Genomic DNA, 115,343 nt, shown 5'->3' with positions numbered 1-115,343 from the left:
CAAGGCTTTTTGTGGAAGACAAGATGAAAAAAGCAGGCATGAAACATGAAGCATAGGAGAACAAAATGTATCGATTGGTTTTATCAGATCTGGATGGAACACTGCTGAATCATGAAAAGCAGCTTTCAGAAAGGACCATACAGACAGTAGATAAATTAATCAAAAAAGGCATTCGTTTTGTACCGGCTACCGGAAGGCTGGATGTTATGGCAAAACCATATTTAAAAGCAATGAAGGGAACAGACATTGTGATTGGCTGCGACGGTGCCCTGGTACGGAATAGAAAGACGGGAGAAACTCTTTATGAAAATACCCTTCCGGCAGATGTCTGCCGGAGAGTATTTGAAATCTGCAGGACCTATGGACTTTCATATTACATTTTTACGAAAGACTGTCTGGTAGGAGATGACAGAAAAAATGACAGACTGCGTATCCATCAAAAGTTTAATCAGACCGTAGAAAAGGATGAAATGATACCAATCCTGTTTACAGATCAGCTGGAAACATTTGTGGAAGATCATCCGGTCTGTAAAATCGTAGCCAGTCATGAGAAAACCAAATATCTGGATCTGACAGCAGAAATTATCAAGCGGGAGATTGCAGTTGACGCAACCCGGTCCGGCAGACATGTACTGGGGATCAAGGCGGAAGGAGTATCCAAAGAAGCTGCAATGGAAAAACTCGCAGACAGTCTCCGAATCAGACTGGATGAGATCGTTGCATTTGGCGATGAAGTCAATGATATTGGAATGCTTCGGAAAGCCGGACTTGGGATTGCCATGGAAAATGCAGATGATATCGTGAAACAGAGTGCGGATGATACGACGTCATCCAACGATGATGACGGGGTAGCCAGAAAACTGGAACAGATATTTGATTTATGATGAAAAAAGGAAGGAGATTTCAGATGCTGGAAGAATTAAAGCAGCAGGTATACGAAGCGAATATGGAGCTGCCGGCAAAAGGGCTGGTAACTTATACATGGGGAAATGTCAGTGGAATTGACAGAGAAAAAGGACTGTTTGTCATTAAGCCAAGCGGTGTGGATTATGAAAAGCTGACGCCAGAGATGCTGGTGGTGCTGGATCTGGATGGAAATAAAGTGGAAGGAGATTTAAACCCATCTTCCGATACTCCGACTCATATTGAGCTGTACAAGGCATTTCCGGAAATCGGCGGCGTTGTACATACGCATTCACCATGGGCCACATCCTGGGCACAGGCAGGACGCCCGATTCCATGTTACGGAACGACCCACGCGGATTATTTCTTTGGAGATATCCCATGCGCCAGATCTCTGACAGCAGAAGAAATCGCCGGAGAATATGAAAAGAATACAGGGCTGGTGATTGCGGAGACATTTAAAGGAACCAATGCGATTTATGTTCCGGGAGTCCTCTGCGCTAATCATGGTCCATTTGCATGGGGCAAAGATGCAGCCGAAGCGGTCCATAACGCAGTTGTTATGGAGGAAGTGGCCAAGATGGCATACCGTACAGAACATCTGAAAGAAGGAATTACAGAAGCTCCGCAGGAACTTCAGGATAAACATTTCTTCCGAAAACATGGAGAAAACGCTTATTACGGAAATGATATATAGAATGAAATTCGTTAAATTGATATCAGAAAGGAGACAGAGATGAGCAAGATTGATGAAATAACAAGAGAGAGCTGGATTATGGGAACTTTCCCGGAATGGGGAACATGGTTAAATGAGGAAATCGAAAATGAAGAAGTAAAACCTGGAACAGTTGCCATGTGGTGGCTTGGATGTACTGGTATGTGGTTTAAGACACCAGGTGGATGCAACATCACCGTTGACTTATGGTGTGGAAATGGAAAACGGACACATGGCGATGGAAAAATGAAAGTCGGACATCAGATGGCAAATATGTGTGGTGCAAGAGCCATGCAGCCAAATCTCCGTGCCGTACCGTTTGTCATCGATCCGTTTGCGATCAAACAGGTAGACGCCGTGCTGGCAACTCACTATCATCAGGATCATATGAGCGCAGAATACGCATCTCATGTAATCAAGAGCAACATGACAACTGTAGATGAAAATGGAAAGGAAATCCCGGTACCATTTATCGGACCAAAGAAATCCGTTGAATTATGGCAGAAATGGGGTGTGCCGGAAGACCGCTGCATTACCGTAAAACCTGGAGACACGATCAAAATCAAAGATATCGAAATCGTAGCGCTGGATTCTTTTGACCGTACCTGTCTTGTAACAACAGACAGAACCGATGAAAACAGAGAAGAATTAACCGGAATCTGCCCGACTGATATGGATGACAAGGCTGTTAACTATCTGATTAAAACACCGGGCGGAAATATTTACCACAGCGGAGATTCTCATTATTCCATCTATTTTGCAAAACATGGAAAAGACTATGATGTAGATGTGGCATTCGGATCTTATGGAGAAAATCCGATTGGTATGCAGGATAAGATGACATCTGTGGATATCCTGAGAATGGCAGAAGCTCTTCAGGCAAAAGTTGTTATCCCGATCCACTATGATGTATGGACAAACTTTATGGCAGATGTCAATGAGATCAAAGTTCTCTATGATATGAAGAAAGACCGTCTGGGATACAAATTCCACCCATTCTTCTGGGAAGTTGGCGGAAAATATGTATATCCGACAGATAAAGATAAGAAAGCATATCACCACAGAAGAGGATTTGAGGACTGCTTTGAAGCGCCTCAGAACATCCCATTCCGTTCCTGCTTATAAGCGAGGTGTCAGATATGAAGGCAACAAAAAAAGTAATCGGAAATCTGGAAAAATGTTATGCGGTTGCTCCGCTGACCTATCAGGGAAAGAAGCATATGCTGGTGGCAGCAGAGAAAGTAAACCAGTGCCGTCTGTATGATCTGGACGGAAATCTGGAAGATGTAATCTGGGAAGAACCGGGAGGAACCATGTCCATAGTTCAGGTTCCGGGATCTGACGGACAGTTTATGGCAACCCACAAGTTTTATTCACCAAATGATTCCAAAGAAGCAAAGCTGGTGCTTGTTTCTCCGTATGAGGATGGATGGGAGATCAAAACGGCAGCACATCTTCCGTTTGTACATCGATTTGATATTATTACCAGAAACGGAATCAACTATGTGATTGCCTGCACCCTGAAATCAGGTCATGAGTATAAAGAAGACTGGAGATTCCCGGGAAAGATCCAGGTCTGCGTTCTTCCGGAAGATTTATCCCAGGTAGATGAAGAACATCCTCTTCAGTTCCAGGTAATCAAAGAGAACATGCTGAAAAATCATGGATACTGCAAAACCGAGATGGATGGCGTAGTGAGAGCGTTCGTTGCTTCTAATGAAGGCGTTTTCTGTGTGACGCCTCCGGAAGATAAAGACGGAAACTGGGAAATTGAACAGCTGATTGATGAACCATCCAGTGACGCTGCGTTTGCGGATTTCGACAACGATGGGGAAAAGGAGATGCTTACGATTTCTCCATTCCACGGTGAAAAGATCAGCATTTTCAAAAAGCAGAACGGGGTTTATCAGAAGGTCTATACTTATGAAAAAGATGCTGAATTTGCCCATGCAATCTGGGGCGGTGAAATCTGCGGGCGCCAGGGAGTTTTGATCGGACACAGAAAAGGAGAAAGAGATCTTCTGCTGTTTACCTGCGATGATCCGGAGAAACTGACTTTCCAGGCAGAAATCCTGGACCATGATGTAGGGCCGGCTAACGTGATGCACTACGAGAAAGATGGAAAAGACTATGTGCTTTCCGCTAATCGTGAAATCAATGAAATTGCGTTATACCAGTTAGAACAGTAAAAAAGTATGATATAATAAAAGAACGAAATGAGGTGGAGAAATGAAAGATTATGATACCTTAAATGACAATGAAAAAAGAAATATGCTTGCCAGCGTTGCAAACCTCTATTATAATGCGGAGATGACGCAGAATCAGATCGCGGAACGTTTCTTTACCTCCCGTTCTAAGATTTCCCGGATGCTGAAAGAAGCCAGACGTCTTGGGATTGTGGAAATTAAGATTAAGGAACCGTGGGAACGCGATACCGATATAGAACAGCAGTTTATGGAAGAATTTCTTCTAAGAGATGTCAGAGTGATCCCGACAAAGGAAACGACGGGCACTCTGGTGCTTCAGAAACTGGGAGAAGTCGCTGCCTATTATCTTGACAATCTGCTGGATGAGCACACGATCCTTGGAATGTCCTGGGGCAATACCATGTATCATACGGTAAAAGCGGTAAAAACCAGCAAGAATATTCCAATCACGGTGGTACCGATCATGGGGGCAGCCAATGTGCGCAAACCGGAGAGAGATTCTCTGGATCTGTCCAAAGAGCTGGCTGCTGCTTACGGCGGAAGCTATTATTATATCTATGCGCCGCTGTTTGTAAATTCAGTGGAAGTCAGAAAAAGCCTGGAGGAAGAACCGAATATCAAACAGTGCCTGGATCTGGCCAGACATGCGGACATTATCCTTACCAGTGTAGGCTCCATCGAGTACAAGAGCTGGAAGGATTATCTGAGTACGACAGACATGAAAAATCTGGAAAAGAAGGGCGCAGTCGGACATATTGGCGGACACTTTTATGATCAGGACGGAAATGAAGTCAAGACGCCGTTTGTCGGTAAAATGATTGGTCTCGGCATTCAGGATATTAAGAAAACAAAGAATGTGGTCTGTGTCGCAGGTCTTGAGATGAAAGCAGAAGCGATTTTAGGAGCAATCCGGGGAGGCTATATTAAGACGCTGATCACAGATGAGAGTGCGGCGAAAAAGATTCTTTTGCTGAACAGGGAATCTTGAAAAAAACCATGAGAAGCGGGGAATTTCTCCCTCTCTCATGGTTTTTGCCATTCTCAGTTTCAGGCTAGTTTTGCTACATTTTCTGCCTGTTTTCCCTTTGGTCCGTCCGCAATGTCAAAACTGACATGCTGTCCTTCTTCCAGTGTCTTGAATCCTTCCTCCTGAATGGCGGAAAAATGTACAAACACATCGTCTCCTTCTTCCTGTGTGATAAATCCATAGCCCTTTTCCGGACTAAACCATTTTACTGTCCCGATTTTCATTCAGGCACCTCCATAAAAAAATCTGATCGTTCATAAATATTGTTTCAGGCATTCAATGCTTTTCTGATGCTGGTCTGCAAGCTCTAAGGCAAGAGCGAGACTTTCACGGGCAGCATTGGAAAACTGATGCCGGTCCTGAAGGGCTTTGACCATTCCCATAGTGTATCCCTCGATACAAAGTTCCGCCAGATGACTGGCCGAGTTATCGGTCATAGCTTTTATTTTGGTCATCCATTCGGAATACAGTTTCAGAAATTCATTGACGCTGTCAATTTCATAACCGTTGTCATCCATGGTTTTTCGGATCCTGGAAAGAAAATCCCGGTAAAGAGATTCCTGAGATGCAAGATCTGATTTCAGCCCATGGTCAGAAGCATTTTTCTGGATTTCCGGAATTGTCTCCAGAACCATCTGAATGTTTTGCTGCATGCGGTTTAGTAACTGTTCATTATCCATACAATACACAACTCCTTTTTTCTTAAAATGTCCTTTTTTGCTTCGTTCTATACAGAAAAAAGGAAATATGTTAAAATAAACCCACCAGACTAGAAATCAAATTTGGAGGAAATCATGAGCAGAGAAACTTTTGAAGCACACATGGAAAAAAGGATGAAAGACCTGAAGCAAAGCGGTGAACACAGTATTTTCCATGAGCTGCAGGGCCGTATTATCGATTATGACTATGATAAAAAGAGTCTTTCCATGGTATTTGAAGCCACGGAATTTCATAAAAATGGCTTTGGGATCATGTTTGGAGGTTCTCTGGTCGGTATGTTTGATATTGCTTTCGGAACTCTGACAGCAGGGCTGGGGGATTATGATATTGCTCCCACAGCGCAGCTTTCCGTGAATTTTCTGAAAGGAATTCCTGTAGGAGCTCAGGTCGTCATCCGCGCGGAAGCGGTTTCCGTTGGAAAAACACTGATGAATTTTATGGGAAAAGCATATGTGGAAGATGAACTGGCGGGAAGCGCCACGGGCACATTTATGACCCCAAGACCATTTAAAAAATATGTAGAGGATTAGGATGATGAAAGATAATGTAATTTATTTCCCTGATGTGTGGCAGGAAAGCATGGAAGAACTCTATGAGAAAATGACACTGGAAGAATTAAAAAAAATCGCCCAGATCCATGAGATCGCGGGATTGTATAAATTCAGAAAATCAAAGCAGATTGCAGTGATCATAGACTGTATTTTGAGTCATCAGTATATGTGGGATTTTTTTCTGTGTGCTTCCGATGAAGAGACCGATCTGTTTGAACAGATGATGGAAGATGACCAGGACATGGAAGAAGATGATTCGGAACTGAAACAGCTGATGCGGTATTTTTGCCGGGGCGGATATATCCTGCAGAATGATCAGGGAAAATTAATGATTCCGGAAGAAGTAAAATCAGCTTATCGAAGACTGAATACGCCGGAGTTTCAGCAGGCACACAAAGAGTATAATACAGCGTATAATTACTGCTGCGGACTGACCGCGCTTTATGGTCTGGCGTCCTTAAGAGAGATCACCAGGCTGTATAATGCCTATGAGAAGAAAGATATGGCTCCGGAAGAGATGCTGTTTGATATCTTTCTGCCGTCCCTGAAGCGGAGCAGGGCAATCACATATACGGACGATATGCTGGTAGAAGGGATTTTGCTGCATGAAGAGGGGCTGGCGGACAGTATATTAAAAGTCCGAAAATCTTATGATCCATATATTCCGACAAAGGAAGAAGTATATGATCTGTCTCACGGAATTGAAGATCCGCTGATGATTTTTGGCATGTACCTGATGGAATATATGCGGTTTTCCGTTCAGACTGCCATGGGAGTCACCGAACTGGTGGCAGGTATGTTAAAGATCGGGGCGGATCCGGAAGATGTGTTTGAGCTTTTAAAAAGAGAAGATGTGGCGTTTATCAATGAAGAACAGGCAGATGAATTCGCAGGGGAACTGGTAGAACTCTGGATGAATCTGCGGCTGTACACACTGTACGGACACACACCGCTGGAAATGGAAAAAGGAGCATTTTAGCAAAAAAGCTAAGGTGCTCCTTTCTGTTATCACATGAAATAAGATCTATTTTATGCCTTTTTCATCGTTGTAAGCTTCAATCTTTTTCACTGCGTTGAGGATCATATCCGGTGTTACCTCATATGGCCATTTTCTTACGTCAATGCCGTCTAATGCTTTCTTAATTACTGCATCCATATCATCAAGAGAGGCATGGATGTGGGACAGACGTGTCGGGAATCCCATTTTTCTGGAAAATTCAAAAATTCTTTCAAATTCTTTTTCCTGATGATCTACAAGCAGCAGGATCAGGATACAGTAAGCAACGATCTCACCGTGGAGATGTCCGTGTTCTTCTGTAGATCTGCATACGGTAAATCCATTGTAGCATGCGTGAGCAAGACCGGTGTTTAAGTCAATGCCGACTAAGTTGGAAACAAAACCGGTAGAGACGATGATGCCAAGCACGATTTCTCTTAAAGCATTGCCTGCTTTGTTGTTTCTGCATTCTTCCAGAGCTTCTACGCCGTATTTTACCAGAGGTTCGGCACAAAGATGGCTGATCTGCACACCCATGGAAGTAGCATGATCCAGAACGTCTCCTCTGGCGCTGATGGTGCATTCGTAGAATTTAGCCATGGTGTCGCCGATTCCGGCCCACAGATATTTTTCCGGAGCTTCCGCAATGACCTGGGTATTGATGAAAATCCATTCTGCCGGTTTTTCCTGGAAAGAATACTCCCTTAAAGATCCGTCCGGATGATAGATAATGCCCAGGGATGTGCAGGAAGCACAGGTAGAAGCAATGGTTGGGAATGTAAAGAACGGACGGGAACTTTCCTGAGCAAGCACTTTGCAGGTGTCGATTGCTTTTCCGCCGCCGCAGGCAAAAATCATATCTGCCTCGCGGACTTCCGGATGGGAGTTCAGCATGTCCATATTTTCACGGCTTGCCTCTCCTCCGTATTCAAAAACTCCTGTAATTTCTATCTCGCTGCCTTTTACTGCGTCCTTAATTCGGTCTGCGGCAGCTTTCAGTGCACGGGTTCCGCCGATAATAACAGCTTTGGTTCCATATTTGCGGCACACCTGGGGAACATCCGCGTAAGCGTCTGTGCCAATGGAATAGTTTGGATAAAAATACCTTGAGTGTTCCATAACTTCCTCCTTATAACTGATAATTAATATCAGAACTATTATAAGACACGAAGAATCTTTTGACAAATTTTTTGTAAGTAGTAAAATAGCTTTGTATAAGAATAATTATGAAAGAAGGAACGATGACATGGCAAAAATAGATATTATTTCAGGATTTTTAGGCGCAGGAAAGACGACGCTGATCCAGAAATTATTAAAAGAAGCATTGAGCGGGGAGCAGGTTGTTCTGATTGAAAATGAATTTGGAGAGATCGGAATTGACGGTGGATTTTTAAAAGACGCCGGAATCGAAGTGACGGAAATGAATTCCGGATGTATCTGCTGCTCTCTGGTGGGAGACTTCGGGGAGGCTCTTCGAAAGGTTTCCAAAGAGTATGCGCCTGACAGAATTATCATCGAACCGTCCGGCGTAGGAAAATTATCCGATGTCATCCGTGCCGTACAGAACGCGGCAGAAGACGCTGACCTCCAGTTAAACAGCTTCACAACGGTGGCAGATGCAAAGAAATGCAAAATGTATATGAAGAACTTCGGAGAGTTCTACAACAATCAGGTGGAACATGCCGGAACGATTATCTTAAGCAGAACCGACAGCATTTCCGAGGAGAAATTAGATCAGTGCACGGCACTGTTAAGAGAACATAACGAAAAAGCAGCCATCATTACAACCCCGTGGGATGATCTGACCGGAGAGCAGATGCTGAAAGTCATGGAGGAAGGAAATACTCTGGTAAAAGAACTGCTGGAAGAGGAGGATGTGTGCCCGGTATGCGGACATCATCACGATCACGACCATGAACATCATCATGATCATGAGCATCACCACCACGATCATGAACATCATCATGATCATGAACACGATCACCACCACGATCATGAGCATCACCATGACCATGAACACGACCACCATCATCATGATCACGGACATCATCACCATCACCACGCAGATGAAGTATTTACCAGCTGGGGAAAAGAAACACCGGCCAAATACGGCAAAGATAATCTGGAAAGCATCTTAAAAACACTGTCAGACAGTGAAGAATACGGCATCATTCTCCGTGCGAAAGGAATCCTTCCGATGACAGAAGGCGGCTGGGTTCAGTTTGACCTTGTTCCGGAAGAATATGAAATCCGTGAAGGAAGCGCTGACTATACAGGAAGAATCTGCGTGATCGGATCCAAATTAGATGAAGATAAATTAGAAGAGTTATTTAAAAAGCAGGCATAGGAGGACAGACGCATGTATGAATTACCGGCATATTTGTTCTGGGGATTCCTGGAAAGCGGAAAAACGACTCTGATCAAAGATACCCTGAGCCAGGATTATTTTAATGACGGGGAAAAAACCATGATCCTGAGCTTTGAGGAAGGGGAAGAGGAATATGATAAAGAAATGCTGGAAAAGACCAATTCCTTTGTGATCCAGCTGGACAGCATCGAAGACCTGACCAAAGACTTTATCATTTCCTGCCAGAAGAACTATTATCCGGACAGAGTCATGATTGAATACAACGGAATGTATCAGATTGAAGGACTGATGGATGTGATAGATGAATCCGATCTGGAAGTTTATCAGACCATCGTAACAGTGGACGCTTCCACCGCGGATATGTATCTGAAAAACATGAAATCCATCTTTGTGGAAATGTTTAAGATGGCGGATCTGGTAATTTTCAACCGCTGTGACGATAATACCAATGTGGGAAGCTACCGCAGAAGCATCAAAGCGGTAAATCCGAGAGCCCAGGTCGGTTTTGAAAGAGCCGATGGCAGAGAAATGGAGATGGAAGAGATTCTTCCATATAATATACAGGATGAAGTCATTAAAGTAGCAGACGAAGATTACGGAATCTGGTATATTGACGCCATGGAGCGGCCGCAGGTTTATGAAGGAAAGACGGTGGAATTCAAGGGTGAGGTCCAGAGAAGTCCGAAGATGCCGTCCGGCGTTATCATACCGGGACGAAGGGCGATGACCTGCTGTGAAGACGATATTACCTTTATCGGATATCTCTGCAGACTGCATAAAACCAAGTCAAAGACCCTGAAGCGGATCATCAACAAAGAATGGGTGACGGTAACGGCACAGATCCATTCAAAGTATAACGAAGCTTATGACAAAACCATGCCGGTTTTAACGGCAACCAGGATTGAAAAGGCAGAACCGCCGAAACAGACGTTAGTTTATTTCTAAATAATATATGATGGAAACCTCTGCGTTAAATAAAAATAGATGACGCAGAGGTTTTTGCGCAATACGCCTGGAAGGTGACTGCCATGCTTACACGAACAGGTGATTTTCAATACGTGAATTATTGTAATTATGTTGAAGCAATTATGGAAAAAAGTTATAATAAAGTACAGAGGAAATAATGCCGGTCAGGAGACCGGCTGTTTTTATAAAATGGAGTTCGAGAATAGAAAATATCTGGAAATTGATAAAGGAACAGACGGCTGAAATAAAAGGAGAAGTTTAGTTATGATTACAACAGGAAATGAAACAGAGAAAGCGATTGTAAAGATTACATACAGAAGTCAAGACTTCCCTGAAGAGGCATTCCGGGTGATAACAGAGAATGAAGAAGAGACGAAACTGTATCTGAGGGAAGCGTTGGAAAAAGCAGTACGGGAAAAAGCAAAGCTGGATAGTGATTATCAGCTACATTTTTACGCACTGTTTCTGCTGGGGCAGTTTCAGGACAAAGAAGCATTTCAAAAGATTACGGAACTTGTGTCTCTCCCTCCGGAGACTGTCGACTATCTGATCGGAGATACTGTTACATCAGGATTGTCTGATATTCTGTATAACACATATGATGGAGACATGAATCGGTTAAAACAGATGATTGCCGATAAAACAGTCGATGAGTATGTCCGGGCAGATGTGCTGGAAGTGATGGGCCAGTTATATCTGGATGGTGAGATTCCAGAGTCAGACTGGAAAAGTTTTCTTTCACAGAAAATTCATGAGGCACAAGGATATGACCATATCTATAACAGCATAGCAGATTTGATTTGCAGATGTCATTTTGTCGATATGCTTCCGGAAATCCGCTATATGTTTGACCATGATTTAATGGATGAAGGGTATCTGGGAGCTTATGATTCCTGTGTAGATCTTATGTTTGAATACAGAGAGAAAGGAGAAAGGTTTTGTGCGAAATCAATGGATGCCGCTGAATATCTCAGGTCATGGGCGATGTTTACTGACAGTGATATGAGGGATCCGGATATGAGTGATGCAGACTTTGAAAAAATGTTAATGAAAATGGAGAGGACCTTGAATCCTCCAATACGAAAAAAGAAAATCGGAAGAAATGAGCCCTGTCCATGTGGAAGCGGGAAGAAGTATAAATTATGCTGTATGAATAAGCCGAAAGAGCCTATTGATGAAATTGAAACGCCTGAAGAACGAAGCAGATGGCTGGAGCGGTATCCGGTTACAGTCGGTGAGAGGAAACCGGGAAGAGTATATCTGGATGATTATTATGACAGGGAAAGTATTGAGACAGATAAAATCCTGTATCTTGGCCTGATGCATCGCCCGGGGTTGATCTGGAACCGGGATGAGCGAAAAGAAAACCGACGCACGAAAGAATATCTGTATCTGGCATACCAGAAGGCAGTTGAAATGGCAGCCAGGGAAAACATAACATCGCTCGAAGATTTTGACAAAAAACACAGTATTCATTATCGGAATGAGGAATGGCTTGACAGACTTTTGAAATTACTGAAAGACGCAGAAGATCAGGCCGCATATAAAGAGGTTAAAAGCTGGACAAAAACAATGAAGAAGTAAGGCGGTGGAAAGAGATGTATCTTCAATGTACAAAAAAGATGCTTGATAAAATGGACAGGAAAAAAATTGAAATGCTTCCGGCGGCTGACTGTGATGACGGGGCGGATGGATTCTATTCATGGCATGTGAATTATATTACGATCAACCGAAAGAAAGCAATCGTATGTATGAATAATCTGACGAAATACCCGATTGTTTTGTATCGCCCAAAAGCAAAGGATATTGCACAGCTGGAAAAGCGGGTGAAAGAAGGAATCCGGGCAGCATTCCGGGAAGAAGGAGTGCCGGAGAGTGTTATAGAGGAATATTTTCAGAATTGCGGCAATGCGGTATACTCAAAAACGGCGGGGAGAAGTCTTGTGGCAAACCTGAATAAGACGTGCGAGACAGTGAGATACTATTATATTGACCTTGTGGATGAAGGATCCGTGATACAGAAACGAATCAGTCTGACACTCGGACGTTATCTTGTAAAATTTGGGGGAGAATATGATTATCCTTCGGAAAGACTATTCCGAGGGCTTTGCCTGATGAAAGGAATGCCGGAAGAGAACTGGGAACAGATGCTTCAGATTGAAAATTATCAGTTAAAAATTAAACTTATGCTTGACGGACATGATATCTGGCGCCGCATTCTCATTCCGTCCCGATGCACATTCAGACATCTGCATCGGGTAATACAGGAAATCTTCGGCTGGTTTGATTATCACCTTCATGAGTTTACTGTACCTGATGAGACGTATGTACCGAAGAAACATACTCTATTATATACACAGCCGATAAAAATAAGAATTGTCGACGGGGAAAATCCGGAAGCAGAGGATTATCTGGAGCCGGATAAATATGAAGTGAGATATGAAAACCGGACAAGTCTGCGGGAAATTTTCGGGGATGCCGAACGATGTCTTTATACATATGATTTTGGAGATGAATGGGAGCATGAGATCCTGTTGGAAAAAATAATAAAGGACAGCCAGAACCGCTTCCCGTTTCTGCTGGAAAGTGAAGGTGAAAGACCGCCGGAAGATGTAGGAAGACCGGCTGGATTCGAAAGATATCTGAGCATTATTTCTGACTCCGAATCTCCGGAATATGAATTCATGGCTGAATGGTCAGAAAAAACAAGAGCAAAAAAGAGGACGATGGAAGAAATCAACCGAAGTCTGAGGTATTATTACTGATATACAAGATGGAAATTGTGGAAAAGAGGTGAAAGTAAAGTATGCGGTATCTTTCGGTCAGTGAAACGGCAGAAAAATGGAATCTGTCAGAGCGAAGTGTCAGAAATTATTGTGCACAGGAACGGATTCCGGGAGCCTTTCTTTCCGGAAAGACATGGAAGATTCCTGAAGATGCGAAAAAACCAGAACGAAGCAATAAGAAAAAAGAAACAGCGAATATGCTTCTGGACAGATTAACAGAAGAGAAGGCAGACCAGTATTCGGGCGGTATTTATCATAAGACACAGATTGAACTGACGTATAATTCCAATCATATGGAAGGAAGCCGGCTGACGCACGAACAGACCCGGTATATTTTTGAAACGAATACCGTTGGAATAGAAAATGAAGCAGTGAATGTTGATGATGTACTGGAGACAGTGAATCATTTCCGATGCGTGGATCTCGTAATTGATCAGGCAAAATCTGTATTATCAGAAAAGCTGATAAAAGAACTCCATCTGATTTTAAAGACAGGAACCAGCGATTCCAGAAAAGACTGGTTTGTGGTGGGAGATTATAAAAAGATGCCGAATGAAGTGGGCGGCATGGAAACCGCACTGCCAGAAGAAGTTCCTCAAAAGATAAAGTTGCTGCTGACATTATATAATAAAAAGGAAAAGAAGACATTGGAAGATATTCTGGATTTCCATGTGAAGTTTGAGCGGATTCATCCGTTTCAGGACGGAAACGCACGCGTGGGAAGGCTGATCATGCTGAAAGAATGTCTGAAATATAATATTGTTCCATTTATTATTGAAGATGATTTAAAAATGTTCTACTATCGTGGTTTGAGAGAATGGAATCACGAGAAGGGATATCTGAGGGATACCTGCCTGACAGCACAGGATCGTTACAAGGCATATCTGGATTATTTCAGGATTCCGTACCTCTAGGATCCAGCGGGAATTAAAGATTAGAATATGGGGCTATTTTGTCCCATATAATGACTTATCCTGTAGAAAAAGCAAAATAAAAGGAAACATGACACATGAATTATGAACATTGAAAATGCAGCAAATATTTTTTATAAATATAACAAAGGTGTTGAAGAATAATTATGTATACAAAACAGCCTAAAAAACTCTTAATCCTGAATATCCTGGATGTTTTGCGCAAATATACTGACGAAGATCATCGACTGAGTCAGAAGAAGATAGCGGATATTTTGAAAAATGAATATGACATGAAAGCGGATCGGAAAGCAATCCGCCGGAATCTGCTGAATCTAATGGACTGTGGCTATGATATCGAATACAGTGAGACAATCAGAAATATACCGGTGAGAGATAAACAGACCGGCGAAATCCTCAGAGACAGTAAGACAGGAAAACCGATTATGAAGGAAAATGAATTATGGTCGGATTTTTACCTGAAAAGGGAATTTACAGATGGGGAGCTGAGACTGCTCATTGACGGGCTCCTTTTTTCCAAACATATTCCTTACAGCCAGTGTAAAGAGTTGATAGAGAAACTTGAGGGTCTTTCAAATATTTATTTTAAATCCAGAGTCAGATATATCGCTACGCTTCCGGAGGACAAAACAGACAATAAACAACTCTTTTATAATATTGATGTACTGGATGAGGCAATCAATAAGAATCGCAAAGTATCATTTGAATATGTGGAATATCTAACCGATAAAAAACTTCATTCAAAAAAGAGGGAAGATGGAAGTGTCAGAGAATATATTATCACACCTTATCAGATAGCGGCAAAGGAGGGAAAATATTATCTGATCTGTAATTATGACAAATATGATGATGTTTCCAATTACCGGATTGACCGCATACGGAATATAAAAATCCTGGATGAGAAGGGAAAGTTTTTTCGGGAATTAAAGTGGTCCGGTCATCAGAATCTGGATCTTGCAGAATACATGAAAGAACATGTATATATGTATTCCAGTGAGACTGTTCATGTAACATTCCGGATCGTAAAGCCCATGATTACGGATGTAATCGATATGTTTGGGAAGGATGTGATATTTTCGAATGAAGATGAGACACACGTGACGGTCACGACAAAGACAAACGAGCGGTCAATGCTGCAGTTTGCGAAAAATTTTGCGCCAGATGTAGAAGTGTTAAAGCCGGAGAGTATGAGGGAGAGACTGAGAGAAAAGTTGAAAAGAGCAGTGGAAGTGTATCAGTAGATGGAGGATAGTAATGATGGAGAAACAAATAGAAGTACCTAAGAAAATATTGAATTTTTTGACTGGTATTTATTACGAGTATAACGAGGATAAGGATTCAAGAAAAAAGAAAATTTTTGATCGTGCCTTTAATATGGCATATAAGGATATGGCAACACATACAGTTGCATATCATAAAGATAGAGTGGAGTATAAAGATTACATAGAAGGTGATAGTAAACGGGCTGCCAGCAATAGAGAAAATGTTAAAGTTGCAATAAAAAACTATATAAAGAGCTCGTTCATAAAAGAAGAGAATTATTCATTAACAGAACTTTTTTCTATTAATTCGAAATTTGATTTTGACGAGTGGCACAAGAAATTATGTAAAAAAATTGTAGACATCGATTGTGACGTTGAAGGTTTAGAAGCAAAAGATAAAATGAAAAGTACAGTAAAGATTTCAAAACTTTTGGGACATATAGATGAAAATATAACTTGTAAAGTATTTACTTACGGTCAAGCTCAAAAATTAGTTAACATGATGATAAAATATATTTATATTTATTATAAATGTGAGGGATGGAATGATTTAGATTATCTTGTTCCATATTTTCATGTTCCAATTGATAGTTATGTATTAATGGCCTTTTTGGGAAAAGATAAATATAAAGAAAAATCTTGGAGTAAATTTGTTGATTATGAAAAAAATTATATGTCTTGTCAGAGGGAAATAGAAAAGTTCGTGAAAGATAAAAAGGTATATCCAAATGCATTTTTATGGGAATTAACGGAATGGCCTTTTGGAATAAATTTATAATATTTGAAAGATATTATAGTATTAACGGAGAATTATTGCATATAGAACAACTTCGCTATTTTTGAAAAAAGTCCGCAATCAGCTTTCAGGCTGATAACGGACTTTTTTCTATTCTTTGTTATTTACCATTAAATCAATAAATTCTTCAAGACGCATTCCTGTTGGAACTTTTGTAAATTCTACAGAAATAAAAGGGCCATTTTGCCGAAATCTGTTTCATCATCCTCAGGCACAGCAGGAGAGGGAAGCAAAGGGTCATGTTATTCAATCAATGGAATCTGTATAATTTGACCAGTAATACCAGGCATCATATTTTATTTTTAAGAAGTTGATAAGCAGAGGTAAAATCCGATACGACTCAGGCAGAGCATCCACCGGATAATATTCGCAGTCCAACAGATTTGGGACAAGAGGCACTATAGTGTCTGGCTTATCATCACGCAGAAAAAATCCATATGTGTCATGAAGTTCTGTCTCTGCGGTGACAAAGATTCCACCACAGAACCTTCCTTCTGGCATATTTGGATTGTAAAGAAAATCTCCGGAGTGAAAGGGTAAGGGAAAATTCTTCTGGATAGAAATAGAAGTTGTCCCTGGGAAATAAAGCACGCCGGTGTACAGGACCCATTTGTCTTTTCCCATATTAACAGCACACATGGAACCTGGACGCGCATCCACAAATGCAAGCCTGTGATCCGGGAGGAATCTGGCGGCTGTCAGAAAATCCCCGTTGAGGTTCTCTTTGTAAATCGTTATATGAAATAGTTTTCCTTCATCTTTTGGGACAGCCTGCAGACATGTCTCCAGAGAAGGAAAACTTCTTTCGATGCTGCGGTATTCTCGCCAGAAGCGTTCTCCTTTCGGAAGAATCTGGTATTTTGCATAATAAACCGCGGGCTCATTCGTTTGATAAAATGTACTGACCAGTTCTTCCTGCTGTGCAATGTATGCCTGCAGGAAAGTATGTGTGCTGTCTCTGTACTTCGCTTTTAGTCCCATTGTTAGGCTGCCGGTCGGACAGTCAGGGAGAGTTTCTATGATCTCTTGCCAGGCAGTGTATTTTTCTTCTATACTGATCGTTTCACACTGCCAGGTAAGCCAGGCGGCTTCCAGAGCTGTTGGTTGATACCGAATTTGTTGTAAATGATTACGAACAGTATCAGAATTGACAAATTTTATAAAATCTATCATGGATGTTTCCCCTTTCTTTTTGCTTTAGAATTTCTTTTTACAGGGATTAGGATACCATCCACCGTGGACCTATTTTGACTCACTGCTCTTGCTATATTTACTTCAACAAGAAAAACAAAGGGGATTTTCCCAAGTTAGTGAAAAAAAGAAGGAGGTCATTACTTATGAATATTTATCGTTTTATCCAATCAAAATCAGTTCGGGAACATCTGAAAAAAATCAATTATACATTTTCTTCGCTGGAGACGGCTTATATTATCTGGCAGTGTCCGGATGCGACTCTGATTGAAAGACTTGACGCCTGGCAGGAGATTATCGATACCATGCCAGATTATCCATTGCCTGACAGTATGAAACAGAATGGAATTGAAAGTGTTCATGAATTTTTAAGACAATATATGAATCTGCAGCAAGAGCTTCTCGATGAATTCAATAAGAAAGAGGACGGAGTATATTTTTATAAATTTACAATCGTAACGGGACTTAGAACAGGTTTGTTTGACGATAGAGCAGCTCTGCCTGGATGTTATCAAACAGGAGAAAATTTTGATAATGCCTTTTCGAGTTTATCGGAATGTAAAAAGGAAATTCAGGAAGATATTTATTGGGCCGATAGAGTTGGAAATAAAGTGACTACTGAAATCATTGTTCGAAGGCAGACGCTAACATCACATTCCAGGGTCAAGGTTTCTATGAATGAAAGATTGGAAATCCTTGCCTTTGTTCCTGATTTTACAAAGAATTCTTGGGAGCATCTAGAATCTCTAGAATTTAGACGCTCACAAATAATGTCTTCTTTTGAAAGGATACATTTTAATATTCCTGTCCCATTTGAGACCGGCGATATTGTCTACGCTGAGTTGTCTTATCCGGATCTTATTTCCCGAAAAAAGCACCAGCTGGTTGTCGTTGATTCTATATTAGAAGATAAAAAGACAAAGGAAAGAAAGTGTTTTATTTATGCTGTGGATGACAACAGCCCCACTGGAAATTTTTCACATGATGAGATCAAGAATTACATTGAATTGGAATACTACAGAGGAAGACTGTTAGGACTGGAAAGATTTCTGAAAGCTGTCAGCAGCTTTATGAAAGGTAAACTGGATCTTGAAAAGCTGATCCAGACATGGATTATTATATCGTTTGATCATAAGACAGAGAAAGAATCAAAGGCTCCTGTGAAGAACAGAGTTGAGATTGAGTATCGTAGTGAAGATGATACAGCTGGACTGACGGGATTGAAAAGATAAATTTTAATCTGAGGGGTATGGCTTCAGGAACCGTTTCGGAAACCGAAAGATGAATAAGATAAAAATAAGGTGAAAGAGATGCACGAAAATCAATATTTGGTTTATATGTATTATGGAGTCACATAGGGAGAATATATCTGCAGACGTTAGTTTATTTCTAAGAGACATACTATAAAAATCCTCTGCATAGATTGTAAAAAACAAATTATGCAGAGGTCTTTTTATGAAAGATTATATTGAGGAGAGGGCGGTAGAAATAGCGTATTATATCATCGAGCACAAGGCAACGGTGCGCCAGACGGCGAAGATTTTCGGGGTGTCCAAATCCACGGTACATAAGGATGTGACGGAACGCCTCCTTAAGATCAATCCGGCTCTGGCAGGGGAGGCAAGGAAGGTGCTGAATGTGAACAAACAGGAACGTCACATCAGAGGGGGATTTGCCACGAGAGAAAAATATCTTCATCAGCATGGATGAAGACCGGACAGGAGAACAGAGCACATGATGCAAAAAACAGGCACCTCCAAAAGGAAGTACCTGCCATTGTAATTATTCAAGTAATGAGTTTTCAAAACTCAGAAGGTTTTTCATCGGTTCTGAAAGAGTCAGATATTGTCTTGTGTTGCGGCGAAGATTGTTTGAATTGATCGTCTTCAGCTTTGCGGGTTCTTCATCGAAGAAATCTTCTCCCGCGTACGGAGTCCGCACAATCGAAATATCGACAATCTCGTCCAGAAAACGATTCTGATGAAAGATTTTGCGGATGCATTCTTTCTTATAGGTCGGCCGCAGCCGGTTTACTGTAAATTGGAAGTAAAGCGAGTTGAATGCAGGCTCATCGCTGTCCAGGAGGAACTGGTAGTCCCCATGGAGGATCTTACGGCCCTGATCCATCGTGAGAGAATATTTGGTCTTATTCACGACTCCGTTTTTCCGCTGCCGCTGAATTAAGAAAAGATCTTCTCTGTTCTCTTCGAAAAAATAATATGTAAACAGAGGGTGTTCTTCAACGCCCTGAAACATCAGGACCCGGATCGGAAGACTGATCATGTACTTCTCCGGAGACCGGGACAAAAGATATTCTTCCTGTGTCCGGTTGTACTCAGCCTGGCTGATATTCTTCGTTACTTCCGTGTAAGAAATCTTTTCAACTAATATTTTACCCATAATAACTCCAGTATGGTGCTTTGTTATTTACTGTATATCATTATAGCAGAGTAATATGATAAATTCATGTCCTATTTATAAAAAAACTCTTAAGAATTCGTGGATTTTGCAGAGACGCTGTGCTAAGATAATTTTTGGAGGAAAACGATGGATTTATTTGACTATGCAAGAGAAATGAACAAAGAAAAAGAGGCGCCTCTGGCAGGGAGAATGCGTCCGACAACTTTGGATGAAGTGGTGGGACAGTCTCATATTATCGGAAAGGATAAACTCCTTTACCGGGCCATTAAGGCAGATAAATTAAGTTCGATCATTTTCTATGGGCCGCCGGGTACGGGGAAGACGACCCTGGCAAAAGTGATCGCCAATACCACAAAGGCAAATTTTGTGCAGATGAACGCGACGACATCCGGCAAAAAAGAAATGCAGGAAGCCGTGCGCAATGCAAAAGAAGCACTGGGAATGTATCAGAAAAAGACCATCTTATTTATCGATGAGATCCACCGGTTTAATAAGGCGCAGCAGGATTATCTGCTTCCGTTTGTGGAAGACGGGACGGTGATCCTGATCGGAGCCACAACGGAGAATCCGTATTTTGAGGTCAATCAGGCTCTGATCTCCCGTTCCAATGTGTTCCAGCTGTATTCGCTGGATAAGGATGATATCAAGGAATTGATCCGCAGGGCAGTTTATGATGAAGAAAAGGGCATGGGCGTTTATCATGCGAAGATTACGGAAGAAGCCATGGATTTTCTTGCGGATATGGCGGAAGGAGACGCAAGAAGCGCGTTAAATGCGGTAGAACTCGGCATTCTGACCACAGAGCCGGATAAAAATGGAGAGATTGTACTCAGTCTGGAAGTTGCCCAGGAATGCATTCAGAGGCGGGTCGTCCGCTATGATAAAGACGGGGATAATCATTATGATGTGATATCCGCGTTTATAAAGAGTATGAGAGGTTCAGATCCGGATGCGGCAGTTTATTATCTGGCCCGTATGATCGATGCCGGAGAAAGTGTAACGTTTATTGCCAGGCGTATCATGATATGCGCTTCGGAGGACGTGGGAAATGCAGATCCGCAGGCCATTCAGGTAGCCGTTGCGGCTTCTCAGGCGGTGGAGCGGATCGGACTTCCGGAAGCGAGGATCATTCTGGCTCAGGCTGCATCTTATGTGGCATGTGCGCCAAAGAGCAATTCTGCCTGCATGGCGATCGATGATGCTCTGAAAGCTGTGCGCAGCCGTAAGATCGGAGAAGTGCCGAATCATTTAAAAGACGCCCACTATAAAGGGGCGCAGAAACTGGGACATGGAATCGGATATAAATATGCCCATGATTACCCGGAACATTATGTAAAACAGCAGTATCTTCCAGAGGAACTGATGGGCACGACATTTTATGAGCCGTCAGATAACGGCTATGAAAAGAAAATCAAAGCATATCTAGAGCATATCCGGAACCGGGAAGATTAAGAGCGGTTCTGATTCTCCTCTTTTGATTTTTTTGCCCATTTATGGACCAGGGCCATGGCCCATAGAAAAACCGGGTAAAAAAACATCAGGACAAGCATGCCCCAGAAATATTCGCTGCCGGTAACGGCAAAAAATAGAGTCAGCCCGGCAACTGCCAGAAGAGACAGTACGATCAGCAGGGCTAAGATTCTTTTGATCGTTGAAAACATATCAATAATCCTTTCTAAAAAATATGCCAGGATTGGTCTGGTTCAAACTAATCCTAGCATATTTTTTTTTATCTGGCTACCTGCGTTTTAAAAAGAATCCTCCAGGGAATTTCTTCTCAGGACAGGGTGATGGTATGTAGGGACAGGGAAAAACGGCTGAAACAGGAGTTTTCCCCTGTCCTATACTTAATAGGGGAGGATAAGTATTTCGCATCCAATCATCGATTGGATAGTACTATTATGTCCCGGCAGCATAAGTTTATACATTCTTTTCAAAAATTTTTTCCCAGATCATGATAGATATTGAAAAGTTGCACGGAATTTGTTATAGTAGCAGAGGTAATAACATGTTTTATAGTAGAAGAAAAGGATGGAAAAAAATGGGATTATTACAGGAATGGCGTGATTACGCTTATAAATTTGACGACAGAACAAAAGAAGGACAGCAGTTCTGGCTTACATATTTCAATATTGAAAAAGGAATTTATGAGAAACTGCTGGCAGACAGAGATGTTGTCGTGACAGGAACCGTAAAAGAGCTGGCAGACAAATATGAGACAGATCTTCAGACTATGGTCGGATTCCTGGACGGAATCAACGACAGTTTAAAAGAGCCGAATCCGATTGAGGAGATGGACGAGAATACACAGGTATCCTTAGATATCGACTATGAAAAATTATACTACAACATGGTAGGATGCCGTGCGGAATGGCTGTATACTTTAGATGCTTGGGACGATATCTTGACAGAGGAAAGAAGAAAAGAATTGTACAAAGAGTCCAGAAATTCCGGCACTGTAGTAAAAGGAAAGAAAATCGGACGCAACGATCCTTGTCCTTGCGGAAGCGGCAAGAAATATAAGAAGTGCTGCGGAAGAAACGCATAAGATCATAAGATATAATAAGATATAAAATATAAAAGAGATATACACAGGAATCTGATGTATATCTCTTTTTCTGTGTTGCGCAGGAAAAATAGAACTTCATATTGATTTTGTGTATACAGTGTGATAATATTTTGGTTAGTCACCTAATGATTAGTCGACTAATCAATTATAAACAGGGGATTGAAAAAGAAAGGAGTCAGAATGTACAGCAGAGGAGGTATTTATCATTTAATGGCAAAGGTAAGCCATAAAAATTTCCTTTATGGATTTTCGATATTGAAGAAAGAAAATCTTCATCCGGGACAGATGCCCCTTCTGGCCCTCCTCTGGAAGGAAGAAGGACTGAGTCAGAGGGAGCTGGCGAAAAGACTGGATATTAAGCCGTCCACACTGAATGTTATGATTGGAAGGCTTGAAAAAAACGGGTATATCAGAAAAGAACATGATCCCAATGACCAGCGCAGGAGCCTGATTTATTTCACAGCAGAAGGAAGAACAGTATGCGGCAAAATGAAAAAGAAGTTTTCTGAATTTAGAGATGTTATCATGGATAACTTTTCAGAAGAGGAAAAAGAAGAACTTTGCAGGCTGCTTCAGAAATTCTGTGACTGCCTGGATGAGCAAATGAAACAATCAGAATTGAGAAAGGATAAGGAAGGAAACGATGCTTAAATTATTTCGCTATTTGAAAAAAGCTTATCTTCCGGTTATCTGCATCGTTGCGCTGCTGATCATGCAGGCACTGTGTGAACTGTCTCTGCCAACCTACACATCGAACATTGTCAATGTGGGAATTCAGCAGGGCGGCATTGAAGATGCAGTACCGGAAGTAATGCGTGAGCAGACATTTCAGGGACTTTCTGCGGTAATGAAGAAAGATGACGCAGAAGAAATGAAAGATGCATATGAACTTTACAGTAAAGACAAGGTGGCAGATTCTGAATATGACACATATAAAGACGGCCGTCTATACGTAAGAAAAGACATTTCTTCCGAAGAAAGGAAAGATCTGGATCAGTCAATGTCAAAAGCAATGATCATGCTTTCAGCTCAGATGGCAAAACAGATTGAGGCAAATCCTCAGGCTGCCGCTCAGCTGAGCAAAGATCAGCGGCAGATGATGAAGCAGATGGAAAACATGAACGTGGATAAGATGCCGGACAGTATTATCAGTCAGGCTGCCATTTCTTTTGTAGAGGCAGAATACAAAGCAGTTGGAATGGATCTGGATGCAATTCAGACAGGATATCTGCTGAAAACAGGAGGACTGATGATCGGAATCGCCTTTTTATCCATGGCAGCGGCTGTTTTGGTTACTCTGACATCTGCGAGACTGGCGGCAAGACTGAGCCGTGTTCTGAGAGATAAGATTTTCAAGAAGGTAATGGATTTTACGAATTCTGAGTTTGACCGGTTTTCTACGGCATCTCTGATCACAAGAAGCACGAATGACATTCAGCAGATTCAGCTGTTTGTGACAATGATGTTCCGTATTGTAGTATACGCGCCGCTTCTTGGAATCGGGGGTATCGTAAAGGTTCTGAGTACCAATGCAACGATGACATGGACCATCGCGCTGGGCGTTGTGGCAATCATGCTTGTGATTTTTATTTTATTTAAAGTAGCCATGCCGAAGTTTAAGATCCTGCAGAAACTGATTGACCGGCTGAACCTGGTAACCCGGGAAATTCTGACAGGGCTGTCTGTCATTCGGGCATTCAGCACGGAGAAACATGAGGAAGAGAGATTTGATGAGGCGAACAGAAATCTGATGAAGACAAATCTGTTTGTTAACCGGGCAATGACATTTATGATGCCTGTTATGATGCTGGTTATGAATGGAATGACAGTGTTGATCGTCTATGCCGGAGCAGGAAATATCGATGCAGGAAAAATGCAGGTAGGAGATCTGATGGCATTTATTCAGTATGCAATGCAGATTATCATGGCATTCCTGTTTATTTCCATGGTTTCTATTATGATGCCGCGTGCGCAGGTTGCTGCAGAGCGTGTCAATGAAGTACTGGATACAGATATTATGATCAAAGATCCGGAAGAACCAAAAGAATTCCTTCCAGAGAAAAAAGGAGAAGTAGAATTCAAAGAAGTATACTTCTGTTATCCGGATGCAGACGAGGCTGTGCTGCATAATATCAGTTTCGTAGCGCCGGCAGGCAAGACAACGGCATTTATCGGAAGCACCGGAAGCGGAAAATCGACTTTGATCAATCTGATTCCGAGATTCTTTGATGTCACAAGAGGAAGCATTCTGGTGGATGGACAGGATATCCGTGAGGTAAGACATGCGGATCTTTGTGAAAAGATTGGTTATGTACCTCAAAAAGGTGTACTGTTTTCCGGAACCATTGAATCAAACTTAAAATACGGAAAAGAAGACGCGACAGAAGAGGAAGTCAGACGGGCAGCCAGAATCGCCCAGGCGGCAGACTTTATTGAGGAAAAAGAAGAGAAGTATCAGTCACCGATTGCCCAGGGCGGCTCTAACGTATCCGGCGGTCAGAAACAGAGACTGTCAATCGCAAGAGCAATTGCCAAAGATCCGGAAATCTATATCTTTGATGATAGTTTTTCTGCTTTGGATTACAAGACGGATGTGACACTGCGAAGCGCGCTTCAGAAAGAAACAAAAGGAAGCACAACGCTGATCGTGGCACAGCGGATCAGTACGATTCTTCATGCAGATCAGATCATCGTGCTGGATGAAGGAAATATTGTAGGCAAAGGTACCCACGAGGAACTGCTTCAGACATGTCCGGTATATCAGCAGATCGCGAAATCCCAGCTGTCTGAAGATGATTTAAAGAAAGCAAGGGAGGTGTCCGCACATGAGTAACAGGAGAAGAGGACCGATGGGACACGGACCAGGCGCAGGAATGGCCGGAGAAAAGGCAAAAGATCTGAAAGGCACCATGAAAAAGCTGATCAAATATATCCGGCGTTATTATGTCCCGATTGTGTTTGTTATTTTATTTGCAGTGGCAAGTACAATTTTTAATATTGTCGGCCCGACAATTTTAGGAGATGCTACAACAGAAATCTTTAATGGACTGATGAGGAAAGTCACGGGAACCGGCGGAATTGATTTTGACAAAGTCATGAATATTTTAATGATGCTGATGGGATTGTATGTTGTAAGTGCGGCATTTTCCTTTATACAGGGATTGATCATGACGCATGTATCCAACAATATCACATATCAGATGAGGAAAGATATCTCAGAAAAAATTCACCGTATGCCGATGAAATATTTTGAAAGCAGAACTTATGGTGAAGTTCTGTCCCGTGTGACCAACGATATTGATACTCTGGGTCAGAGCCTGAATCAGAGTATGACACAGATCATCACTTCTGCAACGCAGATCATCGGAGTACTGATCATGATGATCCGGATCAATATCCCGATGACAGTGGTTGTACTGTTAACACTTCCGTTATCCATGGGTATGATCGGCGTGATCATGGGAAAATCCCAGCCTTACTTTAAAGCGCAGCAGGCAAATCTGGGAGAATTAAACGGACAGGTAGAGGAAATCTACAGCGGACACAATATTGTAAAAGCGTTTAATAAAGAAGAAAGTGTGATTAAAGATTTTGAAGAAGTAAATGGCAGATTATATCAGTCTGCCTGGAAATCCCAGTTTTTCTCCGGCGCCATGATGCCTTTGATGCAGTTTGTCGGAAACCTGGGTTATGTGCTGGTAGCCATTCTGGGAGGATTCCTTGTAATTAAAAATACGATCGAAGTAGGTCAGATCCAGTCATTTATCCAGTATGTACGAAGTTTTAACCAGCCAATCACACAGCTTGCGCAGGTAGGAAACATGATGCAGACAACAGCAGCATCTGCAGAGAGAGTATTTGAGTTCCTTGAGGAGGAAGAAGAAGAGGAAGTCAAAGAAGATGTTGTGCCGGTTGAGACATTAAGAGGAAATGTAAGTTTTGAACATGTGCGTTTTGGATATAATCCAGATCAGACGATCATTCAAGATTTTTCTGTGAATGTAAAAGAAGGACAGAAAGTTGCGATCGTAGGACCGACAGGAGCAGGAAAAACAACCCTGATCAAGCTGCTGATGCGCTTTTATGATGTAAATGCGGGATCCATTAAGATTGACGGACACGATATCAGAGAATTTATCCGAAGTGATATGCGCCAGATGTTCGGCATGGTGCTGCAGGATACATGGCTGTATAACGCATCCATCAGGGATAATATCCGGTATGGAAAATTAGACGCCACAGAAGAAGAAATCCAGGGAGCGGCAAGAGCAGCATTCGCCCATCATTTTATCGTGACACAGCCAGGCGGATATGATATGGTAATAAATGAAGAAAGCAACAACGTTTCTCAGGGACAAAAACAGCTTCTGACAATCGCAAGAGCAATCCTGGCCGATCCTAAAATTCTGATTCTGGACGAAGCAACCAGCTCCGTTGACACAAGAACAGAAGAAAGGATTCAGATGGCCATGGATAACCTGATGGAAGGCAGAACAAGCTTTGTCATCGCCCACAGATTATCAACCATCAAAGACGCAGACGTCATCCTGGTCATGAACCACGGAGACATTGTAGAACAAGGAAATCACGAAGAGCTATTGGCCAAAGGCGGCTTCTACGCCGACCTCTACAACAGCCAGTTTGAGAGCGCCTAGAAATTGCAGGGTAATTTCAACTTGAAAACGAAGTTTTCAAGACTCTGCCCACGGAGCAGAAAGCCGATTTATCAGGCTTTGTGCAGCGGGCAGAGAGGCGCATTCAACGAAGAATCCCTTTTAGGGATTCTGAGTCTGTAAAGATGCAAACAACTGCGCACAAGGCGAAGGCAGCAAATATATTTGCGGGGAAGCCGTACGCAGGAAGCGGGCTCAACGAAGAATCCTGTGGATTCTGAGTCTGAAGGAGGATATCAAAGCTGCGTCTGCAGAGCAGGGATCATAAACGATGTTTCCTTGAGAAACGTCATAGGAGGAATGATTATGGTACGGTTAGCAACCATTGGTACAAATTTTATTACGGACTGGCTTATGGAAGGCGTCCAGGAACTGGACGATATCCAGCTTGCGGCAGTCTATTCCAGAAGTATGGAAAAAGGCCGGGAATTTGCCGCAAAATATGGAGTCGAAAAAGTCTATGATAATTATGAGGAAATGGCACAGGATCCGGAAATTGATGCTGTGTATGTAGCGAGTCCTACGTATATGCACTACACTCATTCCATCACGATGATCAATTACGGGAAACATGTATTATGTGAAAAGCCTGTCTGTTCCAACAGGACAGAATTAGATCTTCTGATCCAGGCAGCAGAAGAAAAGGGCGTAGTTTTCATGGAGGCGATGAAGAATGTCCATTCACCGGGATTCCAGGCGGTTCTGGATCATCTTTACAAACTGGGAGATATCCGGAGAGCCACAATTCAGTACTGCCAGTACTCATCCCGGTATGACAAATTCAAGAATGGAATGATAGAGAATGCCTTTAATCCCAAATTATCAAATGGAGCCTTAATGGATATTGGTTCCTACTGCATTCATTTTCTTGCGGCACTTTTTGGCGCTCCAAAGAAAATTCTTTCTGACAGTATTTTTCTGAGCAACGGCGTAGATGGAGCAGGAAGCATCATTGCTTCTTATGGCAGCAGGCAGGCTGAACTGATATATTCTAAGATCACAGACTCCAAACTTCCGACTCAGATTCAGGGAGAAAATGGCTGTATGATCATTGAGGAGTGTCCGATCATTAAGAAAATAACGATCCAGTATCGAAATGGAAATTCTGAGGAGCTGAAATTTGAGTGGAGAGACAATCCAATGATCTACGAAACAAAAGATTTTATTCAGCTGATCAGAGAACAGAAAACAGATCACCGGTTTCTGGAAGCATCCAGGATTGAGATGGATATTACGGATGAGGTCAGAAGACAGAATGGAATTGTGTTTCCGGCGGATAAAATCCGGGAACAGTAGGAGGATTGGAATATTATGAAAAAAATGATTTTAGCAGGATGCATGGTGCTTGCAGTGGCACTCTGCGCGGGATGCAGCTCAAAAAGCAAAACAGAGACGGCGACGACAGCATCGTCAGAAGAAGGAAAAAAAGTGCTGTCTAAATATAAAGTACCGGAAATCACCGGCGCGAAAAAAACACAACAGCTGGGGGAAGCCCAAAAGGGTGAAACCATCGCTGTTATGAAAGTGAAAGATTTTGGTGAAATAAAATTCAAATTCTTTCTTAAGGATGCGCCTCTGGCAGTGAAAAATTTTGTAACTTTGGCGGATAATGGATATTTTGACGGTCAGACTTTTCACCGGGTTATCAATGATTTTATGATTCAGGGCGGCGATCCTACGGGAACAGGAACCGGAGGAGAGAGCATCTGGGGGGAAGAGTTTGAAAATGAGATTTCAGAAAATCTTCTTCCGCTGAGAGGATCTTTGTGTATGGCAAATGCAGGACCGGATACTAATGAAAGTCAGTTCTTTATTGTTCAGGCGAAGCCGGATGCCGCAAAAGAGATTATCGATTCAGGAGTGGCAGATCTTACAGAAGAACAGAAGAAGCTGTTTGAAGAACAGGGCGGTGATCCATCGCTGACTGGAAGCTATACAGTTTTCGGACAGATTATTGAAGGATATGATGTCCTGGATAAGATTGCGGCCACACCGGTGGAAGACAACGGAAGCGGAGAGCAGAGCAAACCGGTGGAAAATGTTGTAATCGAATCTGTGACGATCGAAAAGGCAAAGTAGGAAACTGCTTATGCTGATGATAGAGTTGGATGACCGGACCAGACAGCCTTTGTATGGTCAGATTTATGAGCAGATAAAAAAGCAGATCCAGATGGGAGATCTGCCTCAAAAGACAAAGCTTCCATCCGCCAGAAAACTGGCGGCATATCTGGAAGTCAGCAGAAACACAGTAGATTTTGCTTATGGACAGCTGGAAGCGGAGGGATATATTGAGTCCCGCCCGCGCAGCGGTTTTTATGTGTGTGAGGTAGAGGAACTGGCGGCGCTTGATATCCCTGTGGAAACAGAGGAGACAGAACAGGAAGATCAGCGGGTAATCATACCGTATGATTTTTCACCGTCCGGTACAGACATGGAATATTTTCCTTATCATGTATGGAGAAAACTGCTCAAGGAAATCATGATCAATGATAACAGTGAATTATTTCAAAAGGGAGATCCTCAGGGAGATTTTGAACTTCGTAAATCGATCATGTACTATCTGCGCCAGTCCAGAGGTGTTCATGTACATGCCGATCAGATTATTATAGGCGCGGGGATGGAAAATCTTTTATTTCTGCTTCGTCAGACATTTGGTGAAGGACGCGTTGTTGGAATTGAAAATCCGGTATATACCAATGCGTGCGGCATTTTGAGAGAGCTTGGATTTCAGATCCGCCCGGTTTCCATGGATCAAAATGGACTGGATGTCGAGAAACTGCAGGAAACCGATGCGAATCTTGCTTATGTAACGCCGGCTCATCAGTATCCGACGGGGGTGGTGATGCCTGCGGGGAGAAGAGGACAGCTCCTTCGATGGGCAAGAGAAAAGGAAGAACGCTATATCATTGAAGATGACTATGACAGTGAATTTCGTTATTATGGGAAACCGATACCGGCTCTGCAGGGACTGGATCAAAGCGGGAAAGTCATTTACATCGGAACATTTTCAAAAGCGATCGCCCCGGCAATCCGAGTCGGTTATATGGTGCTTCCGCCTAAGCTTCTTGAGAAGTACAAAAAAAATGTCACCGCGTTTTCATGTTCTGTATCCAGGATTGATCAGAAGGTTCTGACTCTTTTTCTGGCAGAAGGTCATTTTGAGCGGCATTTAAACCGTATGCGTAATTTATATAAGGAAAAACATGATCTGCTGCTGGAAAACATCCGGAAGAATATTCCCGGAGCATCAGTTTCAGGAGAAGGAGCCGGTGTACATGTTATCGTTAATTTCCATATCAGCGAAAAAGAGAAATTTGAGCAGCGCCTCAGGGAGCGCGGAGTTGCAATCTATCCGCTGTCGTTTTATTATATTGAAGGAAAACCTCAGGAAGAACAATACATTTTGGGGTTTACGAGAATGAAAAAAGAAGATATGATAGAAGGAACCAGAGAAATAGGAAAAGTACTTTCTACGATAAAGTGAGAAATGAGGGACACAGTATGTCAGAAGAACATAACAATCATGAGATTGAAGAAGTAAAGCAGGAAGAGGAGAAGAAAGAGATAGAACATTACTGCTATCTCTGCCATCGTCCCGAATCCATGACTGGGAAAATGCTGAAGCTGCCGAATGATATTCATATCTGCACAGACTGTATGCAGCGAACCCTGGATTCTATGGGAAACGGACAGTTCGGATTTATTGACGCAAGGAATATGGATCTGGAAAACCTTGACATTTCCAAGCTGATGGGCGATATGCAGGGAATGCAGCCCAAGCCTGCTTTAAAGAAGAAAAAGAAAGAGAAGAAGGAAAAAGAAAAATTAAGTCTTAAGGATATACCGGCGCCGCATAAGATCAAGGCGATGCTGGATGAATATGTCATAGGACAGGATTACGCAAAGAAAGTGATGTCAGTGGCGGTTTACAATCATTATAAAAGGGTTGTGACTAATACGATGGATGAGATCGAGATCGACAAATCCAATATGCTGATGATCGGACCGACCGGAAGCGGCAAGACTTATCTGGTCAAGACCCTTGCAAGACTTCTTCAGGTGCCTCTGGCCATTACCGATGCTACGTCTCTGACAGAAGCAGGATATATCGGTGACGATGTGGAGAGTGTATTATCCAAACTGCTCCAGGCGGCAGATAACGACGTGGAAGAGGCAGAACATGGAATCATCTTTATTGATGAGATTGACAAGATTGCCAAAAAGCAGAATACCAACAGCAGGGATGTCAGCGGTGAGTCAGTACAGCAGGGTCTGTTAAAACTCCTGGAAGGCGCGGAAGTCGAAGTTCCGGTTGGCGCTACCAGCAAGAATGCCATGGTTCCACTGACAACAATGAATACAAAAAATATTCTTTTCATCTGCGGCGGAGCGTTTCCGAATCTTGAGGGAATCATCAAGAAACGTTTGATGAAAAAGACTTCTATTGGTTTTGAGGCGGATTTAAAAGATAAGTTCGACAAGGAAGAAAATATCATTGCGAATGTGACCAATGAGGATCTGAGGGAATATGGAATGATTCCGGAATTTATTGGAAGGCTTCCGATGGTATTTACCCTGGAGGGACTGACCAAAGATATGCTGGTCAAGATCTTGAAAGAGCCGAAAAACGCTATTTTGAAGCAGTATCAGAAGCTGCTGGAGCTGGATGAAGTCAAGCTGGAGTTTGATGACGGAGCTTTGGAGGCAATTGCAGAAAAAGCTTTGGAAAAGAAAACCGGAGCAAGAGCTCTTCGGGCGATTATTGAGAAATTCATGCTGGATATTATGTATGAAATACCAAAAGACGACACCATCGGTAAAGTTGTAATTACAAGAGATTATATCGAGGGACATGGAAGTCCTGTAATTGAACTGAGAGATCAGTAAAAAAAGCGGTTTACGTTGATGAAAAGACGTAAACCGTATTTTTTTGTGGATTTCTTATGATATAATGAAAAACATGGAATGATGAAAGAGAAGGGGACAGCAGCAGGAAAAGGAAGCAGGAAAAAGGAGGTTCCATTATGGATCAAATGAAGTACTTAAAGGAACTGGCGGTGCGCTACCCCAATATTGCGGCCGCCTCTACGGAAATCATCAATCTGCAGGCAATTCTGAATCTGCCCAAAGGAACAGAGCATTATGTTTCGGATCTGCACGGTGAATATGAAAAATTCAGTCATATTGTAAGGAATGGATCTGGAGCAGTGCGCAGCAAAATTGAGGATCAGTTTGGAAACACTCTGACAACAAAGGAAAAAAAGAACCTTGCTACAGTCATCTATTATCCGGAACAGAAGATGGATCTGATGGAAGAGCAGATGACCCGGAACGAACTGATTGAGTGGTATCATATTACAATGATTCGTCTGGTGCATATTGCAAGGCTCACAGCAAGTAAATATACCAGATCAAAGGTCAGAAAGGCAATGCCCAAGGAATTTGCCTATATCATGGAAGAATTGATGACAGAGCATCGGACGCTGGATAAGAAAAATTATGTGGAGCAGATCCTGGAAACGATCATCACAACAGGGAGAGTCCGCCAGTTTATTGCAGCCATGGCGCATCTGATCCAGAAACTCTGTATCGATCATCTGCATGTAATTGGAGATATTTATGACCGGGGACCAGGGCCGCACCGTATCATGGACTGTATCATGGATTATCACACAGTTGATATCCAGTGGGGAAATCATGATGTCCTCTGGATGGGAGCTGCCGGGGGACACAGAGCCTGTATCGCCAATGTAGTTCGTATCTGCGCGAGATATAATAATCTGGATGTTCTGGAAAATGGATATGGGATCAATCTGATTCCTCTTGCAAGATTTGCCCTGGAGGTGTATGGAGACGATCCGTGTGAATTGTTCCATGTATCCGGAGACGTGCGGAAAGAAGATTTCCGGGAAGAAGAGATGAATCGCAAGATGCATAAGGCAATCACCATCATTCAGTTTAAGCTGGAAGGACAGCTGATCAAGAGAAGGCCTGATTTTAAAATGGAAGACCGGCTTTTGCTGGATAAAGTGGATTATGAAAAAGGAACGATCAACATCAAAGGCAAAGAATATAAGCTGAAAGATACCAATTTTCCAACGATCGATCCAAAAGATCCATATAAGCTGACCAAAGAAGAAGAATATGTTGTCGAGCATTTGAATACGGCTTTTAAATATTGCGCCTATCTCAATGAACATGTAAGATTCCTTTTTTCAAAAGGAGGGCTCTATAAGGTCTACAATGATATGCTGTTATATCATGGATGCGTACCGTTAAATAAAGACGGAAGTTTTCGGGAAGTAGAGATCCAGGGTGTGCCGTATTCCGGAAAAGCATTGTATGATGTGCTGGAACATCTGGCAAGACAGGGATATTATGAGACCAAAGATATGGAAGCAAGGTGTTATGGCCAGGATATCATGTGGTTTATATGGTCCAATGAAAATTCACCGGTATATGGAAAAGATAAGATGGCGACATATGAGAGATATTTCCTGGATGACGCTTCTGTAAAAGTGGAAAAGAAAGATTATTACTATCAGCTTCTGGAAAATGAAGAAGTAGTGAATCGGATCCTGGAGGAATTTGGACTGAATCCGGAAACTGGAAAGATTGTAAACGGGCATATGCCGGTGGCTGTTAAAAAGGGGGAAAGCCCGATCAAATGCAATGGCAAGCTGTTTATCATTGACGGTGGATTTTCCAAGGCTTATCAAAAAACGACAGGAATCGCCGGGTATACTCTTGTATCCAATTCCTATGGTCTGAAACTGGTTGCCCATGAACCGTTTGAATCCAGGGATGAAGCGATTCGAAAGGAAACGGATATTTATTCAGATACAATTGTAATCCGCAAAGTTACCAGACGAAAATGCGTGGAAGACACTGATATCGGAAAAGGAATCAAAGAAAAGATTGCAGATCTGGAACAGCTTCTCTGGGCCTATCAGAAAGGTTTGCTGACAGAACAGATCTGAGCATAGAATAAACCCTGCTGTTCCATCATATGCTCTATATAGTAAATAATAGAGGTGAAAAGATGGAGTGTTCAATGGCAGCTGTCAGCAATGATTATTTTGAGTTTATCGCAGAATACAATGGAGTTCTGGAAAGCGTGAAGGAACGGTTTCAGACCGACTGTGTTCTGCGCATCAACAACCGGTTTTCAGTTGCTTATGTTCCTCAGCAGGGAAAAGAAGTGTTTGAAAGCGGAAATTATCCGTACAATGCGGTTCCCAGATGTTTCGGGCTGATGGATACAGCGGTTCTGGAAGATACAGGAACTGCCCAGGTTCGAAGATCGAATCTGGATTTATACGGAAATGGTGTGATGGTTGGAATCATCGATACGGGAATTGATTATCAGAATCCTGTGTTTCAGTATGCGGATCAGACCACTAAGATCGAGACGATATGGGATCAGACAATAGAAGACGAAACCAGACCTTTTTCTCTTGGATATGGCACAGAATATTCAAAAGAAGAGATTGAAGAAGCAATTCGCAGTGAAGATCCGTCTCAAATTGTTCCGTCAGTGGATTCATCCGGACATGGAACTTTTCTGGCAGGGATGATTGCCGGCAGCGAGGAAAGTCAGGATGGTTTTTCAGGAATTGCTCCCAATGTCCGCCTGAGCGTTGTAAAACTCAGACAGGCGAAACCGCATCTGAAGGAATATTACTGTATGGATCCGTCTTATGAGGCCTATTCTGAAACGGATATCATGCTTGGAGTTTATTACATTACTCAGGTGGCGGAGAGGCTCCAGATGCCTGTCATTTTGTATCTGGGGCTGGGGACGAGCCAGGGGTCTCATCTTGGAACCGGGCCGCTGGATCAGTATCTGGCCGGCATGGCTCCTTTAAAGGGAGTGGGGGTTGTTGCAAGCGCTGGAAATGAAGGGCAGGCAAGGCATCACTATTCTGGCGAGGCAGGAAATGGCTCAGTCAAAGTTGAAGTAAAAACAGGGAGTTCGGAGTATGGTTTTACCATGGAACTTTGGGGAATGGCACCGAATGGATATTATGTAGATATTGAATCCCCTTCTGGGCAAAGAACCGGAAGGATTGCGGGAGGACGCCGGGGACGGAGAGAAGTAAACTTTCTGCTGGAAAGGACAAATCTGTCGGTGGATTACTTTACGGTGGATTCGTCAGCCGGTGCGCCTGGCATTATTATGAGATTTTTGCATCCGGCAGAAGGAGTATGGAATATTTATGTCAGTGATGACAAAATGGGAAGCCGGGAATTTGACCTCTGGCTTCCTGTTGCGAATTTTCTTTCGGAGGATACATTTTTTCTGGAATCTTCACCTTACAATACCCTGGTATCGCCGGGAAATACAGAGCTGCTGATGTGTGCTTCCAATTATAATCAGAACAATGGGAGCATTTATATTGACAGCAGCAGAGGATTTCCGAGGAATACGGTAAAGCCGGATTTCTCCGCGCCTGGAGTAGAAGTATACGGACCGCTGCCAAGAAACCGTTTTGGACGGAAAACAGGTTCCAGCGTATCCGGAGCTGTTACGGCAGGGATTGCAGCATTGATCATGGAATGGGGCTATGTCAAAGGAAATGATCTGGACGTCAACACCACGAGAATTAAAAATTACCTGATTCGCGGAGCCCGCAGGGAAGATGGAAGAATCTATCCCAGCAGGGAATGGGGATATGGGATCGTGGATTTGTATGAAACTTTTTTAAGAATACGATAAAAAGAAGAAGGCTCTGCCTGAAGATCAGGCAGAGCCTTCTTTTTAATCATAAGACCTGTTTTAGATGACGAAAGTTAAGTAAGACCTGTAAAATGCTGCCGGCTGTTAATCCGAATAAATATCCGTAAATGCCCTGCCGGGGAACAGCAAACAGGATAAAAAAAATCCGGAGCGTCAGGGAAAGTCCGTTGTGCAGGAAGGTTGTTTTCGTCTCGCCAAGTCCGTTTAGAATGCTGGACAGGGTTCCTGAAATGTACAGAAACGGGCATAGAAATGACAGAAGACGAAGGTATGTTCCGCATTCGCCGCTTTGAAATACAAGACGTCCGATCCATGGTCCCAGAGTAAAAAAGCCGAAAAAGCCCAAAAGGCCAAGGAGCAGACAGAAAATAACAGGATAACGGGAGGCACGCCGGAGAGTCTTTTCGCTGCCGTCTGCTTTGGCAGCAGATATTTTAGGCAGCAGCATGACAGACAGAGAATTTGTCATGGTGGAAGGAAATAAAATAAAAGGAAGTGCCATTCCATTTAAAATACCGTAAGTCTCGATGGCGGTGTGCTGATTTCCATAAAAACGGGTCAGCATAAGAGGAATCAGGATGCTCTCCACACTCTGAAGCAGTGTTACGGATAAGGCATTGCCGGTCAGAGGCATGCCAAGGGAGAGAAGCTGATGGAACAGAGACTGCCTGGTATATATGGAGCTTACGGAATCTTTCTGCCGGAAGTAAAAAGAAAGAATCGTAAAGACAAACGAAACAAATTCGCCGATGACCATTCCGAGAACTGCAAGGATGGCTCCGGCCGGCAGTTCTGCATAAAAGGTAACAGAAATCAGAAAGATGCTGGCAACCCTGGAAATCTGTTCGATACAAAGAGAAAGCGCAGGGAGGGAGGAGGTTCCAGCTCCCAGGGAATAACCATGGATACAGGATTTGATCCCCACAAAAGGAAGCGCAAACACAGCGATCCTGAGACAAGGGATACAGTCATCTTCATGAAAGAAAGTCTGACAGATAGCTTCCGCAAAAATAAAAATGACAGCGGCGAACAGGATTGAAAGCATGACGGTAAAGCATACGGTGACAGAAAGTATTTTTTTTGCGTCCCCTTCCAGACCTTTGGCCCGGAGAGATGCAGTCATGTTGGACAAAGCAGTTTGAAATCCCTGGAAGCACAGGGAAAATCCAACCAGATAGATGGGGAAAATCATCTGATAAATTCCCATCTGATGCGCACCAATCAGACCGGCGAGAAATATTCTATTATAGAACCCGATGAAACGGGAAAAAAGATTTGCTGCTGTCAGGACCAGAGTTCCATGAATGAACGGGCTTGCCTTTTTCATGAAGATACCTTCTGCGTTTTTATCCATTGTATGAAAAGAAAAAACAAGATATGCCCGATTTTGGTTGACAGAGAAATAAGGAAATGATAATATGACACTGTAAAACCTAGTTAATAGGTAGGGATTAAAGGAATTAAAAAATGAGATTTGCTTTATGTGTTTATCATATAGAAATCATAGAAAGGCAGGAATAGATTATGAGAAAGTTTGTATACTTAGATCACGCAGCGACAACGCCAGCCAGACCGGAAGTCGTTGAGGCAATGCTGCCGTACTTTACGGAAAAATTCTGGAATCCGTCCAGCGTATATTCTCCGGCAGCGGAAAATAAGCAGGCCATTGATCAGTGCCGGGATCTGATCGGGAAAACTCTCGGAACAGAGGGAAAGAACATTTATTTTACAGCAGGTGGTTCTGAATCTGATAACTGGGCGTTAAAAGCAGCTGCAGAAGCATATGAAACAAAAGGAAAGCACATCATTACCAGTAAGATTGAACATCATGCAATCCTTCATACATGCGATTATCTGGAATCCAGAGGATTTGAAATCACATATATTGATGTGGATGAGAATGGAATCCTGAAACTGGATCAGCTGGAAGAAGCAATTCGTCCGGATACCATTTTAATTTCCATTATGTTTGCCAATAATGAGATTGGGACGATTCAGCCGGTAAAGGAAATCGGCGAGATTGCCAGGAAACATGGTGTTATCTTCCATACTGACGCAGTCCAGGCATATGGTCAGATTCCGATCAATGTGGACGAATACGGCATTGATATGTTAAGCGCCAGCGGACATAAGCTGAATGGACCGAAAGGAATCGGTTTTCTTTATATACGAAAAGGATTGAAACTTCGCTCCTTTATTCACGGAGGCGCACAGGAGAGAAAACGCCGGGCCGGAACTGAAAATGTCAGCGGCATTATCGGTCTTGGAAAAGCGGTTGAGATCGCCTTTGATACGATGGAAGAAAGAACATCAAAGGAAAGGGAAGTCAGAGATTACGCGATCGACAGGATCCTTGCGGAAATTCCTTACTGCAGACTGAATGGAGACCGGAGGAAACGACTGCCGAATAATATTAATATCAGTTTTCAGTTTATTGAGGGAGAATCTCTGCTGATCATGCTGGACATGGCAGGAATCTGTGCATCCAGCGGTTCTGCCTGCACATCAGGATCCCTGGATCCGTCTCATGTGCTGCTTGCCATCGGCCTTCCCCATGAGATTGCCCATGGATCTCTTCGCATGACTTTGGGAGAGGAAACAACAAAAGAAGATATGGATTACGTAATTGATAAGTTAAAAGAAATCGTAGATAAATTAAGAAGCATGTCACCGCTTTATGAGGATTTTGTGAAACAAAGCAGATAATAAGGCGGTTTGAAATAACAGGAGGAAATTATTATGTACAGTGAGAAAGTAATGGATCATTTCCAGAACCCGAGAAACGTTGGAGAAATTGAGAACGCAAGCGGCGTTGGAACCGTAGGAAACGCTAAGTGCGGAGATATCATGAGAATTTATCTGGATATTGATGATAATAAAGTGATCCAGGATGTGAAGTTTAAGACATTCGGATGCGGAGCGGCTGTTGCCACCAGCAGTATGGCGACAGAACTGGTCAAAGGAAAGACGGTTCAGGAAGCCCTGGAGGTTACAAATAAAGCCGTTATGGAAGCGCTTGACGGACTTCCGCCGGTGAAAGTACACTGTTCTCTTCTTGCGGAAGAGGCAATCCATGCGGCATTATGGGATTACGCCGAGAAAAACGGAATTAAGATTGAAGGACTGGAAAAACCAAAAACAGATATCAGTGAAGAGGAAGAAGAGGAAGAATACTAGGAGGAACTTGTGAAAGAGAAAGTCGTAGTTGGATTATCCGGAGGAGTAGATTCCTCCGTGGCAGCTTATCTGCTGAAAGAACAGGGGTATGACGTGATTGGCGTGACCATGCAGATCTGGCAGGAAGAAGAGGAAATGGTACTGGAAGAAAATGGAGGATGCTGTGGTTTGTCAGCGGTAGAAGACGCGAGACGGGTAGCGCAGACTCTGGGTATTCCTTATTATGTGATGAATTTCAAGAAGGATTTTAAGGAAAAAGTCATAGATTATTTCTGTGAAGAATACCTAAACGCCAGAACGCCAAATCCATGTATTGCATGTAACCGCTATGTGAAATGGGAATCTCTGCTGAAGCGGTGTCTTGATATTGGAGCAGATTACATTGCCACAGGTCATTATGCACAGATTCAGCATCTGGACAATGGAAGATATGCGCTGAAGCGATCCAGGACACTGGCAAAAGACCAGACTTATGCTCTTTACAATCTGACACAAAACCAGTTATCCAGGACGCTGATGCCGGTAGGACAGTATACAAAAGATGAAATCCGTGGGATTGCCAAAAAGGCAGGAATTCCGGTGGCAAATAAGCCTGACAGTCAGGACATCTGCTTTGTAGAAGACGATTACGGAAAATTTATCGAGGAGACAACCGGAGCTTCCATTGAACCGGGCAGCTTTGTAGACACGGAGGGAAATATCCTGGGAACCCATAAGGGAATCATATATTATACCATCGGGCAGCGCAGAGGCCTTGGCCTGTCTTTGAAACAGCCGGGATATGTCATTCGGGTAGATAAGGACAGAAATGAGGTTGTCATAGGAACAAAAGACAAGCTGTTTTCCAATGTTTTGTATGCAGACCGCTGTAATTTCATGTCCATTCCGGGAATCAGCGGTGAATTCCGGACGAAAGCCAAAATCCGTTATAACAGTCCGGAGGTGCCGTGTACGGTACAGATGGCGGGAAAAGATATGGTAAAAGTCATATTTGATGAACCCCAGAGAGCAGTCACACCGGGTCAGGCAGTGGTTTTTTATGATGGAAACCTGGTTGCCGGAGGCGCAACGATCATAAAAGGAAGCATGGAACAGGAAAAATAAGAGAAAAATAAGAAATTCCAGCTTTTCCATAATATAAAGTTATGTTACAATGAGGAAGTCGCTTTAAATGGAAAGGTAGGAGTAAAAAGATGCTTAATTTTGTAAGAGGATTTTGTATGGCGCTTGCCGACAGTGTTCCCGGTGTATCGGGAGGAACGGTAGCGTTTTTGCTGGGATTTTATGACAAGTTTATTACATCACTGGATCATTTTATTTCAGGAAACAAACAGCAGAGGATAGAAGCCATTAAGTTTCTGCTTCGTATCGGAATCGGATGGATCGTGGGAATGGCTGCGGCTGTTTCTGTTCTGGCAAGTATTTTCGATGAGCGGATTTACGAGATCAGTTCTGTATTCCTTGGTCTGATCATCTTTGCGATTCCGTTAATCTGGAAAGAAGAGAAGGATTCTTTAAAAGGAAAATATCAGAATATCCCATGGGCAGTCCTTGGAGTTGTGATTGTAGCAGCGATTACTTATTTTAACCCTGTATCAGGAAAGGGAGTCAGTATCAGTGTAGAACACCTGACTGTGCCGCTTGCAGTGTATATTTTTGCTGTGGCAATGATTGCAATCTCAGCTATGGTGCTTCCTGGAATTTCCGGATCTACGATGCTGCTGGTATTCGGGCTGTATGTGCCGATCATTTCCGCGTTAAAGGAGACAATGACCCTGAATTTTTCGTACCTTCCGGTAATTGTGATTTTTGCGTTTGGAATTTTAGCCGGAATTGCGGTTGTAATCAAGACAATTAAGAATGCGCTGGAAAAACATCGTTCCCAGATGATTTATTTTATTGTTGGAATGATGATCGGATCATTATACGCGATTATTATGGGACCGACAACTTTGGAAAATACAAAACCGGCGATGACGATTGACACATTCCATCCGGTATTTTTCCTGATTGGAATCGTGATTATTTTTGCTTTGGAAAGAATCAAGGCAGTTTCAGAAAAATAAAAGATATAACAGAGAGGGATGAGACCTTCTCTGTTTTTTTTGTTTCACAATTTTGACATATTCCTATGATACAATGATGCCAAAAGCAGGAGGGAGAAAAAGAAAAAAATGAGTGATTTGAAGATATTGGTTGTGGATGATGAGAGCAGAATGCGCAAACTGGTAAAAGATTTCCTGGTGCGGGCAGGATACCAGGTGCTGGAAGCGGCAGACGGTGAAGAAGCCGTGGATATATTCTTTTCCACCAAAGGAATCGATCTGCTGGTATTGGACGTTATGATGCCGAAAATGGACGGATGGGAAGTCGTCCGGGAAATCCGCAAGGTATCTCAGGTCCCGATCATCATGCTGACGGCAAAGGACCAGGAACAGGATGAACTGCAGGGATTTGAACTGGGAGTAGATGAATATATCTCAAAACCATTCAGTCCAAAGATACTGGTGGCCAGAATCGGGGCGATCCTTCGAAGGACCAATCAGCTGGAAGATGAAAATATTGAAGCCGGCGGGATCTGTATGGATGTGGGAGCGCACCATGTGACGATCGATGGAAAGACGGTTGAGCTGAGCTTTAAAGAATTCGAACTTCTGCAGTTCTTTATGACCAATGAAGGACGGGCATTAACAAGAGAAAATATATTGAACCAGGTATGGAATTATGATTACTTTGGAGATGCCAGAACTATAGACACCCATGTGAAAAAACTCAGGAGCAAGCTGGGAGACAAAGGAAAATATATCCATACAATCTGGGGCATGGGATATAAGTTTGAGGTTGAGTAAAAATTGAAAAAGCGGATTTTAGAAAACAAATCCATACAGGTAAAGATGACTCTGATGCTGATCGTTATTTTGACATCGACGATTCTCCTGTCGGTTCTGATCAATCTGGTAATGCTGAAGCCGTATTACGTTATGAAAGAAAAGAAACATATACGGGAGGCGTATTATAAGATCCAGAGAATTTTTCAGGACGATACCGTGAATAAAGAAGATGTGGATCAGATTGCCAGAGACTATGACTACCGTATTATGATCAGCGATCCGATGAATCAGATGGTCTACAGCTCAGAAGGCGAGCAGGGAGTCATGTATAAGGATTTGAAAAATATTTTAAAAAATATCGATAAGATACAGAGCCAGATCAATAAGAAAGGCTACGCGGTTACAACCAATACCAGTCAAAGTCAGGGAACCAGCATTAATCTGATGGGATATCTGGATGGACAGTATACTGTAATTATCAATACGCCAATGGAAAGCATCCAGACGAGTGCGTATCTGTCGGGGCGTTTTACCGCCTATGTAGGAATCTTTCTGATCATTGGCGGCGGGATTGCCATGTATATTTTCAGCAAACAGTTTACCAAGCCGATTGAGGACATGGCGGGAGCTGCAAACCGCATGTCAAATCTTGATTTTGATGTAAAGATTGAAGATTTGGGAGAAGATGAGCTGGGAAGACTGGGACAGAGCCTGAATGAATTGTCTTCCAGACTGGAAATGACCATATCGGAACTTAAGACAGCCAATAACGAGCTGCGCAAAGATATTGAGCAGAAAGTTCAGATTGATGAAATGAGAACGGAGTTCCTTTCTCATGTTTCCCATGAACTGAAGACTCCGATCGCGCTGATCCAGGGATATGCAGAGGGCCTGAAAGACAATATTTCGGAAGATGAAGAGAGCAGAAACTTTTACTGCGATGTTATCACAGACGAAGCCAAAAAGATGAATCGTATGGTGCAGAAACTTCTGACTCTGAATCAGATTGAATTTGGCAATAACAAAGTAGAGATGGAACGATTTGATATAACGGAGCTGATTTCCAATATGCTGGCTTCGAATCAGATTCTTCTGGAAAAAGGAGGAATTCATGTAGAATTTGATGAGAAACCGGTTCATGTCTGGGCAGATGAGTTTATGATCGAGGAAGTGGTGGGAAATTATTTAAGTAATGCAAGAAATCATGTCAGTGATCATGGAACGATTCGGATCAGTTACTGCCGTCATGGAGATAATCTGAGAGTTAAGGTATATAATACCGGAAAACATATACCGGAGGAAGATCTGGATAAGCTCTGGGTAAAATTCTATAAGGTAGACAAGGCACGTACGAGGGAATACGGCGGAAGCGGCGTCGGCCTGTCCATTGTAGAAGCCACAATGAAGGCTCATGGAAAAGATTACGGAGTTTCTAATATTGAGGGTGGCGTAGAATTCTATTTTGAAGTAGAATTAGATAAGAAATGAAAACAAAGGATAGGGTAAGCATATGTTAAGAGATTATTTGGAGCAAATCAAAGAAGCGGATCTGGTGCTGGTTGGAATCGGAAGAGAGCTTCAGGCAAAACGGCTGATGGATTTTAAGAAGGAGATTTCAAATCCCCATTATCAGGAACTGATCGGACAGGAAGGAGAAGACGCCGCATGGATGCGGGAGATCTATGAGCGGGATTATCTGCTGTCTCTGGGAGAAGTGGATTATTTCAAAGATCTGGAGGAAGCGCTGGAAGGCAAAAATTATTTTGTTGTGACAAGCAATGATGACGGCCTTCTTTTCCATTCCCGGCTGGACAAAGGAAGGATTACGGCTCCGTGCGGAAATGGAGATTTCTTTCAGTGCAGCAGGCCCTGTGACGAACAGCTGTATCCGGCAAAACCCGGGCTGAAAGACCTGATCGATTATTATGAAAAAAATGGCAGCATTGAGCATCTGGAATGTCCGAAATGCGGAGAGAGACTGATTTTCAATGTGCGCACAGAGGATACGAAACACGTTTATGTGGAAGGAGCCTACCTGACATCGTGGGCAAATTATACAAAATGGCTTCAGGGGACTTTAAATAAAAAGCTTTTTATATTAGAATTAGGAGAAGGATTTGAAAATCCGAATCTGTTCCGGTGGCCGTTTGAGAAGATAGCATTCTACAATGAAAAAGCAGTGTTTGTAAGAGTGCATAAATCCCTGTATCAGATCGGGGAAGGAATCAAGGGCAAGGGCACGGCCATTGCCATGGACAGCAGAGAATTTTTACTCGACTAGAAGACAAGGCGGTCTTTCATGCAAGGACCGCCTCTATTACATTTTAAGAGGAGGAGACAGTATATGATCGCGATTATTGATTATGACGCTGGAAATATCAAAAGTGTGGAAAAAGCGCTCCAGTATCTTGGAGAGGAAGCAGTGATCACCAGAGACCGGGAAGAAATCCTGGGCAGTGACAAGGTGATTCTTCCGGGGGTCGGAGCGTTCGGAGACGCAATGGAAAAGCTGCATCAGTATGGTCTGGTGGATACGATTCAGGAAGTTGTGGACCGTAGGATTCCATTCCTCGGAATCTGTCTGGGACTGCAGCTGATGTTTGAGAGCAGCGACGAAGCCCCGGGCGTAAAGGGACTGGGACTTCTTCCGGGAAAAATCCTGAGAATCCCGAAAAAAGGCGATATGAAAATCCCTCATATGGGATGGAATGATATTAAGATCAAAGAAGGGGCAAAATTATTTGCCGGCCTGGAGGATCATCCGTATGTATATTTCGTACATTCCTACTATCTTCAGGCAGACGATCCGTCCATCGTGGCGGCGACAACAGAGTATGGAGTGACCGTCCATGCTTCCGTGGAGAAAGACAACATTTTCGCGTGTCAGTTCCATCCGGAAAAGAGCAGCACAGTAGGACTTCAGATTCTTAAAAACTTTATAGCATTGTAAGGAGGGACAGGTTATGCATACGAAAAGGATCATTCCATGTCTGGACGTAAAAGGCGGACGTGTGGTAAAAGGTGTAAATTTTGTAAATCTGATTGACGCGGGAGATCCGGTGGCGATCGGCGCCGCTTATGATAAGGCAGGAGCCGATGAACTGGTATTTCTTGACATTACGGCATCTTCCGATGCGAGAAATATCATGATCGATATGGTGCGGAAAGTGGCAGAGACAGTCTTCATTCCGTTTACAGTAGGCGGCGGAATCCGCACAGTAGATGATTTCAAGGCCATTCTCCGGGAAGGAGCCGATAAGATCTCCATTAACTCTTCTGCCATCAACACGCCGAATCTGATCAATGACGCGGCAGATAAATTTGGAAGCCAGTGCGTGGTAGTAGCCATTGACGCAAAACGGAGAGAAGACGGTTCCGGATGGAATGTTTATAAAAACGGCGGAAGAATCGACGTCGGCCTGGATGCTGTGGAATGGGCCATGGAAGCAAACCGCCGCGGAGCCGGAGAAATTCTTCTTACCAGCATGGACTGTGACGGAACGAAAGCAGGGTATGACAATGAACTGACCAGGATCATCGCTGAAAATGTGGATATTCCGGTCATCGCATCTGGCGGAGCGGGAACAAAAGAACATTTTTATGATACCCTGACCGAAGGAAAAGCAGACGCGGCACTGGCAGCTTCCCTGTTCCATTTTAATGAGCTGAAGATTTCAGATCTGAAGGATTACCTGGCAGGACGGGGCATCAGCGTGCGCAGATAGGACATTTTTATTTACAAAAGCGAAGAAAGAAGGAAAAAGTATGAGTCAGAAAACAGAAAAAGCAGTGAACAATTATAAAAACGGGTATACATGCGCTCAGGCAGTGGCATGTGCCTTCTGTGAGGAGGCCGGAATTGATGAGAAAACCATGTTCCGGCTGACAGAAGCCCAGGGCGTTGGACTGGGCGGAATGGAAGGACACTGCGGAGCCTTATCAGGAGCAGCGGCAGTTCTCGGAGCAGTAAACAGTACGGCAGATCTTGAAAAGACGGATTCCAAAGGAAAAACCATTGGTTTGTCCAGGGAACTGACCAAACGTTTCAAAGAAAAAAACGGAGCGGTCATCTGCAAGGAATTAAAAGGAATCGAGACAGGAAAAATGCTGAGGTCATGTCCGGGATGCGTAGAGGACGCGGCAGAGATTCTGGAAGACATTTTAAAAGAGGCATAAAGGAAAGAGAAAAAAGAAGCCATTGAAAAATGGTTTCTTTTTTTGCACGATACGCCCGGAAAGCGGCTGCCGTGCTTGCACGAGCAGACATTTGCCGGGCAGCGGACAGCGAACAGCAGCGCTGTGAGCTGGCTGTAGTATCGTGATGGATAGGGGAAGGGAATCTTCCACTATCCGATCGGCAAGCCTGGCAATCTGGATTAAAGTTATTTACAAACTAGTATAATCATGGTACTATGTATGAAAGCATATGTATTTTCTATAATTATCGCAATTCTTGGAACTCATGGTTCAAAGTCTATCGACATTTCACAGTCATATCATAATGGCATCTTTTCGGAAAATCCATGCTTAGAATCAAAAAGATACAGCAGGAGTTTTCGAAAAATGAAATCTCCTGAATGAAAAATGGGAGGTTGGGATGAAACAGAAAAAACAACAGAGGCCGCTGCAATGGCATCCGGCGTTTTATGCGGATCTTCAGATTGAACTGGACAGCGAGAAACAAAATCTTATATATGAGAATGAACATCAGCTGGGGACAAAGCCTTTGGAGATAGATGTGCTGATCATCAAGAATAAAGCAGAAGAACCAATTTTTAAAAATATTGGCCGGATTTTTCAAAGATATAATATTATTGAGTATAAAAGTCCGGATGATTATGTCAGTATTAGTGATTATTACAAAGTATATGCTTACGCGTATTTATACAAATCAGAGCATAATATTCCAAGACGGGAAATGACAATTACCTTTGCATGTAGCCGGTATCCGGTAAAATTAATGCAGTACCTCAAAAGAGAAAAAGCATGTGAAATATGCAAAATGGATGATGGCATTTATCATATAATAGGTACAGATATTCCGGTTCAGCTGATTTCGATTCATCAATTATCAAGAGAAAAAAATCTGTGGCTTCGCAGCATAGGTGGAAAATTATCCGGATGGAAAGAAGCAGAGAAACTGATCAGAGAGTATAAAGAACATAAATGGGATAAAAGATATCGTTCCGTTATGGATTTGATTGTAAGAGTGAACAGAGAATTATTTATGGAGGTGAAAGAAATGTGTCAGGCACTGGAAGAATTAATGGCAGATGAAATGGAGGCGATGAAGAAAAGCGGCTGGAGAGAAGGAGAAAAATACGGAAGGCAGAAAGGAATGGACCGTTTTGCAAGGCTTTCTATTCTTCTGCTGAAAGAGAACCATCAGGAGCAGCTGCTGAAAGCATCGGAAGATGAGGCATACCGGGAAGAACTTTTCAAAAAGTATCATATTTGATAAAAAAGAAGACCTTCAGGGGTCTTCTGTCTTATTTTAGATGAAGTTTTCTTTTATTCAGAAAATGAGTCCTCTCCTTATGGTTTCACCTCAGGGCCTTGGCCCTAAAATAGATTCGATTGCATCAATCAGTGAATAATAATCCTGAATCAAAGTATCCAGATGCTCTTTTCCGGCAGGTTCCAGGTGATAATATACTCTTGTCTGGCGTTTGCCCACCCGTTCCTTATGATCGGAGATAAATCCCTGATCTTCCAATTTGTACAAAATCGGATACATGGTTCCTTCAGCAATCCTGATCTTTCCATCCGAACGTTTTTTGACAGACTGAGAAAGCTGATATCCGTAGCAGTCCCCCTCTTCTAAAATTTTCAACAGAAGCATTTCCAGCCGATATAAGTTACGATTGGCCATATTACAAATTCCTTTCAATTTATTACAATTTTATTATAACAGTGTAAACTGTTCTAAACAATACCTAGTTTAAAATGATATTTATAAGTATTATAATGTGCAAAATATATTAAGTCAATAGATAAACATAAATAGTTTTGTAATAATAATACATATTTTAAAATAATAAAAGTATCATAGCCATTGAGGAGGGAAGGATTGCGGATGAGAGAAAAGAAAAATAAAATCGCGAAATTCATAGGCGTGGCTGCGCTGATTATAATAGCGGCAGCATCTTACTTCCGTTATTCAGAGTTAAATGCTCCGGGAAAACAATACAAGGTACATGAACAGATTCTGAAATGCGGGGAAGCAATCGAAGATCAGGGATTAATTCTGACATTTCATAATATAAGAAGTCAGAAGAAGTATGATAAAGACTATCATAGTGATGTATACCGATATGAGATTGATTATGAAGCAGAAAATATTGGAGAAGAAACTGTCAATCTGGAAAATCTGTTTTCAGAGAAATTTATCGTTGTTTCTGCAGGACAGAAATGGCGGGTGGATCTTCTGGATGGAGATATAAGCAGCCTGAAAGCAAATCAGAAAACAAAAGGATGGCTGACAGTGGAAGTGGTAAATTTGGACAAAAAAACACATATCCCCAAATATTGAGGGATATGTGTTTTTTAATTACGTAATTTTACGCGTTTTTTTCTTCTTTTTCCAAATTTTTCTGCGCTGCGGAAAGCATCAGTTTGATTCGGTTGATCTGGTTAACTTCGCTGGCTCCCGGATCGTAGTCAATGGCCACGATGTTTGCCTCAGGGAAGGACTGTCTCAATTCTTTGATAACACCCTTTCCAACCACATGGTTTGGAAGGCAGGCAAACGGCTGGGTACAAACGATGTTTGGCGCTCCGCTGTGGATCAGCTCGATCATCTCACCTGTCAGGAACCATCCTTCACCTGTCTGGTTTCCGATGGATACGAACGGTTCTGCGTAGGCTGCCAGGTCTTTGATGTATGCCGGCGGATCGAAACGTTTGCTCTTGGCCAGTTCTTTTCTTAAAGTCTGACGGTAGCGTTCAACAATCCAGATCGCAGAGTTGCATACGATAGCAGTTCTCTTGGATTTTCCAAGGTAGCGGTATTTGAAGTTGCTGTTGTAGAAACCGTACATAAAGAAGTCCAGAAGATCCGGAACAACGGCCTCGGCTCCTTCACGTTCCAGCAGTTCTACCAGATGATTGTTTGCGTCTGGAAGGAACTTCACAAGGATTTCACCTACAACTCCGACACGCGGTTTCTTGATATTTTTCAGAGGAATGCGGTCGAAATCACGGATAATTCCCTTGATATTTTTCTGGAAAGTAAGGAAATTACCTTTTGCAACATCACGCTTGCATTTTGCTTCCCACTGTTTATGCAGTTTATTGACAGAGCCTGGTTTCTTTTCATAAGGTCTTGTACGGTAGACAACTCTCATGAACAGATCTCCGTATATAATAGCCTGAACCGCTTTGTTCAAAAGAGAAGGAGTGAATTTAAATCCACTGTTTTTCTCAATTCCCTGGGTACTGATTCCAATTACCGGAATGTAACCGAAGCCGGCTTTTTCCAGGGCACGGCGGATAAAGCTGATATAGTTGGTAGCACGGCATCCTCCTCCTGTCTGGGAAATTGCCAGAGCTACTTTGTGTGTGTCATATTTTCCGGATAACAATGCGTTCATCAGCTGTCCGATGACGATCAGAGACGGATAGCAGGCGTCATTATTTACGTATTTAAGACCGGTATTTACATCCTTCATTCCGCCCTGAGGAAGAATTTTTGCCTTATAACCGCAGGATCTTAAAGCAGGCTCCAGGAATGTAAAATGGATCGGTGACATCTGAGGAACCAGGATCGTATAGTCTTTGGCCATCTCTTTGGTAAATTCCACACGTTTGATTGCCGGAGATACCGGATGAGGCTGGATCCTGTGTTTTTTACGGACACGAACCGCGCTGATCAGGGAGCGGATTCGGATCCTTGCGGCTCCCAGATTATTTACTTCGTCAATCTTTAATACTGTGTAGATACGTCCGGATTTTGTCAGGATATCTCTTACTGTATCAGTTGTTATGGCATCCAGTCCGCAGCCAAAGGAGTTCAGCTGAATGACTTCAAGCTGTTTGTTGGCTTTTGCGTAGTTGGCAGCAGCATACAGTCTGGAATGATACATCCACTGGTCAGATACATTCAGAGGGCGGTCCACTTTAGACAGGTGAGAAATAGAATCCTCTGTCAGTACCGCAATACCATAAGAGGTGATCAGTTCAGGAATACCGTGGTTGATCTCCGGATCAATATGATAAGGACGGCCGCATAAAACGATACCGGTACGTCCGGTTTCTGCCAGATATGCAAGGACTTCTTCTCCTTTTGTCTGAATGTCTTCTCTTACCTGCTGCAGTTCTTCATAGGCTCTTGTAACAGCATGATCCACTTCTTCAGATGTCAGATCATCATAATGTTTCTTCAGTTCCTCAAAAAGGCGAGGCTTTAATGCTTCCTCATTATCCAGTGCAAGGAATGGATTCATAAAATTGATATGTTCTGTTTCCAGTTCCTCCATGTTGTTTTTGATATTCTCCGCATAAGAAGTAACGATCGGACAATTATAATGGTTGTTTGTTTCATCAATTTCCTTTCTTTCATAAGGAATACACGGATAGAAAATATCTTTAATGCCCTGTTTGATCAGCCACATCACATGACCGTGGGCAAGTTTGGCCGGATAACATTCAGATTCACTCGGAATGGATTCGATTCCCATCTCATAAATCTTACGGGAGGATTCCGGTGAAAGTACGACTCTGAATCCAAGGTTCGTAAAGAACGTATACCAGAACGGATAATTTTCATAAATATTCAAAACTCTCGGGATACCGATGACGCCGCGGGATGCTTCATCCTCCGTTAAAGGCTCATAGTCAAAGGTTTGATGGAGTTTGTAGTCATACAGGTTTGGAACATGTTCTGCATTCGGCTCTTTTCCAATACCGCGCTCGCAGCGGTTTCCGGTAACATAACGGCTGCCGTTGGAAAATGAGTTGATCGTGAGCAGACAGTGATTCGTACAGCCCTTACATCTTGTCATGGATGTCTTTACAGTGAGGGCAAAGATTTCATCAAAAGAGAGCATAGATGTCTGATATCCTTTTTCGTAGCGCTCTCTTGCAATCAGAGCGGAACCAAAAGCTCCCATAATACCGGCAATATCCGGACGAACCGCGTTACAGCCGGAAATACGCTCAAAACTCCGAAGAACCGCGTCGTTATAGAAAGTACCGCCCTGTACGACGATATGTTTTCCCAGATCTTCCGGGCTGGTCAGCTTGATAACCTTATATAAAGCATTTTTAATTACAGAGTAAGCAAGACCTGCGGAAATATCTCCAACGCTTGCGCCCTCTTTCTGTGCCTGTTTTACCTTTGAGTTCATAAATACGGTACAGCGGGATCCAAGGTCGATCGGATGTTTTGCAAACAGAGCGACTTTTGCAAATTCTTCTACAGAATGGTTCAGGGATTTTGCAAAAGTTTCGATGAAAGATCCGCATCCGGAGGAACATGCCTCGTTTAACATAACGTTGTCTACTACGCCATTGTTGATCTGGATGCACTTCATATCCTGACCGCCGATATCCAGAATACAGTCAACTTCAGGATCAAAGAAAGCGGCAGCATAATAATGAGCGATCGTTTCGACTTCGCCGTAATCTAAGTTAAGCGCAGCCTTGATCAGCTGTTCTCCATAACCGGTAGAACAGGAGCATACGATCTTTGCTGTGTCCGGCATCAGATTTTTGATCTCATGCAGAGATTCAATAACGGCATGAAGAGGATCACCGTTGTTATTGTTGTAATAGCTGTAAAGAAGTTCTCCGTCTTCTCCGGCAAGTGCGACTTTTGTCGTTGTGGAACCGGCGTCGATTCCCAGATAGCAGCTGCCTTTATATGTAGCCAGGTCACCACGTTTTACTATGTGGCGGTTGTGTTCTTTTAAGAAATCTTTATACTCTCTTTCGCTGGCAAACAAAGGTTCCAGACGATCCACTTCCTGCTGAAGTTCAATCTTCTTTTCAAACTGTTTTAAGAGATGTTCAAAGTCAGTTGTTACATCTTCTTTGGCGTTTAATGCAGCACCTACTGCCGCAAACAGATGAGAATGGGTTGGCGCGATAACCTCTTCATCTTTTAAGTTCAGTGTGCGGATAAAAGCGTTTTTAAGTTCCGGAAGGAAATGGAGAGGTCCTCCCAGGAATGCCACGTTTCCGCGAATCGGTTTTCCGCATGCCAGTCCGCTGATGGTCTGATTGACAACCGCCTGGAAAATGGAAGCTGCAAGATTTTCCCTGGTAGCTCCGTCATTGATCAGAGGCTGGATATCAGATTTTGCAAACACGCCGCAGCGGGCAGCAATCGGATATATTGTATCATAGTTTTTTGCATATTCATTCAATCCGGAAGCGTCAGTCTGAAGCAGTGATGCCATCTGATCGATGAAAGAACCGGTACCTCCGGCGCAAACACCGTTCATTCTCTGGTCAATGCCATTTGTGAAATAAATAATCTTAGCATCTTCTCCTCCAAGCTCAATGGCTACATCCGTCTGAGGAGCATAGTCCTGCAGAGCAGAAGACACGCAGACAACTTCCTGGCAAAATGGAATTTCCAGGTAGGAAGAGATTGACAGTCCGCCGGAACCGGTAACGGTAGGAGCAAACGTCATCTCTCCGATCTGGTCTTTGGCCTTTTTTAATAAGGAAGCCAAAGTTTCCTGAATCTTTGCAAAATGTCTCTGATAATCAGAGAAAAGAATATTATGTTGTTCGTCGATCACAGCGACTTTGACTGTAGTCGAACCAATATCAATTCCTAAACGTTTCATGGATTGTAATACTTCCTTTCTAAAAACCATACAAAAAGAACACGACGGCGAATTATGTGAAATTCTGTCAGTGCTCCAGGTATCAATATATTATAATGGAAAAGAAAGCATTTGAAAATAGGCATATTTTAATTTTTTTTGGAAAGAATAAGGGCAACAAATTGTGAAATCTGCATAATCTAATAAAAAAGCAAGGGAAAAATTATGGCAAATCAGGAAAACTGCAGAGGCAGCATATATGTGGTAAAGGAGAAAGATACTCTGTATCGGATCGCGAAAATGTACGGGGTGCAGGTAAAAGATATCATGCGGCAGAACCCTTATGTGGATGTATATAATCTTCAGCCGGGAGATGAATTGTGCATTCCTGCATTTACGGCCGTGATTTCCGGAGCCTTTGTTCCTTATGTGGTAAAAAAAGGGGATACCGTCCTCGGTATAGCAAAATCTAACAAAACAACAGTGGAAAATTTAGCAAAATCTAACAAAAAAATCAGGGAATTAACCCTGCCGGTTGGTACAGTACTGTTAATTGACAAAGCAAAATGAGTTATTTATAATGAAATAAGACATACGCAGAAGGTTTTCTGAACAGGGAAGGAATCCTGTTTTCAAAACCTGTTTCTGCGCGAAGCAGAGTGGACATGCAGACGGAAGAAGGAAAGGAGCGCAAAGATGGTTAACTACTACCGTACAATGGATCATCAGATGAATGAGATCAGTGAAGCGATAGAAGGTTCCTGGATCTCGCTGATTCATCCAACGGCAGCAGAACTGGTGCAGGTTTCCAGAGATTATAAGATTGACCTGGATCATCTGAAAGCTCCTCTGGATGAAGAAGAAAGATCACGTATCGAAGTGGAAGATGATTATACTTTGATCATTGTGGATATTCCTGTAACGGAAGAGAGAAAAGAAAAAGAATATTTTTTAACGATTCCGTGCGGCATTATTCTGACCAATGAAGTGATCATTACTGTGTGTCTTATGGAGACGCCGGTGCTTACGGATTTCAGGGATGGAAGAGTCCGTAATTTCTGGACGTTTAAGAGGACAAGATTTATTCTGCAGATCTTGTACCGCAATGCTTCTTTATATCTGCAGTATCTGCGTTCTATTGACAAAAAGAGCGATGAGGTGGAAAAGCAGCTCCATATTTCCACAAAGAATCAGGAATTGATCGAACTGCTGGAACTGGAAAAGAGTTTGGTGTACTTTTCTACATCTCTTCGAGGAAATGAACTTGTACTGGAGAAGCTGTTAAAGATCGAGAAGATCAAACAGTATCCGGAGGATGAGGAACTGCTGGATGATGTTATCATCGAGAACAAGCAGGCAATTGAGATGGCGGATATTTACAGTAATATTCTGAGCGGAACGATGGATGCCTATGCGTCTGTTATTTCCAATAATCTGAATATCGTCATGAAAGTTTTGGCGGTGATTACGATCGTTATGTCAATTCCTACGATGATTGCCAGTTTCTGGGGAATGAATGTACCGGTTCCTCTGGCTGATTCTCCCCATGGTTTTGCGGTCCTTGTCATTGCCTCTTTGATCCTTACCGTAATCGGGGGTATCTTTTTAGGAAAGAAAAAAATGTTTTAAGAGAGGTTCAATATCAATATGTGGCTGAATAAGTTGGAAGAAAAATTTGGAAGATATGCGATTCCGAATCTGCCGATGATCATTGTCGCGATGTATGCGGTCGGATACGTTCTGCGGCTGATGATACCGGGAATCGGGTCTCTGCTGACGCTGAACCCCTTCCTGATTCTGCATGGTCAGGTGTGGAGGATCGTAACATTCCTGCTGATGGGGCCTGACAGCAGTCTGATTTTTATTATTTTTGTGCTGCTGTTTTACTATTCACTGGCGTCATCACTGGAGCAGGTTTGGGGAAGCTTTCGTTTTAATATGTATTATTTTATTGGAGTGTTCGGAACAATCCTTGGAGCGTTCCTTACATATGCGGTGTTGTATTTTGCCTATGGTGAGATCACAGCTGCCTCTGTGAGCATGGATACTTTTTATCTGAATATGACGCTGTTTCTGGCTTATGCCATGATGTTTCCGGATATGCGGGTATATTTTTATATGATTTTTCCGATCCGGGTTAAGTGGCTTGCGGTGCTGGATGGCATATATCTTGCCTATGTTTTTTTGACATCAGGCTTTACAGCTGCCGGAATTTCGGTTAAAGTATCTATAGTGGTTGCACTGCTGAATTTCCTGCTGTTCTTTTTTTCAATGAAGAGGATCCGAAGCAGAGGAGCGGCATTTGCAAGAAATACTGTGAATCGACGGAGGAAGAAGGAATTTAAGACAAAGACGGTACCGCGGAGCGGCCGGAAGAAGAACGGAGCCATGCACGAATGTGCAGTCTGCCACAGGACGGAGCTGGATGATCCGACCCTGGAATTCCGGTATTGTTCCAAGTGCGATGGGGATTACGAATATTGTCAGGATCATTTGTTTACCCATAAGCATGTGAAGAAGTGAGTTGTTAATTTTAATATATATGAGGTTAAAGGAGACTATTATGCTAACGAAGAAGACAAAAATTATTTGTACAATGGGACCTGCAACAGATGATGACGCTGTGTTAAAACAGCTGATGCAGGAAGGAATGGATATCGCTCGTCTGAACTTTTCTCATGGAGATCATGAGGAACAGCTGGGAAGAATCAAGAGAATTAAGAAATTCAGAGAGGAACTGAACCTTCCAATTGCTATTCTTCTGGATACAAAAGGACCTGAAATCCGTACCGGGCTGCTTGCAGGTGGAGAAGACGTAGAATTAAAAGAAGACCAGAAATTTACATTAACAACCAGAGATGTTGAAGGAACAGAGGAGATCGTAAGTGTTACATACGAAGAACTTCCTCAGGATGTTGAAGCAGGAAATACAATCCTGATCGATGACGGACTGATTGAGCTTCGTGTGGACGAGATCAAAGACGGAACTGATGTTGTCTGTACTGTAAAGAACGGAGGCATGCTTGGAAGCCGCAAAGGTGTCAATGTGCCAAACGTAAAAGTAAATCTTCCATCTATTACAGAAAAAGATAAAGCAGATATCGAGTTTGGTCTGGAAAACGGAATTGATTTTATCGCTGCTTCCTTTATCCGTAATGCGGATGCCGTAAAAGAAATCAAAGCAATCGTAGAAGCTCATGGAATGGATGTAGGCGTTATTTCTAAGATTGAGAATATTGAAGGTGTTGAAAACATCGATGCGATCATCGATGCATCTGACGGTGTTATGATCGCAAGGGGTGATCTTGGAGTAGAGATTCCGGCAGAAGAAGTGCCATTTTTACAGAAAGCGATCATTAAGAAATGTAACAATGCATTTAAGCCGGTCGTAACAGCTACACAGATGCTGGATTCCATGATCCGCAATCCTCGTCCGACCCGTGCGGAAGTTACAGACGTAGCCAATGCAATTTACGATGGAACAGATGCGATCATGTTATCTGGTGAGACAGCAAAAGGAAAACATCCGGTAGAAGCTGTACGCATGATGAATCAGATTGCGATCTCTACAGAGCTTCACTTAGATGCAAAAGTTAAAAACTTCCGTTCTGTTTATGTTCACAGAGGAATTTCCGCTGCTGTTGCTTATGCTGCAGTACAGACAGCAACCAATGTAAATGCAAAATGTATTCTTGCATCCAGCATGTCAGGATTCACAGCAAGAATCGTATCCAAGTTCAAACCGGATGCTCAGATCGTTGGTCTTTCTCCGGATCCGGCTGTTGTTCGTAAGATGCAGTTATACTGGGGTGTTCGTCCATTCTTATCTCACAAAGCAAATACAACACAGGAAATCCTGGACGAAGCAACAGAGATTGTATTAAAAGCTGGCGTTGCAGATAACAACGATGTTTTAGTCCTCACAGGAGGCGGAGTTGCAGATCGCCGCGGCGGAGTAACCAATATGCTGAAAGTTGTTAAAATTGGTGAATAATTGACATAAATATGTGTTAAAATGGGGATGTAGCAATACATCCTCATTTTGCTTTAATCATCGGGTGGGAGAAATGATAATTTCGAAAAATGCATACATATCAGAAATACTGCGCAGAAGAGAAAAGCAGATCATAAAAAGAATCCAAAGACAGAAAAGTATCCCGTTTTTATATTGTGTAACCCTGCCTTTGTGGAAATCTGCGTTTCTGGAGATTTATGAATATGATGAGCTGCTTTCTGATTTCTATCAGGGAGAGAACATTGTGGTCGTCGGTCTGGCAGCCGGAAGAGAAGATGCTCTGGTCATGACAAAACGGATTGTGCAGGATCTGGCTGGTGCAGATCAGATGAAGGAAGCCGTAGAATATTTTTGTGGAGAAGAATCATGACGATTGTTTTTTTGATTTTGAAAATTATAGGCATAATCATACTGATTCCGCTGGTTATCCTGGCGGTCCTTCTGATCTGTCCCATTGCTTATCGCCTGGAGGCAGAATTTGACGGAAAGCCTCATGTAAAAGCGAGGGTCCGCTGGGCATTTCCTCTGTTTGGAATGAAGGCGTCTTATGAAGAGAGCCTGGATGTGGCGGTGAGAATTTTCGGAATTCCGATTTATCGGACCGATCCGGGAAAATGGTCTTTGCTTGGCGGAGGGAAAAAAGATTCTGTTGTAGAAGAAGCGGTAAAAGAAGAAACGCAGAAGACAGACAGCTCCATAAACCCGAAAGAGAGGTTTCCGGACAGTCTTCCTGAACCGGAACATCAGCCGGGGGAGCCGGAAGGACCGGTAACGGATATTCTGGATCTTGCCTGGGATGAGGAGGAAACAGAGAAAACCGTGGAGGAAGCCGGGGTTCTCCAAAGGAAAGAAAAACCGCGAAAAAAAGTCTCTGAAAGATTCGTAGATTTCTTTCGAAAGTGTTATAATAAATGGAAAAATATTTTAAACAAGCTAAAGAGGCTGGCGAGAAAAGGAACGTCAATCCTGGATCTTCTGGAAGATGAACAGCTGAGAAGGGCTGCGGTCAGAATCAAGGGATATTTCCTGCGGGGCGCGGGGTATCTGATGCCCCAGAAACTGGAAGGCAGGATCGTATTCGGCCTGGAAGATCCGGCAGATACGGGGAAGGTTCTTGGCTGGATTGCCGCTGCCATGCCGCTGTATGGCGACCGTCTGGATGTGACGCCGGATTTTACCCGTAAGATCATAGAGGGAAAAGTGCTGGCGGCTGGACGGATCAGACGTTATAAGATATTAAAACTTGTATGGGATATTTACCGTGATAAGGATCTGATCCGGCAGAAAGACCGGGCTGTAAAGATAGTAGGAGGTTGACGTTATGGGAAAAGAAAAATTGAACGAAACAGTAAATTCTCTGTTTCAGGGGATGGAAGGATTTCTGACTTCCAAAACAGTAGTTGGAGAACCAATCTATATTAAAGATACGATCATACTGCCTTTGGTGGATGTTTCTTTTGGAATGGGAGCCGGCGCTTTTGAGGCGGAAAAAAAGAACCGCAGCGGAGGAGGAATCGGCGGCAAGCTGACACCAAGCGCAGTTCTTGTGATCCGGGACGGGCAGACGAAACTCGTCAATGTAAAGAATCAGGAAACAATCGTAAAGCTTCTTGATATGGTGCCGGATGTGATTGATAAATTTACAAAAAAAGAAGAAACTCTGGAAGATATTGTGGAAGATCTGGAAAATGAGAAAGAATAAAAGAGTCCGGCAGGACTCTTTTTGCTTTTTTGTGCATATGCTGTAGTAAGAGATAATTAGATCAGCGGCAGGTGAAAACATGAAAAGAGTTTGTGCGATTGCGGTTTGTTTTTTTGGAATAGGACTGGTAACCGGCCTGTTTATTAGTCATGATTTTACGCAGATCATTTTGTGTATTGTGTGTATGATCATGGGATACTGCCTCTTCTTTTACTGATGATGCCTGTTTCTGAAATAAAAAAAGAGCCGGATGACTATCCAACTCTTTGTGGTTTATATTAAACAAATCAAAGTGATTAGGCGCGTTCAACCTTACCAGATCTTAAGCAAGAAGTACAAACGTACATTTTCTTTGCTCCGCCGTTAACTTTCACCTTTACGGATTTAATATTTGATTTCCACATTTTGTTTGATCTTCTATGTGAGTGACTGACTGCATTTCCAAAATGAGCGCCTTTTCCGCAAATAGCACATTTTGCCATGTTAGCACCTCCTTCTTCAAATCTTCTCCCATGTTCATTCCGGGCTCGACAACTATTTCATTCTAACAGATAGTTTTCTAAAAATCAAGATAAAATTTGTTTTTATTTTTTGAGAAAAAGAGAGATACTTACAGGGAAACAAGTATGTCCTGACAGACGTTCAGGGCTGGACGCACCTTGTGGGATAAGGTATAATCATCTTATAATTCTTGGCTGGAGGTAATTATATGAAAGGTTCTATAAAGACGAAAAACGGAGAAATCACCATTGATAATCAGGTAATCGCAAAATATGCCGGAATCTGTGCTCTTGGATGCTTTGGGATTGTCGGAATGGCGATGGTGAACGTAAAAGACGGGATTGTAAAACTGCTGACAAGAGACAATATCCGGAAAGGTGTTTTTGTTTCAGTAAAAGAAAATAAGATTACTATAGAATTTCACATCATCGTATCTTATGGGGTTTCAATTTCAGCGGTTGTGAATAATCTAATGGAATCAGTGAAATACCGAGTGGAAGAATTCACAAGCCTGGAGGTTGAAGGGATTAATATATACGTGGAAAGCGTAAAAGATATAGGATAAAGATGGAGGCAGAAAACATGAAACAGGTAGATGCGTCTTTGCTGCAGAAGATGTTGATCGGCGGCGCCGAGCGCCTTGAAGCGCAGAAAGAATATATTAATGAGCTGAATGTTTTCCCGGTTCCGGATGGAGACACGGGGACGAATATGACGATGACGGCCATGGCGGCGGCCAAAGAAGTCGCCAGTGCGGAACTTTCCATCAAAGAAATTACCAGAGGACTGTCCAGCGGTTCTCTTCGCGGAGCCAGGGGGAATTCGGGAGTTATTTTATCACAGCTGTTCCGGGGATTTTATAAAGGAGTCAAAGAGGAAGAAACGCTGAGCACAAAGGCTGTGGCAGCGGGATTTAAATATGCTGCGGATACGGCATACAGGGCTGTGATGAAGCCGAAAGAAGGGACAATCCTTACAGTAGCCAGGGCGGCGGCAGACGCAGCGGTAAATGCGGCCCGTCAGGAAGAAGATTTCCAGGAATTTGCGAAGATCGTTTTAGAAGAAGCGGAAAAGGTGCTTGAACGGACGCCGGAGATGCTGCCGGTCTTAAAAGAAGCCGGAGTTGTAGATTCCGGAGGTCAGGGGCTGGTTGAGTTTCTTCGGGGTGCAGTGGAAGTGATGTCTGGGAAAAACATACAGATGGACGGAATGAAAAAAGCGCCTCAGAAAGCAGCTTCTGCTCAGAGAAAAGACGGCCGTGAAGAAGAGATTCGATTTGGCTATTGTACCGAATTTATCGTGATGCTTGAAGAAACCTGGAGTGATGAAAAGGAGCAGGATTTTAAATCTTATCTTTCAGGAATCGGTGACTGCGTTGTTGTCGTAGGGGATGAAGATATTGTAAAGGTTCATGTTCATACCAATCATCCGGGAAAAGCGATTGAGAAAGGTCTGACTTATGGAGAGCTGACCAGCATGAAGATTGATAACATGAGGGAAGAACATCAGGAACGGCTGCATCTGACCCGGGAAACATCCGGGACAAAAGAAATGGCCGGGAAGAAGAAGGAATCAAGAAAGCCTTATGGATTTATTGCGGTTTCCATTGGTGACGGACTGAATCAGATTTTCAGGGATCTGGGAGTCGATTGCCTGATCGAAGGCGGACAGACGATGAATCCGAGTACGGAAGATCTGCTGGAGGCAGTGGATCAGGTCAGCGCGGATACGATTTTCATTCTTCCGAACAATAAGAATATTATTCTGGCTGCAAATCAGGCAAAGTCTCTTGTGGAAGATAAGCAAATTATCATTATTCCTACGAAGACAGTTCCACAGGGAATTTCTGCGTTTATTGGGTTTGAACCGGAGCAGGATGTGGAGACAAATGTGGAAAACATGACGGAGATGATGGAGAATGTCAGAACCGGTGAGGTGACTTATGCGGTAAGAAATACATCGGTCGGAGGAAAAGAGATCAAAGTCAATGATATTATGGGGATTGATGATGATGGAATCAAAGAAGTTGGTCAGGATATTAAAAAAGTCGCGCTGGATCTTCTGAATGATATGACAGATGAAGACAGTGAACTGATCAGTGTTTATTATGGACAAGATGTAACGAAAGAAGACGCAGAGCAGATGGCAGAGAAGATAGAAGAGAAGTATCCGGACTGTGATGTACAGCTGGAATATGGAGGACAGCCGGTCTACTATTTCCTGATGTCCGTAGAGTAAAAACAGCCGGCATTTATGAGGAAGGGAAAGGCGGATTTTGGCAGATCCGTTTTGCCGCTTCCTCTTTTTAACAGACAGGGAGAACTTCTGATACGCAAAAAGAGTCTGCCTGTGACAGATGGGAGCAGAGTAAAATGGATGGAATGACGAATTTAATCGAGCTAAAAGGAATTGGGGAGAAAACTGCGGCGGCATTTGCCAGAATGGGGGTACGGAATGTAGACAGCCTGATCAGTATGTATCCAAGATATTATCTGACATATGATGATCCGGTTTCCGTCGGTGATCTGGAAATCGGACAGAGGGCTTCTGTTTTGCTGAGGATTGATTCTGAGGTCCATATCAGATATGCCAAAAGGATGAAAATCGTAACCTGTCTTGGAAAAGATGGAACAGGCATCGTGAGTCTTACATGGTTTAATATGCCATATTTGAAAAAACAGCTGCACCGGGGGCGGGACTATGTTTTTACCGGAACGCCGGTTTTTAAAAATGGACGGCTCTGCATGGAACATCCGGAGATTTCAGAGCCGGAGGATTACAAAGAGAAACAGGAAACGCTGCAGCCGGTATATCCTCTGACGACGGGACTGACCAACAAACAGGTCTCTAAGGCAGTGGCACAGGCCAAAGATTATATTCTGAAAATCCCGGAATATCTTCCGGAACAGATCATGGAAAAATATCGTCCTATGGATTACGGGCAGGCTCTCTGGAACATTCATTTTCCAGAGTCGAAAAACACTCTGATCCAGGCGAAAAAAAGACTGATTTTTGATGAATTTTTTGTTTTTATTTCGGCTATGCATATGCTGTCAGATGACAGGGAAGAAAAAAGCAGTTATCCGATTTCAGACTGCCCGCAGGCAGAGAAACTGATCCGGTCGCTTCCATATGAACTGACCGGGGCACAGAAGCGGGCGCTGGCAGAGATGAAACATGATCTGTCTTCCGGAAAGATTATGAATCGTCTGGTACAGGGAGATGTAGGATCCGGCAAGACGATCCTGGCGGTGATCCTGCTTTTGATGTGTGCAGAGGCAGGCTATCAGGGCGTTTTAATGGCGCCGACGGAAGTGCTGGCCAATCAGCATTATGAGACATTTCAGGAACTGCTGTCACCTTACGGCGTACGGATTGTCCTGCTGACAGGATCGACAAAAGCCAGGGAAAAGCGGGAAATTTATGAGAAAATGAAAAGTCATCAGGCAGATATCATCATAGGAACCCATGCCCTGATCCAGGAAAAAGCAGAATATGACCAGCTGGCTCTGGTGATCACAGATGAACAGCATCGTTTCGGAGTACGTCAGAGAGAGAGTCTGTCATTGAAAGGGGACAAGCCTCATGTGCTGGTAATGAGTGCGACACCGATTCCGAGAACGCTTGCGATTATCCTGTATGGAGATCTGGATGTATCTTTGATTGATGAAGTGCCGGCAAACCGGCTCCCGATAAAAAACTGTGTCGTTAATACCAGTTACCGGCCAACGGCGTATCGTTTTATTGAGAAGCAGGTAAGAGAGGGCCGTCAGGCGTATGTAATATGCCCGATGGTGGAAGAAAGTGAGGCCATGGAAGGAGAAAATGTCATTCAGTATGCGGCTATGCTGCGAAATCATCTGCCGCCATCCATCCGGGTGGAGTGTCTTCACGGACGGATGAAAGCGAAAGAAAAACAGCAGATCATGGATGATTTTGCTGATGGGAAGATTCAGGTTCTGGTGTCTACAACGGTAGTGGAAGTAGGAGTCAATGTTCCAAATGCAACGGTGATGATGGTGGAAAACGCAGAAAGGTTCGGACTTGCACAGCTGCATCAGCTGAGAGGCCGGGTCGGCAGAGGAGAGCATCAGTCTTACTGTATTTTCATGACAGGATCAAAGAAAAAGGAGACGATGAAACGTCTGGAAGTCCTGAATCGGTCCAACGATGGATTTTATATTGCCAATGAAGATCTGAAACTGAGAGGACCGGGAGATTTCTTTGGCGTGCGCCAGAGTGGAATGATGGATTTTATTCTGGCGGATGTTTATAATGATGCGGATATTATGAAACAGGCAGCGGATGCTGTGAAGGAACTGGAAGAAGAAGGGTTTGATTTTTCAGCAATTAAAAACAGCAGATTGGAAAAACAGATCAGCCTGGCACACAATTTGTAAGGAGGAATGAGTATGGTTCGTTATTATTTTAGGTTTACCGGAAGAGTACAGGGCGTTGGTTTTCGGTTTTTTGTCAGCATGAATGCAGAAAAATGCAGGCTGACAGGATATGTCAGAAATCTGCCGGACGGCTCTGTGGAGGCGGAAGTTCAGGGGACTGCGTCTGCGGTTGAAAAGTTTTTAGACATGACTCAGAATGACGCATACCATTTTATCCGGATCGATCATATTGAACGCAGCGAACGGCCTCTGAAAGAAGGAGAAAAGAAGTTCAGGGTAGCGTATTAAATGAAAAACGGCTGATTTGAAAAAAATGTCAGCCGATGTAAAAACTCCTAGTGTATCTTTTGATGGTTGGAGCATACTATCATCGTAACAACAAACCACAAAAGAAATGGAGGACATTCAACATGGAAGAACGAACTTCAGCAAGAAGCAAAGGAACAAACAGAGTCGAGGTGCCGGAGGCAAGAGGCGCTTTAGACAGATTTAAGTTTGAAGTTGCAAATGAAATCGGGGTAGACTTAAAAGAAGGATACAACGGACATCTGACAACAGCTCAGGCTGGTTCTGTCGGAGGCGAAATGGTTCGTAAAATGATCCGCAGACAGGAAGAGGAAATGTCCCGATAGAAAACAAAAGATAATCAAAGCACAGAATTGGTGCCTGAAAAAGCAAAAAGGCGGATTTTGAAAATCTGCCGGCATGAGGAGAAGCAGCGAAAAGAAAGTTTCGCTGCTTCTTCTCTATCTGGTTGACAAATTTTTAATATATAATAAAATAAAGAGAAGTAAAAGATAAGGATGTTTTATGTAATGAGAGTGATAGCAGGAAGCGCCAAGAGCTTAAAATTAAAGACGATCGAGGGGAATGATACCAGACCTACCCAGGACCGGATCAAAGAAACCCTGTTTAATATGATTCAGTATGATGTAGCAGGATGTTCTTTTCTGGATCTCTTTGGAGGAAGTGGAGGGATTGGCATTGAAGCTTTAAGCCGCGGAGCGGGGGAAGCATGTTTTGTTGAAAAATCCAGGCGGGCTGTACGCTGTATCCGGGAGAATCTTGCGCATACGCATCTGACAGAACGGGCGCAGGTTATGGAGATGGAAGTTTCAGAAGCGCTTCGCCGTCTGGAACAGCAGGGAAAAGAATTTGATTACATATTTATGGATCCGCCGTATAAGAAGGGATTTGAAGAGGCGGTATTGAGACAGCTGGATCAGCTGTCTGTATGCGGGGAGGATACGATGGTGATTGTGGAGTCTTCACTGGATACGGAGATTTCTGATTCATGGTTCCAGAACCTTCATGTTATTCGGGTGAAGGAATATAAGACCAATAAGCATACATTTTTGAAAAAATCTTAGGAGGATAAAACAATGAGCATTGCCGTATATCCGGGGAGTTTTGATCCGGTGACTTATGGGCATTTAGACATTATTGAGAGATCAGCGAAAGTGTTTGACAAGCTGATTGTCGCGGTTTTGGTGAACAGCGAGAAGAAGCCGCTGTTTACGACGGAAGAAAAGATAAAGATGATACAGGAAGGGATAAAACATCTGGACAATGTAGAGGTCGCTTCTTTTTCCGGGCTGCTGGTGGATTTTGCAAGGCAGAGGAATGCGAATGTTTCTGTCAGGGGACTGCGGGCAGTTACAGATTTTGAATATGAAATTCAGATTGCCCAGACAAATCGTCAGCTGAATAAAAATCTGGATACGATGTTTTTTACGACCAGCATGGAATATTCTTATGTAAGTTCTACGATCGTAAAAGAAATCGCGTCCTATGGGGGAGATGTATCGACGATGGTGACTCCTTTTGTAGAGAAGTGTCTGAGAGATAAATTTGCACGACAGGAGGCATAAGATGAGTGAAAAGTATTTGCATGAAATGATCGATGATATAGAGGTTTTGATTGATGAGGCGAAACCGGCGAGATTCAATCCCGGGAAGATCGTGATTGATAAAGATGTCCTTGTAACAGTGATCGAAGAACTGCGCAAGCAGATCCCCGGAGAAATTGAGCGGAGCCATAAGATCATGAGGAACAAAGAAACGATTCTGGAAGAAGCGAGAAGACAGGCTCAGGAAATGATCAATCAGGCGGCAGAGGAAGCGGGAACCCTGATCGATGAGAACGAGATTGTGGAAATGGCTAAGATGAGAGCAGATGAGATTGAAGGAAATGCCAGCAGCCATGCACAGGAAGTAATCCGCAGCGCCAATGAAGAGGCGGATCAGATACGGATTGGCGCTCTTCAGTATACAAAAGAAATCATGGAAGATGTCCAGGGATATGTTACAAGTGTGATCGAGGCGCAGCAGAGTGTTTTTGGACAGCTGATGGACACATTGAATTCTGATCTGGATTCTATATCCGCAAATGCCAGAGAGATTGAGGAACAGCTTACCGGAGCTTCTCAGCCAAAAGCACGGACCGTGGAAGATTTCATATCAAAAGAGGAGTAATGCCAGGAATCCGCTCAGGCAGGAAAAGACGGCTTTTGTACATAGGTACCGGGATATGGACATCCGGCTTTCTCTGGAGACGGCAGCTGTCTGTGCGGCGCTGCAGAGCCCTCCAAAGGAGCTGACAGCACATAAAGCGGCAGCTTTTTGGGACAGTGTCAGCGGCAGAGACCCGAAATGAGTAATTCCTGTGGTAATTTCCAGGCATCCGATCAGCAGATCAACCGGCGGGAAAGAAGGAAGCGACAGCAGCAGGTTTGCGCCGATGGAAAAAATCATGATATAGATTCCGATCGTAAAGATGGAACGGAGACTGTCAAACAGGATTTCATCCAGAGATTTTTGCGGGAAACGGGCCGGCTGGCCGGGATGTTCACAGAAGAATCCTTCCCGGTGCAGGCAGATGGCGTGATAGAGGAAATAAACGGCGCCCGGTGCGTACAGACAAAGAAAGAACAACGGAGCAGGGACTTTGTCGTTCAGAATCAGATGCAGGGTATATCCTATGGTGAACATGGGACTTACCTGATTGCATACAGCAAGAAGGCACTGGCCTTCTTTTTTTGTACAGGAACCGGAAAGAATAAGATCATTGATGATCTTAGCTCCAAGGGGATATCCGCAGAAAAGCCCCAGGATCATAGTATAGGCAAGATCCCGGTTCAGCGCCGGGAATTTCCGGTAAATCGGATAAAAAAGCCATGACAGGAGATGGAGAGTCTGGTATTTATTCATCAGACCGGTGAGCACAAGAAAAGGCAGGAGCGCAGGAACGATAGTTCCGGACCAGAGCAGCAGGCCTTCTTTTGCTCCTTCCATGCAGGTTCCGGGGAAAAAGAACAGCAGGCAGGCAAAAAAAAGAAGAATCAGCTGAAATTGTATTTTTTTCATAAAAGACCTCCCGGCAGATTTTTGTATTAGTTTATGTGCCGGGAGGGAAAACTAGACGATAATTTGCCGATCTTTCCAGTTTTGATGAAATTTTTCTCCGAGAATCGTATGATAAATAAGATTTGCCCTTCGTTCGACTGAAAGAAGCGGGAGAAGATCGGGAGGCATAGTGTCTTTTAATGGACGGCAGTGCCGGATCATGGGGATGGAAGCGTGTTCCTGCATGGCGGCAATGACGCAGGAGGCGCTTTTTTTAAATCCCAGGATCTGATAATAAAGCCGGTAATTATGCCGGGACAGATAATCAGCATGTTCTTTGGTCATTCCAAGGAGAATGTGCATCAGGCTGCGGCTGATCCGGCTCCAGGTAATGTTTTTCCCTTTGCAGCGGGAAACAATGTCGGTAAAGCTGCAGGAAAACCCGGCTGCTTTTCGGATGGAAGCCTGAAGATCGGAAGAAACATCCCAATAGTCTGTGAGTTCCGGCTGTGACAGAATCCTGTACTTCAGGAGAAGCGAAAAATCATCGCTGCAGACTGGAAAATCTTTTTGAAAATGTTCCTGCATCAGCGGAAAGACTGTGCGGGGGACGGCAGACGCAATATCTGAAAGCGTTCCGTGTGTTTCGATGGAAGCCCGGACAGCGCTTGCGGAGGCAATGGAGCCTTTGGCAGGAAGCGCAGATTCGTGATGCCGGCTTTCCTGACGTGTGACGCAGAAAGGCTGGATCGAGCTGCCGCTTTCCCGAAGAGCACGCAGATACTCCAGACCCAGAAGATTGTTGGGTTCTTCTGCCACAGCGATCCAGTCAGGATTGGGGGCAAGGCGGTGAAGAGCAAGAGCTCTTGCTTTCGGGTAGGAGTGACCAAGTTTTACGTAATCAGAAGCAAGATCTTCCAGATCCTGGTGTCTCCGGGTAAGAAAATCAGAAATCTCTTCCAGAAGACGGATGCTGCCGCATTCACTTCCGAATGAAAGAAAATCAACAATGCCCAGCTGATTTAAAAGAGCAACGCTTCCTGCGGCAAAATGCGGAGCGGAACTGCAGGCGGACCACAGAGGAAGTTCTATGACCAGATCGGCTCCGTTTAGAAGCGCCATTTTTGTGCGCAGCTGTTTTTCCATGATGGCAGGAGTCCCTCTCTGCACATAATTTCCGCTCATCAGAGCGATGACATAGTCGGCTCCCGTCTTTTCTTTTGTTTCGCGGATATGGTATGCGTGTCCGTTATGAAATGGATTGTATTCGCAGATGATAGCAGCTGTTTTCATATAAATTCCTTTCTGTTTTTTGTTAAAATCATTATAAACGAGATGGGGGAAAAAGTAAAACTGCACAAAAAATGAAAAATAAATGGCAAGCATCTTGTCAGGAGATACAAAAGAATGTAGAATAAATATAGTTTTACGGCATGATAGAACCAGAATTTTCGTCCTGGTTCTGGTTTGTGTACGGTGAAAAATACAAATACCTCGGTTGTATACAAACAAATGATGTTGTATAATTTAAATGGATTAAATTCATCTTTGCAGAAAGTTGAAAGGAGCAACGCAAATGAGTGTTATTGATGAGATTAAGAACAAGGCAAAAGCGAACAAAAAAACAGTCGTACTGCCTGAGACAACGGACATGAGAACATTGACAGCAGCGGCAGAAGTGCTTGCGGACGGAATCGCAGATGTGATCCTGGTCGGAAAAGAAGAGGAGATCAAAGAGCGTGCCGGAGATCTGGATATTTCCGCCGCTTCTTTTGTGGATCCGGATCATTGTGAGAGACTGAATACATATATCGAGTCTCTGTGCGAGGCAAGAAAGAGCAAAGGACTTCTTCCGGAAGACGCAAAAGAGATCCTGCTGTCCAACCCATTGTTCTTCGGAGCAACGATGGTGCGCGTGGGAGATGCTGACGGAATGGTTGCAGGAGCGATCAATTCATCTGCCAATGTTTTAAGAGCGGCTCTTCAGGTTGTAAAAACAGCGCCGAATACAGAGATTGTCTCAGCGTTTATGCTGATGGATACACCGGTTCGGGATATGGGAGCCAACGGATGTTTTGTGTTTGCTGACTGCGGATTAAACCAGAATCCAAATCCGGAACAGCTGGCAGCTATCGCCGCAAGTTCCGCAAAAACATTTGAGCAGCTGATCGGAGAAACTCCAAAAGTGGCAATGCTGTCTCATTCTACATGCGGAAGCGCAAAACATGACGATGTAACAAAAGTTGTAGAAGCCACAGCCATTGCAAAAGAAAAATATCCTCAGTATCTGATCTGTGGAGAACTTCAGCTGGATGCTGCGATCGTGCCGGAAGTAGCCGCAGCCAAAGCGCCGAGAGAAAGCCAGGTGGCAGGACATGCGAATGTGCTTGTATTCCCGGATCTGGATGCCGGAAATATCGGTTACAAACTGGTACAGAGACTGGGCGGAGCTCAGGCTTACGGACCGATCACACAGGGAATCGCAAAGCCGGTCAACGACTTATCCAGAGGATGTGTCGCTTCTGATATTGTCGGAGCGGTAGCGATCACATGTGTACAGGCAGCAGCGTTAGAAGCAGAAAAATAAAAAGGATTAAGGAGAATAAATTTCATGAAAGTTTTGGTTATCAATTGTGGAAGCTCATCATTAAAATATCAGCTGATCGATTCTGAAACAGAAGAAGTATTGGCAAAAGGATTATGTGAAAGAATTGGAATTGACGGAGCTTTGACTCATCAGCCGGCAGGAAAAGATAAGATCAAGTCTGAGCCGGCAATGCCGGATCATAAGACGGCGATCGGCATTGTGCTTGAGCAGCTGACAGACAAAGAAAACGGAGTGCTGGAAAGTCTGGATGAGATCGGCGCGGTAGGACATCGTATTGTGCACGGCGGAGAGAAATTTACGAAATCATGCATCATTACGGATGAAGTGATAAAAGAGGTAGAAGAGTGCAGTGTGTTTGCTCCGCTTCATAACCCGGCAGGACTGATCGGAGTACGTGCATGTCAGGAATTGATGCCGAATCTTCCAATGGTTGCTGTTTTTGATACGGCATTTCATCAGACAATGCCGGAAAAAGCATATTTATATGGAATTCCTAGAAAATATTATGACGAAGACGGAATCCGCCGTTATGGATTCCATGGAACTTCTCATCAATTTGTTTCCACAGAAGCTGCAAAGATGTTAGGAAAAGAGATAGAAGATCTGAAGATTATTGTCTGCCATCTGGGAAATGGTGCAAGTGTAACTGCGGTGCAGGGAGGAAAATCTGTCGATACTTCCATGGGTCTTACACCGCTTGAGGGGCTGATCATGGGAACAAGATCCGGAGACCTGGATCCTGCGATCATTGAGTTTATTGCAAACAAAGAGAATAAGACAGCTTCAGAAGTTGTAAATATTCTGAATAAAGAATCCGGTGTTTATGGATTATCCGGCGTATCTTCTGATTTCAGAGATATCAAAGCAGCTAAAGCTGAAGGAAACAAGGCTGCCGGAGCAGCGCTGGATGCGTTTGTTTACCGCGTTGTAAAATATATCGGAGCATATGCCGCAGCGATGAATGGAGTGGACGCGATCGCGTTTACCGCAGGAGTTGGAGAAAATGATGATGCCACAAGAGCGCAGATCTGCAGTTATCTGGGATATCTTGGAGCGAAGATCGATCCGGAAAAGAACAATGTCCATGGAGAAGAAGCGGTTATTTCATCTGATGATTCCAAAGTGACCCTTCTCTGCATCCCAACCAATGAAGAGCTGATGATCGCAAGAGATACAGTGGCATTGGTGAAATAAAGAGCAAAAAGAAAAGTCAAGAAAAATTTCTTGACAAACAATAAGGGCATTCGTATAATAGTATAGTATGATTTTTAGGAGATAGTATGAAGGTTCAGTTATCAAAAGCAATTTCAGTAAAGAATTATACGGAAACAGTGGAGTGTCATATTGACATGGAGAAGATCCGCCTGAAAGGTGCGGCCTATCCTGTTCTTGAGAAACATTCGTTTCCTGTGATACTGAAAAATGAGGGGAGAGAATCCGTATCTGTCAGATTTGAGACGAAAGTGGTTCTTGGAATCCCGTGCAGCAGGTGTCTTGATGAAGTGCCTTACGAGATTATTCTGAAGTACGAAGGAGAGAGTGATTTTCTCCATCCGTCCAAAGAAGATGATCTGGCAGCCTGTATAGAGGAGAAAGAACTGGATCTGGACATGCTGGTCTTCGATGAAATTGTTCCGCAGCTGCCTTCCAGAGTGCTGTGCAGAGAGGACTGCAAAGGACTTTGTCCGGTGTGCGGGACGAATCTGAATGAAAAAGAGTGTGGCTGCGATCGTACGGTGGCAGACCCGCGTATGGCAGCAATTCAGGATATTTTTAAGAATTTTAAGGAGGTGTAAACCGATGTCAATTTGTCCAAAGAATAAATCATCCAAAGGAAGAAGAAACAGACGTAGAGCTAACTGGAAGATGACAGCTCCAACGCTTGTAAAATGCAGCAAATGTGGTGCTCTTATGATGCCTCACAGAGTATGTAAATCCTGTGGATCTTACAATAAAAAAGAAATTGTTTCAGCACACGCTGAATAGAACGGGTACGTCAGGGCGCACCTGATGAATGACAGGCGTCATGCGTTTAGACTTTTACAAAAGGTTTAGGCGTGTGGCGCTTTTAACTTATTGGAAAGGAGTTTTTTATGGGAAAAATGATAAAAGTTGCTCTGGATGCAATGGGCGGGGACAATGCTCCGGGAGAAATCGTAAAAGGAGCTGTAGACGCAGTTAATGAAAGAAAAGATATTAAAGTATTTCTTGTCGGAAAAGCGGAAAAAGTTCACGAAGAACTCAAAAAATATCAGTTCAATGAGCAGCAGATTGAAGTGATAAATGCAGAAGAAGAGATTTCTTGTGACGAATCACCGGTAGAAGCGATTCGTAAGAAGAAAGATTCTTCCATGGTGGTTGCAATGAAGATGGTGAAGGACAAGACCGCAGATGCATTTGTTTCTGCAGGAAGTTCCGGAGCGATCCTTGTAGGCGGACAGTTTGTCGTCGGGCGGATCAGAGGAATCAAGAGAGCGCCTTTAGGAGCAATTATGCCGACCACAAAGGGAGTGATGCTTCTGATTGATGCAGGCGCCAATATGGATGCAAGACCGGAACAGCTTCTTCAGTTTGCGCAGATGGGTTCCATATATATGGAGCATGTAGTAGGAATTTCATCTCCAAGGGTTGCGCTGGTTAATGTAGGACTGGAAGAAGCGAAAGGAAATCAGCTGATCAAAGAAACAGCGCCTCTGCTGAAAGAGTGCGAAGGGCTGAATTATACGGGAAGTATTGAAGCGAGGGAAATCCCGGATGGAGGCGCTGATGTAGTGCTGTGCGATGCTTTTGTTGGAAACGTAATTCTGAAATTATCAGAAGGATTATCCAAAGTTCTGGTAAAGGAAATCAAAAGCGGAATCATGAGCACGCTCAGAAGCAAGATTGGAGGGGCTCTGGCTCTCCCTGCCCTTAAGAAAACACTAAAACGATTTGATGCGTCTGAATACGGAGGAGCCCCTCTTCTGGGCTTAAATGGTCTGGTTGTGAAAGTACATGGATCTGCCACGTCAAAAGAGATGAAAAACGCAGTCATTCAGTGTGTCACATTTACAGAACAGCAGATCAATGAAAAGATAAAAGAAGAAATTTTAAAAGGAAAAGAGCGGCAGAATGAGAAGAAAAAAGATTGATAAATTTCAGGAAGAAATCGGGATTTCTTTTAAAAATCCCGATCTGCTCAGCCATGCGCTGATTCACAGTTCTTACGCCAATGAGAGAAAAATGGCGAAGGAAAGAAATAACGAACGTCTGGAGTTTCTGGGCGATGCGGTGCTTGAACTGGTAACCAGCACTTATCTTTATCAGACATATGAAAAAGAGCCGGAAGGAAAGTTGACAAAACTGAGGGCAAGCCTTGTGTGTGAACCGACCCTCGCCATGTGCGCCAGGGATATATCACTTGGAAGCTATCTTCTTTTGAGCAAAGGAGAAGATATGACTGGAGGAAGAGAGCGGGATTCGATCCTTTCAGATGCATTTGAAGCAGTGATTGGCGCTATATATCTTGACCAGGGTCTGGAAGCCGCCAGACAGTTTATAGAAGTCCATCTTCTGAAAGATGTGGAGAACAAGGTGCTGTTTTTTGACGCTAAGACTTATCTTCAGGAAATCATCCAGGGAGAAGGGGGAGAACCGCTGTCTTATGTTCTTGTAAAAGAAGAAGGCCCGGATCACCAGAAAGAATTTACGGTGGAGGCCAGACTGGGTGATAAGGTGATTGGAAGAGGAACTGGAAGAAGCAAAAAGTCAGCCCAGCAGCATGCGGCGTATGAAGCGCTGAAACAATATAAAAAGTAGAGGGTGGACAATGTACTTAAAAAGTATTGAAGTCAATGGCTTTAAATCATTTGCCCACAAGATGGTTTTTAAGTTTGAACACGGAATTACTGGAATTGTAGGGCCTAACGGAAGTGGGAAGAGTAATGTCGCCGATGCGGTCCGGTGGGTCCTGGGGGAACAAAGTGCAAAACAGCTGCGTGGTTCCAAAATGGAAGATGTGATCTTTTCAGGGACGGAACTTCGAAAGCCTATGGGATCGGCATATGTGGCGATCACAATGGATAATGGAGATGGCAGTCTTCCGATTCCTTTTGAAGAAGTAACAGTGGCAAGAAGAGTTTATCGTTCCGGTGAAAGTGAATATCTCATGAATGGAAGTCCCTGCAGACGAAAAGATATCGTAGAATTATTTTTTGATACCGGTGTGGGAAAAGAAGGATATTCTATTATAGGACAGGGGCAGATCGATCAGATTTTAAGTGGAAAACCGGAAGAACGAAGAGAATTGTTCGATGAAGCTGCCGGAATTGTAAAATACAAGAAAAATAAAATAGAAACTCAGAAATCCCTGGAAGCTGAGAGGGAAAATTTAATTCGCGTAAATGACATTTTATCCGAACTGGAACGACAGATCGGACCGCTGGAAAAGCAGTCTGAAAAGGCGAGAAAATACCTGCTTCTCAGGGATAAACTGAAAGAGAAAGACAGTCTTTTATTCCTGATGGAAAATAGAAGGCTGTCAGACGAATTAAAGTCTCTGGAAACTAAAATTGAGATTGCAGAAAATGACTTAAAAGATGCTAACGAAAGAATTGAAAAAGCAAAAAAGCGTTACGAACAGGAAGATGCAGAACTGAATCAGCTGAAGGATGAAATTTCCCGTCTGACAGAAGAAATTTCTGATGAAAAAGTTCAGAAACAGCGCAGGGAGGGAGAGATTAAAGTCCTGGAGGAGCAGATTCATACGGAGAAGATCAGGGAAGATCATTTCCGGTCCAATCAGGAGCGGCTGACCGGTGAAATTGATGAAAAACGCCGGGAACTGAATCAGCTTCAGGAAGAAACCGCTGAAATCCGCAGACGTTTTGAAGAAGCGCAGGCGGAACGGATAGAAAAGGAAAGCAAACTGGCATTTTATCAGAAAGAAATGCAGGATCTGTCAGAAGAACTTGCTGCGCTGGAGCAGCGGATGCAGAGTTTCAGTGACCGGCAGATGGAAATGGCAGGAAAACTGGAACGGTTTCAGACGGTGGAAGAGCAGCTTCAGGTCCGGATCCAGAGTCTGGAAGAACAGAAAAAACAGCTGGAGAAAGAAGCCGGGCAGAATGAAGCAGAGAGAATCAAAATCCAGGACGAAATTAAGAAATTTTCAGAACAGAAAATAGAACTGGAAAAACAGCTGAAAAAGCAAAAGGAAATCCAGGCGCAGGCAGAAAACAGAAGAGAAGATGCAGTTCATGCCATCTCAGTGCAAAAAGAAAAATATCATCGGGCTCAGTCCAATTACGAGACTTTGAGAAATATGGCAGAACGCTATGATGGATATGGTTTCGGGATCAAGAAAATCATGGAGCAGAAAAGCCGGATTCCAGGCATTATCGGCGTCGTTTCTGATATTATTAAAGTAGAGCAGAAATATGAGGCGGCGATTGAAACTGCTCTTGGGGGCAGCATACAGAATATTGTGACAGATACCCAGCAGACGGCTAAAGACCTGATCGGATTCCTGAGGAGGAACAGGTTTGGAAGGGTTACTTTCCTTCCGCTGAATGCGGTGAAAGGGAGAAGCTTTTCGCGGCCGGAAGCCCTGAAGGAAAAAGGGGTTGTGGGGATTGCCAGTCAGCTGGCTTCTTACGATGAGCGTTACCGCGATCTGTTTGCATCGCTTCTCGGACAGGTTCTTGTAGTCGAAACGATGGATGCCGGGATTGCCATTGCCAATAAATATCATCATTCTCTGAGGATCGTAACAATGGAAGGGGATTCTCTGAACCGGGGCGGATCCATGTCAGGAGGCGCCTTCAAAAATAAAGGAAATCTTCTTGGGAGAAACAGAGAAGTAAAGGAACTGGAGAACAGGCTGAACCGGCTTGCAGCGGAACTGAAGAAGGCAGAAGATGCAAAAGAAGGATATGATTCTGAAATTGACAGTATCCGAAAAGAATGCGCCAAGATACAGCAAAAGATCCAGGAAATTTCCATGGAGCAGCATGCCGGAGAAATTTCGTTGTCTGCTGCCGCGGCGAAAAAACAGGATTATGAGAAGCAGAAACAAAATCTCACGGAGCAGATTGAAACACTGAGACATGAGAAAAATATGGCCAAAGATGATGCCAGCGATCTGCTGACTCAGAAGTCAGATCTTGAGATTTCCAGTCAGGAAGATGAAGAAAATATCCGGAAGATCAGCAGAAAGCTGGAAGAGACAAAAGAGACGGCAGAAAACCAGGCCAGATCCATTGGGGAAATGCACCTGAAGACCAATCAGCTAAAACAGCAGATGGAGTTTGCCCAGAGCAATTATGACAGGGTAGGGTTCGAGCTTGAAAAACTGGAGGCAGATCAGGAAAAGAATCAAAAAGAGTTTCAAAGTGTAAAAGAAACTGCGGGGGATTTCTGGAAAAAAATAGAACATCTGAAAAATGAAATCGCAGAAGAAATCCGGGAAATCCGGAAAAAAGAAGAAACACTGATCCGTCAAAAAGAACAGGAGAAGTTAAAATCAGAATCCTATCGTGATATTCTCAGGGAACGGGAAGAGCTGGTAGAACGAGCCGGCGCTATGGACAAGGAGCGCTATCGTCTGACAAGCGCCAGAGAAAAGCAAAAGGAAAAACAGAAGGAACTGCTGGACTATATGTGGGATACCTATGAAGTCACCTATCATCAGCTGAAGGAAACTATGACGGAAGAACCAAAAGAAAGTCTTTCCAGGATCAAAGAGGACATTGTGGCGGTAAAAGGTGAGATCCGGGCGCTGGGACCGGTGAATGTCAATGCAGTGGAAGAATATAAAGAAGTAGCTGAGCGGTACGAGTTTCTGCTGGCACAGAAAGAAGATGTGGTGAAAGCGGAAAAACATCTGAACGGACTGATGAAAGAACTGGAAGAATCCATGAGAAAACAGTTTGATGAAAAGTTTAAAGATATTCAGAGAATGTTCCAGAGGGTGTTTGTTGAATTGTTTGGCGGAGGAACTGCAAAACTGGAATTAACGGATGAGGATATTCTGGAATCCGGCATCCGGATCACTGCGCAGCCGCCTGGGAAAAAACTGCAGAATATGATGCAGCTTTCAGGAGGAGAAAAAGCGCTTACGGCAATTGCCCTTTTGTTTGCGATCCAGAATCTGAAGCCGTCTCCGTTCTGCCTGCTGGATGAGATTGAAGCGGCTCTGGACGATTCGAATGTGAAGCGCTTTGCCCAGTATCTTCATAAGCTGTCAAGAGAAACGCAGTTTATTGTAATTACCCACAGAAGAGGAACAATGATGGCTGCGGATGTTCTGTATGGAATTACCATGCAGGAAAAAGGAGTTTCAACACAGGTATCAGTCAATCTGATCGAAAATGATCTGGATGAATAGATGAATGTTTAAAAGCAATAGGAGGAATATATGAGCGAAAAAAGAGGTTTTTTTGGAAAACTTGCCCGGGGACTGTCTAAGACAAGGGACAGTATAGCTGCAGGATTTGATTCAATTTTCAGCGGATTCTCCGGACTGGATGATGATTTTTATGAAGAGCTGGAAGAGATTCTGATCATGAGTGATATGGGAATTGATACGACCATGAATATCATTGAAAATCTGAAAAAGAAAGTAAAAGAAGAAAAAATAAAAGACCCGGAAGCCTGCCGTCAGCTTTTGATTGATTCCATCAAAGAACAGATGAGGCTGGATTCCGATGCTTATGAATATCAGAACAGAAAGAGTGTCGTTCTTGTAATCGGAGTCAACGGCGTTGGAAAAACGACATCCGTAGGAAAGCTGGCAGCGATTTTAAAAGGACAGGGAAAGAAGGTCCTTCTGGCCGCTGCCGATACGTTCCGGGCCGGCGCCATTGAACAGCTGAAAGAATGGGCCAACCGGGCCGGAGTTGACATTATCAGCCAGTCAGAGGGGGCAGATCCAGCCGCGGTTGTTTATGACGCGGTAGCCGCAGCCAAAGCGAGGGATGTGGATATTCTTCTCTGTGATACGGCGGGAAGGCTTCATAACAAAAAAAATCTGATGAATGAGCTGAGCAAGATCAACCGTATCATTCAGAAAGAGTACAGCGAAGCGTATTTGGAAACCCTGATCGTTCTGGATGGAACGACAGGACAGAATGCCCTGGCGCAGGCAAAGCAGTTTAAGGAAGCTACAGATATTTCCGGAATCATTCTGACGAAACTGGACGGAACTGCCAAAGGAGGAATTGCCATTGCGATTCAGTCAGAACTTGGAATTCCGGTGAAATATATCGGAATCGGAGAACAGATTGATGATCTTCAGGAATTTGATTCCGATATGTTTGTAAACGCACTGTTTGAAAGAGGAGATGAATAGATGCTGACATTAAGAGATTTTGAAAACGCATATGAAAAAGTACAGGAAATCGTACTGCCGACAAAACTGATCAAGAGTGATTATTTTTCTGATCAGACGGGAAACCAGATATATTTAAAACCAGAGAACATGCAGCTGACAGGAGCTTATAAGATCCGGGGCGCCTATTACAAAATCAGCACGCTGACAGAAGAAGAAAAGAAAAAGGGACTGATCACGGCCTCTGCCGGAAATCACGCCCAGGGAGTGGCGCTGGCTGCAGCGCGCCAGGGGGTAAAAGCGGTTATCGTAATGCCGACGACAACCCCTCTTTTGAAGGTAAACCGAACCAAAGATCTGGGAGCGGAAGTAATCCTTTACGGAGATGTTTATGATGAAGCCTGTGAGCATGCTCTTGCACTGGCGGCGGAAAAAGGATATACATTTGTGCATCCTTTTGATGATCCGACGGTGGCAACCGGTCAGGGTACGATCATGATGGATATTTTTAAGGAACTGCCGACAGTAGATTATGTCCTGGTTCCGATTGGAGGAGGAGGGCTTGCCACAGGAGTGTCCACTCTTGCAAAACTTTTAAATCCAAAGATCAAAGTTGTAGGAGTAGAACCTGCAGGCGCAGCATGTATGAAAGCTTCTCTGAAAGCCGGAAAAGTAGTGTCCTGCGGCCATGTAAGCACGATCGCAGACGGCACTGCGGTTCAGACGCCTGGAAAACTGATCTTCCCTTATATTCAGGAAAATGTGGACAGGATCATTACGGTAGAAGATGAAGAACTGATTCCATGTTTTCTTGATCTGCTGGAGAATCATAAAATGCTGGCAGAAAATTCAGGACTGCTTACGATTGCGGCTCTGAAACACTTAAATACAAAAAACAAAAAAGTAGTTTCCATCATCAGCGGGGGAAATATGGATGTGATCACGATTGCCTCCCTGGTACAGCATGGACTGATCATGAGAGACCGTATTTTTACTCTGTCTGTTTTTCTGCCGGATAAGCCGGGAGAACTGACAAAAGTTTCTCAGGTGATTGCACAGGCCCAGGGAAATATCATAAAACTGGAGCATAATCAGTTTGTCAGCATAAACCGAAACAGCGCGGTAGAACTTACAATTACGATGGAAGCGTTTGGTACGGAACACAAAGAAAAAATTATCAAAGCACTGGAAAATGCCGGATATGCTCCAGAACTCAGAGATTCCAAAAGTGTTTTTTAAACAAGTTTGTTTCGTATAAAATGGTGAGTAAGAAAGATATTTATTTTACTCAATTTATTGAATTATTGTTAAAAATTTGGTATAGTAATGATGTGAAAACGATAGGTAAAAATTCAGTGTCTTGTAAGCGGACAACATGTCACGTTCTTTGCTATACATCGTGTGATATTTGATATAACCAAGAAGCGTAAATGAGCCATTTTACAAGAGCAGACAGTAAAAGGCCGTTTACGCTTTTTGCGTTGTAGACCTGCAGAGGAATAAAGATATCATAAGACGGGGTCTGAACCATTCGAAATCCTGCTTTTTGCAAGGATGGCGGGAATTGGTTTTCAGTATTGACATCAGTGAAGTGAAATGATGACAAACAAGAGTGAGAAGGAGGAACTTGTAATTATGAATGAAGCTATCAATCGTGATGACTTGTATTTGTTTCAGACTGGAAAAGCACGAAAAGCCTATTTAACCTTTGGATGCCATTACCAGAAAGAAACAAAAACTCACCGGTTTACCGTTTGGGCACCGAGCGCAAAGTTTGTGAGCGTGGTTGGCGATTTCAATTATTGGAATCCATTGGCTCATCCGATGAAAGGTGACAAAGACGGAATTTATACAATCGAGATAGCAGGATTGAAGAAGGGGGACCTGTACAAATACTATATCGAAGGATACGATGGAGTATGCCGCTATAAGAGCGATCCGTTTGCATTTTATTCTGAGTGCAGACCGGCGACTGCTTCAAAAATCTGGGATTTTGATGATTTCAAATGGTCAGATAAACGTTTTATTAACCAGAGAAAGAAAAAACAGGCTCTGGATCAGCCGATGTCTATTTATGAGATGCATCTTGGAACCTGGAGAATGCCGGAAAATGAAGAACGGGAATTCTACAATTACCGGGAGATTGCGGATATGCTGATTCCATATCTGCAGAAGATGGGATACACCCATGTGGAGATGATGCCGATCACGGAATATCCGTATGATCTTTCATGGGGATATCAGGTTACCGGATATTATGCGGTCACAGCAAGATATGGAACTCCGGAAGATTTCAACTATATGGTGAACGAGCTTCACAAAGCCGGAATCGGAGTGATCTTAGACTGGGTGCCGGCACATTTTCCGAGAGATGAACATGGCCTGGCTATGTTTGACGGAACACACATTTATGATCATGAGGATCCGAGAAAAGGAAGTCAGCCGGACTGGGGAACACTGCTCTTTAATTATGGAAAACCGGAGGTGCAGAGCTTCCTGATTTCCAGCGCGATGTTCTTTGCGGATATTTATCACATTGACGGAATCCGGATCGATGCGGTCAGTGCAATGCTGTATCTTGATTTTGGAAAACAGGAAGGTGAATATGTTCCGAATGAAGACGGAACCAACATCAATTATGAGTCTATTGATTTCCTGCAGAATCTGAACACAGCGCTCCGCTCAACATATGAAGGATTCCTTACGATCGCGGAAGAATCAACTGCGTTCCCGAAAGTGACAAGCGATATTGATGATCCGGACGGACTGGGATTTGTTTACAAATGGAATATGGGTTACATGCATGATACTTTGTACTACATGGAACTGGATCCTCTGTTCAGAAAAGATAATCACGGAGCGATTGTATTCTCCATGGATTATGCCTACAGCGAGAATTATATCCTGCCGTATTCTCATGACGAGGTTGTACACGGCAAAGGTTCTATGATCAATAAGATGTATGGATCTTATGAAGAAAAATTTGCCGGACTCCGGGCGCTTTATGGATTTACATATGCGCATCCGGGCAAGAAACTTCTCTTTATGGGCGGTGAATTCGCGCAGTTTGTGGAATGGAGAGACAAACAGCAGCTTGACTGGTTCCTGATCGATGATTTCGAAATGCATCATTCTTTCCATGAGTACGTTGCGAAACTGAATGATCTGTATAAGAATGAGCCTGCGCTCTATGAACTGGATATGAGTCCGGAAGGATTTGAATGGTGCCTGCAGAGAGACGCGGATCACAGTGTTGTAGCGTTCATCCGTAAGGGAAGAAAGAAGAGAGGCAAAAAACAGGAGCAGATTCTTTGTGTATGCAACTTTACTCCGATGGAATGGGATAACTACGAGATCCCGATGCCGGCAAAAGCCAAACTTACAAAGATCCTGGACAGCAGCGAACTTGATTTCGGCGGCGATGGAGATGTAAGTGAAGATAAGGCAAGAACAAAGAGAGTCAGAGCTGTAGGAGAAGATGGAAAAGGATACTATCACAATGCGGCCCATATTTCTTTAAAAGCACTGAGTGTTGTCTATTACAAAGTAGAAGAGATTGAAGAGAAACCTAGAAAGACAGCGAAGAGAAAGACAACGGCAAAGAAGACGACAGCGAAAAAAACAGAAGAGAAAAAGACAGCGGCGGCTGTTAAGAAAGAAACTGAGGCAAAGACAACAGCAGCGGCGAAGAAGACAGAAGAGAAAAAGACAGCAGCGGCAGAGAAAGCCGATAAAAAACCTGTACAGGCAAAGAAGAAAACATCAGAGCCTGTAAAGGAAACGAAGAAAGCGGTTCAGCCTGCCCAGGCGAAAGAGACAGTGAAAAAGACAGAAGATAAGAAACCGGCAAAGAACACTGCCCCGGAGAAAGACACGAAAGATAAAGAGCCGGTGAAAGTCGAAAGCAAAGTAAAAGAAGCTAAAAAACCTGCAGCAGCCGTTAAGAAGGAAACGGAAAAGAAAGCGGCAGCAGATACGACTGCGTTAAAACAGGAAAAAACAGCAGCAAAAGCTGCAATAAAAAAGCAACCAGAAAACAGCACAAAAGAGGAAAAGGAGAAAGGGGAAAAAAAAGAAACGACCACACAAAAAAATAAAAAATAAGAAAATAATTTGATCCGAATAAAGGAGGAGGAAGAGTTATGATTAACAAGAAAGAAATTGTTGCGATGCTGCTAGCTGGAGGGCAGGGAAGCAGATTGTTCGCATTGACTCAGAAGAAGGCAAAACCTGCAGTGGCCTATGGCGGAAAGTACAGGATTATCGATTTCCCGCTTTCCAACTGCGCAAATTCCGGTATTGACACGGTAGGGGTTTTGACACAGTATGAGCCTTTAGAGTTAAACTCTTATATTGGAACTGGAGGATCATGGGATTTAGATAGTTTGAATGGCGGCGCCTATGTACTGCCTCCTTATGTACGTGGGGATTCCGGTGACTGGTACAGCGGAACAGCGGATGCCATTTATCGCAACATTAATTTTGTAGATAATTTCGATCCTGAATATATTATCGTATTGTCTGGTGACCAGATCTGCTGCATGGACTATGACAAAATGCTGGATTACCATAAAGAGAAAGAAGCAGACTGCACCATCTCTGTATTGAATGTGTCATATGAAGAGGCAAAACGTTTCGGAATCATGAATACAGATGATGACAACCGAATCTATGAATTTGAAGAAAAACCGGCAGAGCCAAAGAGCACAAAGGCCTCCATGGGTATCTATATCTTTAACTGGAAGCTGATTCGTCAGTACCTGATTGATGATGCCAATGATCCGGAATCAGAGCATGATTTTGGAAAGAATATTATTCCGCGCATGCTGGAAGAAGGAAAGAAGATGTACGCTTACTCTTTCGAAGGATACTGGAGAGATGTAGGAACCATCGACAGCTTATGGGAAGCAAACATGGAACTGCTGGATGAGAATCCTCAGCTTGACCTGAACGATGAGAAGATGAAGATCTACACAAGAAACTATGCACTTCCGCCGCACTTTGTCGCAGAAGGAGCCACAGTAAAGAACTGTGTCCTTGCTGACGGATGTTATATCGAAGGTGATGTGGAGAACTGTGTCATTCATTCAGGCGTAAAAGTCGGAAAAGGAAGCGTTGTGAAAAACAGCGTGATCATGAAAGACAGCATCATTCGCAGCAATTGTACGATCGATAAAGCGCTGATTGATGAAGAAGTTGTGATCGAACAGGGATGTACGGTCGGTGAAGGCAACAGTGTAACGGTAATCGGATGCCACAGTGTAGCTTTGGAAAATGCGGTTGTTGAAGACGGTGCAATGATCTACCCAGACACCATCTTACATTAGGGAGGATTGAAATATGGATAATCAGATGTTAGGCATTATTAATGCAGGAGAAGAAAATAGAAGATTACAGGACCTGGTTCGCAAAAGAAGTTTATCTGCGGTGCCGGTAGGAGGACGTTATCGTACGATCGATTTCCTGATGAGCAATATGGTAAACGCAGGTGTTAAGAATATAGGTATCCTGACAAGAAGAAATTATGATTCCTTACTGAAACATGTAGGATCTGGAAAAGACTGGGGTCTTAACAGAAAACGCGGAGGTTTGTATATTTTCCCTCCGTATATTTCCGGAACATCTCCATCAGGAGAATACGCAAGCGTTATGGACGGATTAAGAGGAACGGCAGATTTCCTGAGAAACGCGAAAGAACAGTATGTACTTTTAGGACGTTCTTATGTTGTATTTAACGCAGACTTTAATGATATGCTGGATAAACATATCAAATCCGGCGCAGACATTTCTCTGATGTATTTTGACAACACCAATGATACGACAAATGTGGATCAGGATGGTGTATATATGGTGACAGATGACACCGGACGCGTAACAGATATGTGCTATGCAGAGTCAAAACACAGATCCAATAAGAAGAGCATGGATGTGTACATTATGAAGACGAGCCTCCTGCTTGATTTTATTCAGGAAGCAACATCTCACAACAAGAAGCATTTCTTCTTTGACGTTCTTGTTCCTAACTTTAACCGCCTTCATATTCAGGGATATGAGTTTAAAGGATATGTAGGATGCATCACATCCATGGAAGCATATTATAATACAAACATGGATATGATTAAGAAAGAAGTATATGATGAGCTGTTCATGGGCAAGAGAAAGATCTATACAAGAACGGCAGACGGTGCTCCTGCAAAATACGGACCGGATGCTGAGATCAGCAACAGCCTTGTCTGCAGCGGCTGTGAGATTGACGGAAAGGTTGAAAATTCTATTATCTTCCGTGGATCTAAGATCGCGGAAGGCGCAACGATCAAGAATTCTATCGTTATGGCAGAAGGATTTGTTGCGAAAGGCGCAGATATCGATCATACGATCCTGGACCGCCATGTAAAGGTTTATTCTAATGCGCATCTGGCTGGATCCGCAAATCATCCGGTATTTATTCCGAAAGGAGCTAGTGTTAATGAATAGAGATAATAAGCTGAATGTACTGCTGGTGGCAGCAGAATGCGCCCCGTTTGTAAAACTTGGGGGTCTGGCTGATGTTATGGGCACACTTCCGAAAGAACTGAATAAGATTGGAGCAGATGCCAGAGTGATGATGCCTTTCCACAGTCAGATGAAGTGGAAATATGCGACACAGACAAGACATTTGGCTGACTTCTATATTGCGTTTAACGGCGGGCAGGCCTATGTAGGTGTGGAAGAACTGGTTTACAATGATGTGACCTATTATCTTATTGATAATGAAAGTGAATTTGGAGACGCGGTTTACCGCGGAGGCGTTGCAGAAGGTGAGCAGTATGCTTACTTCTGCCGCGCAGTGATTGAATCTCTTGGCCGCATCGGATTCATTCCGGATATTATCCACTGCAATGACTGGCAGACGGGTCTGATTCCGATTCTTTTAAGAACTCAGTATGGACACTGGGAAGTCGGACGTGCCAAAACAATCTTTACGATTCATAATATGATGTATCAGGGTGAGTATGCCTTCGAACAGTTCCAGAAATGGGTTGGAATTGATTCAAGATATGATACTCCGGAATTTATGCATAACTATGAGTGCGCAAGCTTTATGAAAGCAGCCCTGGTTTTTGCTGACCGGTTAAGTACAGTCAGCCCTACCTATGCAAACGAGATCCGGGATCCGGCGTTCGCATACCGTCAGGAAGGTATTTTAAATGCCAGAGCAGGAGATACCTGGGGAATCTTAAATGGAATGAACACAGAGGAATTCGATCCGGAAACAGATCCGCTGATTCCATATCATTTCAATAAAGATGATCTGTCCGGCAAGAAGAAGGATAAGGCTGAGCTGATACAGAGACTTGGATTGTCCATTACACCGGGAGTTCCGATCATCGGAATGGTAACCAGACTGACAGAGCAGAAAGGTCTTGATCTCGTAAAATATATGCTGGATGAGATCATCTGCACAGAAGATGTTGCTTTTGTGATTCTTGGTACCGGAGACCGGGAATATGAAGACTTTTTCCGTTTTATGGAAGGAAAATATAAAGGCAGAGTATGTTCTTATATTGCATATGACAATGCGGTTGCGCATCTGATCTATGCAGGAAGCGACTTATTCTTAATGCCTTCAAAATTTGAGCCGTGTGGAATCTCCCAGATGATCGCGCTGCGTTACGGTACACTGCCGATCGTGCGTGAGACAGGAGGATTAAGAGACACGGTACAGAGTTACAACGAGTTTGAAGATACTGGAAATGGTTTCTCTTTTGCAAATTACAATGCACATGAGATGCTCAATACAATCCGCTATGCTTTAAGAACTCTGCACAGTCCAAAGAGAAAGCACGGACTGATTGTCAGAGCAATGGAATCTGACAATAGTTTTGCAAACTCTGCGAAAAAATATATGGAAATGTATCAAAGCATTCTATAGCTGAAATTTGAAAGGAGAACAGAGGATGAAAGCAGTTAGTAGCAATAAGGTGAAAGACATCATTACGAAGATTGAAAATAAACTGATTAATACCTTAGGTACTACTTTAGAAGATGCTACCAATGACGATATTTATAAGGCAGCTGCCGGATGCATCAGAGATGATATCATGGCAAAATGGGCAGACAGCCGAAAGAAAGTGGAAGATACCGGAGCTAAAAAGTTATATTATATGTCCGCGGAATTCCTGATGGGACGCGCTTTTTCCAATAACCTGATCAATGCAGGACTGTATGATGATTACAGACAGGCATTTGAGCGTATGGGAATTGATTTTGACGTGATCACGGACGAAGAACAGGATGCAGGTCTTGGAAACGGTGGTCTTGGAAGACTTGCCGCATGTTTCCTGGATTCTCTGGCTACACTGGATCTCCCTGTCATGGGATGCGGTATCCGTTATGAGTTCGGCCTCTTTAAACAGAAGATTATTGATGGAACTCAGATTGAGGTGGAAGATGACTGGCTTCGGGACGGCAACGTATGGGAAGTGGAACGTCCGGAGTTAAGTGTAGAAGTCCATTTCAATGGTTATATTGAAGAGCACTGGACAGATGAAGGATTAAAGATCGAACATAAAGACTACAATACAGTCGTTGCGGTTCCTTATGATGTCCCTGTAATCGGATATAAGAGCCATACACCGGCAACCTTAAGGCTGTGGAGCGCAAGAAGCAAACAGCGCTTTGACTTCCATTCCTTCAATGAAGGAATTTATGAGAAGGCAATGGCTGATCAGGCTTTTGCAGAGGTTATCTCCAAGGTGCTTTATCCGGCAGATGACCATATGCAGGGCAAGATGCTGCGTTTGAAACAGTTCTATTTCCTTACATCCGCTACGATGCAGCTGGCTGTAAAGAATCATAAAGAAAGAAGAGGAGATCTCCATACGCTTCCGGATTATGCGGTGGTACAGATCAACGATACGCATCCGACACTGGCCATCCCTGAGTTGATGAGAATCCTGATGGATGAAGAAGGATTCGGATGGGATGAAGCTTATGATATCGTAAGCAAGATCTTTAATTATACGAACCATACGATCATGTCAGAAGCGCTGGAATGCTGGGATGAGAATATGTTCAAGCTTCTTCTTCCTCGTATTTACCAGATCATTTGTGTTCTGAATGAAAAATACTGCAATAAACTTCGCACTTATTATGGAAATGACGAAGGAAAGATTGCTTATATGTCTATTATCGGAAATAATCAGATCCGTATGGCAAACCTGTGTATCGCAGTCTGCCGCAGAGTCAATGGAGTATCACAGCTGCATGGAGATATTTTGAAAGAGCAGTTATTCCATGATTCTTATAATCTGTATCCGCAGAAATATCTGGCAATCACAAATGGTATTACCCACAGAAGATGGTTCGCGCTTGCGAATCCGGAACTCTGCAAACTTGTACAGAGCCATGTAAAAGGGGATATCCTGAAAGATTACACATTGTTTGAGAAGATTCTGCCATTGAAGGATGATAAGGCATTCTGCAAGAAATATGATCAGATCAAACAGGACAATAAAGTTCGTTTTGCGAAATACATTGAAAAGAAACAGGGAATTAAGGTTAATCCGAATTCTATCTTTGATGTACAGTGCAAGAGACTGCATGAGTATAAACGTCAGCTGCTGAAATGTCTGCATATCATTTATGTATATCAGCAGTTAAAGAAAAACCCGGATTATGTTACAACACCAATCACATTTATCTTTGGAGCAAAAGCAGCACCAGGATATGCAAGAGCAAAGGATATCATCCGTCTGATCAATTCCATTGGGGATATGGTAAACGGCGATCCTGATGTAAAAGATAAAATACAGGTTGTATTTGTAGAGAACTACTCTGTATCTGTTGCGGAAATGCTGATCCCGGCTGCTGATATCAGCGAACAGCTGTCTACGGCAGGACTGGAAGCTTCCGGAACAGGAAACATGAAATTTATGATGAATGGTGCGCTGACACTGGGAACCATGGATGGAGCAAACGTAGAGATCCATGATCTGGTTGGACCGGAAAATATCTTTATCTTCGGTGCTACAGTGGATGAAATCAATAACATGAAGCGTTATCATACTTACAATCCGGGAACCGTATTTGAAGAAAATCCGAATATCAGGGATATCTGCAACTGCCTGATTGATGGTGAACTTCCAAGGGTTGGAAAGAGAAAATATTCCGATCTTTATCAGTCTCTGCTGTTTGGTGAGTATGGACAGCCAGACCAGTATTTTGTATTATATGATCTTCCATCCTATATTGAGGAATACGAGAAGGTATATGACAAATATGTAAACCACCACGATGAATGGGTGAAGATGGCTGTAGTGAACACAGCAAAATCCGGATTCTTCTGTTCTGACAGAACAATCAAAGAATACAATGAAAAGATCTGGAATTTAAAACCTGTAAAATAAGAAAAGTTAGAGATGAGACTATGATTCACAATGCTTCGATAGAAAAATACAGAACTCCCATCGGTGCAGTTAAAAAAGGCGAAGAGATTACACTTCGCCTTTTTGGCATGCCGGAGAAAACTACGGGTGCCGATATCATCACATATAGTGAAGATTTTCACCGGGAGCACAAGATGAAAATGAAAGGCGATGTCTGTGAAAGGACATTTCTTTTACCGGAAAGAGCTGGCGTTGTCTGGTACTATTTTAAAATTTGGGAAGGCGACCATTATTACTATTATGGCGCAAGACCAGGGCGAAGCCAGGGTGAGGGAATCGCGGTAGGCGAGAATCCTTACAGCTTTCAGATTACTGTTTATGAAAAAGATTTTGATACACCGCGGTGGATGTCCAGGGGAATCATGTATCAGATTTTTCCGGACCGGTTTTGTAAAGGAAATCCAAAAAATCTGGAACGCGGTGAAAAATACCATCGCAGGATGGGAAGGGATGTTTACATCCATGAAGACTGGGAGGAACGGCCGCTGTTTGGACCTTTGCCAGGAAAGCAGTTCTATGATCCATGCGATTATTTTGGAGGAGATTTAGAAGGAATCATTTCCAGGCTGGATGATCTGAAACGGCTGGGCGTTACCTGCATTTATCTGAACCCGATTGGGGAAGCGGCGTCAAACCACCGCTACAATACATCTGATTATAAAAAAGTGGATCCGTTTCTCGGAACCAATGTAGATTTTAAACGTCTCTGCAAAATAGCAAGGGAAAAACGAATTCATATTATTCTGGACGGAGTCTATTCCCATACAGGGGATGACAGCGTTTATTTTAACAAAAAAGGAAATTATCCTGAAAAGGGCGCCTGGCAGGGACCCCAGTCCCAGTATTATGACTGGTACCATTTTGATGAGGAAGGAAATTATGACAGCTGGTGGGGATTTGAATCTCTTCCGGAAGTCGATGAAATGAATAAAAAATTTATAGATTATATTATTACAGGCAAGGATTCTGTAATCAAACACTGGCTTTCTCTGGGAGCTTCCGGTTTCCGGCTGGATGTGGCGGATGAACTTCCGGACGAATTTATTTTTACTCTTCGGAAAACCTTAAAGAGTCTGTTTAAAAATTATGCTCTGATCGGGGAAGTATGGGAAGATGCTACAACAAAAGAAAGCTATGGTGTTAAGAGAAAGTATGCGCTGGGAGGCGGACTGGACAGTACGATGAACTATCCGTTCAAAGTTAATACAGCAAGTTATCTTTTAGGGGATAAGAATGCCTACGGAATGCAGGAATTTCTGCTGGAACAGCAGTGCAACTATCCGAAGCCGCTGTATTATGCTGTTATGAATCTTTTATCCTCTCATGATATTGCAAGGATCAGAACGACCCTGGCGACCGGCATGAATGAGACAATGCCTTCCCGGGAAGCGCAGATCGATTATGTTATTACGAGCAAAATGGACCGGAAGGGAGCATGTCTTGCCCGTCTTGCCATGGCCATTCAGTTTTTTATTCCGGGAATGCCGTCCATTTATTATGGAGACGAATATGGCATGCACGGATTTATGGATCCGTTTAACCGGGGAACCTTCTATGAAAATGATAAAAAGACATATCATGATCTGAAGATCATGACAGATTTAAGAAGCAGGGAACGAGCCCTGCAGACAGGATACGCCATGTATTTTGCGGTAAATGAGAATGTGCTGGCGATAGTCCGTTTTATCGCGGGAGGGCATGATGCGTTTGGGGAAAAAGGAGAAAACAAAGCATTTCTTATGCTGGTCAATCCTTCCTCCAAAGAAGAAAGAGCGGCGTTTGATCTGAGAACAAAGAGGGAAGGAGTGCCGTATCAGGCGCACAACGCGTTGATCCAGTACCTGTCTGATCCGGTGGTTCATGAAAAGATAGGACCGTACGATTATAAAATACTGGAATTAGTATAGAACAGAAAGATAAGGAGATTGATGATGGAAAAACATGTGAAAGGAACAGGAAAGCATTATGACTATCTGCTTGTGGGAGGAGGGCTCTTTAATGGGATCATTGCCCACGAAGCAGGAAAACAAGGCAAAAGCTGCCTTGTGGTAGAAAAAAGAAGTGTACTGGGTGGAAATATCCACTGCAGGGAAGTTGAGGGAATCATGGTCCATGAATACGGGGCTCATATTTTCCACACGAGCAATCGGGAAGTCTGGGATTATGTTTCCGGTCTGGTGGAGTTCAACCATTATATTAATTCTCCAGTTGCCAATTATCATGGTGAAATCTATAATCTCCCGTTTAATATGAATACATTCAGTAAAATGTGGGGAATCCGCACACCGCAGGAAGCCAGAGAGATCATTGAAAGCCAGAGAAAAGTCGTCTCAGGGGAGCCGAAAAACCTGGAAGAACAGGCAATCAGCCAGGTAGGAACCGATGTTTATGAAAAACTGGTTAAAGGCTATACTATGAAACAGTGGGGAAGAGAGTGCAAAGATCTTCCGGCTTCTATCATAAAAAGACTTCCGGTTCGTTATATTTATGATAACAATTATTTTAATGATCCATACCAGGGAATCCCAAAAGGCGGATACAATGGACTGATTGAAAAACTGTATGATGGCTGCGACGTTATCCTGGATACGGATTACCTTGAGGAAAAAGAAGAACTGTCAGGAATGGCAGATCAGGTTATCTATACGGGAACGATAGATTCGTATTTCGACTACTGTTATGGAAAACTGGAATATCGAACCCTGCGGTTCGAACATGAACTGCTGAACGAATCCAACCATCAGGGAGTGGCAGTCATGAACTACACAGACGGAGAAACTCCTTACACGAGAAAAATCGAGCATAAACATTTCGATTTTGGAACTCAGGAAAAAACAGTCGTATCCAAAGAGTATCCGGCTGAATGGACTGACGGTATGGAACCGTATTACCCGGTAAACGATGAGAAAAACAGCGCTTTATATGCCAGATATCAGGAACTGGGAGAAAAAGAAGAAAAAGTATTCTTTGGCGGCCGCCTTGGAGAATACAAATATTATGATATGGACAAAGTAATCGAATCCGCATTAAAATTCTGGAGAGAAAAACTTCAGGACAAAGAAAAACAGGATTGATGAAAGAAAGCCCCTGCAGGTCAAAAGACACCTCATGATCTGCAGGGGTTTTAGCGGAAAGATAAAACTTGATGTAAAAATCTTTTCTATGTATAATGGAACGCAAAGCGGCTTGTCCGCTTTGCGTTCACGAAGAAGAAGCGGAGCGGATTCTGAGTTTTTGCTGTATTGAAGAGCGGCTTGTCCGCTTTGCGTTCACGAAGAAGAAGCGGAGCGGATTCTGAGTTTTTGCTGTATTGAAAAGCGGCTTGTCCGCTTTGCGTTCATGAAGAGAGAGGATTACATTTTAGGAGATAGATCAATGGAAAGAACAAGAACAGAATCAGAGAAGCAGTATGAATATATGGAGCAGATGAAACAATGGGTGGAAAAACAATCTCAGAAACTGGGACGGCCGCTCACATGTCACTGTACAACATTTGGATGCCAGATGAATGAAAAAGATTCAGAGAAGCTTCTCGGAATCCTGGAGACTATGGGATATCAGGAAATCGATTCAGAAGAAGCGGATTTCCTTTTGTTTAATACCTGTACGGTCCGGGAAAACGCCAATACAAAGCTGTATGGCCATCTGGGACAGGTAAAAAAAATGAAAGAGCGCAATCCTCATATGATGATCGGATTGTGCGGATGTATGATGCAGGAGCCTCATGTCATTGAAAAAATCAAAGAAAGTTATCCATTTGTGGATATCATTTTCGGAACTCATAATATTTTCAAACTGGCAGAGCTTTTGAAAAACAGGGTGGATTCCGGCAGTATGATCGTGGATATCTGGAAAGATACGGATCAGATTGTGGAAGATCTGCCAAGTGACCGGAAATTTTCCTTCAAATGTGGTGTAAACATCATGTATGGATGCAATAATTTCTGCAGTTACTGTATCGTGCCTTATGTCAGAGGAAGAGAACGAAGCCGGAAACCGGAAGATATCCTCAAAGAAATCCGGCAGGTGGTATCGGAAGGAGTTAAGGAGGTTATGCTCCTTGGGCAGAATGTCAATTCTTATGGGAAAACACTGGAAAATCCAATGACATTTGCACAGTTATTAAAAGAAGTGGAAAAGATCGACGGATTGGAGCGCATTCGTTTCATGACGCCGCATCCAAAGGATTTATCAGATGAACTGATTGAAGTGATGGCGGAATCTGATAAGATCTGCAGTCATATGCATCTTCCGATGCAGTCCGGAAGCACCAGACTGTTAAAAAAGATGAACCGGCACTATACAAAGGAACAGTATCTGGAGCTGGCGCAGAAGATCAAGGACAGAATACCAGGGGTATCTTTTACTACCGATATTATCGTAGGATTCCCGGGAGAAACAGAGGAAGACTTTGAAGATACATTGGATGTGGTAAAAAAAGTCGGCTTTGACAGCGCTTTTACCTATGTATATTCCAAGCGGACCGGGACTCCGGCTGCGGCAATGGAAGATCAGGTGCCGCCGGAAGTTGTAAAAGAAAGATTTCCAAGACTGCTGGCCCTTTTAAAAGAGACAGCAGCGGAAAACTGCAGGAAAAAGCTTGGAGCAGTGGAACGGGTATTGATCGAAGAAGTAAATACCCATGAGGAAGGTATGGTAACCGGTCGTCTGGAAAACAATCTTCTGGTTCATTTTAAGGGAAACAGAGATCAGATTGGAACCATGGCAAATGTCAGAATCACAGAAGAGAAAGGTTTTTATTATATGGGAGAGCAGGTCAATGGGTAAATTAACACCAATGATGCAGCAGTACATGAAAATAAAAGAAGAAAATAAAGACTGTATTTTGTTTTACCGGCTGGGAGATTTCTATGAAATGTTCTTTGATGACGCGCTGATCGCGTCCCAAGAACTGGAGATTACCCTGACGGGAAAGAACTGCGGCCTGGAGGAAAGGGCGCCAATGTGCGGCGTTCCATATCATGCCGCGGATTCTTATCTGAATAAACTGGTGGAAAAAGGATATAAAGTAGGGATTTGTGAGCAGGTGGAAGATCCAAGCCAGGCAAAAGGCATTGTAAAACGGGAAATCGTAAGGATCGTAACGCCGGGAACGAACATTTCCCAGCAGAGTCTGGATGATGAGAAAAACAATTATCTTATGTGTATTTTCTGCAGTGACGGGTGTTTTGGCATTTCTCTGGTAGATGTAACTACGGGGGATTTCAGGACCACATCAGTAGACAGTCTTGCAAAAGTACAGGATGAAATTTTTAAATTTGCGCCGGCTGAGATTATCTGCAACGACGCGTTTTTTATCAGCGGGATTGACCTGGATTATTTAAGAGATAAAATGTCTGTCATGGTATCCGGGATTGATCACTATTATTTTGATGAAGATCAGGGAATCGAAAGGATCAAACAGCAGTTTAAAGTGGGAAACCTGGAAGGCCTTGGACTGACAGACAATCCTATGGGAACGATTGCCACAGGAGCGCTGCTTGGCTATCTTCACGAGACACAGAAAAGTTCGCTGGATCATCTGATGCATATTACTCCGTATGAGACAGGAGAATTTATGATCATTGACAGTTCCAGCAGGAGAAATCTGGAATTATGTGAAACACTGAGAGACAAGCAGAAAAAAGGCTCTCTTCTCTGGGTGCTGGATAAGACAAAAACCGCCATGGGAGCCAGGATGCTGAGGAATATGCTGGAGCAGCCGCTGATTGACAAAAAGAAGATCGAAGAGCGCTATGATGCTCTGGATTCCCTTACCAGTCAGGCAATGGTAAGAGAAGAATTGAGAGAATATTTAAATCCGATCTATGATCTGGAGCGGCTGATGACAAAAGTAAGCTATAAAACAGCAAATCCAAGAGATATGATCGCATTTAAAACTTCCTTGAAATGGCTGCCTCCGATTAAAACCATTCTGGAAGAATGCAGGGATCCTCTTCTTACATCTCTGAAAGAACAGCTGGATACGCTGGAAGATATCTGGGGTCTGCTGGAGGACTCTATTGTGGAGGAACCGCCGCTTGCCGTAAAAGAGGGAGGTATTATCAAAGAAGGATTTAAAGACGATATTGATAAACTGAAACGAGCCAAGACCGAAGGCAAACAGTGGCTGATGGAACTGGAAGAAAGGGAGCGCAAAGCCACAGGAATTAAAAATCTGAAAGTAAAATTCAATAAAGTTTTTGGATATTATCTGGATGTGACCAATTCTTACAAAGATCTTGTTCCGGATCACTATATCAGAAAGCAGACACTGGCCAATTCCGAGAGATACACAACGGAAGAACTAAATCAGCTGGCCGATACGATCCTTGGATCGGAAGATCGTCTGTATGCCCTGGAATATGAGACTTTTGTAAACATCAGAGAGACTCTTGCAGGAGAGATGGAAAGAATCGCCAGGACAGCAAATGTGATCGCTCAGGTGGATGCCTTAGCTTCTCTGGCTTATGTAGCGGAGAGAAATCATTATGTTCGCCCAAAACTGAATCTTCGTGGAACGATCGATATTAAAGACGGACGCCATCCGGTCGTGGAGCAGATGATACAAAATGATATGTTTATCCCAAATGATACTTATCTGGATCAGAAAAAGAACCGGGTAGCAATCATTACAGGACCGAATATGGCTGGAAAATCCACCTATATGCGTCAGGCGGCACTGATTGTTCTGATGGCACAGGTAGGTTCTTTTGTTCCGGCGTCCAAGGCGAATATAGGGATCGTGGACCGGATCTTTACGAGAGTAGGAGCATCTGATGATCTGGCGTCAGGGCAGAGTACATTTATGGTAGAGATGAGCGAAGTAGCCAATATTCTTAGAAATGCGACGAAAAACAGTCTTTTGATTCTGGATGAGATTGGAAGAGGAACCAGCACATATGACGGCTTGTCCATTGCGTGGGCTGTGGTAGAGTATATCAGTAATCCGAAACTGCTTGGAGCAAAAACCCTGTTTGCCACTCATTATCATGAACTGACGGAACTGGAAGGCAAGATTGACAGTGTCAATAATTACTGTATTGCGGTGAAGGAACAGGGAGATGATATTGTATTTTTACGAAAGATCATCAAAGGCGGAGCAGATAAAAGCTATGGTGTTCAGGTTGCAAAACTGGCGGGAGTACCGGAGACGGTCATTGCCCGGGCAAAAGAAATATCCAGAGAGTTAAGCGACCATGACATCGCGTCCAGGGCAAAGGATATCCAGCCATATGGGGAAGTGCAGCAGCTGTCCCTGTTCCAGCATACAGATGAACCAACGATGGAACATCCATTTATGGCGGAATTACGGGAAAAGAATTTAGCGGATATGACGCCGCTGGAAGCGTTAAATTATCTGTATACACTGCAGGAGAAGCTTAGAAAAGAGGATTGATCATGGCAAAGATACAGTTACTGGACCAGAAAACCATTGATAATATTGCGGCAGGAGAAGTGATCGAACGGCCGGCTTCTGTTGTGAAGGAGCTGGTGGAAAATGCCATTGATGCCAGTGCCAGCGCGGTTACTGTAGAGATCAAGGACGGCGGAATGACTTTGATCCGTGTAACAGACAATGGCTGCGGCATTCCGAAAGATCAGGTGAAAACCGCTTTTCTGCGTCATGCTACCAGCAAGATCCAGTCAGTGGAAGATCTTATGACTGTGTCATCTCTGGGATTTCGCGGGGAGGCACTTTCCAGCATCAGCGCGGTTGCCCAGGTGGAACTGGTAACAAAGACGGCAGAAGGTTTCAGCGGAGTGTCCTATAAGATTTATGGAGGCCAGGAAGAAGATTTCTGTGATATCGGAGCGCCGGACGGAACCACATTTCTCGTAAAAAATCTGTTTTATAACACTCCGGCGAGAAGGAAATTTTTGAAGAGTCCGGCAGCAGAAGCAGGATATGTCGAGCAGATCATGGTACATATGGCATTAAGCCATCCGGAAATTTCCTTTAAGTTTATCAGCAGCAATAAGAATAAGATGTATACGGCGGGAAATGGAAAGGTCAAGGATATCATTTATCATATTTACGGCAGAGAGATCGCGCGGGCCCTGATTCCGGTGGAAGCAGAGACAGAAAACGTTTCACTGAGAGGATTCGTCGGAAAGCCTCATGTTTCCAGAGGAAACCGTAATTATGAAAGTTATTTTATCAATGGAAGATATATTAAGAGCGCATTGATCTACCGGGCCATCGAAGAAGCTTATAAGACATTTACCATGACGCATAAATATCCTTTTGTATGTCTGGAGCTTTCCATCCGTCCGGAACTTCTGGACGTCAATGTGCATCCAACGAAGATGGAAATCCGGTTTGAAAATGGAAATGAGATTTTTGATCTTCTGGTGGAATCCATCCGGAAAGCGCTGCTTCAGCAGGATTTAATACCGGAAGTTCAGGTAAGCAAAGAAAAAAAGAAACCGGAACCGGCGGAAAGAGACGCTGCAGAAAAGAAAGGGTCCGAAGAGTCTGAAAGACCCAAAAAACTGAAAGAGAAAATGCCGGAGCCATTCGAGACGGTCCGCAGACAGAAACAGCAGCCGAAGAAAGCAGTTTATGCCGGCGTCAATTATAATACAAAAAGACGGGAATTTCCTCAGGAGAAACAAACGCCCGCTTATCAGATGACGCTGAATGAGACGTCTGTGCTGGAAGAAAAGGCAAAACCGGACCGCAGAGTCATCGGACAGCTGTTTCAGACCTACTGGCTGATTGAATACGAAGATCAGCTGTTTATTATGGACCAGCATGCTGCTCATGAAAAAGTCAATTATGAGCGGCTGATCAGGAATTTTAAGAACAAAGAAATTTACAGTCAGGGGCTGGAGCCGCCAATGGTTATAACAGTTTCTATGGCAGAGGCAGAAGTTTTAAGCCAGTATAAAGACGTCTTTGTTCAGCTTGGCTTTTTGATCGAATCTTTTGGAGGCAATGAATTCTGCATCCGGGAAGTGCCTGCAAATCTGTACGGCATTGGAGAGAGGGAGCTGTTTATTGAACTGCTGGATTCCATCAGCCGGGAGGCTGGTACGGTCAGTGTTGATGTAATTTCGGCGAAACTGGCTTCCATGGCATGTAAGATGTCTATAAAGGGCAATCAGAAGGTATCTCTGCCGGAAGTAGAGCATCTGCTGGACGAACTGATGAAACTGGAGAATCCATATCAGTGTCCTCATGGAAGGCCAACGATCATTAAAATGAGCCGGTATGAGATAGAAAAGAAATTTAAGAGAATCGTGTAAGACCCGCAGGAAAATGAAATTCTGCGGGTTTGAAAGGATAGAAAAATGAAGCCAATGGTAGTATTAACGGGACCCACAGCGGTGGGAAAAACAGAACTGTCCATCCAGCTGGCTCAAAAGCTGGATGGAGAGATTATTTCTGCGGATTCCATGCAGATTTATCAAAAAATGGATATTGGAACCGCAAAGATCCGGAAAGAAGAGATGGACGGGATTTCTCATCATCTGATCGATGTATTAGATCCCTCAGAGGAATTTAACGTGGCAAGATTCCAGGAAATGGCGAAAGATGCTCTGGCAGGGATCTACAGGAGAGGAAGGATTCCTCTGATCGTAGGTGGAACCGGATTTTACATTCAGGGTCTGCTTTATGATATTGATTTTACGAAGGAAGAACAGGATTTCCGGTACAGAGAAAATCTGCAGAAAAAAGCAAAAGAAGAAGGAGCGCAGGTCATTCATAAAATGCTCCAGGCTGTTGATCCGGCTTCTGCTCAAAAGATTCATCCGAATAATATAAAAAGAGTGATTCGGGCACTGGAATTTTATCATCTGAACGGACGGAAGATTTCAGAGCATAATGAGCAGGAATCCAGAAAGGAATCGCCTTACCGGTTTGCGTATTTTGTCCTGAATCAGAACAGAACAACGTTATACGAAAGAATCAACCACAGAGTGGATCTGATGCTGGAGGCAGGCCTGGTCGAAGAGGTAAGGCGGCTGAAAGAAGCGGGATATGGAAAAAATCTTGTCTCCATGCAGGGAATCGGCTACAAAGAAGTATTGGATTATCTGGATGGAAAGATGACGCTGGAAGAGACAGCAGATCAGATCAAGAAGGATACCAGGCATTTTGCCAAACGGCAGCTGACCTGGTTTGGAAGAGAAAAAGAAGTCATTATGATCGATAAAGACAAGTATGAGACAGAAGAAGAGATACTGGAGCATATGCTCGGTATTTTAAAGGAGAAAGGCATATATCATGGATAGTTTAAAAAAATATTATATGGAGCTGGGCGTAGACGAAGCCGTTTATGATTATGCTCAGAGCATTGAGAAAGAATTAAAACCTCGTTTTGAAAAGATGGATGCGGTGGCAGAAAGGAATCAGCTGAAAGTTTTGAAAGCCATGCAGAAAAATAAAATTGCGGAAGCGCATCTTTCAGGTACAACGGGATATGGATATAACGATATTGGCAGGGAGGCCATTGAGGCGGTTTATGCAGATATTTTCGGAACGGAAGATGCCCTTGTACGTCCTCAGATCACATGTGGAACTCACGCCCTGGGACTTGCCCTGGGAGCAGTCCTGAGGCCGGGAGATGAGATCCTGGCAGTTTCCGGGAAACCGTATGATACACTGGAAGAAGTCATTGGAATCAGAGAATCCAAAGGATCCCTGGCAGAATATGGGATTACTTATTCACAGGTGGATCTTCTGGAAAATGGGGAGTTTGATTATGAGGGAATCAGAAAGGCAGCTGGCAGCCGGACAAAACTGATCCATATCCAGCGGTCCAAAGGATACGCGTCCCGAAAGACACTGTCAGTGGAGCAGATCGGAGAGGCTGCTGCGTTTCTGCATAAGATAAATCCTGAATGGATTGTTATGGTGGATAACTGTTATGGAGAATTTGTGGAGGAGACAGAGCCTTCTGATACCGGTGCCGATATGGTAGTTGGTTCTCTGATCAAAAATCCGGGCGGCGGTCTGGCCCCGATCGGAGGATACATTTGTGGAAGGCGGGATCTGATCGAACAGTGTGCCTGCCGTCTGACAACCCCGGGACTCGGAAAAGAAGTAGGAGCATCTCTTGGGGTAAACCGTCAGTTCCTTCAGGGAATTTTTATGGCTCCGACGGTGGTGAATGCGGCATTGAAAGGAGCCGTGTTTGCGGCAAATCTTTATGAGAAGCTTGGATTTAAAGTAATTCCGGACGCGTCAGAAGAACGTTATGATATCATTCAGGCCGTGGAGCTTCATGATCCTGAAAAGCTGAAAGCATTCTGTGAAGGAATCCAGAAAGCATCTCCGGTAGACAGCTATGTAACACCGGAACCGTGGGCGATGCCAGGCTATGACAGTGATGTGATTATGGCAGCAGGAACCTTTGTGTCAGGCTCATCCATCGAATTGAGCGCAGACGGGCCGATGAAAGAACCTTACGCAGTATATTTCCAGGGCGGTCTTACATACCCTCATGCCAAATATGGAATCATTATGTCTTTGCAGCGCATGGTGGAAAAAGGTCTGCTTGAGATTAAAACGGTGTAAAATTCAGCAGAAATTCTGCTGGGAATAAGAAAAAATTAAGGAAAACAGAGACTTGTTTTCTATACATCAGACGAAACTTATGGTAAGATTGATGCATGAGAAATGTTTTTTGACGGCGGAAGAACCAGTCTGTCTTCCGTGAGGTTCCTGGCTTGGAAAGGAACCGGATATGGAAAAAAAGCATCAAACAATGAAAGAGATACCAGTATCAGAGCGACCTTACGAAAAATGTATGAGATATGGCCCTCAGATGCTGTCGGACGCGGAACTGCTGGCGGTGATTCTCCGAAATGGAGCAAAGGAGAAGACCGCAGTGGAACTGGCGCGGGAAATTCTGGAGATTCATCCTTATTACAAAGGACTCCTCGGGATTTTTCATTTATCCCTGGAGGAGCTTCGAAAACTGTCCGGCATTGGAACGGTCAAGGCGATGCAGATTCTCGCGCTGGGAGAATTGTCAAAGCGGCTGGCGGCAGCCAAGGTGCAGGACAAAGTCAGTTTTCATTCCCCACAGTCAATCGCAGAATACTATATGGAGAAGATGCGGCATTTGAGCAGGGAAGAGATGATTTTAATTTGTTTTAATGGGAAGAATAAAGTCATCAAAGAATTAAAAGTCTCTGTCGGCACTGTGAATCAGACGGTAGCATCCCCGCGGGAGCTGTTTCTGGAAGCCCTGCGCTGTGAGGCGGTATCGGTCATTATGATCCATAATCATCCTTCGGGAGATCCGACGCCAAGCAGGCAGGATATCATTACAACGAAGCGGATGCAGGAAGTAGGAGATTTCCTTGGAATCCCATTATCTGATCATATTGTCATCGGAGACGGTTCATATGTTAGTTTTCGCGAAGAACAGATGATGTAAGGAGTGGAAGATGAAGAAGGGTCATATCGGAATCGAACTGGGAACCAGACATTTGAGAATATGTACAAAAGAAAAAGAACAATTTCTCAGGGTCAAGAATATGATTGCCATTGATGAGAATGGAAAAGTTGCGGCGGCAGGAAATGAGGCTTTTCTGATGTACGAGAAAGAGCCCCATGAGATCCAGATACTTTTTCCTGTTGCAGGGGGAGTGATCGGAGATTATACGAATATGCGGCTGCTTTTGTCTGTAATCTTTCGAAAATATTTCAGGCATTTCAGGAAATATTCTGTGGGAGTTGCCGCTCCGGAAGATATAACCGGAGTGGAACGCAGAGCTTTTTATGATCTGGTATGGGAATCTGCCGGAAGACTGAAGGACGTCAGTCTGTATTCAAAACCGATGCTTGCGGCGGTTGGATGCGGAATGGATATCAGCAGGCCGTGCGGCAATATGCTGATCGACTGCGGTGCAGGGACGACAGAATTATCTGTTCTGTCACTGGGAGGTATTGTAAAGAGCCGGCTGCTGAAATATGGAGGCAACCAGATCGATCAGTGGATCGTTCACCGCATGAAGCGTCAGTATAATATTGACATCGGGAAAAAGAGCGCGGAGCGCCTGAAGATCCAGTATGCGAAAAACAGCGGGGAAAAAGATGTGACCGTCAAAGGCAGGGATCTGATTTCCGGTCTTCCGAGGAAGATGACGGTTCCTTCGTCTGTTGCGGAGGAGAAAGTAAAGAATTATTTTCATGATGTGGCCCGGGAGGCGAAAGCGGTCCTGGAGGCAGTTCCTCCGGAGCTTGCTTCCGACATCATGGTTCATGGCATATATATAACTGGAGGCGGTTCTTTGTTTCCAAAGGCGTCAGGCTGGATGGAGGAAGAACTGGGGATATCGGTCTGTGCAGCGCCGGGACCGGAAGAAAGCGTGATCCGGGGGCTTCGGACATGGATGGAATGAATCTATAAACAGGAAATGAGGATGGTTTTATGAAATTGCAAAGGAAGAAGATCAGTTCAATACATTATTTGGTGATATTTCTTGTAATATGCGGAATTCTGGCGGCAGTCAGCGTGTTTGCGGGAGGCGTGCTGACGCCGGTCAAAAGCGCGGTGACAATGGTTCTATCACCGATGCAGAAAGGCATCAATTCGGTGGGAAACACTATTTTTTCATGGAATGAGGAACACAAGAGCAACAGCGAGCTGAAAGCGGAAAATGAGAAGCTGAATGAACGGCTGGAAGCTCTCAGAATGCAGAATCGTCTTCTGGAGCAGGATCAGGTGGAGCTGGAACGTCTTCAGGATCTTCTGGATCTGAAAGAAAAGTACAAACAGTACAATACTGTAGGCGCCCGTGTGATCAGCAAGGGATCAGGAAACTGGTTTGAGATTTTTGCAATCGATAAAGGAAGCAAGGACGGCATAAAAAAAGATATGAATGTCATTGCTGACAATGGACTGGTTGGAATTGTCTACGATGTAACAGAGAATACAGCGAAAGTAAGGACCATCATCAATGATACCAGTATGGTCAGCGCCATGTTCCAGGAGACAACCGATCAGTGTATTGTGAGAGGCAGTCTGGATACGATGGCCGATGGATATCTGGAAGTCGTATATATCGACAAAGATGCAGATGTAAAAGATGGGGATGAACTGGTAACATCCAATATAAGTTCCAAATTCAATGAAGGAATCACCATCGGAAAGGTTTCTGATATCAAGCTGGATTCCACCAAACTTACAAAAACAGCCAGAGTGACTCCGGTTGTGGATTTTAAACATCTGAAAGAAGTTCTGGTAATTACTGATATTAAAAATACGGAATCTCTGGATACAGAGACGAAAGAGTAGCAGGGGGAAGATATGAGCGTAAAGAGAGTGATATTTTATGTTTTGGCTGTTCTCATATGCTTTCTGCTTCAGACCGCTGTGTTTGAGTTTTTCAGTCTGGCGGATGTGGTCCCGAATGTTTTGCTGATTCTGACGGTGACAATGGGATTTATCCGGGGCAGAAAGACAGGAATCGTAATAGGATTTGTCTGCGGGCTGCTGATCGATATTTATTCCGGTGAGGTGCTGGGACAGTATGCTGTGCTGTACCTTTTGTTCGGATATGCCAATGGATGGTTTCATGCCCGCTTTTATGAAGACGAGATTTTGCTGCCAATCGGACTGCTGGCAGTCAACTCTCTCGTATACAGTTTTGTGATCTTCTTTTTCTTCTTTGCGTTGAGAGGAAGATTTCATTTCCTGACCTATCTGATTCATGTGATGATTCCGGAAGCGGTATATACCGGAATTGTGGCATTGATTCTTTATAAAATACTTTTGGCAATTAGCGTGCGGATCAGTGACGGCGAGAAAAGGAGTATGTTCTAGTGTTACGAAGAATTTATCAACGAGTAGAGAAAATTTTATCAAACAGGATACTTGCGCTTACTGTTTTATTTGCAGGACTGTTTTGTATCCTTGTGACCAGAGTGTTTGTCCTTCAGATCGTACAGGGAGAATCCTACCAGCAGGATTTTACATATCAGGTGGAAAGGACGGTTAAGACATCCGGAACAAGGGGAAATATCTATGACTGCAATGGGAAACTGCTGGCGTATAATAAGCTGGTCTATACGGTAACGTTCCAGAGCGATGATGAGTTCAAGGATCTGGCCAGGCAGAATGACACATCGGAAGATTATGAAAAGAATAAAGTCATTTATAAGGTCATTAAGATCCTTGAAAAAAATGGAGATGATTTTATCAATGAAATCCCGATTGAAATTACAGGAAGCGGAAAATTCCGTTTTACAGAGACAGGTTCAGCTCTGAAGAAATTCAAACGCGATGTATTCGGAATCGGAACGAATACGTCCGGGCTTACCGCAGATGAGAAGAAATTAAGGCAGCAGCAGCTGAATGCCACGGCAGAACAGGTTTTCGAATATCTGCGCAGCGGAACTATGGGATCTCCGGGAGTAGGAAAAATGTTTGACATTGATGATAAGTATTCCGATGAAGAGGCGTTAAAGATTATGTCTGTGCGTTACAGCGCATTCCAGAGCCGTTATTCTCAGTATATGCAGGTAACGATCGCCACGGAAATCAGCAATAAGAGCATTGCGGAGATCGAAGAAAGAAGCAGCGAGCTTCCTGGAATCGACATCAGCACGAAATCTGTAAGAGTTTACAACAGCAGCGAGGCTATGTCTCATGTGATCGGATACACAGGTACGGCCAATACAGATGAACTGGAAACGTATAACAAAGGAAAAGAAGAATCCGATGCCGATTATTATTCCAGTGATGAGACGGTTGGAAAAGCAGGGATCGAAAAAGAACTCGAGACCTATCTTCATGGAAACAGCGGAAGCCAGACTCTGATCGTTGACAATGTAGGAAAAGTAATCAAAACATCCAAGACTGTGAAGGCAGGAACCGGAAATAATGTAACCTTGTCCATCGACAGTGACCTGCAGGAATATGTCTATAATCAGCTGGAGAGGAAGATCGCAGGGATCGTGCTGTCCAAGCTCACACCTTCTGATTCTGCAGGCAAGGACAGTGATAATGTCCGGATTCCGATCAAGAAAGCTTATTACGCTCTGATTGGAAATGGTGTCATCGATCTGGAAAATATGAATGGAGACGATGCCACGGATTATGAAAAGAAAATGTATAAGAAGATACAGAAGCTGGAAGATTCCGCGATTTCACAGATTAAGACCATGATACAAAGCAGCAATAAAGCCTATGGAGATGAAACAGAGGAAAATCAGGCTTATGCGGATTACGTTTACAGTCTTCTGTCAGATCACAAGGTTCTGGTAAGCAGTTCCATTGACACGGATAATTCAACTTACAAAAACTGGAAGAACGGAAAGATCAGCCTGAATGCTTTTCTGAAATACGCTGTCAATCAGGAGTGGATTGACATTTCTGATCTGGATGTGAGCAGCAAATACAATGACACCGATGAAATCATGAAGGCACTGGCAGATTATGTGGAAGATGCGCTGGTTGACGCGGATGATTTCAATATGACAGTATGTGAACAGAAGATCAATACCGGAGAGCTGACGGGACAGGAAGTCTGCCTGCTTCTTTATGAGCAGGGTGTGCTGGATAAGAAGAAAGACAGCGATTACAACAGTCTTAAGTCAGGATCCCTGAGCAGTTACTCCTTTATTTATAATAAACTGAAGAAGCTTGAGATTACACCGGGACAGCTTGGACTGGATCCATGTTCAGGATCTGTAGTGATTACGGATTCCAAGACAGGGAAGGTAAAGGCAATGGTAAGTTATCCGGGATATGACAGCAATCGTTTGTCCAATGGAACAGACAGCAGTTATTACCGCCAGCTGGCTAATTCCACATCAACACCGCTTTATAATCAGGTGCTGAACCATAAAACGGCGCCAGGTTCCACCTTCAAGCCTCTGGTAGCGCTGGCAGGATTAAATGAGGGAGTAATTACGACACAAACCACCATAAACTGCACCGGATTGTATGATAAAATTACTCCGGCGGCAAAATGCTGGATTTATCCGAGCCGTCACGGAAGTAAAAATGTCTCTGGAGCGATAGAAGCATCTTGTAATTATTTCTTTTATGAGGTAGGATATCAATTAGGGAATAAATCCGGAACATACAGCAGTAAAGAAGGTCTGGACCTGCTGGAAAAATATGCGACGCAGCTGGGACTGAACAAAAAATCAGGAATTGAGCTGGATGAGGCGTCTCCTCAGGTATCTGATGAGTCAAGTGTCCGTTCCGCGATCGGACAGGGCAGCAACAGTTATACACCGAGTCAGATTTCTAATTATGTAACGACATTGTCCAACCGTGGAACCGTGTTTAACTTAAGCATTATGGATAAGATCACAGATGAGAATGGAAAAACGGTGAAGAACTACGGGGTAAAAAAAGTACGGCAGCTGAATTATGACAGCAAGTACTGGGATGCCGTGCAGTCAGGAATGCGCAGGGTGGTAACCGGAGCCAACAGCTCTGTAAGCAGTATTTTCAGCGGAGTCAATTATCAGATTGCAGGAAAGACTGGTACGGCGCAGGAAGACAGAACCCGGCCGAACCACGCACTGTTTATTTCTTATGGACCATATGAGAATCCGGAAATATCGGTAACTGCTGTTATTCCGTTCGGATATACATCATCCAATGCAGCGTCCCTGGCAAAGGGAATCTATGATTACTATTTTGCAGATGACGATAAGAAGGCACAGCTTGAAAAGAATAGCAACACTGCCGATGAGGCAGCTTCAGGTGTAGCAGGAGATTAATGGAGAGTGAGGAATCGTATGAAAAGTCCGGTTTTGTTAAAAGGAAATGATTTTGGACTGACGATCGTGTTGGATCCGAATATGGATTTTCCCTCTCTGATCGAGAAGATTGGAGAGAAGTTCCATCAGGCAAAAGAGTTTTTTAACAGCAAAAAGCAGATTGCGGTTAAGATTGAAGGAAGAAGGCTGACGTCAGATCAGGTGGAAGAAATGATTGATGTTATCTTTCAGAACAGCGCATTGACGATTGCTTATGTGATGGAAGATGACCGGCTGGTGGACACAGAGTTCCGCGAGGCGGTGGAAGCAAGGCTCCGGCCGAAGGAAGATTTCCGGAAGGGAAGCCAGACTGATGTTAAGATAGGCGAAGGACAGTTCTATAAAGGAACCCTTCGATCCGGGCAAAGCCTGGAATCTGACGGAAGTGTTGTCGTCATCGGAGATATTAATCCGGGTGCCGCAGTGAAAGCAAAAGGGAATGTCGTCATTTTAGGCTGTGCGAAAGGAAATGTTTTTGCAGGAACTGACGGAGATGAGAGAGCTTTTATCGCGGCGTTTGACATGCAGCCGATGCAGATCAGGATTGGGGGTCTCATCGCAAGATGCTCTGATGGAGAAAAAGAAAAAAAGAAGAGAAAATTCGGAAGGGGAAAGAGCGATACCCAGCCGATGGAAGCGCAGATAGCGTTTGTGGAAGATGGAAATATATATATCGAGCCCATATCGAAAGCGCTCTTAAATGAAATCACCGTATAGGGAATGGAGGATAATGAAATGAGTGAAGTGATTGTTATTACATCTGGAAAAGGCGGAGTTGGCAAGACTACGACCACGGCAAATGTGGGGACGGGTCTCGCAAAAGAAGGAAAGAAGGTTGTTTTGATCGATACGGATATCGGTCTTAGAAATCTGGATGTAGTTATGGGACTTGAGAATCGAATTGTATACAATCTTGTAGATGTGATCGAAGGAAACTGTCGTATGAAGCAGGCGCTGATCAAGGATAAAAAGTATCCGAATCTGTTTTTGCTGCCGTCAGCCCAGACCAGGGACAAGACATCTGTAAATCCGGAACAGATGGAAAAACTGGTGGATGAACTGAGAGATGAGTTTGATTATATCATTCTGGATTGTCCGGCAGGAATTGAGCAGGGATTTAAGAATGCGATTTCCGGAGCGGATCGTGCGATCATCGTAACGACACCGGAGGTGTCTGCCATCCGTGATGCTGACCGGATTATTGGTCTTCTGGAAGCCAATGAGATACATAAGATCGATCTTGTGATCAACAGGATCCGTATGGATATGGTCAACCGGGGCGATATGCTTTCCAAAGAGGATGTGCTGGATATTCTGGCCATTGATCTGATCGGAGTTGTTCCGGATGATGAAAATATCGTTATTTCCACAAATCAGGGAGAACCGCTGGTTGGCACCAATACACCTGCGGGAAAAGCCTATGCAAATATCTGCCGCAGAGTGATGGGAGAAAATGTACCGTTTATGGAGATTACAGGACCTACGTTCTTCCAGAAGCTTGCAAATGTATTTAAGAAGTAAAGGGGAGAAAACGATATGGGAATATTTGACAATTTTTTTAAAAAGAAAAGTTCAGGGGAGGTCGCAAAAGATCGTCTGAAACTGCTGCTTGTTTCAGACCGTTCCAATTGTTCACCAGAGACAATGGAACTGATCAAGAACGATATTATCAAGGTGATTTCAAAATATATGGAAATTGATTCCGAGGGGTTAGACATTCAGATCACACAAAATCATGACGAAACGGAAGGCCCGGCATTGTATGCCAATATTCCGATTCGGGAACTGAAGAAATGACATGGAGTAAGAGATGCTGCGAAACTATCGACTGAAAAATTACAATTTCAAATTAATTATTAATGTTCTGGTTCTGGGTATTATGGGACTGATTTTCATCCACAGTGCAGACGCCTCCTATGTGTCAAAACAGGCCATGGGACTGATCATGGGACTGATCGTTATGGTTATAGTCTCACTGATTGATTTTCAGATTTTTACGAAAAATGCGGTGCCGCTGTATGTGATCAACATGATCCTTCTGATCGGTGTCCGTTTATTTGGAAAAGAAGTCAACAATGCCAAACGCTGGTTCTCTCTCGGACCGCTGGGAACATTTCAGCCTTCTGAGCTTACAAAGATTATTATGATCATTGTTGTCACAGCGTTTCTGATGCGGCATGAGGATGACTTAAATAAGCCTAAAACTCTTGGAAAACTGATTCTTATCTGCGCGCCGCCGCTGTATATGATCCTGCAGCAGCCGAACCTGTCAACGACTCTGGATATCTGCTTTATCGTAGTTGCCATGGTCTTTGTGGCGGGACTGGATTCCAAGCTGATCGTAAGGGTCGTTGCGGTTGGAGTTCCTCTGCTTGCAGTATTTTTATGGTATGTGCAGCAGCCGTATCAGATTCTTCTAAAGAATCATCAGGTAGAGCGAATTATGTCTTTTCTGCATCCGGAAGATTATGCCAATTCCACAGCTTTGCAGACAAATAATTCAGTAATGGCCATCGGATCCGGCGGTCTGTTTGGAAAAGGATTTGGAAGCAATACTATATCCGATGTATCTTCCAGCGATGTTAATCTGGTATCCGAACAGCAGACTGACTTTATTTTCTCTGTGGTAGGAGAGGAATTTGGATTTGTAGGATGTGTAATCGTGATCATAGTGCTGCTGGTTCTGGTAATGCAGTGTATTCAGATTGCCAGAAAAGCAGATAATCGGGAAGGCATGTTAGTTGCGATTGGAATTGCCAGCTATATGGGATTTCAGTCTTTTATCAATATCGGCGTTGCGACAGGCGTTATGCCGAATACGGGGCTTCCGCTTCCGTTTATCAGCTATGGCTTAAGTTCCGTTTTGTCGGCGTCCATATGTATAGGACTGCTGTTAAATATTAATTTGCAAGGAAACAGATATTAGGAGGATCATATGAATGTAGGATTAGTGGCTCATGACGGTAAAAAGAATCTGATGCAGAATTTATGTATTGCGTACCAGGATATCCTGAGAAAGCATAAACTTTATGCGACAGGAACCACGGGACGTGTGATTGAGGAAGTAACCAATCTGAAAATCCATAAGCTTCTGATCGGACATTTTGGGGGCATGCAGCAGATGGGTTCAAAAATTTCAAACAATGAGATCGATCTTTTGATTTTTCTGCAGGATCCGGCGAATCAGAAACGGACTCCTGATTTTTACAATGTGCTGAGTCTCTGTGATAAATATAATATACCATGTGCCACAAACCTGCCGACAGCGGAAGTTTTGATACTTGCATTAGACAGAGGAGACTTAGATTGGAGGAACATGTATAAATAGACTGTCGACGGACGGTCTTTTTTTGCAAAAAAGCATATGAAGAAAAAGATAATTTGTTGCTGCATGTCATTTTTGATGATCTTTCTTCCGGGATGCAGTCTGGCAGACCGGGTGGTGAACCTGGATCCATCATATGACACGCACTTTGAGAAAAATAAATTTGAAATTAAAGACAAGGTGCTGACAAGCCGATGGGAAACCAGAGCTTCTCAGGCAGCGGTTGTTTCAAAAGAGGATACCCAAAAAACAGAATACGATAATGCCAAAGAGGTGCTTCTGGTCAATAACGAGACCAATGAGATGGTTGTCAGCCAGAATATTTTTGACCGGACTTATCCGGCAAGTACGACCAAGATCATGACAGCGCTTCTGGTTTTGGAAAATCTGGATCTGGACACTGAGGTGACGATCAAGCATGATATTACTTTTGATGACAGCGCCGCGGTTGCCATGCATCTGAAAAAGGGAGATAAGATTACGGTTGAATCTCTGCTTAATGGACTGATTGTTATGTCAGCCAATGACGCTGCTGTGGCTCTCGCGGAAGCAGTCGCAGGAAGTGAGGATAAGTTCGTGGATATGATGAATGAGAGGGCAAAAGAACTGGGAGCGACAGGAACACATTTTGCCAATCCCCACGGCCTTCATGAGGAAGATCATTATACGACAGCCTATGACCTGTATCTGATTTTCAAAGAGGTAGTAAAGCATAATGAATATTTCGATATTGCTTCAAAGGCAAGCAGTTATATTGAGTACAAAAACGCTTCCGGAAATTTGCAGGCTTATGATATGTCCTCTACGGATGAATATCTGACAGGAGAATACGCGCTTCCAAATCAGATTTCTCTGGTAGGAGGAAAAACAGGAACGACAACGGAAGCAGGAGCATGTCTCGTTCTTCTGACAGAAAATAAAGATGGCGATGACTATATTTCTATTGTATTAAAGGCAGACAATCATCCGGCTTTGTATAAAACAATGAACCAGGTAATATCAAAGGAAAATAAGTGATGGAACGATATCGGACATACAGCAGTTATTTAAAAGAATTATACGGAGAAAAAGTGTACAAGCTTCCTTTGAATATTCCGGTAACCTGCCCTAACCGGATAGACAGCTACGGGTGCAGCTTCTGCGGGGGAGCAGGAACCGGATTTGAGGCGATGGATGCGCAGGTTCCTGTCCGGGAACAGTTAAGGAAGACAAAAGAGAAGATTTCCGCAAAATATCATGCGGGAAAATTTATTGCATATTTTCAAAATTATACAAATACCTTTCTTCCGCTGGAGCAGTTTCGAAACTATCTTCAGGAGGCGGCCGGCGTAGAAGATATTGTAGGGATTTCTGTATCAACCAGGCCGGACTGCATCAGGAAGGATTATCTGGATGTGCTGGAAGAAACGGCCCGGACCTGTAATCTGAAGATTACTTTGGAGTATGGACTGCAGACAGTCAATTATCATACGCTGAGACAGATCAACCGGGGACATACACTGGCAGAGTATCTGGATGCTGTTTTAATGACAGCTCCTTATGGGTTTGATATCTGCACTCATATTATTTTAAATCTTCCGGGAGATACCCTGGAAGATTCGATTGAGACGGCAAAGATTTTATCGGCTCTTCCGATCCGGAGCGTCAAGCTGCATTCTTTGTATGTTCCGAAGGGCTCCAGGTTGTATCAGGATTTTGAACATGGTAAAATAACCCTGTGTTCCAAAGAAGAATATCTTGACCGACTGACGGCATTCATCTGTTATGTCCGCAGTGATATGGTGATTGAGAGACTGTTCAGCAGGGTTCCGAAAGAAGACGCAGGTTTTTCCAACTGGGGAGTCAGCTGGTGGAAACTGAGGGATTTGTTTGAACAGAAGATGGAAGAAGGCGGATATGTTCAGGGCTGCAAATGTGATTATCTGAATGGATCGGCCCTTGGCAGATGGAGGATGGAGTAGATGGCAAAAAAAAGGAAAAGAAGAATTCGATGGAATATCGGAATGATCGTTTTCCTGGTTATTTTTATTTATGTAATGATCAATATCGTTTCATTTTTTATAAAGAAGAAACTGACGGTATACCGAGTGACAAAAGATGAGATGACAACAACATTTTCTTTCACGGGAATTGCCCTGAGGGATGAGAAGCTGTTAAAGGCGTCCCAGAACGGATATATTACCTATTATGTGGAAGAAGGAAAACGGGTCAGAAAATCCGGAACCCTGTACATATTGGATAAAGACGGAAAAGTACAGGAAACCTTTGCGGATCAGGCAGAAGCTCTGAGGGGAAAGGGAGAGACTCTGGATGACGAGGAAATACAAAAAAAAGTGACAGAGTTTCAATCCATTTACAGCGATGGCAGTTTTTCGGATGTTTATGATCTGAAGTATGATCTGAAAAATACGATACTCAATCTGAATGAAGATTCCATGAAAGAAGTGATCGATGCCGTGAGTAAAAAGCTGGGAGAAGATGCCTTTCATACGGAGACAAGCCCTGCCAGCGGAGCGGCAGCCTTTTATTCGGACAGTTTTGACGGGAAAACGGCAGATGACATTACGGATGCTGATTTCGATCAGGAAAATTACAGAGCAGTCAGATATAATTCTTCTGATCAGGTAAAGAAAGGCAATGTAGTCTGCAGGGTAACCAACAGTGAAAACTGGACGGTCGTGGTCCCTCTGGAAAAGAGTCAGTATGACTTCCTTCAGGATAAAGATTCTGTTACTGTAAAATTTCAGTCAGATCAGGAAAAAACCACGGCGGATCTGAAAGTAAAGAAAAAAGGGAACAGTTATTTCGGCTATCTGTCGCTGGACGATTATGTGGTAAGATATCTGGATGAGAGATATCTGGATATTGATATTACTCTGGATTCACATGAAGGCTTGAAGATACCGAATTCAGCAGTTGTAAAGAAGAAGTTCTATCAGGTGCCGGCGGAATACATTTCCAAAGGAAATGACGGAAAAGAAGAAGGGTTCAGTGTGCGCACGACCGATGATAAAGGCGAGGTAAAGGTAGAACAGAAAAATTTTACAATCTATAAAAAGACAAAAAAATACTGTTATCTGGATCCGGAAGAAGTAGGAGAAGATGTGGTCCTGCAGTCAATGGATTCCGATGATACGTATCTGGTGGAAAAGACAAAGACGCTGGAAGGCGTATACTGCACCAATCAGGGATATGCGGATTTCCGGCTGATTGAGAAAACTGCGCAGAAAGATGACTACTGTATTGTAGAGGAGAATACGGATCACGGTATCAGTCTGTATGATTTCATTGTTCTGGACAGCAGTACAATCAAAGAAAATCAGATCATTTACTGACAGAAAGGAATGTGAGGCATATGTTAATCGATCAGTACAACAAGGTAAAGGAAAATGTAAAAAAAGCATGTCAGAAGGCAGGAAGAGATCCGAGGGATGTAACGATCATTGCGGTGAGCAAAACAAAGCCGCTTGAAATGATCGAAGAGCTCCGGAAGGAAAAAGTCATGGATTTTGGTGAAAATAAGGTTCAGGAGCTGAAAGAAAAGTATGAAAAGATCAGCTGGCCGGTCCGCTGGCATCTGATCGGACACCTTCAGACAAATAAAGTAAAATATATTGTTGACAAAGTGGCTCTGATCCATTCTGTAGATTCTGTACATCTGGCAAAACAGATCGATAAAGAAGCTGCGAAACGGCAGATGAAGGAAGTGCCGGTATTGATTCAGGTAAATTTTGCCCATGAAGATACCAAATTCGGACTGGCTTCGGAGGAGACAGAAGATGTGATCAGGGAAATCGCGTCTATGGAACATGTCAAGGTTAAAGGCCTGATGCAGATCGCTCCTTTTGTAGATGATCCGGAAGAAAACAGAAAGTATTTTCGCGCAATGAAGCAATTATCTGTTGACATAGAGAATAAAAAAATTGATAATGTAGATATGAGTATACTCTCAATGGGAATGACCAATGATTATGAGGTGGCAGTTGAGGAAGGAGCGACCATGATAAGAGTTGGCACCGGAATCTTCGGTGAGAGAAATTATAGTATTTAGCGGAGGAAAACAAATGAAGGGTACTGTTGACAAGTTACTGAATTTAATGAAGCTTACGGAAGATGAAGAGTATGATGAAGAATACGAAGAGTATGAAGATGATGAGGAAGAATATGAGGAGGAGAAGCCGGAACGTTTTTCTTTCTTCCGGAAGAAAGAGCAGCCGGTAGAAGAAGAGACTGCAGCTGTCAAACAGCCTTTTGAATCAAGCAGGGAAGCTAAAAAACGCAGATTTACCGCAACAGGAGGCAGTAAGGTGATATCAATGAATGGAAGAGGAGTTGAAGTTTGTGTCATCAAGCCGAAGGATTTTGTGGAAGCTCAGACGGCCGCGGATCTGTTAAAAGAAGGCAGGACTGTCGTCATTAACTTTGAGGGTGCGGAGCTTACGATTGCCCAGAGAAGCATTGATTTCATCGGAGGGGCGACGTATGCCCTGAATGGATCTCTTCAGGCAGTATCCAGTAATATTTTCATTGCTGCTCCGGACAGCATTGAAGTGACAGGTGATTTGAAGAATGAGATCATGAATGAGAATACAATTTCTCCTCAGTTAAAATAGAGCGAAGACCATGAAAGAAGAAGAGTTATTAAGAAAGAGGCTTGCAGAGCTGGCAGATAAGGCATATACGCAGAGTGTTTATACTTACACTCATTTTCTTAATGAGTATGAACAGAGTATTTATAAAGAGATGCAGAAGGAATTGTCATTCACAGATTCCCATCTGGAGGGAGGACATGAGTATTTTACAAGGGCTGTAGCAGTTTTCGGCTCAGAAGATATGTTTGGTTATCAAGGTGAGATTCCATTGGCCTGTGCCAGAATCTCACCTGTTTTTGATAGATACGCAGAGAATCTGTCTCACAGGGATTATCTTGGGGCCATGATGCATCTTGGCATCGAACGGCACCAGCTGGGAGATATTCTGATCGATGGGAAAGAAGCATATGTCTTTTGCTTTTCGCATATCGGACATTTGCTGGAAGAAGAGCTGACCAGGGTCAGGCATACCCAGGTAAGGACAGAAATAACCCGCTGGGAAGAGAGCGGATATCAGCAGAAATTTTTAAAAAAAGAAGGTTTTGCAGCGTCAACGCGTCTGGACGCCATTGTTTCTCTGGCATTTGGACTGTCAAGGAAAGCAAGCGGCCAGCTGTTAAAAAAACAGAAGGTATTTGTCAACGGGAAACTTTTTTTAAGCGGTGACGGCAGGCTGGAAACCGGTGACGTGATATCAGTGCGGGGATATGGAAAATTCCTGTTGGAGGGGTTAGGGAAGCAGTCCAGAAAAGGACGGCAGTTAATAGTATTAAAAATATTTCAGTAGGAGGTTAAGATGATTACACCAGTAGAAGTGCTAGGAAAGGAACTGAAAAGAGGATTTGGATATAAAGCGGTTGAGGTCGATGAATTTCTGGAGGATCTTGCGAAAGATTATGAAAAGATCTATAAAGAAAACAATGAATTAAAAGAAAAGGCAACAGCTCAGGCGGAAAATCTGAACCATTATCGTGCTATAGAAGAGTCTTTGAAGAAAGCACTGGTTCTTGCGGAGCAGACATCCAAAGAAACCATTGAAAATGCCGGGAAAGCGGCCAAAAACATTGAAAAGGAAGCCAGGATCAAGGCAGAAGACATGATTCAGAAGGCCAGACAGGAGGCAGATCAGATCCGCAGCAGTGCCAAAGAAGATTTTGAAGAAGAAAAAAACCGGCATATGGCGGAAATGGAAAATTATAAAAAACTGATCCATAAGCTGGAGAGTGATTACTGCAGCTACAAAGCAAAGATGAAACAGATCATTGGAGCACAGATGGAGATTCTCGACAACCCGGTTTATGAGCTGGAATTTGAGGTAGAAGCAAAAGAAGAAGCTGCAGCAGCCAAAGCAGATGATATGGAAGTAAATGAGACCGAAGGAGAGCAGGAAGAAGAAAATGGAGAATGTGAAGGAGAATCATAAGATTGATATAAAGACAGATGGAAAAAAGATTTATGAGATCCATCTGGAAGATTCATTTGAAAACCTGATGGATTCCATGGAGTTTCTGGATCTTCCCGGAAGAAAAGTGTGTATTGTGACTGAAAGCAATGTGGCACCGATCTATCTGCAGGAAATCTATAAGCGGATTTCCCCAAAAGCCGCAAAAGTGGTTACATTCAGCTTTACGGCAGGGGAAGCAAACAAACAGCTTGCCACGATCGAGAAAATATACGAACAGCTGATCCGGAATCACTTCGACCGGAAAGATCTCCTGGTGGCTTTAGGCGGAGGGGTTGTCGGTGATATGACCGGATTCGCCGCGGCGACTT

General features: G+C 43.4%; 107 protein-coding genes (2 of these 107 cut by a window edge). 95 read left to right on the top strand and 12 right to left on the bottom strand.

What is annotated here, in order from left to right:
* The 6 genes in view from JMF81_RS10175 to JMF81_RS10150 are tightly spaced (at most 40 nt apart) and all read left to right on the top strand, a layout consistent with a single transcriptional unit that may run on beyond the window.
* Positions 1–56: the end of an L-ribulose-5-phosphate 3-epimerase gene (locus JMF81_RS10175; protein ID WP_201311347.1), read on the top strand. 817 nt of this gene lie to the left of the window's left edge; the window shows 56 of its 873 coding nt (coding positions 818–873); the start codon falls outside the window, past its left edge; it ends in the stop codon at positions 54–56.
* Between the two features lie 9 nt (positions 57–65).
* Entirely contained in the window at positions 66–884 is an 819-nt protein-coding gene (locus JMF81_RS10170; RefSeq protein ID WP_201311346.1) for a Cof-type HAD-IIB family hydrolase, read from the top strand.
* Between the two features lie 23 nt (positions 885–907).
* On the top strand, positions 908–1,600 hold the full coding sequence (locus JMF81_RS10165; RefSeq protein WP_274954919.1) for an L-ribulose-5-phosphate 4-epimerase: 693 nt from the start codon (positions 908–910) through the stop codon (positions 1,598–1,600).
* Between the two features lie 39 nt (positions 1,601–1,639).
* Positions 1,640–2,743 (top strand): L-ascorbate 6-phosphate lactonase, encoded by a 1,104-nt coding sequence (ulaG, locus tag JMF81_RS10160; protein WP_201311345.1) that lies wholly within the window; start codon positions 1,640–1,642, stop codon positions 2,741–2,743.
* A gap of 14 nt (positions 2,744–2,757) precedes the next feature.
* Positions 2,758–3,807, top strand: coding sequence for a hypothetical protein (locus JMF81_RS10155; RefSeq protein ID WP_201311344.1), 1,050 nt, complete (start codon positions 2,758–2,760; stop codon positions 3,805–3,807).
* A 40-nt stretch (positions 3,808–3,847) separates the two neighbouring features.
* Positions 3,848–4,813, top strand: coding sequence for a sugar-binding transcriptional regulator (locus JMF81_RS10150; RefSeq protein ID WP_201311343.1), 966 nt, complete (start codon positions 3,848–3,850; stop codon positions 4,811–4,813).
* A 59-nt stretch (positions 4,814–4,872) separates the two neighbouring features.
* Here JMF81_RS10150 and JMF81_RS10145 read toward each other — a convergent pair whose 3' ends face one another.
* Complete coding sequence (locus JMF81_RS10145) at positions 4,873–5,076, bottom strand: cold-shock protein (RefSeq protein ID WP_201311342.1); 204 nt, start codon at positions 5,074–5,076, stop codon at positions 4,873–4,875.
* Positions 5,077–5,106: 30 nt separating this feature from the next.
* Positions 5,107–5,532: an RNA helicase gene (locus JMF81_RS10140; protein ID WP_201311341.1), complete on the bottom strand. Its 426-nt coding sequence runs from the start codon at positions 5,530–5,532 to the stop codon at positions 5,107–5,109.
* Between the two features lie 114 nt (positions 5,533–5,646).
* Between JMF81_RS10140 and JMF81_RS10135 the strand changes: the two genes are divergently transcribed.
* Complete coding sequence (locus JMF81_RS10135; protein ID WP_201311340.1) at positions 5,647–6,102, top strand: PaaI family thioesterase; 456 nt, start codon at positions 5,647–5,649, stop codon at positions 6,100–6,102.
* 1 nt (position 6,103) lies between these two features.
* A complete protein-coding gene (locus JMF81_RS10130) occupies positions 6,104–7,102 on the top strand; it encodes a hypothetical protein (RefSeq protein ID WP_201311339.1) in 999 nt (332 codons plus the stop codon).
* Between the two features lie 45 nt (positions 7,103–7,147).
* On the opposite strand, the gene JMF81_RS10125 is transcribed toward JMF81_RS10130, so the two are convergent.
* Positions 7,148–8,239, bottom strand: coding sequence for an iron-containing alcohol dehydrogenase family protein (locus tag JMF81_RS10125; protein ID WP_201311338.1), 1,092 nt, complete (start codon positions 8,237–8,239; stop codon positions 7,148–7,150).
* Positions 8,240–8,366: 127 nt separating this feature from the next.
* Here JMF81_RS10125 and JMF81_RS10120 point away from each other — a divergent pair, with 127 nt between their 5' ends.
* The 7 genes from JMF81_RS10120 to JMF81_RS10090 all read left to right on the top strand — a co-directional run bounded on the left by JMF81_RS10120 (position 8,367) and on the right by JMF81_RS10090 (position 16,212).
* Positions 8,367–9,467: a CobW family GTP-binding protein gene (locus tag JMF81_RS10120; protein ID WP_201311337.1), complete on the top strand. Its 1,101-nt coding sequence runs from the start codon at positions 8,367–8,369 to the stop codon at positions 9,465–9,467.
* Between the two features lie 12 nt (positions 9,468–9,479).
* A complete protein-coding gene (locus tag JMF81_RS10115) occupies positions 9,480–10,433 on the top strand; it encodes a TIGR03943 family putative permease subunit (RefSeq protein WP_201311336.1) in 954 nt (317 codons plus the stop codon).
* Positions 10,434–10,718: 285 nt separating this feature from the next.
* A complete protein-coding gene (locus JMF81_RS10110) occupies positions 10,719–12,038 on the top strand; it encodes a DUF1186 domain-containing protein (RefSeq protein WP_201311335.1) in 1,320 nt (439 codons plus the stop codon).
* A 14-nt stretch (positions 12,039–12,052) separates the two neighbouring features.
* The gene (locus tag JMF81_RS10105; RefSeq protein ID WP_201311334.1) at positions 12,053–13,219 is read left to right on the top strand and encodes a plasmid pRiA4b ORF-3 family protein; all 1,167 of its coding nucleotides are present in this window, start codon (positions 12,053–12,055) and stop codon (positions 13,217–13,219) included.
* Between the two features lie 41 nt (positions 13,220–13,260).
* On the top strand, positions 13,261–14,154 hold the full coding sequence (locus tag JMF81_RS10100; protein WP_201311333.1) for a Fic family protein: 894 nt from the start codon (positions 13,261–13,263) through the stop codon (positions 14,152–14,154).
* A 164-nt stretch (positions 14,155–14,318) separates the two neighbouring features.
* The gene (locus JMF81_RS10095; RefSeq protein ID WP_201311332.1) at positions 14,319–15,413 is read left to right on the top strand and encodes a helix-turn-helix transcriptional regulator; all 1,095 of its coding nucleotides are present in this window, start codon (positions 14,319–14,321) and stop codon (positions 15,411–15,413) included.
* 13 nt (positions 15,414–15,426) lie between these two features.
* The gene (locus tag JMF81_RS10090; protein ID WP_201311331.1) at positions 15,427–16,212 is read left to right on the top strand and encodes a hypothetical protein; all 786 of its coding nucleotides are present in this window, start codon (positions 15,427–15,429) and stop codon (positions 16,210–16,212) included.
* Positions 16,213–16,476: 264 nt separating this feature from the next.
* Here the strand turns inward: JMF81_RS10090 and JMF81_RS10085 are convergent, their stop codons facing one another.
* A complete protein-coding gene (locus JMF81_RS10085) occupies positions 16,477–17,403 on the bottom strand; it encodes a hypothetical protein (RefSeq protein WP_201311330.1) in 927 nt (308 codons plus the stop codon).
* 323 nt (positions 17,404–17,726) lie between these two features.
* Here JMF81_RS10085 and JMF81_RS10080 point away from each other — a divergent pair, with 323 nt between their 5' ends.
* Together JMF81_RS10080 and spoIIID are read left to right on the top strand one after the other, a co-directional pair.
* Positions 17,727–18,653: a hypothetical protein gene (locus JMF81_RS10080; RefSeq protein ID WP_201311329.1), complete on the top strand. Its 927-nt coding sequence runs from the start codon at positions 17,727–17,729 to the stop codon at positions 18,651–18,653.
* A gap of 223 nt (positions 18,654–18,876) precedes the next feature.
* The gene (gene spoIIID / locus JMF81_RS10075) at positions 18,877–19,131 is read left to right on the top strand and encodes a sporulation transcriptional regulator SpoIIID (RefSeq protein WP_201311328.1); all 255 of its coding nucleotides are present in this window, start codon (positions 18,877–18,879) and stop codon (positions 19,129–19,131) included.
* Positions 19,132–19,203: 72 nt separating this feature from the next.
* On the opposite strand, the gene JMF81_RS10070 is transcribed toward spoIIID, so the two are convergent.
* On the bottom strand, positions 19,204–19,821 hold the full coding sequence (locus JMF81_RS10070) for a hypothetical protein (protein WP_201311327.1): 618 nt from the start codon (positions 19,819–19,821) through the stop codon (positions 19,204–19,206).
* Between the two features lie 147 nt (positions 19,822–19,968).
* Between JMF81_RS10070 and JMF81_RS10065 the strand changes: the two genes are divergently transcribed.
* Positions 19,969–21,294, top strand: coding sequence for an AAA family ATPase (locus JMF81_RS10065; protein ID WP_201311326.1), 1,326 nt, complete (start codon positions 19,969–19,971; stop codon positions 21,292–21,294).
* Here the strand turns inward: JMF81_RS10065 and JMF81_RS10060 are convergent.
* Entirely contained in the window at positions 21,291–21,503 is a 213-nt protein-coding gene (locus JMF81_RS10060) for a hypothetical protein (protein WP_201311325.1), read from the bottom strand. The genes JMF81_RS10065 and JMF81_RS10060 overlap by 4 nt on opposite strands.
* Positions 21,504–21,883: 380 nt before the next feature.
* Between JMF81_RS10060 and JMF81_RS10055 the strand changes: the two genes are divergently transcribed.
* The 10 genes from JMF81_RS10055 to JMF81_RS10010 all read left to right on the top strand — a co-directional run bounded on the left by JMF81_RS10055 (position 21,884) and on the right by JMF81_RS10010 (position 35,803).
* Positions 21,884–22,390, top strand: a complete 507-nt coding sequence (locus tag JMF81_RS10055) for an SEC-C metal-binding domain-containing protein (RefSeq protein WP_201311324.1) — start codon at positions 21,884–21,886, stop codon at positions 22,388–22,390.
* Positions 22,391–22,591: 201 nt separating this feature from the next.
* A complete protein-coding gene (locus JMF81_RS10050; protein WP_201311323.1) occupies positions 22,592–23,062 on the top strand; it encodes a MarR family winged helix-turn-helix transcriptional regulator in 471 nt (156 codons plus the stop codon).
* Positions 23,055–25,244, top strand: a complete 2,190-nt coding sequence (locus JMF81_RS10045; RefSeq protein WP_201311322.1) for an ABC transporter ATP-binding protein — start codon at positions 23,055–23,057, stop codon at positions 25,242–25,244. Before JMF81_RS10050 ends, JMF81_RS10045 begins: the two co-directional genes overlap by 8 nt.
* Positions 25,237–27,066 carry an ABC transporter ATP-binding protein gene (locus tag JMF81_RS10040; protein WP_201311321.1) on the top strand — a complete coding sequence of 610 codons (1,830 nt, stop codon included), beginning with the start codon at positions 25,237–25,239 and terminating at the stop codon, positions 27,064–27,066. The genes JMF81_RS10045 and JMF81_RS10040 overlap by 8 nt, the downstream gene beginning before the upstream one ends.
* Before the next feature lie 324 nt (positions 27,067–27,390).
* On the top strand, positions 27,391–28,380 hold the full coding sequence (locus JMF81_RS10035; protein WP_201311320.1) for a Gfo/Idh/MocA family protein: 990 nt from the start codon (positions 27,391–27,393) through the stop codon (positions 28,378–28,380).
* 15 nt (positions 28,381–28,395) lie between these two features.
* Entirely contained in the window at positions 28,396–29,163 is a 768-nt protein-coding gene (locus JMF81_RS10030; protein ID WP_201311319.1) for a peptidylprolyl isomerase, read from the top strand.
* A 10-nt stretch (positions 29,164–29,173) separates the two neighbouring features.
* Positions 29,174–30,568 (top strand): MocR-like pyridoxine biosynthesis transcription factor PdxR, encoded by a 1,395-nt coding sequence (pdxR, locus tag JMF81_RS10025; protein ID WP_201311318.1) that lies wholly within the window; start codon positions 29,174–29,176, stop codon positions 30,566–30,568.
* Positions 30,569–30,585: 17 nt separating this feature from the next.
* The gene (clpX, locus tag JMF81_RS10020) at positions 30,586–31,971 is read left to right on the top strand and encodes an ATP-dependent Clp protease ATP-binding subunit ClpX (RefSeq protein WP_201311317.1); all 1,386 of its coding nucleotides are present in this window, start codon (positions 30,586–30,588) and stop codon (positions 31,969–31,971) included.
* Positions 31,972–32,108: 137 nt separating this feature from the next.
* Positions 32,109–34,064 carry a fructose-1,6-bisphosphatase gene (locus JMF81_RS10015; RefSeq protein ID WP_201311316.1) on the top strand — a complete coding sequence of 652 codons (1,956 nt, stop codon included), beginning with the start codon at positions 32,109–32,111 and terminating at the stop codon, positions 34,062–34,064.
* A gap of 62 nt (positions 34,065–34,126) precedes the next feature.
* Entirely contained in the window at positions 34,127–35,803 is a 1,677-nt protein-coding gene (locus JMF81_RS10010; protein ID WP_201311315.1) for a S8 family peptidase, read from the top strand.
* 46 nt (positions 35,804–35,849) lie between these two features.
* On the opposite strand, the gene JMF81_RS10005 is transcribed toward JMF81_RS10010, so the two are convergent.
* Positions 35,850–37,151 (bottom strand): polysaccharide biosynthesis protein, encoded by a 1,302-nt coding sequence (locus JMF81_RS10005; protein ID WP_201311314.1) that lies wholly within the window; start codon positions 37,149–37,151, stop codon positions 35,850–35,852.
* 197 nt (positions 37,152–37,348) lie between these two features.
* Between JMF81_RS10005 and nifS the strand changes: the two genes are divergently transcribed.
* The 11 genes from nifS to JMF81_RS09950 all read left to right on the top strand — a co-directional run bounded on the left by nifS (position 37,349) and on the right by JMF81_RS09950 (position 47,290).
* The gene (nifS, locus tag JMF81_RS10000; RefSeq protein WP_201311313.1) at positions 37,349–38,530 is read left to right on the top strand and encodes a cysteine desulfurase NifS; all 1,182 of its coding nucleotides are present in this window, start codon (positions 37,349–37,351) and stop codon (positions 38,528–38,530) included.
* Between the two features lie 33 nt (positions 38,531–38,563).
* Complete coding sequence (gene nifU, locus JMF81_RS09995) at positions 38,564–39,001, top strand: Fe-S cluster assembly scaffold protein NifU (protein WP_201311312.1); 438 nt, start codon at positions 38,564–38,566, stop codon at positions 38,999–39,001.
* A gap of 9 nt (positions 39,002–39,010) precedes the next feature.
* Positions 39,011–40,105, top strand: a complete 1,095-nt coding sequence (mnmA, locus tag JMF81_RS09990) for a tRNA 2-thiouridine(34) synthase MnmA (protein ID WP_201311311.1) — start codon at positions 39,011–39,013, stop codon at positions 40,103–40,105.
* 89 nt (positions 40,106–40,194) lie between these two features.
* Positions 40,195–41,067, top strand: a complete 873-nt coding sequence (locus JMF81_RS09985; protein WP_201311310.1) for a DUF368 domain-containing protein — start codon at positions 40,195–40,197, stop codon at positions 41,065–41,067.
* A gap of 108 nt (positions 41,068–41,175) precedes the next feature.
* Entirely contained in the window at positions 41,176–41,850 is a 675-nt protein-coding gene (locus tag JMF81_RS09980) for a response regulator transcription factor (RefSeq protein WP_201311309.1), read from the top strand.
* A gap of 3 nt (positions 41,851–41,853) precedes the next feature.
* Positions 41,854–43,320: a sensor histidine kinase gene (locus tag JMF81_RS09975; protein ID WP_243282603.1), complete on the top strand. Its 1,467-nt coding sequence runs from the start codon at positions 41,854–41,856 to the stop codon at positions 43,318–43,320.
* A gap of 22 nt (positions 43,321–43,342) precedes the next feature.
* On the top strand, positions 43,343–44,113 hold the full coding sequence (locus JMF81_RS09970) for an SIR2 family NAD-dependent protein deacylase (RefSeq protein ID WP_201311308.1): 771 nt from the start codon (positions 43,343–43,345) through the stop codon (positions 44,111–44,113).
* A gap of 63 nt (positions 44,114–44,176) precedes the next feature.
* The gene (gene hisH / locus JMF81_RS09965) at positions 44,177–44,782 is read left to right on the top strand and encodes an imidazole glycerol phosphate synthase subunit HisH (protein ID WP_201311307.1); all 606 of its coding nucleotides are present in this window, start codon (positions 44,177–44,179) and stop codon (positions 44,780–44,782) included.
* Between the two features lie 13 nt (positions 44,783–44,795).
* On the top strand, positions 44,796–45,557 hold the full coding sequence (gene hisF, locus JMF81_RS09960; RefSeq protein WP_201311306.1) for an imidazole glycerol phosphate synthase subunit HisF: 762 nt from the start codon (positions 44,796–44,798) through the stop codon (positions 45,555–45,557).
* A 40-nt stretch (positions 45,558–45,597) separates the two neighbouring features.
* Entirely contained in the window at positions 45,598–46,008 is a 411-nt protein-coding gene (locus JMF81_RS09955) for a C-GCAxxG-C-C family protein (protein WP_201311305.1), read from the top strand.
* A gap of 421 nt (positions 46,009–46,429) precedes the next feature.
* A complete protein-coding gene (locus JMF81_RS09950; RefSeq protein WP_201311304.1) occupies positions 46,430–47,290 on the top strand; it encodes a 3-isopropylmalate dehydrogenase in 861 nt (286 codons plus the stop codon).
* Positions 47,291–47,380: 90 nt separating this feature from the next.
* On the opposite strand, the gene JMF81_RS09945 is transcribed toward JMF81_RS09950, so the two are convergent.
* Positions 47,381–47,704 carry a PadR family transcriptional regulator gene (locus tag JMF81_RS09945; protein WP_201311303.1) on the bottom strand — a complete coding sequence of 108 codons (324 nt, stop codon included), beginning with the start codon at positions 47,702–47,704 and terminating at the stop codon, positions 47,381–47,383.
* Positions 47,705–47,908: 204 nt separating this feature from the next.
* Between JMF81_RS09945 and JMF81_RS09940 the strand changes: the two genes are divergently transcribed.
* Positions 47,909–48,364: a hypothetical protein gene (locus JMF81_RS09940; RefSeq protein WP_201311302.1), complete on the top strand. Its 456-nt coding sequence runs from the start codon at positions 47,909–47,911 to the stop codon at positions 48,362–48,364.
* A gap of 28 nt (positions 48,365–48,392) precedes the next feature.
* Here the strand turns inward: JMF81_RS09940 and JMF81_RS09935 are convergent, their stop codons facing one another.
* Positions 48,393–52,628, bottom strand: coding sequence for a 2-hydroxyacyl-CoA dehydratase (locus tag JMF81_RS09935; protein ID WP_201311301.1), 4,236 nt, complete (start codon positions 52,626–52,628; stop codon positions 48,393–48,395).
* A gap of 204 nt (positions 52,629–52,832) precedes the next feature.
* Here JMF81_RS09935 and JMF81_RS09930 point away from each other — a divergent pair, with 204 nt between their 5' ends.
* The 8 genes from JMF81_RS09930 to JMF81_RS09895 all read left to right on the top strand — a co-directional run bounded on the left by JMF81_RS09930 (position 52,833) and on the right by JMF81_RS09895 (position 58,541).
* On the top strand, positions 52,833–53,177 hold the full coding sequence (locus JMF81_RS09930; RefSeq protein ID WP_201311300.1) for a LysM peptidoglycan-binding domain-containing protein: 345 nt from the start codon (positions 52,833–52,835) through the stop codon (positions 53,175–53,177).
* A 126-nt stretch (positions 53,178–53,303) separates the two neighbouring features.
* Positions 53,304–54,236 (top strand): magnesium transporter CorA family protein, encoded by a 933-nt coding sequence (locus JMF81_RS09925; RefSeq protein ID WP_201311299.1) that lies wholly within the window; start codon positions 53,304–53,306, stop codon positions 54,234–54,236.
* An 18-nt stretch (positions 54,237–54,254) separates the two neighbouring features.
* Positions 54,255–55,130: a rhomboid family intramembrane serine protease gene (locus JMF81_RS09920; RefSeq protein ID WP_201311298.1), complete on the top strand. Its 876-nt coding sequence runs from the start codon at positions 54,255–54,257 to the stop codon at positions 55,128–55,130.
* 40 nt (positions 55,131–55,170) lie between these two features.
* Positions 55,171–56,601, top strand: coding sequence for a pyruvate kinase (gene pyk, locus JMF81_RS09915; protein ID WP_201311297.1), 1,431 nt, complete (start codon positions 55,171–55,173; stop codon positions 56,599–56,601).
* Positions 56,602–56,674: 73 nt separating this feature from the next.
* Positions 56,675–56,992, top strand: coding sequence for a hypothetical protein (locus JMF81_RS09910; RefSeq protein ID WP_201311296.1), 318 nt, complete (start codon positions 56,675–56,677; stop codon positions 56,990–56,992).
* Complete coding sequence (locus tag JMF81_RS09905; RefSeq protein ID WP_201311295.1) at positions 56,989–57,939, top strand: DUF2953 domain-containing protein; 951 nt, start codon at positions 56,989–56,991, stop codon at positions 57,937–57,939. The genes JMF81_RS09910 and JMF81_RS09905 overlap by 4 nt, the downstream gene beginning before the upstream one ends.
* A 4-nt stretch (positions 57,940–57,943) precedes the next feature.
* On the top strand, positions 57,944–58,324 hold the full coding sequence (locus JMF81_RS09900; RefSeq protein WP_201311294.1) for a GerW family sporulation protein: 381 nt from the start codon (positions 57,944–57,946) through the stop codon (positions 58,322–58,324).
* A 79-nt stretch (positions 58,325–58,403) separates the two neighbouring features.
* Entirely contained in the window at positions 58,404–58,541 is a 138-nt protein-coding gene (locus tag JMF81_RS09895; protein ID WP_201311293.1) for a hypothetical protein, read from the top strand.
* A gap of 79 nt (positions 58,542–58,620) precedes the next feature.
* Here JMF81_RS09895 and rpmB read toward each other — a convergent pair whose 3' ends face one another.
* A complete protein-coding gene (gene rpmB / locus JMF81_RS09890) occupies positions 58,621–58,806 on the bottom strand; it encodes a 50S ribosomal protein L28 (protein WP_201311292.1) in 186 nt (61 codons plus the stop codon).
* A 227-nt stretch (positions 58,807–59,033) separates the two neighbouring features.
* Between rpmB and JMF81_RS09885 the strand changes: the two genes are divergently transcribed.
* The 8 genes from JMF81_RS09885 (at position 59,034) to JMF81_RS09850 (ending at position 65,700) form a co-directional block, all read left to right on the top strand.
* Positions 59,034–59,390 carry an Asp23/Gls24 family envelope stress response protein gene (locus JMF81_RS09885; RefSeq protein WP_201311291.1) on the top strand — a complete coding sequence of 119 codons (357 nt, stop codon included), beginning with the start codon at positions 59,034–59,036 and terminating at the stop codon, positions 59,388–59,390.
* Positions 59,391–59,407: 17 nt separating this feature from the next.
* Positions 59,408–61,063, top strand: a complete 1,656-nt coding sequence (locus JMF81_RS09880; RefSeq protein ID WP_243282602.1) for a DAK2 domain-containing protein — start codon at positions 59,408–59,410, stop codon at positions 61,061–61,063.
* Between the two features lie 134 nt (positions 61,064–61,197).
* Complete coding sequence (gene recG, locus JMF81_RS09875; RefSeq protein WP_201311289.1) at positions 61,198–63,225, top strand: ATP-dependent DNA helicase RecG; 2,028 nt, start codon at positions 61,198–61,200, stop codon at positions 63,223–63,225.
* 12 nt (positions 63,226–63,237) lie between these two features.
* Entirely contained in the window at positions 63,238–63,513 is a 276-nt protein-coding gene (locus JMF81_RS09870; protein WP_201311288.1) for an acylphosphatase, read from the top strand.
* Positions 63,514–63,635: 122 nt separating this feature from the next.
* Positions 63,636–63,857 carry an alpha/beta-type small acid-soluble spore protein gene (locus JMF81_RS09865; RefSeq protein ID WP_008391621.1) on the top strand — a complete coding sequence of 74 codons (222 nt, stop codon included), beginning with the start codon at positions 63,636–63,638 and terminating at the stop codon, positions 63,855–63,857.
* A gap of 183 nt (positions 63,858–64,040) precedes the next feature.
* Positions 64,041–64,595, top strand: coding sequence for a 16S rRNA (guanine(966)-N(2))-methyltransferase RsmD (rsmD, locus tag JMF81_RS09860; protein ID WP_201311287.1), 555 nt, complete (start codon positions 64,041–64,043; stop codon positions 64,593–64,595).
* Between the two features lie 12 nt (positions 64,596–64,607).
* The gene (coaD, locus tag JMF81_RS09855) at positions 64,608–65,096 is read left to right on the top strand and encodes a pantetheine-phosphate adenylyltransferase (protein WP_201311286.1); all 489 of its coding nucleotides are present in this window, start codon (positions 64,608–64,610) and stop codon (positions 65,094–65,096) included.
* A gap of 1 nt (position 65,097) precedes the next feature.
* Positions 65,098–65,700 carry a hypothetical protein gene (locus tag JMF81_RS09850; RefSeq protein ID WP_201311285.1) on the top strand — a complete coding sequence of 201 codons (603 nt, stop codon included), beginning with the start codon at positions 65,098–65,100 and terminating at the stop codon, positions 65,698–65,700.
* Here the strand turns inward: JMF81_RS09850 and JMF81_RS09845 are convergent.
* Positions 65,686–66,591, bottom strand: a complete 906-nt coding sequence (locus tag JMF81_RS09845; RefSeq protein WP_201311284.1) for a sporulation protein — start codon at positions 66,589–66,591, stop codon at positions 65,686–65,688. The two genes, JMF81_RS09850 and JMF81_RS09845, sit on opposite strands and share 15 nt — an antisense overlap.
* A gap of 51 nt (positions 66,592–66,642) precedes the next feature.
* The gene (locus tag JMF81_RS09840) at positions 66,643–67,863 is read right to left on the bottom strand and encodes a tRNA(Met) cytidine acetate ligase (protein ID WP_201311283.1); all 1,221 of its coding nucleotides are present in this window, start codon (positions 67,861–67,863) and stop codon (positions 66,643–66,645) included.
* Between the two features lie 283 nt (positions 67,864–68,146).
* Here JMF81_RS09840 and pta point away from each other — a divergent pair, with 283 nt between their 5' ends.
* From pta to aroB, 39 genes are all read left to right on the top strand, one after another.
* Positions 68,147–69,157, top strand: a complete 1,011-nt coding sequence (gene pta / locus JMF81_RS09835; protein WP_201311282.1) for a phosphate acetyltransferase — start codon at positions 68,147–68,149, stop codon at positions 69,155–69,157.
* A 24-nt stretch (positions 69,158–69,181) separates the two neighbouring features.
* Positions 69,182–70,372: an acetate/propionate family kinase gene (locus JMF81_RS09830; RefSeq protein WP_201311281.1), complete on the top strand. Its 1,191-nt coding sequence runs from the start codon at positions 69,182–69,184 to the stop codon at positions 70,370–70,372.
* An 86-nt stretch (positions 70,373–70,458) separates the two neighbouring features.
* The gene (locus JMF81_RS09825; RefSeq protein ID WP_201311280.1) at positions 70,459–70,974 is read left to right on the top strand and encodes a YceD family protein; all 516 of its coding nucleotides are present in this window, start codon (positions 70,459–70,461) and stop codon (positions 70,972–70,974) included.
* 4 nt (positions 70,975–70,978) lie between these two features.
* Positions 70,979–71,164, top strand: a complete 186-nt coding sequence (rpmF, locus tag JMF81_RS09820) for a 50S ribosomal protein L32 (protein WP_201311279.1) — start codon at positions 70,979–70,981, stop codon at positions 71,162–71,164.
* Between the two features lie 107 nt (positions 71,165–71,271).
* Positions 71,272–72,309: a phosphate acyltransferase PlsX gene (gene plsX, locus JMF81_RS09815; RefSeq protein ID WP_201311278.1), complete on the top strand. Its 1,038-nt coding sequence runs from the start codon at positions 71,272–71,274 to the stop codon at positions 72,307–72,309.
* Complete coding sequence (gene rnc, locus JMF81_RS09810) at positions 72,290–72,976, top strand: ribonuclease III (protein WP_201311277.1); 687 nt, start codon at positions 72,290–72,292, stop codon at positions 72,974–72,976. The genes plsX and rnc overlap by 20 nt, the downstream gene beginning before the upstream one ends.
* 10 nt (positions 72,977–72,986) lie before the next feature.
* Positions 72,987–76,544 (top strand): chromosome segregation protein SMC, encoded by a 3,558-nt coding sequence (smc, locus tag JMF81_RS09805; protein WP_201311276.1) that lies wholly within the window; start codon positions 72,987–72,989, stop codon positions 76,542–76,544.
* A 30-nt stretch (positions 76,545–76,574) separates the two neighbouring features.
* Positions 76,575–77,507, top strand: coding sequence for a signal recognition particle-docking protein FtsY (gene ftsY / locus JMF81_RS09800; RefSeq protein WP_201311275.1), 933 nt, complete (start codon positions 76,575–76,577; stop codon positions 77,505–77,507).
* Positions 77,508–78,725 (top strand): threonine ammonia-lyase, encoded by a 1,218-nt coding sequence (gene ilvA, locus JMF81_RS09795; RefSeq protein WP_201311274.1) that lies wholly within the window; start codon positions 77,508–77,510, stop codon positions 78,723–78,725.
* A 396-nt stretch (positions 78,726–79,121) separates the two neighbouring features.
* A complete protein-coding gene (gene glgB, locus JMF81_RS09790) occupies positions 79,122–81,590 on the top strand; it encodes a 1,4-alpha-glucan branching protein GlgB (RefSeq protein ID WP_201311273.1) in 2,469 nt (822 codons plus the stop codon).
* A gap of 38 nt (positions 81,591–81,628) precedes the next feature.
* Complete coding sequence (locus JMF81_RS09785) at positions 81,629–82,813, top strand: glucose-1-phosphate adenylyltransferase (RefSeq protein WP_201311272.1); 1,185 nt, start codon at positions 81,629–81,631, stop codon at positions 82,811–82,813.
* 13 nt (positions 82,814–82,826) lie between these two features.
* The gene (gene glgD / locus JMF81_RS09780) at positions 82,827–83,960 is read left to right on the top strand and encodes a glucose-1-phosphate adenylyltransferase subunit GlgD (protein WP_201311271.1); all 1,134 of its coding nucleotides are present in this window, start codon (positions 82,827–82,829) and stop codon (positions 83,958–83,960) included.
* On the top strand, positions 83,953–85,398 hold the full coding sequence (locus JMF81_RS09775) for a glycogen synthase (RefSeq protein WP_201311270.1): 1,446 nt from the start codon (positions 83,953–83,955) through the stop codon (positions 85,396–85,398). Before glgD ends, JMF81_RS09775 begins: the two co-directional genes overlap by 8 nt.
* A gap of 25 nt (positions 85,399–85,423) precedes the next feature.
* The gene (locus tag JMF81_RS09770) at positions 85,424–87,874 is read left to right on the top strand and encodes a glycogen/starch/alpha-glucan phosphorylase (RefSeq protein ID WP_201311269.1); all 2,451 of its coding nucleotides are present in this window, start codon (positions 85,424–85,426) and stop codon (positions 87,872–87,874) included.
* Positions 87,875–87,894: 20 nt separating this feature from the next.
* On the top strand, positions 87,895–89,820 hold the full coding sequence (locus JMF81_RS09765) for a glycoside hydrolase family 13 protein (RefSeq protein WP_201311268.1): 1,926 nt from the start codon (positions 87,895–87,897) through the stop codon (positions 89,818–89,820).
* Between the two features lie 21 nt (positions 89,821–89,841).
* Positions 89,842–90,987: a UDP-galactopyranose mutase gene (glf, locus tag JMF81_RS09760; RefSeq protein WP_243282601.1), complete on the top strand. Its 1,146-nt coding sequence runs from the start codon at positions 89,842–89,844 to the stop codon at positions 90,985–90,987.
* Between the two features lie 301 nt (positions 90,988–91,288).
* Entirely contained in the window at positions 91,289–92,701 is a 1,413-nt protein-coding gene (gene miaB, locus JMF81_RS09755; RefSeq protein WP_201311267.1) for a tRNA (N6-isopentenyl adenosine(37)-C2)-methylthiotransferase MiaB, read from the top strand.
* Complete coding sequence (mutS, locus tag JMF81_RS09750; RefSeq protein WP_201311266.1) at positions 92,694–95,312, top strand: DNA mismatch repair protein MutS; 2,619 nt, start codon at positions 92,694–92,696, stop codon at positions 95,310–95,312. The genes miaB and mutS overlap by 8 nt, the downstream gene beginning before the upstream one ends.
* Positions 95,313–95,314: 2 nt before the next feature.
* Positions 95,315–97,165, top strand: coding sequence for a DNA mismatch repair endonuclease MutL (gene mutL, locus JMF81_RS09745; RefSeq protein WP_201311265.1), 1,851 nt, complete (start codon positions 95,315–95,317; stop codon positions 97,163–97,165).
* 45 nt (positions 97,166–97,210) lie between these two features.
* On the top strand, positions 97,211–98,155 hold the full coding sequence (gene miaA, locus JMF81_RS09740) for a tRNA (adenosine(37)-N6)-dimethylallyltransferase MiaA (protein WP_201311264.1): 945 nt from the start codon (positions 97,211–97,213) through the stop codon (positions 98,153–98,155).
* A complete protein-coding gene (locus JMF81_RS09735; protein WP_201311263.1) occupies positions 98,148–99,440 on the top strand; it encodes a methionine gamma-lyase family protein in 1,293 nt (430 codons plus the stop codon). The genes miaA and JMF81_RS09735 overlap by 8 nt, the downstream gene beginning before the upstream one ends.
* A gap of 169 nt (positions 99,441–99,609) precedes the next feature.
* Positions 99,610–100,308 (top strand): RadC family protein, encoded by a 699-nt coding sequence (gene radC, locus JMF81_RS09730; RefSeq protein WP_201311262.1) that lies wholly within the window; start codon positions 99,610–99,612, stop codon positions 100,306–100,308.
* A gap of 10 nt (positions 100,309–100,318) precedes the next feature.
* The gene (locus tag JMF81_RS09725; protein ID WP_201311261.1) at positions 100,319–101,275 is read left to right on the top strand and encodes a rod shape-determining protein; all 957 of its coding nucleotides are present in this window, start codon (positions 100,319–100,321) and stop codon (positions 101,273–101,275) included.
* Between the two features lie 29 nt (positions 101,276–101,304).
* A complete protein-coding gene (gene mreC / locus JMF81_RS09720) occupies positions 101,305–102,171 on the top strand; it encodes a rod shape-determining protein MreC (protein WP_201311260.1) in 867 nt (288 codons plus the stop codon).
* A gap of 12 nt (positions 102,172–102,183) precedes the next feature.
* Positions 102,184–102,699: a rod shape-determining protein MreD gene (gene mreD / locus JMF81_RS09715; protein WP_201311259.1), complete on the top strand. Its 516-nt coding sequence runs from the start codon at positions 102,184–102,186 to the stop codon at positions 102,697–102,699.
* Positions 102,699–105,614, top strand: a complete 2,916-nt coding sequence (locus JMF81_RS09710; protein WP_201311258.1) for a penicillin-binding transpeptidase domain-containing protein — start codon at positions 102,699–102,701, stop codon at positions 105,612–105,614. The genes mreD and JMF81_RS09710 overlap by 1 nt, the downstream gene beginning before the upstream one ends.
* Before the next feature lie 6 nt (positions 105,615–105,620).
* Positions 105,621–106,370 (top strand): septum site-determining protein MinC, encoded by a 750-nt coding sequence (minC, locus tag JMF81_RS09705; protein ID WP_243282600.1) that lies wholly within the window; start codon positions 105,621–105,623, stop codon positions 106,368–106,370.
* Positions 106,371–106,388: 18 nt separating this feature from the next.
* The gene (gene minD, locus JMF81_RS09700; protein ID WP_201311257.1) at positions 106,389–107,174 is read left to right on the top strand and encodes a septum site-determining protein MinD; all 786 of its coding nucleotides are present in this window, start codon (positions 106,389–106,391) and stop codon (positions 107,172–107,174) included.
* Between the two features lie 15 nt (positions 107,175–107,189).
* Positions 107,190–107,450: a cell division topological specificity factor MinE gene (gene minE / locus JMF81_RS09695; RefSeq protein ID WP_201311256.1), complete on the top strand. Its 261-nt coding sequence runs from the start codon at positions 107,190–107,192 to the stop codon at positions 107,448–107,450.
* Positions 107,451–107,463: 13 nt separating this feature from the next.
* A complete protein-coding gene (locus tag JMF81_RS09690; RefSeq protein ID WP_201311255.1) occupies positions 107,464–108,579 on the top strand; it encodes an FtsW/RodA/SpoVE family cell cycle protein in 1,116 nt (371 codons plus the stop codon).
* Between the two features lie 9 nt (positions 108,580–108,588).
* Positions 108,589–108,981: a methylglyoxal synthase gene (locus JMF81_RS09685; RefSeq protein ID WP_201311254.1), complete on the top strand. Its 393-nt coding sequence runs from the start codon at positions 108,589–108,591 to the stop codon at positions 108,979–108,981.
* A 36-nt stretch (positions 108,982–109,017) separates the two neighbouring features.
* Positions 109,018–109,995: a D-alanyl-D-alanine carboxypeptidase family protein gene (locus tag JMF81_RS09680; RefSeq protein WP_201311253.1), complete on the top strand. Its 978-nt coding sequence runs from the start codon at positions 109,018–109,020 to the stop codon at positions 109,993–109,995.
* Positions 109,995–110,939: a TIGR01212 family radical SAM protein gene (locus JMF81_RS09675; RefSeq protein ID WP_201311252.1), complete on the top strand. Its 945-nt coding sequence runs from the start codon at positions 109,995–109,997 to the stop codon at positions 110,937–110,939. Before JMF81_RS09680 ends, JMF81_RS09675 begins: the two co-directional genes overlap by 1 nt.
* Entirely contained in the window at positions 110,940–112,313 is a 1,374-nt protein-coding gene (locus JMF81_RS09670; RefSeq protein ID WP_201311251.1) for an HlyD family efflux transporter periplasmic adaptor subunit, read from the top strand.
* A gap of 20 nt (positions 112,314–112,333) precedes the next feature.
* A complete protein-coding gene (locus JMF81_RS09665; RefSeq protein ID WP_201311250.1) occupies positions 112,334–113,029 on the top strand; it encodes a YggS family pyridoxal phosphate-dependent enzyme in 696 nt (231 codons plus the stop codon).
* 13 nt (positions 113,030–113,042) lie between these two features.
* On the top strand, positions 113,043–113,591 hold the full coding sequence (locus JMF81_RS09660; protein ID WP_201311249.1) for a cell division protein SepF: 549 nt from the start codon (positions 113,043–113,045) through the stop codon (positions 113,589–113,591).
* Between the two features lie 10 nt (positions 113,592–113,601).
* Positions 113,602–114,357 (top strand): YlmH/Sll1252 family protein, encoded by a 756-nt coding sequence (locus JMF81_RS09655; RefSeq protein WP_201311248.1) that lies wholly within the window; start codon positions 113,602–113,604, stop codon positions 114,355–114,357.
* 9 nt (positions 114,358–114,366) lie between these two features.
* Positions 114,367–114,993, top strand: coding sequence for a DivIVA domain-containing protein (locus tag JMF81_RS09650; protein WP_201311247.1), 627 nt, complete (start codon positions 114,367–114,369; stop codon positions 114,991–114,993).
* On the top strand, positions 114,968–115,343 hold the 5' portion of the coding sequence (gene aroB / locus JMF81_RS09645) for a 3-dehydroquinate synthase (RefSeq protein WP_201311246.1). 725 nt of this gene lie beyond the right edge of the window; the window shows 376 of its 1,101 coding nt (coding positions 1–376); its start codon is at positions 114,968–114,970; the stop codon falls past the right edge of the window. Before JMF81_RS09650 ends, aroB begins: the two co-directional genes overlap by 26 nt.

It is taken from the genome of Anaerostipes butyraticus, from assembly GCF_016586355.1.
Lineage (GTDB): Bacteria > Bacillota > Clostridia > Lachnospirales > Lachnospiraceae > Anaerostipes > Anaerostipes butyraticus.
The sequence above is the reverse complement of the archived record's forward strand: the minus strand, read 5'-3'. Positions and strand labels throughout refer to the sequence as shown.

What these genes read in the sequence shown, in the direction of transcription:
- JMF81_RS09655 (WP_201311248.1), top strand. Translation starts at nt 113,602, where the DNA reads ATGAAAGAAGAAGAGTTATTAAGAAAGAGGCTTGCAGAGCTGGCAGAT.
- JMF81_RS10090 (WP_201311331.1), top strand. Translation starts at nt 15,427, where the DNA reads ATGATGGAGAAACAAATAGAAGTACCTAAGAAAATATTGAATTTTTTG.
- JMF81_RS10135 (WP_201311340.1), top strand. Translation starts at nt 5,647, where the DNA reads ATGAGCAGAGAAACTTTTGAAGCACACATGGAAAAAAGGATGAAAGAC.
- nifU (WP_201311312.1), top strand. Translation starts at nt 38,564, where the DNA reads ATGTACAGTGAGAAAGTAATGGATCATTTCCAGAACCCGAGAAACGTT.
- JMF81_RS10120 (WP_201311337.1), top strand. Translation starts at nt 8,367, where the DNA reads ATGGCAAAAATAGATATTATTTCAGGATTTTTAGGCGCAGGAAAGACG.
- JMF81_RS09735 (WP_201311263.1), top strand. Translation starts at nt 98,148, where the DNA reads ATGGATAGTTTAAAAAAATATTATATGGAGCTGGGCGTAGACGAAGCC.
- JMF81_RS09665 (WP_201311250.1), top strand. Translation starts at nt 112,334, where the DNA reads ATGTTAATCGATCAGTACAACAAGGTAAAGGAAAATGTAAAAAAAGCA.
- JMF81_RS10150 (WP_201311343.1), top strand. Translation starts at nt 3,848, where the DNA reads ATGAAAGATTATGATACCTTAAATGACAATGAAAAAAGAAATATGCTT.
- rsmD (WP_201311287.1), top strand. Translation starts at nt 64,041, where the DNA reads ATGAGAGTGATAGCAGGAAGCGCCAAGAGCTTAAAATTAAAGACGATC.
- hisH (WP_201311307.1), top strand. Translation starts at nt 44,177, where the DNA reads ATGATCGCGATTATTGATTATGACGCTGGAAATATCAAAAGTGTGGAA.
- JMF81_RS09830 (WP_201311281.1), top strand. Translation starts at nt 69,182, where the DNA reads ATGAAAGTTTTGGTTATCAATTGTGGAAGCTCATCATTAAAATATCAG.
- JMF81_RS10110 (WP_201311335.1), top strand. Translation starts at nt 10,719, where the DNA reads ATGATTACAACAGGAAATGAAACAGAGAAAGCGATTGTAAAGATTACA.
- JMF81_RS09660 (WP_201311249.1), top strand. Translation starts at nt 113,043, where the DNA reads ATGAAGGGTACTGTTGACAAGTTACTGAATTTAATGAAGCTTACGGAA.
- JMF81_RS09955 (WP_201311305.1), top strand. Translation starts at nt 45,598, where the DNA reads ATGAGTCAGAAAACAGAAAAAGCAGTGAACAATTATAAAAACGGGTAT.
- JMF81_RS09920 (WP_201311298.1), top strand. Translation starts at nt 54,255, where the DNA reads ATGTGGCTGAATAAGTTGGAAGAAAAATTTGGAAGATATGCGATTCCG.
- JMF81_RS09670 (WP_201311251.1), top strand. Translation starts at nt 110,940, where the DNA reads ATGGCAAAAAAAAGGAAAAGAAGAATTCGATGGAATATCGGAATGATC.
- glgD (WP_201311271.1), top strand. Translation starts at nt 82,827, where the DNA reads ATGGATAATCAGATGTTAGGCATTATTAATGCAGGAGAAGAAAATAGA.
- JMF81_RS10030 (WP_201311319.1), top strand. Translation starts at nt 28,396, where the DNA reads ATGAAAAAAATGATTTTAGCAGGATGCATGGTGCTTGCAGTGGCACTC.
- JMF81_RS10035 (WP_201311320.1), top strand. Translation starts at nt 27,391, where the DNA reads ATGGTACGGTTAGCAACCATTGGTACAAATTTTATTACGGACTGGCTT.
- pta (WP_201311282.1), top strand. Translation starts at nt 68,147, where the DNA reads ATGAGTGTTATTGATGAGATTAAGAACAAGGCAAAAGCGAACAAAAAA.
- spoIIID (WP_201311328.1), top strand. Translation starts at nt 18,877, where the DNA reads ATGAAAGATTATATTGAGGAGAGGGCGGTAGAAATAGCGTATTATATC.
- pyk (WP_201311297.1), top strand. Translation starts at nt 55,171, where the DNA reads ATGCTAACGAAGAAGACAAAAATTATTTGTACAATGGGACCTGCAACA.
- JMF81_RS09675 (WP_201311252.1), top strand. Translation starts at nt 109,995, where the DNA reads ATGGAACGATATCGGACATACAGCAGTTATTTAAAAGAATTATACGGA.
- JMF81_RS10060 (WP_201311325.1), bottom strand. Translation starts at nt 21,503, where the DNA reads ATGTTTTCAACGATCAAAAGAATCTTAGCCCTGCTGATCGTACTGTCT.
- JMF81_RS10140 (WP_201311341.1), bottom strand. Translation starts at nt 5,532, where the DNA reads ATGGATAATGAACAGTTACTAAACCGCATGCAGCAAAACATTCAGATG.
- radC (WP_201311262.1), top strand. Translation starts at nt 99,610, where the DNA reads ATGGAAAAAAAGCATCAAACAATGAAAGAGATACCAGTATCAGAGCGA.
- JMF81_RS09770 (WP_201311269.1), top strand. Translation starts at nt 85,424, where the DNA reads ATGAAAGCAGTTAGTAGCAATAAGGTGAAAGACATCATTACGAAGATT.
- JMF81_RS09870 (WP_201311288.1), top strand. Translation starts at nt 63,238, where the DNA reads ATGGTTCGTTATTATTTTAGGTTTACCGGAAGAGTACAGGGCGTTGGT.
- JMF81_RS10170 (WP_201311346.1), top strand. Translation starts at nt 66, where the DNA reads ATGTATCGATTGGTTTTATCAGATCTGGATGGAACACTGCTGAATCAT.
- JMF81_RS10165 (WP_274954919.1), top strand. Translation starts at nt 908, where the DNA reads ATGCTGGAAGAATTAAAGCAGCAGGTATACGAAGCGAATATGGAGCTG.
- JMF81_RS09650 (WP_201311247.1), top strand. Translation starts at nt 114,367, where the DNA reads ATGATTACACCAGTAGAAGTGCTAGGAAAGGAACTGAAAAGAGGATTT.
- coaD (WP_201311286.1), top strand. Translation starts at nt 64,608, where the DNA reads ATGAGCATTGCCGTATATCCGGGGAGTTTTGATCCGGTGACTTATGGG.
- plsX (WP_201311278.1), top strand. Translation starts at nt 71,272, where the DNA reads ATGGGAAAAATGATAAAAGTTGCTCTGGATGCAATGGGCGGGGACAAT.
- JMF81_RS09910 (WP_201311296.1), top strand. Translation starts at nt 56,675, where the DNA reads ATGATAATTTCGAAAAATGCATACATATCAGAAATACTGCGCAGAAGA.
- miaB (WP_201311267.1), top strand. Translation starts at nt 91,289, where the DNA reads ATGGAAAGAACAAGAACAGAATCAGAGAAGCAGTATGAATATATGGAG.
- JMF81_RS10055 (WP_201311324.1), top strand. Translation starts at nt 21,884, where the DNA reads ATGGGATTATTACAGGAATGGCGTGATTACGCTTATAAATTTGACGAC.
- JMF81_RS09945 (WP_201311303.1), bottom strand. Translation starts at nt 47,704, where the DNA reads ATGGCCAATCGTAACTTATATCGGCTGGAAATGCTTCTGTTGAAAATT.
- smc (WP_201311276.1), top strand. Translation starts at nt 72,987, where the DNA reads ATGTACTTAAAAAGTATTGAAGTCAATGGCTTTAAATCATTTGCCCAC.
- JMF81_RS09680 (WP_201311253.1), top strand. Translation starts at nt 109,018, where the DNA reads ATGAAGAAAAAGATAATTTGTTGCTGCATGTCATTTTTGATGATCTTT.
- JMF81_RS09845 (WP_201311284.1), bottom strand. Translation starts at nt 66,591, where the DNA reads ATGAAAAAAATACAATTTCAGCTGATTCTTCTTTTTTTTGCCTGCCTG.
- JMF81_RS10050 (WP_201311323.1), top strand. Translation starts at nt 22,592, where the DNA reads ATGTACAGCAGAGGAGGTATTTATCATTTAATGGCAAAGGTAAGCCAT.
- JMF81_RS10080 (WP_201311329.1), top strand. Translation starts at nt 17,727, where the DNA reads ATGCCAGATTATCCATTGCCTGACAGTATGAAACAGAATGGAATTGAA.
- JMF81_RS09765 (WP_201311268.1), top strand. Translation starts at nt 87,895, where the DNA reads ATGATTCACAATGCTTCGATAGAAAAATACAGAACTCCCATCGGTGCA.
- minE (WP_201311256.1), top strand. Translation starts at nt 107,190, where the DNA reads ATGGGAATATTTGACAATTTTTTTAAAAAGAAAAGTTCAGGGGAGGTC.
- mutS (WP_201311266.1), top strand. Translation starts at nt 92,694, where the DNA reads ATGGGTAAATTAACACCAATGATGCAGCAGTACATGAAAATAAAAGAA.
- miaA (WP_201311264.1), top strand. Translation starts at nt 97,211, where the DNA reads ATGAAGCCAATGGTAGTATTAACGGGACCCACAGCGGTGGGAAAAACA.
- mutL (WP_201311265.1), top strand. Translation starts at nt 95,315, where the DNA reads ATGGCAAAGATACAGTTACTGGACCAGAAAACCATTGATAATATTGCG.
- JMF81_RS10015 (WP_201311316.1), top strand. Translation starts at nt 32,109, where the DNA reads ATGGATCAAATGAAGTACTTAAAGGAACTGGCGGTGCGCTACCCCAAT.
- JMF81_RS09900 (WP_201311294.1), top strand. Translation starts at nt 57,944, where the DNA reads ATGGGAAAAGAAAAATTGAACGAAACAGTAAATTCTCTGTTTCAGGGG.
- JMF81_RS09785 (WP_201311272.1), top strand. Translation starts at nt 81,629, where the DNA reads ATGATTAACAAGAAAGAAATTGTTGCGATGCTGCTAGCTGGAGGGCAG.
- rpmB (WP_201311292.1), bottom strand. Translation starts at nt 58,806, where the DNA reads ATGGCAAAATGTGCTATTTGCGGAAAAGGCGCTCATTTTGGAAATGCA.
- JMF81_RS09690 (WP_201311255.1), top strand. Translation starts at nt 107,464, where the DNA reads ATGCTGCGAAACTATCGACTGAAAAATTACAATTTCAAATTAATTATT.
- JMF81_RS10125 (WP_201311338.1), bottom strand. Translation starts at nt 8,239, where the DNA reads ATGGAACACTCAAGGTATTTTTATCCAAACTATTCCATTGGCACAGAC.
- JMF81_RS10100 (WP_201311333.1), top strand. Translation starts at nt 13,261, where the DNA reads ATGCGGTATCTTTCGGTCAGTGAAACGGCAGAAAAATGGAATCTGTCA.
- JMF81_RS10010 (WP_201311315.1), top strand. Translation starts at nt 34,127, where the DNA reads ATGGAGTGTTCAATGGCAGCTGTCAGCAATGATTATTTTGAGTTTATC.
- JMF81_RS09930 (WP_201311300.1), top strand. Translation starts at nt 52,833, where the DNA reads ATGGCAAATCAGGAAAACTGCAGAGGCAGCATATATGTGGTAAAGGAG.
- JMF81_RS09850 (WP_201311285.1), top strand. Translation starts at nt 65,098, where the DNA reads ATGAGTGAAAAGTATTTGCATGAAATGATCGATGATATAGAGGTTTTG.
- JMF81_RS10145 (WP_201311342.1), bottom strand. Translation starts at nt 5,076, where the DNA reads ATGAAAATCGGGACAGTAAAATGGTTTAGTCCGGAAAAGGGCTATGGA.
- JMF81_RS09840 (WP_201311283.1), bottom strand. Translation starts at nt 67,863, where the DNA reads ATGAAAACAGCTGCTATCATCTGCGAATACAATCCATTTCATAACGGA.
- recG (WP_201311289.1), top strand. Translation starts at nt 61,198, where the DNA reads ATGGATGGAATGACGAATTTAATCGAGCTAAAAGGAATTGGGGAGAAA.
- JMF81_RS10155 (WP_201311344.1), top strand. Translation starts at nt 2,758, where the DNA reads ATGAAGGCAACAAAAAAAGTAATCGGAAATCTGGAAAAATGTTATGCG.
- mreC (WP_201311260.1), top strand. Translation starts at nt 101,305, where the DNA reads ATGAAATTGCAAAGGAAGAAGATCAGTTCAATACATTATTTGGTGATA.
- JMF81_RS10105 (WP_201311334.1), top strand. Translation starts at nt 12,053, where the DNA reads ATGTATCTTCAATGTACAAAAAAGATGCTTGATAAAATGGACAGGAAA.
- JMF81_RS10130 (WP_201311339.1), top strand. Translation starts at nt 6,104, where the DNA reads ATGATGAAAGATAATGTAATTTATTTCCCTGATGTGTGGCAGGAAAGC.
- JMF81_RS09940 (WP_201311302.1), top strand. Translation starts at nt 47,909, where the DNA reads ATGAGAGAAAAGAAAAATAAAATCGCGAAATTCATAGGCGTGGCTGCG.
- JMF81_RS10065 (WP_201311326.1), top strand. Translation starts at nt 19,969, where the DNA reads ATGGATTTATTTGACTATGCAAGAGAAATGAACAAAGAAAAAGAGGCG.
- JMF81_RS10095 (WP_201311332.1), top strand. Translation starts at nt 14,319, where the DNA reads ATGTATACAAAACAGCCTAAAAAACTCTTAATCCTGAATATCCTGGAT.
- JMF81_RS09935 (WP_201311301.1), bottom strand. Translation starts at nt 52,628, where the DNA reads ATGAAACGTTTAGGAATTGATATTGGTTCGACTACAGTCAAAGTCGCT.
- JMF81_RS09925 (WP_201311299.1), top strand. Translation starts at nt 53,304, where the DNA reads ATGGTTAACTACTACCGTACAATGGATCATCAGATGAATGAGATCAGT.
- clpX (WP_201311317.1), top strand. Translation starts at nt 30,586, where the DNA reads ATGTCAGAAGAACATAACAATCATGAGATTGAAGAAGTAAAGCAGGAA.
- ulaG (WP_201311345.1), top strand. Translation starts at nt 1,640, where the DNA reads ATGAGCAAGATTGATGAAATAACAAGAGAGAGCTGGATTATGGGAACT.
- JMF81_RS10045 (WP_201311322.1), top strand. Translation starts at nt 23,055, where the DNA reads ATGCTTAAATTATTTCGCTATTTGAAAAAAGCTTATCTTCCGGTTATC.
- JMF81_RS10070 (WP_201311327.1), bottom strand. Translation starts at nt 19,821, where the DNA reads ATGGGTAAAATATTAGTTGAAAAGATTTCTTACACGGAAGTAACGAAG.
- JMF81_RS09980 (WP_201311309.1), top strand. Translation starts at nt 41,176, where the DNA reads ATGAGTGATTTGAAGATATTGGTTGTGGATGATGAGAGCAGAATGCGC.
- rnc (WP_201311277.1), top strand. Translation starts at nt 72,290, where the DNA reads ATGAGAAGAAAAAAGATTGATAAATTTCAGGAAGAAATCGGGATTTCT.
- JMF81_RS09885 (WP_201311291.1), top strand. Translation starts at nt 59,034, where the DNA reads ATGAAAGGTTCTATAAAGACGAAAAACGGAGAAATCACCATTGATAAT.
- JMF81_RS10085 (WP_201311330.1), bottom strand. Translation starts at nt 17,403, where the DNA reads ATGATAGATTTTATAAAATTTGTCAATTCTGATACTGTTCGTAATCAT.
- JMF81_RS09895 (WP_201311293.1), top strand. Translation starts at nt 58,404, where the DNA reads ATGAAAAGAGTTTGTGCGATTGCGGTTTGTTTTTTTGGAATAGGACTG.
- JMF81_RS10040 (WP_201311321.1), top strand. Translation starts at nt 25,237, where the DNA reads ATGAGTAACAGGAGAAGAGGACCGATGGGACACGGACCAGGCGCAGGA.
- JMF81_RS09775 (WP_201311270.1), top strand. Translation starts at nt 83,953, where the DNA reads ATGAATAGAGATAATAAGCTGAATGTACTGCTGGTGGCAGCAGAATGC.
- ilvA (WP_201311274.1), top strand. Translation starts at nt 77,508, where the DNA reads ATGCTGACATTAAGAGATTTTGAAAACGCATATGAAAAAGTACAGGAA.
- JMF81_RS09865 (WP_008391621.1), top strand. Translation starts at nt 63,636, where the DNA reads ATGGAAGAACGAACTTCAGCAAGAAGCAAAGGAACAAACAGAGTCGAG.
- minD (WP_201311257.1), top strand. Translation starts at nt 106,389, where the DNA reads ATGAGTGAAGTGATTGTTATTACATCTGGAAAAGGCGGAGTTGGCAAG.
- JMF81_RS10115 (WP_201311336.1), top strand. Translation starts at nt 9,480, where the DNA reads ATGTATGAATTACCGGCATATTTGTTCTGGGGATTCCTGGAAAGCGGA.
- nifS (WP_201311313.1), top strand. Translation starts at nt 37,349, where the DNA reads ATGAGAAAGTTTGTATACTTAGATCACGCAGCGACAACGCCAGCCAGA.
- pdxR (WP_201311318.1), top strand. Translation starts at nt 29,174, where the DNA reads ATGCTGATGATAGAGTTGGATGACCGGACCAGACAGCCTTTGTATGGT.
- JMF81_RS09970 (WP_201311308.1), top strand. Translation starts at nt 43,343, where the DNA reads ATGTTAAGAGATTATTTGGAGCAAATCAAAGAAGCGGATCTGGTGCTG.
- hisF (WP_201311306.1), top strand. Translation starts at nt 44,796, where the DNA reads ATGCATACGAAAAGGATCATTCCATGTCTGGACGTAAAAGGCGGACGT.
- JMF81_RS09950 (WP_201311304.1), top strand. Translation starts at nt 46,430, where the DNA reads ATGAAACAGAAAAAACAACAGAGGCCGCTGCAATGGCATCCGGCGTTT.
- JMF81_RS10005 (WP_201311314.1), bottom strand. Translation starts at nt 37,151, where the DNA reads ATGAAAAAGGCAAGCCCGTTCATTCATGGAACTCTGGTCCTGACAGCA.
- JMF81_RS09985 (WP_201311310.1), top strand. Translation starts at nt 40,195, where the DNA reads ATGCTTAATTTTGTAAGAGGATTTTGTATGGCGCTTGCCGACAGTGTT.
- ftsY (WP_201311275.1), top strand. Translation starts at nt 76,575, where the DNA reads ATGAGCGAAAAAAGAGGTTTTTTTGGAAAACTTGCCCGGGGACTGTCT.
- JMF81_RS09825 (WP_201311280.1), top strand. Translation starts at nt 70,459, where the DNA reads ATGAAGGTTCAGTTATCAAAAGCAATTTCAGTAAAGAATTATACGGAA.
- JMF81_RS09905 (WP_201311295.1), top strand. Translation starts at nt 56,989, where the DNA reads ATGACGATTGTTTTTTTGATTTTGAAAATTATAGGCATAATCATACTG.
- glf (WP_243282601.1), top strand. Translation starts at nt 89,842, where the DNA reads ATGATGGAAAAACATGTGAAAGGAACAGGAAAGCATTATGACTATCTG.
- JMF81_RS09725 (WP_201311261.1), top strand. Translation starts at nt 100,319, where the DNA reads ATGAAGAAGGGTCATATCGGAATCGAACTGGGAACCAGACATTTGAGA.
- glgB (WP_201311273.1), top strand. Translation starts at nt 79,122, where the DNA reads ATGAATGAAGCTATCAATCGTGATGACTTGTATTTGTTTCAGACTGGA.
- mreD (WP_201311259.1), top strand. Translation starts at nt 102,184, where the DNA reads ATGAGCGTAAAGAGAGTGATATTTTATGTTTTGGCTGTTCTCATATGC.
- JMF81_RS09880 (WP_243282602.1), top strand. Translation starts at nt 59,408, where the DNA reads ATGAAACAGGTAGATGCGTCTTTGCTGCAGAAGATGTTGATCGGCGGC.
- rpmF (WP_201311279.1), top strand. Translation starts at nt 70,979, where the DNA reads ATGTCAATTTGTCCAAAGAATAAATCATCCAAAGGAAGAAGAAACAGA.
- JMF81_RS09685 (WP_201311254.1), top strand. Translation starts at nt 108,589, where the DNA reads ATGAATGTAGGATTAGTGGCTCATGACGGTAAAAAGAATCTGATGCAG.